Annotated in this window: 107 protein-coding genes, 2 tRNA genes and 2 riboswitches (1 of these 111 cut by a window edge); of the genes, 62 read left to right on the top strand and 47 right to left on the bottom strand. The window is 65.3% G+C overall.

Features of this window, described 5'->3' with window-relative positions; translation table 11 throughout:
- Positions 1 to 532 precede the first annotated feature (532 nt).
- The 4 genes from LDO41_RS15390 (at position 533) to LDO41_RS15405 (ending at position 5,135) form a co-directional block, all read left to right on the top strand.
- Positions 533 to 928: a DUF488 domain-containing protein gene (locus tag LDO41_RS15390; protein WP_223989661.1), complete on the top strand. Its 396-nt coding sequence runs from the start codon at positions 533 to 535 to the stop codon at positions 926 to 928.
- A gap of 52 nt (positions 929 to 980) precedes the next feature.
- Entirely contained in the window at positions 981 to 2,225 is a 1,245-nt protein-coding gene (locus tag LDO41_RS15395) for a nucleoside recognition domain-containing protein (RefSeq protein WP_223989663.1), read from the top strand.
- 414 nt (positions 2,226 to 2,639) lie between these two features.
- On the top strand, positions 2,640 to 4,790 hold the full coding sequence (locus LDO41_RS15400) for an FUSC family protein (protein WP_223990446.1): 2,151 nt from the start codon (positions 2,640 to 2,642) through the stop codon (positions 4,788 to 4,790).
- Positions 4,791 to 4,859: 69 nt separating this feature from the next.
- On the top strand, positions 4,860 to 5,135 hold the full coding sequence (locus tag LDO41_RS15405; RefSeq protein ID WP_223989665.1) for a DUF1488 family protein: 276 nt from the start codon (positions 4,860 to 4,862) through the stop codon (positions 5,133 to 5,135).
- A gap of 9 nt (positions 5,136 to 5,144) precedes the next feature.
- Here the strand turns inward: LDO41_RS15405 and LDO41_RS15410 are convergent, their stop codons facing one another.
- Positions 5,145 to 5,615 carry a universal stress protein gene (locus tag LDO41_RS15410; RefSeq protein ID WP_223989667.1) on the bottom strand — a complete coding sequence of 157 codons (471 nt, stop codon included), beginning with the start codon at positions 5,613 to 5,615 and terminating at the stop codon, positions 5,145 to 5,147.
- A 229-nt stretch (positions 5,616 to 5,844) separates the two neighbouring features.
- Between LDO41_RS15410 and paaA the strand changes: the two genes are divergently transcribed.
- From paaA to LDO41_RS15450, 7 genes are all read left to right on the top strand, one after another.
- Entirely contained in the window at positions 5,845 to 6,891 is a 1,047-nt protein-coding gene (gene paaA, locus LDO41_RS15415; RefSeq protein WP_223989669.1) for a 1,2-phenylacetyl-CoA epoxidase subunit PaaA, read from the top strand.
- Positions 6,892 to 6,923: 32 nt separating this feature from the next.
- Positions 6,924 to 7,211 (top strand): 1,2-phenylacetyl-CoA epoxidase subunit PaaB, encoded by a 288-nt coding sequence (paaB, locus tag LDO41_RS15420; RefSeq protein ID WP_223989671.1) that lies wholly within the window; start codon positions 6,924 to 6,926, stop codon positions 7,209 to 7,211.
- A 6-nt stretch (positions 7,212 to 7,217) separates the two neighbouring features.
- Positions 7,218 to 8,072, top strand: a complete 855-nt coding sequence (gene paaC, locus LDO41_RS15425; protein ID WP_377741602.1) for a 1,2-phenylacetyl-CoA epoxidase subunit PaaC — start codon at positions 7,218 to 7,220, stop codon at positions 8,070 to 8,072.
- A gap of 4 nt (positions 8,073 to 8,076) precedes the next feature.
- A complete protein-coding gene (paaD, locus tag LDO41_RS15430) occupies positions 8,077 to 8,637 on the top strand; it encodes a 1,2-phenylacetyl-CoA epoxidase subunit PaaD (RefSeq protein WP_223989673.1) in 561 nt (186 codons plus the stop codon).
- Positions 8,638 to 8,664: 27 nt separating this feature from the next.
- Positions 8,665 to 9,807: a 2Fe-2S iron-sulfur cluster-binding protein gene (locus LDO41_RS34170; RefSeq protein ID WP_253074794.1), complete on the top strand. Its 1,143-nt coding sequence runs from the start codon at positions 8,665 to 8,667 to the stop codon at positions 9,805 to 9,807.
- A 131-nt stretch (positions 9,808 to 9,938) separates the two neighbouring features.
- A complete protein-coding gene (locus LDO41_RS15445) occupies positions 9,939 to 10,733 on the top strand; it encodes a DUF1835 domain-containing protein (protein WP_223989675.1) in 795 nt (264 codons plus the stop codon).
- Positions 10,734 to 10,751: 18 nt separating this feature from the next.
- The gene (locus tag LDO41_RS15450; protein WP_223989677.1) at positions 10,752 to 11,402 is read left to right on the top strand and encodes a TetR/AcrR family transcriptional regulator; all 651 of its coding nucleotides are present in this window, start codon (positions 10,752 to 10,754) and stop codon (positions 11,400 to 11,402) included.
- A gap of 52 nt (positions 11,403 to 11,454) precedes the next feature.
- Here the strand turns inward: LDO41_RS15450 and kefC are convergent, their stop codons facing one another.
- Together kefC and kefF are read right to left on the bottom strand one after the other, a co-directional pair.
- Positions 11,455 to 13,272: a glutathione-regulated potassium-efflux system protein KefC gene (kefC, locus tag LDO41_RS15455; RefSeq protein ID WP_223989679.1), complete on the bottom strand. Its 1,818-nt coding sequence runs from the start codon at positions 13,270 to 13,272 to the stop codon at positions 11,455 to 11,457.
- Positions 13,269 to 13,856 carry a glutathione-regulated potassium-efflux system oxidoreductase KefF gene (gene kefF, locus LDO41_RS15460; protein ID WP_223989681.1) on the bottom strand — a complete coding sequence of 196 codons (588 nt, stop codon included), beginning with the start codon at positions 13,854 to 13,856 and terminating at the stop codon, positions 13,269 to 13,271. Before kefF ends, kefC begins: the two co-directional genes overlap by 4 nt.
- A gap of 405 nt (positions 13,857 to 14,261) precedes the next feature.
- Between kefF and LDO41_RS15465 the strand changes: the two genes are divergently transcribed.
- Positions 14,262 to 14,957, top strand: coding sequence for a GNAT family N-acetyltransferase (locus LDO41_RS15465; protein WP_223989683.1), 696 nt, complete (start codon positions 14,262 to 14,264; stop codon positions 14,955 to 14,957).
- 75 nt (positions 14,958 to 15,032) lie between these two features.
- On the opposite strand, the gene LDO41_RS15470 is transcribed toward LDO41_RS15465, so the two are convergent.
- The 5 genes from LDO41_RS15470 to LDO41_RS15490 form a co-directional block, all read right to left on the bottom strand.
- Positions 15,033 to 15,524 carry an Lrp/AsnC family transcriptional regulator gene (locus tag LDO41_RS15470; protein ID WP_223989685.1) on the bottom strand — a complete coding sequence of 164 codons (492 nt, stop codon included), beginning with the start codon at positions 15,522 to 15,524 and terminating at the stop codon, positions 15,033 to 15,035.
- Positions 15,525 to 15,780: 256 nt separating this feature from the next.
- Positions 15,781 to 16,389: an EF-hand domain-containing protein gene (locus LDO41_RS15475; RefSeq protein WP_223989687.1), complete on the bottom strand. Its 609-nt coding sequence runs from the start codon at positions 16,387 to 16,389 to the stop codon at positions 15,781 to 15,783.
- Positions 16,390 to 16,543: 154 nt separating this feature from the next.
- Positions 16,544 to 17,200 carry a type II secretion system protein N gene (locus tag LDO41_RS15480; RefSeq protein WP_223989689.1) on the bottom strand — a complete coding sequence of 219 codons (657 nt, stop codon included), beginning with the start codon at positions 17,198 to 17,200 and terminating at the stop codon, positions 16,544 to 16,546.
- A gap of 106 nt (positions 17,201 to 17,306) precedes the next feature.
- Positions 17,307 to 18,527, bottom strand: coding sequence for a globin domain-containing protein (locus LDO41_RS15485; RefSeq protein WP_223989691.1), 1,221 nt, complete (start codon positions 18,525 to 18,527; stop codon positions 17,307 to 17,309).
- A gap of 79 nt (positions 18,528 to 18,606) precedes the next feature.
- Positions 18,607 to 19,062, bottom strand: a complete 456-nt coding sequence (locus tag LDO41_RS15490) for an RrF2 family transcriptional regulator (protein ID WP_223989693.1) — start codon at positions 19,060 to 19,062, stop codon at positions 18,607 to 18,609.
- A 193-nt stretch (positions 19,063 to 19,255) separates the two neighbouring features.
- On the opposite strand from LDO41_RS15490, the gene gspG reads away from it, so the two are divergent.
- The 11 genes from gspG to gspF all read left to right on the top strand — a co-directional run bounded on the left by gspG (position 19,256) and on the right by gspF (position 31,130).
- Positions 19,256 to 19,762 (top strand): type II secretion system major pseudopilin GspG, encoded by a 507-nt coding sequence (gspG, locus tag LDO41_RS15495; protein WP_223989695.1) that lies wholly within the window; start codon positions 19,256 to 19,258, stop codon positions 19,760 to 19,762.
- Between the two features lie 14 nt (positions 19,763 to 19,776).
- Positions 19,777 to 20,259 carry a prepilin-type N-terminal cleavage/methylation domain-containing protein gene (locus LDO41_RS15500; RefSeq protein ID WP_223989697.1) on the top strand — a complete coding sequence of 161 codons (483 nt, stop codon included), beginning with the start codon at positions 19,777 to 19,779 and terminating at the stop codon, positions 20,257 to 20,259.
- Positions 20,256 to 20,663: a type II secretion system minor pseudopilin GspI gene (gene gspI, locus LDO41_RS15505; protein WP_223989699.1), complete on the top strand. Its 408-nt coding sequence runs from the start codon at positions 20,256 to 20,258 to the stop codon at positions 20,661 to 20,663. Before LDO41_RS15500 ends, gspI begins: the two co-directional genes overlap by 4 nt.
- Positions 20,641 to 21,384, top strand: coding sequence for a PulJ/GspJ family protein (locus tag LDO41_RS15510; protein ID WP_223989701.1), 744 nt, complete (start codon positions 20,641 to 20,643; stop codon positions 21,382 to 21,384). Before gspI ends, LDO41_RS15510 begins: the two co-directional genes overlap by 23 nt.
- The gene (gspK, locus tag LDO41_RS15515) at positions 21,381 to 22,436 is read left to right on the top strand and encodes a type II secretion system minor pseudopilin GspK (RefSeq protein ID WP_223989703.1); all 1,056 of its coding nucleotides are present in this window, start codon (positions 21,381 to 21,383) and stop codon (positions 22,434 to 22,436) included. The genes LDO41_RS15510 and gspK overlap by 4 nt, the downstream gene beginning before the upstream one ends.
- Positions 22,437 to 22,775: 339 nt before the next feature.
- Positions 22,776 to 24,344 carry a type II secretion system protein GspL gene (gene gspL / locus LDO41_RS15520; RefSeq protein ID WP_223989705.1) on the top strand — a complete coding sequence of 523 codons (1,569 nt, stop codon included), beginning with the start codon at positions 22,776 to 22,778 and terminating at the stop codon, positions 24,342 to 24,344.
- The gene (locus LDO41_RS15525) at positions 24,341 to 24,937 is read left to right on the top strand and encodes a type II secretion system protein M (RefSeq protein WP_223989707.1); all 597 of its coding nucleotides are present in this window, start codon (positions 24,341 to 24,343) and stop codon (positions 24,935 to 24,937) included. Before gspL ends, LDO41_RS15525 begins: the two co-directional genes overlap by 4 nt.
- Positions 24,937 to 25,743 carry a type II secretion system protein N gene (locus tag LDO41_RS15530; RefSeq protein WP_223989709.1) on the top strand — a complete coding sequence of 269 codons (807 nt, stop codon included), beginning with the start codon at positions 24,937 to 24,939 and terminating at the stop codon, positions 25,741 to 25,743. Before LDO41_RS15525 ends, LDO41_RS15530 begins: the two co-directional genes overlap by 1 nt.
- A gap of 34 nt (positions 25,744 to 25,777) precedes the next feature.
- Entirely contained in the window at positions 25,778 to 28,327 is a 2,550-nt protein-coding gene (gspD, locus tag LDO41_RS15535; RefSeq protein ID WP_223989711.1) for a type II secretion system secretin GspD, read from the top strand.
- Positions 28,328 to 28,336: 9 nt separating this feature from the next.
- Positions 28,337 to 29,893 (top strand): type II secretion system ATPase GspE, encoded by a 1,557-nt coding sequence (gspE, locus tag LDO41_RS15540; protein WP_223989713.1) that lies wholly within the window; start codon positions 28,337 to 28,339, stop codon positions 29,891 to 29,893.
- Positions 29,894 to 29,912: 19 nt separating this feature from the next.
- Entirely contained in the window at positions 29,913 to 31,130 is a 1,218-nt protein-coding gene (gene gspF / locus LDO41_RS15545) for a type II secretion system inner membrane protein GspF (RefSeq protein ID WP_223989715.1), read from the top strand.
- A gap of 47 nt (positions 31,131 to 31,177) precedes the next feature.
- Here the strand turns inward: gspF and LDO41_RS15550 are convergent, their stop codons facing one another.
- The gene (locus tag LDO41_RS15550) at positions 31,178 to 32,476 is read right to left on the bottom strand and encodes an NYN domain-containing protein (RefSeq protein WP_223989717.1); all 1,299 of its coding nucleotides are present in this window, start codon (positions 32,474 to 32,476) and stop codon (positions 31,178 to 31,180) included.
- Between the two features lie 330 nt (positions 32,477 to 32,806).
- On the opposite strand from LDO41_RS15550, the gene LDO41_RS15555 reads away from it, so the two are divergent.
- The 5 genes from LDO41_RS15555 to LDO41_RS15575 all read left to right on the top strand — a co-directional run bounded on the left by LDO41_RS15555 (position 32,807) and on the right by LDO41_RS15575 (position 40,001).
- Positions 32,807 to 36,400 carry an indolepyruvate ferredoxin oxidoreductase family protein gene (locus LDO41_RS15555; protein WP_223989719.1) on the top strand — a complete coding sequence of 1,198 codons (3,594 nt, stop codon included), beginning with the start codon at positions 32,807 to 32,809 and terminating at the stop codon, positions 36,398 to 36,400.
- A gap of 75 nt (positions 36,401 to 36,475) precedes the next feature.
- Positions 36,476 to 36,895 (top strand): GNAT family acetyltransferase, encoded by a 420-nt coding sequence (locus LDO41_RS15560; protein WP_223989721.1) that lies wholly within the window; start codon positions 36,476 to 36,478, stop codon positions 36,893 to 36,895.
- A gap of 12 nt (positions 36,896 to 36,907) precedes the next feature.
- Positions 36,908 to 37,330 (top strand): VOC family protein, encoded by a 423-nt coding sequence (locus tag LDO41_RS15565; protein ID WP_223989723.1) that lies wholly within the window; start codon positions 36,908 to 36,910, stop codon positions 37,328 to 37,330.
- Positions 37,331 to 37,428: 98 nt separating this feature from the next.
- A complete protein-coding gene (locus LDO41_RS15570) occupies positions 37,429 to 38,682 on the top strand; it encodes an MFS transporter (protein ID WP_223989725.1) in 1,254 nt (417 codons plus the stop codon).
- Between the two features lie 185 nt (positions 38,683 to 38,867).
- Positions 38,868 to 40,001, top strand: coding sequence for an MFS transporter (locus tag LDO41_RS15575; RefSeq protein WP_223990451.1), 1,134 nt, complete (start codon positions 38,868 to 38,870; stop codon positions 39,999 to 40,001).
- A 1-nt stretch (position 40,002) separates the two neighbouring features.
- Here the strand turns inward: LDO41_RS15575 and LDO41_RS15580 are convergent, their stop codons facing one another.
- Positions 40,003 to 40,875: a DODA-type extradiol aromatic ring-opening family dioxygenase gene (locus LDO41_RS15580; RefSeq protein WP_223989727.1), complete on the bottom strand. Its 873-nt coding sequence runs from the start codon at positions 40,873 to 40,875 to the stop codon at positions 40,003 to 40,005.
- Positions 40,876 to 41,073: 198 nt separating this feature from the next.
- On the opposite strand from LDO41_RS15580, the gene LDO41_RS15585 reads away from it, so the two are divergent.
- The 4 genes from LDO41_RS15585 to LDO41_RS15600 all read left to right on the top strand — a co-directional run bounded on the left by LDO41_RS15585 (position 41,074) and on the right by LDO41_RS15600 (position 44,734).
- Entirely contained in the window at positions 41,074 to 41,526 is a 453-nt protein-coding gene (locus tag LDO41_RS15585) for a hypothetical protein (protein ID WP_318036292.1), read from the top strand.
- Between the two features lie 126 nt (positions 41,527 to 41,652).
- Positions 41,653 to 42,963 carry an MFS transporter gene (locus tag LDO41_RS15590; protein WP_223989729.1) on the top strand — a complete coding sequence of 437 codons (1,311 nt, stop codon included), beginning with the start codon at positions 41,653 to 41,655 and terminating at the stop codon, positions 42,961 to 42,963.
- Positions 42,964 to 43,070: 107 nt separating this feature from the next.
- On the top strand, positions 43,071 to 43,691 hold the full coding sequence (locus LDO41_RS15595; protein ID WP_223989731.1) for a DNA-3-methyladenine glycosylase I: 621 nt from the start codon (positions 43,071 to 43,073) through the stop codon (positions 43,689 to 43,691).
- A 413-nt stretch (positions 43,692 to 44,104) separates the two neighbouring features.
- Positions 44,105 to 44,734, top strand: a complete 630-nt coding sequence (locus LDO41_RS15600) for a LysE family translocator (protein ID WP_223989733.1) — start codon at positions 44,105 to 44,107, stop codon at positions 44,732 to 44,734.
- Here LDO41_RS15600 and LDO41_RS15605 read toward each other — a convergent pair.
- On the bottom strand, positions 44,726 to 45,664 hold the full coding sequence (locus tag LDO41_RS15605) for a cation diffusion facilitator family transporter (protein ID WP_223989735.1): 939 nt from the start codon (positions 45,662 to 45,664) through the stop codon (positions 44,726 to 44,728). The two genes, LDO41_RS15600 and LDO41_RS15605, sit on opposite strands and share 9 nt — an antisense overlap.
- A 164-nt stretch (positions 45,665 to 45,828) precedes the next feature.
- Between LDO41_RS15605 and LDO41_RS15610 the strand changes: the two genes are divergently transcribed.
- The gene (locus LDO41_RS15610; protein ID WP_223990455.1) at positions 45,829 to 47,412 is read left to right on the top strand and encodes an Eco57I restriction-modification methylase domain-containing protein; all 1,584 of its coding nucleotides are present in this window, start codon (positions 45,829 to 45,831) and stop codon (positions 47,410 to 47,412) included.
- 121 nt (positions 47,413 to 47,533) lie between these two features.
- Positions 47,534 to 47,869 (top strand): hypothetical protein, encoded by a 336-nt coding sequence (locus LDO41_RS15615; protein ID WP_223989737.1) that lies wholly within the window; start codon positions 47,534 to 47,536, stop codon positions 47,867 to 47,869.
- A gap of 59 nt (positions 47,870 to 47,928) precedes the next feature.
- Here the strand turns inward: LDO41_RS15615 and LDO41_RS15620 are convergent.
- The 14 genes from LDO41_RS15620 to LDO41_RS15685 form a co-directional block, all read right to left on the bottom strand.
- Positions 47,929 to 48,004, bottom strand: a tRNA-Ala gene (locus LDO41_RS15620).
- Between the two features lie 93 nt (positions 48,005 to 48,097).
- Complete coding sequence (gene soxB, locus LDO41_RS15625) at positions 48,098 to 49,822, bottom strand: thiosulfohydrolase SoxB (RefSeq protein WP_223989740.1); 1,725 nt, start codon at positions 49,820 to 49,822, stop codon at positions 48,098 to 48,100.
- A gap of 10 nt (positions 49,823 to 49,832) precedes the next feature.
- Complete coding sequence (locus tag LDO41_RS15630; RefSeq protein WP_223989742.1) at positions 49,833 to 50,324, bottom strand: TlpA disulfide reductase family protein; 492 nt, start codon at positions 50,322 to 50,324, stop codon at positions 49,833 to 49,835.
- Positions 50,325 to 50,329: 5 nt separating this feature from the next.
- Positions 50,330 to 51,019 (bottom strand): sulfur oxidation c-type cytochrome SoxX, encoded by a 690-nt coding sequence (soxX, locus tag LDO41_RS15635; RefSeq protein ID WP_223989744.1) that lies wholly within the window; start codon positions 51,017 to 51,019, stop codon positions 50,330 to 50,332.
- A 15-nt stretch (positions 51,020 to 51,034) separates the two neighbouring features.
- Entirely contained in the window at positions 51,035 to 51,874 is an 840-nt protein-coding gene (gene soxA / locus LDO41_RS15640) for a sulfur oxidation c-type cytochrome SoxA (protein ID WP_223989746.1), read from the bottom strand.
- Positions 51,875 to 51,965: 91 nt separating this feature from the next.
- A complete protein-coding gene (locus LDO41_RS15645; protein WP_223989748.1) occupies positions 51,966 to 52,424 on the bottom strand; it encodes a DsrE family protein in 459 nt (152 codons plus the stop codon).
- Between the two features lie 47 nt (positions 52,425 to 52,471).
- Complete coding sequence (soxZ, locus tag LDO41_RS15650; protein WP_223989750.1) at positions 52,472 to 52,783, bottom strand: thiosulfate oxidation carrier complex protein SoxZ; 312 nt, start codon at positions 52,781 to 52,783, stop codon at positions 52,472 to 52,474.
- Between the two features lie 63 nt (positions 52,784 to 52,846).
- Positions 52,847 to 53,302, bottom strand: a complete 456-nt coding sequence (gene soxY, locus LDO41_RS15655; RefSeq protein ID WP_223989752.1) for a thiosulfate oxidation carrier protein SoxY — start codon at positions 53,300 to 53,302, stop codon at positions 52,847 to 52,849.
- Positions 53,303 to 53,415: 113 nt separating this feature from the next.
- Positions 53,416 to 53,742, bottom strand: a complete 327-nt coding sequence (locus tag LDO41_RS15660) for a c-type cytochrome (protein ID WP_109585286.1) — start codon at positions 53,740 to 53,742, stop codon at positions 53,416 to 53,418.
- A gap of 172 nt (positions 53,743 to 53,914) precedes the next feature.
- Positions 53,915 to 55,192 carry an NAD(P)/FAD-dependent oxidoreductase gene (locus LDO41_RS15665; protein ID WP_223989754.1) on the bottom strand — a complete coding sequence of 426 codons (1,278 nt, stop codon included), beginning with the start codon at positions 55,190 to 55,192 and terminating at the stop codon, positions 53,915 to 53,917.
- A 4-nt stretch (positions 55,193 to 55,196) separates the two neighbouring features.
- Positions 55,197 to 55,568 carry a c-type cytochrome gene (locus LDO41_RS15670; protein ID WP_318036293.1) on the bottom strand — a complete coding sequence of 124 codons (372 nt, stop codon included), beginning with the start codon at positions 55,566 to 55,568 and terminating at the stop codon, positions 55,197 to 55,199.
- Positions 55,569 to 55,685: 117 nt separating this feature from the next.
- A complete protein-coding gene (locus LDO41_RS15675) occupies positions 55,686 to 56,543 on the bottom strand; it encodes a BON domain-containing protein (RefSeq protein ID WP_223989756.1) in 858 nt (285 codons plus the stop codon).
- Between the two features lie 196 nt (positions 56,544 to 56,739).
- Positions 56,740 to 57,327, bottom strand: a complete 588-nt coding sequence (locus LDO41_RS15680) for a phosphoheptose isomerase (protein ID WP_223989758.1) — start codon at positions 57,325 to 57,327, stop codon at positions 56,740 to 56,742.
- 51 nt (positions 57,328 to 57,378) lie between these two features.
- Complete coding sequence (locus LDO41_RS15685) at positions 57,379 to 57,756, bottom strand: YraN family protein (protein ID WP_223989760.1); 378 nt, start codon at positions 57,754 to 57,756, stop codon at positions 57,379 to 57,381.
- Positions 57,757 to 57,771: 15 nt separating this feature from the next.
- Here LDO41_RS15685 and rsmI point away from each other — a divergent pair, with 15 nt between their 5' ends.
- On the top strand, positions 57,772 to 58,692 hold the full coding sequence (gene rsmI / locus LDO41_RS15690; RefSeq protein ID WP_223989762.1) for a 16S rRNA (cytidine(1402)-2'-O)-methyltransferase: 921 nt from the start codon (positions 57,772 to 57,774) through the stop codon (positions 58,690 to 58,692).
- Between the two features lie 164 nt (positions 58,693 to 58,856).
- Here the strand turns inward: rsmI and LDO41_RS15695 are convergent, their stop codons facing one another.
- Positions 58,857 to 59,660, bottom strand: a complete 804-nt coding sequence (locus LDO41_RS15695) for a septal ring lytic transglycosylase RlpA family protein (protein WP_377741604.1) — start codon at positions 59,658 to 59,660, stop codon at positions 58,857 to 58,859.
- A 272-nt stretch (positions 59,661 to 59,932) separates the two neighbouring features.
- Here LDO41_RS15695 and LDO41_RS15700 point away from each other — a divergent pair, with 272 nt between their 5' ends.
- From LDO41_RS15700 to LDO41_RS15710, 3 genes are all read left to right on the top strand, one after another.
- Positions 59,933 to 60,583, top strand: a complete 651-nt coding sequence (locus LDO41_RS15700) for an MBL fold metallo-hydrolase (protein ID WP_223989764.1) — start codon at positions 59,933 to 59,935, stop codon at positions 60,581 to 60,583.
- Between the two features lie 11 nt (positions 60,584 to 60,594).
- Positions 60,595 to 61,260, top strand: a complete 666-nt coding sequence (locus LDO41_RS15705; RefSeq protein ID WP_223989766.1) for a 3'-5' exonuclease family protein — start codon at positions 60,595 to 60,597, stop codon at positions 61,258 to 61,260.
- A gap of 109 nt (positions 61,261 to 61,369) precedes the next feature.
- On the top strand, positions 61,370 to 61,612 hold the full coding sequence (locus tag LDO41_RS15710; RefSeq protein ID WP_223989768.1) for a hypothetical protein: 243 nt from the start codon (positions 61,370 to 61,372) through the stop codon (positions 61,610 to 61,612).
- Positions 61,613 to 61,690: 78 nt separating this feature from the next.
- On the opposite strand, the gene arsC is transcribed toward LDO41_RS15710, so the two are convergent.
- From arsC to LDO41_RS15725, 3 genes are all read right to left on the bottom strand, one after another.
- Positions 61,691 to 62,050, bottom strand: a complete 360-nt coding sequence (gene arsC, locus LDO41_RS15715; protein ID WP_223989770.1) for an arsenate reductase (glutaredoxin) — start codon at positions 62,048 to 62,050, stop codon at positions 61,691 to 61,693.
- A gap of 183 nt (positions 62,051 to 62,233) precedes the next feature.
- The gene (locus LDO41_RS15720) at positions 62,234 to 63,502 is read right to left on the bottom strand and encodes a M20/M25/M40 family metallo-hydrolase (protein ID WP_223989772.1); all 1,269 of its coding nucleotides are present in this window, start codon (positions 63,500 to 63,502) and stop codon (positions 62,234 to 62,236) included.
- A 56-nt stretch (positions 63,503 to 63,558) separates the two neighbouring features.
- A complete protein-coding gene (locus LDO41_RS15725; RefSeq protein ID WP_223989775.1) occupies positions 63,559 to 64,833 on the bottom strand; it encodes an allantoate amidohydrolase in 1,275 nt (424 codons plus the stop codon).
- A gap of 289 nt (positions 64,834 to 65,122) precedes the next feature.
- Between LDO41_RS15725 and LDO41_RS15730 the strand changes: the two genes are divergently transcribed.
- Complete coding sequence (locus tag LDO41_RS15730) at positions 65,123 to 66,535, top strand: C4-dicarboxylate transporter DctA (RefSeq protein ID WP_223989777.1); 1,413 nt, start codon at positions 65,123 to 65,125, stop codon at positions 66,533 to 66,535.
- A 50-nt stretch (positions 66,536 to 66,585) separates the two neighbouring features.
- A complete protein-coding gene (locus LDO41_RS15735) occupies positions 66,586 to 67,278 on the top strand; it encodes a GntR family transcriptional regulator (RefSeq protein WP_223989779.1) in 693 nt (230 codons plus the stop codon).
- Between the two features lie 221 nt (positions 67,279 to 67,499).
- Here LDO41_RS15735 and LDO41_RS15740 read toward each other — a convergent pair whose 3' ends face one another.
- Both LDO41_RS15740 and LDO41_RS15745 read right to left on the bottom strand, forming a co-directional pair.
- Positions 67,500 to 68,411 carry a LysR family transcriptional regulator gene (locus LDO41_RS15740; RefSeq protein WP_223989781.1) on the bottom strand — a complete coding sequence of 304 codons (912 nt, stop codon included), beginning with the start codon at positions 68,409 to 68,411 and terminating at the stop codon, positions 67,500 to 67,502.
- Positions 68,412 to 68,519: 108 nt separating this feature from the next.
- Positions 68,520 to 69,281 (bottom strand): hypothetical protein, encoded by a 762-nt coding sequence (locus LDO41_RS15745; protein ID WP_223989783.1) that lies wholly within the window; start codon positions 69,279 to 69,281, stop codon positions 68,520 to 68,522.
- Between the two features lie 285 nt (positions 69,282 to 69,566).
- Here LDO41_RS15745 and gcl point away from each other — a divergent pair, with 285 nt between their 5' ends.
- The 6 genes from gcl to ypfJ all read left to right on the top strand — a co-directional run bounded on the left by gcl (position 69,567) and on the right by ypfJ (position 77,036).
- Positions 69,567 to 71,354 carry a glyoxylate carboligase gene (gene gcl, locus LDO41_RS15750; protein ID WP_223989785.1) on the top strand — a complete coding sequence of 596 codons (1,788 nt, stop codon included), beginning with the start codon at positions 69,567 to 69,569 and terminating at the stop codon, positions 71,352 to 71,354.
- Positions 71,355 to 71,385: 31 nt separating this feature from the next.
- On the top strand, positions 71,386 to 72,168 hold the full coding sequence (hyi, locus tag LDO41_RS15755) for a hydroxypyruvate isomerase (RefSeq protein WP_223989787.1): 783 nt from the start codon (positions 71,386 to 71,388) through the stop codon (positions 72,166 to 72,168).
- Positions 72,169 to 72,195: 27 nt separating this feature from the next.
- On the top strand, positions 72,196 to 73,119 hold the full coding sequence (locus LDO41_RS15760; protein ID WP_223989789.1) for a 2-hydroxy-3-oxopropionate reductase: 924 nt from the start codon (positions 72,196 to 72,198) through the stop codon (positions 73,117 to 73,119).
- 73 nt (positions 73,120 to 73,192) lie between these two features.
- Entirely contained in the window at positions 73,193 to 74,530 is a 1,338-nt protein-coding gene (locus LDO41_RS15765) for a glycerate kinase type-2 family protein (RefSeq protein ID WP_223989791.1), read from the top strand.
- A gap of 21 nt (positions 74,531 to 74,551) precedes the next feature.
- A complete protein-coding gene (gene pyk / locus LDO41_RS15770) occupies positions 74,552 to 76,036 on the top strand; it encodes a pyruvate kinase (protein ID WP_223989793.1) in 1,485 nt (494 codons plus the stop codon).
- A gap of 103 nt (positions 76,037 to 76,139) precedes the next feature.
- Entirely contained in the window at positions 76,140 to 77,036 is an 897-nt protein-coding gene (gene ypfJ, locus LDO41_RS15775) for a KPN_02809 family neutral zinc metallopeptidase (RefSeq protein WP_223989795.1), read from the top strand.
- 195 nt (positions 77,037 to 77,231) lie between these two features.
- Here the strand turns inward: ypfJ and LDO41_RS15780 are convergent, their stop codons facing one another.
- The 7 genes from LDO41_RS15780 to LDO41_RS15810 form a co-directional block, all read right to left on the bottom strand.
- The gene (locus LDO41_RS15780) at positions 77,232 to 77,540 is read right to left on the bottom strand and encodes a hypothetical protein (RefSeq protein WP_223989797.1); all 309 of its coding nucleotides are present in this window, start codon (positions 77,538 to 77,540) and stop codon (positions 77,232 to 77,234) included.
- 208 nt (positions 77,541 to 77,748) lie between these two features.
- On the bottom strand, positions 77,749 to 78,204 hold the full coding sequence (locus LDO41_RS15785; RefSeq protein ID WP_223989799.1) for a Cd(II)/Pb(II)-responsive transcriptional regulator: 456 nt from the start codon (positions 78,202 to 78,204) through the stop codon (positions 77,749 to 77,751).
- Between the two features lie 77 nt (positions 78,205 to 78,281).
- Positions 78,282 to 78,665 (bottom strand): adenosylmethionine decarboxylase, encoded by a 384-nt coding sequence (speD, locus tag LDO41_RS15790; protein WP_223989801.1) that lies wholly within the window; start codon positions 78,663 to 78,665, stop codon positions 78,282 to 78,284.
- Positions 78,662 to 78,823: a hypothetical protein gene (locus LDO41_RS15795; protein ID WP_223989803.1), complete on the bottom strand. Its 162-nt coding sequence runs from the start codon at positions 78,821 to 78,823 to the stop codon at positions 78,662 to 78,664. Before LDO41_RS15795 ends, speD begins: the two co-directional genes overlap by 4 nt.
- A gap of 3 nt (positions 78,824 to 78,826) precedes the next feature.
- Positions 78,827 to 80,353, bottom strand: a complete 1,527-nt coding sequence (locus LDO41_RS15800; protein ID WP_223989805.1) for a DUF4178 domain-containing protein — start codon at positions 80,351 to 80,353, stop codon at positions 78,827 to 78,829.
- Positions 80,354 to 80,362: 9 nt separating this feature from the next.
- Complete coding sequence (locus LDO41_RS15805; RefSeq protein WP_223989807.1) at positions 80,363 to 81,433, bottom strand: SPFH domain-containing protein; 1,071 nt, start codon at positions 81,431 to 81,433, stop codon at positions 80,363 to 80,365.
- Between the two features lie 30 nt (positions 81,434 to 81,463).
- On the bottom strand, positions 81,464 to 81,862 hold the full coding sequence (locus LDO41_RS15810; RefSeq protein WP_223989809.1) for a DUF350 domain-containing protein: 399 nt from the start codon (positions 81,860 to 81,862) through the stop codon (positions 81,464 to 81,466).
- Positions 81,863 to 82,021: 159 nt separating this feature from the next.
- Between LDO41_RS15810 and LDO41_RS15815 the strand changes: the two genes are divergently transcribed.
- The 4 genes from LDO41_RS15815 (at position 82,022) to htpX (ending at position 86,861) form a co-directional block, all read left to right on the top strand.
- Positions 82,022 to 83,533, top strand: coding sequence for a polyamine aminopropyltransferase (locus LDO41_RS15815; protein ID WP_223989811.1), 1,512 nt, complete (start codon positions 82,022 to 82,024; stop codon positions 83,531 to 83,533).
- A 15-nt stretch (positions 83,534 to 83,548) separates the two neighbouring features.
- Positions 83,549 to 85,267, top strand: a complete 1,719-nt coding sequence (locus tag LDO41_RS15820) for an NAD(P)-binding protein (protein ID WP_223989813.1) — start codon at positions 83,549 to 83,551, stop codon at positions 85,265 to 85,267.
- A gap of 181 nt (positions 85,268 to 85,448) precedes the next feature.
- Positions 85,449 to 85,811 carry a hypothetical protein gene (locus tag LDO41_RS15825; RefSeq protein ID WP_223989815.1) on the top strand — a complete coding sequence of 121 codons (363 nt, stop codon included), beginning with the start codon at positions 85,449 to 85,451 and terminating at the stop codon, positions 85,809 to 85,811.
- A 168-nt stretch (positions 85,812 to 85,979) separates the two neighbouring features.
- Entirely contained in the window at positions 85,980 to 86,861 is an 882-nt protein-coding gene (gene htpX, locus LDO41_RS15830; protein WP_223989817.1) for a protease HtpX, read from the top strand.
- Between the two features lie 130 nt (positions 86,862 to 86,991).
- Here the strand turns inward: htpX and LDO41_RS15835 are convergent, their stop codons facing one another.
- The gene (locus LDO41_RS15835; RefSeq protein ID WP_223989819.1) at positions 86,992 to 90,243 is read right to left on the bottom strand and encodes a bifunctional cytochrome P450/NADPH--P450 reductase; all 3,252 of its coding nucleotides are present in this window, start codon (positions 90,241 to 90,243) and stop codon (positions 86,992 to 86,994) included.
- A gap of 107 nt (positions 90,244 to 90,350) precedes the next feature.
- Here LDO41_RS15835 and LDO41_RS15840 point away from each other — a divergent pair, with 107 nt between their 5' ends.
- Complete coding sequence (locus tag LDO41_RS15840; RefSeq protein ID WP_377741617.1) at positions 90,351 to 91,019, top strand: TetR family transcriptional regulator; 669 nt, start codon at positions 90,351 to 90,353, stop codon at positions 91,017 to 91,019.
- A 40-nt stretch (positions 91,020 to 91,059) separates the two neighbouring features.
- Here the strand turns inward: LDO41_RS15840 and arfB are convergent, their stop codons facing one another.
- Positions 91,060 to 91,467 (bottom strand): alternative ribosome rescue aminoacyl-tRNA hydrolase ArfB, encoded by a 408-nt coding sequence (arfB, locus tag LDO41_RS15845; RefSeq protein ID WP_223989823.1) that lies wholly within the window; start codon positions 91,465 to 91,467, stop codon positions 91,060 to 91,062.
- 38 nt (positions 91,468 to 91,505) lie between these two features.
- Positions 91,506 to 92,894, bottom strand: coding sequence for an FAD-binding oxidoreductase (locus LDO41_RS15850; protein ID WP_223989825.1), 1,389 nt, complete (start codon positions 92,892 to 92,894; stop codon positions 91,506 to 91,508).
- Between the two features lie 352 nt (positions 92,895 to 93,246).
- Here LDO41_RS15850 and LDO41_RS34215 point away from each other — a divergent pair, with 352 nt between their 5' ends.
- From LDO41_RS34215 to LDO41_RS15865, 3 genes are all read left to right on the top strand, one after another.
- Positions 93,247 to 93,381, top strand: coding sequence for a hypothetical protein (locus tag LDO41_RS34215; protein WP_290370892.1), 135 nt, complete (start codon positions 93,247 to 93,249; stop codon positions 93,379 to 93,381).
- A gap of 12 nt (positions 93,382 to 93,393) precedes the next feature.
- Positions 93,394 to 94,014, top strand: a complete 621-nt coding sequence (locus tag LDO41_RS34220; protein WP_290370893.1) for a serine O-acetyltransferase — start codon at positions 93,394 to 93,396, stop codon at positions 94,012 to 94,014.
- Between the two features lie 222 nt (positions 94,015 to 94,236).
- Positions 94,237 to 95,859 (top strand): ABC-F family ATP-binding cassette domain-containing protein, encoded by a 1,623-nt coding sequence (locus LDO41_RS15865; RefSeq protein WP_223989827.1) that lies wholly within the window; start codon positions 94,237 to 94,239, stop codon positions 95,857 to 95,859.
- Positions 95,860 to 96,188: 329 nt separating this feature from the next.
- On the opposite strand, the gene LDO41_RS15870 is transcribed toward LDO41_RS15865, so the two are convergent.
- A complete protein-coding gene (locus tag LDO41_RS15870; RefSeq protein ID WP_223989829.1) occupies positions 96,189 to 96,581 on the bottom strand; it encodes a RidA family protein in 393 nt (130 codons plus the stop codon).
- A gap of 127 nt (positions 96,582 to 96,708) precedes the next feature.
- On the opposite strand from LDO41_RS15870, the gene LDO41_RS15875 reads away from it, so the two are divergent.
- The gene (locus tag LDO41_RS15875) at positions 96,709 to 97,617 is read left to right on the top strand and encodes a LysR family transcriptional regulator (RefSeq protein WP_223989831.1); all 909 of its coding nucleotides are present in this window, start codon (positions 96,709 to 96,711) and stop codon (positions 97,615 to 97,617) included.
- Between the two features lie 19 nt (positions 97,618 to 97,636).
- Here the strand turns inward: LDO41_RS15875 and LDO41_RS15880 are convergent.
- Positions 97,637 to 97,712 (bottom strand) — tRNA-Arg (locus tag LDO41_RS15880).
- Between the two features lie 398 nt (positions 97,713 to 98,110).
- On the opposite strand from LDO41_RS15880, the gene LDO41_RS15885 reads away from it, so the two are divergent.
- Entirely contained in the window at positions 98,111 to 99,010 is a 900-nt protein-coding gene (locus LDO41_RS15885) for a c-type cytochrome (protein WP_223989833.1), read from the top strand.
- Positions 99,011 to 99,117: 107 nt separating this feature from the next.
- Positions 99,118 to 99,672, top strand: coding sequence for a hypothetical protein (locus LDO41_RS15890; RefSeq protein ID WP_223989835.1), 555 nt, complete (start codon positions 99,118 to 99,120; stop codon positions 99,670 to 99,672).
- 125 nt (positions 99,673 to 99,797) lie between these two features.
- Here LDO41_RS15890 and hemN read toward each other — a convergent pair whose 3' ends face one another.
- Positions 99,798 to 101,216, bottom strand: coding sequence for an oxygen-independent coproporphyrinogen III oxidase (gene hemN, locus LDO41_RS15895; RefSeq protein ID WP_223989837.1), 1,419 nt, complete (start codon positions 101,214 to 101,216; stop codon positions 99,798 to 99,800).
- 169 nt (positions 101,217 to 101,385) lie between these two features.
- Between hemN and LDO41_RS15900 the strand changes: the two genes are divergently transcribed.
- A complete protein-coding gene (locus LDO41_RS15900; protein ID WP_223989839.1) occupies positions 101,386 to 102,528 on the top strand; it encodes an ABC transporter substrate-binding protein in 1,143 nt (380 codons plus the stop codon).
- 3 nt (positions 102,529 to 102,531) lie between these two features.
- On the opposite strand, the gene LDO41_RS15905 is transcribed toward LDO41_RS15900, so the two are convergent.
- The 3 genes from LDO41_RS15905 to LDO41_RS15915 form a co-directional block, all read right to left on the bottom strand.
- Positions 102,532 to 103,722, bottom strand: a complete 1,191-nt coding sequence (locus LDO41_RS15905) for an ATP-binding protein (protein WP_223990461.1) — start codon at positions 103,720 to 103,722, stop codon at positions 102,532 to 102,534.
- 200 nt (positions 103,723 to 103,922) lie between these two features.
- The gene (locus LDO41_RS15910) at positions 103,923 to 104,651 is read right to left on the bottom strand and encodes a response regulator (RefSeq protein ID WP_223989841.1); all 729 of its coding nucleotides are present in this window, start codon (positions 104,649 to 104,651) and stop codon (positions 103,923 to 103,925) included.
- A gap of 413 nt (positions 104,652 to 105,064) precedes the next feature.
- On the bottom strand, positions 105,065 to 107,161 hold the full coding sequence (locus LDO41_RS15915) for a UvrD-helicase domain-containing protein (protein ID WP_223989843.1): 2,097 nt from the start codon (positions 107,159 to 107,161) through the stop codon (positions 105,065 to 105,067).
- A 298-nt stretch (positions 107,162 to 107,459) separates the two neighbouring features.
- On the opposite strand from LDO41_RS15915, the gene LDO41_RS15920 reads away from it, so the two are divergent.
- From LDO41_RS15920 to gcvP, 4 genes are all read left to right on the top strand, one after another.
- Positions 107,460 to 107,684 carry a glycine zipper 2TM domain-containing protein gene (locus LDO41_RS15920; protein WP_223989845.1) on the top strand — a complete coding sequence of 75 codons (225 nt, stop codon included), beginning with the start codon at positions 107,460 to 107,462 and terminating at the stop codon, positions 107,682 to 107,684.
- 63 nt (positions 107,685 to 107,747) lie between these two features.
- Positions 107,748 to 107,844: riboswitch (glycine riboswitch) on the top strand.
- Between the two features lie 29 nt (positions 107,845 to 107,873).
- Positions 107,874 to 108,011: riboswitch (glycine riboswitch) on the top strand.
- Between the two features lie 69 nt (positions 108,012 to 108,080).
- Complete coding sequence (gene gcvT / locus LDO41_RS15925) at positions 108,081 to 109,205, top strand: glycine cleavage system aminomethyltransferase GcvT (RefSeq protein WP_223989847.1); 1,125 nt, start codon at positions 108,081 to 108,083, stop codon at positions 109,203 to 109,205.
- 98 nt (positions 109,206 to 109,303) lie between these two features.
- On the top strand, positions 109,304 to 109,684 hold the full coding sequence (gene gcvH, locus LDO41_RS15930) for a glycine cleavage system protein GcvH (protein WP_223989849.1): 381 nt from the start codon (positions 109,304 to 109,306) through the stop codon (positions 109,682 to 109,684).
- 125 nt (positions 109,685 to 109,809) lie between these two features.
- Positions 109,810 to 112,708: the 5' portion of an aminomethyl-transferring glycine dehydrogenase gene (gcvP, locus tag LDO41_RS15935; protein ID WP_223989851.1), read on the top strand. 23 nt of this gene lie beyond the right edge of the window; only the first 2,899 of its 2,922 coding nucleotides appear in the window; the start codon lies at positions 109,810 to 109,812; the stop codon falls past the right edge of the window.

Here is a 112,708-nt window from a genome sequence, read left to right on the forward strand (position 1 = left end):
AATCTGAGCCAGGATCAAACTCTTCAGTTCAATACCTGTGTGGTGCCGAAGCACCTCGCTCTTTCGAGCGGTCGCTCACTCTCAGAAAACTGACTGGCTCCATCCGAAGACAGAACCAACATGTTTTACTGTGCGAGCACTGATAACTTTTGAAGCTTGCCGAAGATCGAGACCTTCGGTGCACCGTCATCAAGCGCCCACACTTATCGGTTGTTTGTTTGTTAAAGAACTTGCGCCACCGGCTTTGCCGTTTGCGTTTTACTGCTTGCTGTACTGCGTCGCTGTTTTGTTGCAGCGAAGAAGCGAGAGTATGTAGCGTTTCTTGCTTCTCGTCAACTGGTTTGTCGATTTAATTTCTACATCGACCAACTCGCTAACGTCCTACCAATCTCCCCGCAACCCGCGCCAGCGCTGCGTTTCCGCTGCTGCTGTCTTTCGGTTTGTGTTGCGAGGGGGCGAATATTAAGCCGGCCTTCCGACCTTGGCAAGGACTTTCTTAAAATTTGTTTTGATACCCGATCAGGAGACTCAATTGGTGATCCGAATCGTCCGTCTGGGAAGTCCGCGAAGCGCCGGCGAAGGTCTGCGTCTTGGTACCGTGCGGCGGCCGCCGCGCGGTGTGCCGCGCACCGAGTTTGCCAGCCGCGACTACTACGATGTCTGGTATCCGATGCTCTCGCCGACTGCGGAGCTGGTCACGGAAGCGCTGGCGGCACAGCACGCGCGCGACGACAAGGCGTGGCGCGCGTTTGCCAGGAAGTTTCGGGCGGAGATGGCGCTGCCTGACCCCAGCCGCACGCTCGATTTGCTGGCGGCGCTGTCTCGGCAAACCGACTTTTCGCTCGGGTGCTATTGCGAGGACGAGCGTTACTGTCATCGATCGATACTTCGCGCTCTATTAGAGGAGCGTGGCGCGAAGGTGATCTGATGGCGGCGCCGGCAGGCTAAGATGCCAAGCTTTGCCGGCTCGCGAACTCTTTATGGCACTGAACCTGGTCTGGCTCGGTTTCTTCCTGCTCGCCTTTCTTGCCGCGTGCGTGAAGCTGGCCCTCGGCGACATGGCGGTATTCCCCGCGATGCTCGCGAGCCTGTTCGACAGCGCGCGGACCGCGTTCGAGATCTCGCTCGGGCTGGCCGGCGTGATGAGCCTGTGGATTGGCATCATGCGCGTGGGTGAGCGGGCCGGGGTGATCGACCTGTTCGCGCGACTCGTGAACCCGCTGCTGCGGCATTTCTTTCCCGGCGTACCGCAGGGGCATCCGGCGCAGGGCGCCATGATGATGAATGTGTCCGCCAACCTGCTCGGCTTGGACAACGCGGCGACGCCACTTGGACTGACGGCCATGCGTGAGCTGCAGACGCTGAATCGGACACCCGATACGGCGACCAACGCGCAGATTATGTTCATCGTGCTCAACACGGCGGGCCTGACCCTGATCCCGACGTCGGTCATCGCCATCCGGCAGGCCATCGCGGTCAAGCAGGGGCTGGTGGGGTTCAATGCCGCGGATATCTTCCTGCCGACTTTGTTGGCCACGGGCGCCTCGTGCCTGGCCGGTTTTATTGCGGTGGCCTGGGTGCAACGGCTCAACCTGTTGAAGCCGGCGGTGCTTGCGACGGCGGCGGCGGTGGCCGCGCTGATCGGCCTGCTGTTCGTATGGCTGCGCCATGCCCCGCCCGATCAGGTCAGTCGGATGACCGCGCTGGCGGGCGCCGGCTTTATCTTGACGCTGATCATGATTTTTCTGCTGTGCGGGGCGATCCGGCGCGTGAACGTCTACGAGGCGTTTATTGATGGCGCCAAGGAGGGGTTCGGGGTCGCAGTGCAGATCATCCCCTATCTGGTTGCCATCCTCGTCGCGATCGGACTGTTTCGGGTGACCGGGTGCATGGATGTGCTGATGCACGGGTTGACCGCCCTATTTGCCTGGGTCGGCATGAACACGGACTTCGTGCCGGCGCTGCCGGTGGGGCTGATGAAGATCCTGTCCGGGGCGGGCGCGCGCGGCCTGATGGTAGATGTGATGACCGCCTACGGCGTGGACTCCTTCCAAGGCCGGCTGGCCGCGATCATCCAGGGATCTACCGAGACCACCTTCTATGTATTAGCGGTGTACTTCGGCAGCGTGAATGTGCGCAATACACGATACGCGCTGGGCTGTGCGTTGTTTGCAGATGTCGTGGGGTTGGCGGCGGCTGTCTGGATTGCCTACCTGTTTCGGTAGTTTCTGACAGTTCTTGTTGTACGACGACAACGAATGTGCGTGACGGTAGTCATCCAACGCAAAAGTAGCTTGGTGCGTCGCAACAAGTCATGTATAGTTGAGTCTGTCTCCTCCACCACCTCGGTGGATTCCAGCCCGCGCACAAACCTGCGCGGGTTTTTTTTGCCCTTTTTTTTGCCGGGCTCCCGCGCAAACGGCTGATCATTCGGCTTTTTCCGCGTCCGAGCGCGTGTATGTGGCGACTGGCCCCATTTCCGCCCCGGGGCGCTTTTCCCATCCCAAAGTTGGTGCATGGCCGCACAAGGTCGATGCAGGCGATCGAAAAAGCCCGGATTTGTTGCGATGCAACAATCGTTCGATTACAGTCAGATCGATGTAATCGTCGTATTTCTCCGCGTTTCCACCAAGTCATCCATGTCGGCTGCGCTACGCCTCCTTCGATACTGGCCGGACGCCGCATTTGTGCGGCGGGGCTTGATCTATGCGCTGGCGTTTCTTGCGCTCGCGGGCATGAGCCTGGTAACCGGCGATAACGGCTACTTGTGGTCGGCGACCGCATCGATCTGGACCTGTCTGGCCGATCGTCCCGGCACAGCCGCAGCGCGCATGCGTGTGCTTGGCGCGGTGGGCATCGGTGGCGGACTGGCCTGCGCAATCGGCAGCGCGGCATCGACGGCGCCGTGGCTGGCGTTGCCCATTGTCATCGCGGGCGGCATCGGCGCGGGACTCGCCGAAGTGCGGGGTCCGGCCGCAGCGCTGAGTTGCAAGCTCCTTTATGTGGTGCTGATCGCCGCTTGCCTGCAGCCGGCGGCCATCGATGTGCCGGTGCTCGCGCATGCCGTCGCGACCAGCCTCGACTATCTGCGCGGCGGCTTGTTTGCCTGCCTGGTCTGCCTGGTACTGCTGCCGTCCCAGCGCGACACGCGCCCGCGCGCCGACATCATCGCGGTCTACGAGGCACTGAGCCGTTTTGCTCACGCCGTTGCGGCCGACGCGTTTCCTGACGACACCATGCCGTACAAGCAGGATATTCGTCGCAGGATCGAAGGCGCGCGCGGGGCGGTACTCGCGCGGCGCGGCTGGCGCGATCCGATTGGCCTGATGCGGTACGCGTACACGGTGGCGGTGGCCGATGCGATCTTTGCACTGCTGATCGTGGCTGCGGAGTTGCGCGAACGACAATTGCGCGAACGGCAGGTCCAGGCTTCCCTGGCGCCCGCGGTCCAGCAGGATCTGCCGCTTTCCTATGCAGCGCGTTGTCTCACGGAGATCGAACAGCTCGTGCGCGAGGCGTTGTCGCACCACGCGCCAGATCTGCCCGCGCTCTGCGCGATTCTCGCGCAGGAGTTGCGGCGGCTGGTGGCGCAGCGCGCCAACGCCGCAGCACCGCCAACCTACCAGTCCGCGCTGGCGGCACTAGCCCGGTTTCCGGTGTTTGCCGACTGGAAGGAGAGCTTTGCCTGGCCGCGCCGTGGGCTGCATCACGGCATCGACCGCCTCGGGCATTGGCTCGCGGAAGTTGCCGCGCGCGATGCTCAGGTGACACGACATGGCCTGCGCCTGGCGATGGCGGGGGCGCTGAGCCTGTTGCCTTCGCTAATCTGGCGGCTCGATCATGGTTATTGGGTCGCGGTGACGGTGATCATGGTCCTGAGCCCGCGCCTGCAGACCACGCGCCAGATCTCGTTCAAGCGCTTCGCCGGTTCGCTTGCAGGCGCGCTGGCGGCCTGCGTGATCAGCTTTGCCCACCCTTCGCCCGCGCTGGCGCTATGTATCAGCGCCATCTTTCTTGCTGCCGCTTATGCGGGGCGACTCGCGGGCAATGCCGGACTGTTTGCGTTCTGCCTGACGCCGGCGGTCATCCTGTTCTCGTGGACGGGCGAGCCCGCGGCCAGCAGTAGTCACGTGGCGGCGCTGCGGGGTATCGACACGGCGATCGGCTGCCTGATCGCGCTGGCCAGCTACTTCGTGCTGGCGCCGCGTGCCGAGTTGTCGCGTGCGTTCCGTCATGGTGTGGACGCGCTGGCGGTCAACGCGGTGTACCTGCGGGCCGCCATTGGGGCAGCACGCACGGCGGCGCCCACCCATGCACGGCTGGAGGCGCTACGCGTGGCGGCGGGTCGCGCGTCCACGCGTGCCGAGGACACGCTGGCGCAAAGTGCGGAGGATCTCGGCTCCGATCTGCCGGCCGCCTATCGACGCGTGCATGCGACCGCGCGCCGCATGGCCGCGCTGGCGGGCGTGGTGCGGGCTTGCGAGGCCGATGTGGCGCCGTCCGAAGCCGTGCAACAGTGGCTGGAGGCAGTGGAAGCCAGGCTGGCCGAGCTGGCCGTGCGGCCGGGCGTTCATGGCCATGACGGCGGCGACGGTGGGGGAGCGATGGCCGTCGAACGGCGGCGAATGTCCGAGGTCAGCGCGTTGGACGCGTCGCCAGGCGACGCCTTCCTGCTGGAGCAAACCCGCTTCGTCCTGGACAGCCTGGACGCCGCTCATGCTGCAATGCACAGCGTGCGCGAAGCCGCGGCGGCGCTCGACCGACCTTTACGGAACACGGCCATATCCTAGAATGACTGGAATCTTGCGACTGCCATCACCCGTCTTACCCCGGCGTCGCGCCACCGCTCGAGGTACGCCATGTCCATCTCGTTCCCCCACATCACGCCAACCTACTGCGCCGCCAGTCTGACGCTGTCCTGCCCCGCGCAGGTAGATGGCAACGATACCCTCTACTCGATTACCGCCGAGGCACTCGAATCACATTTTGGGGCGCGGTCGACGCGCAAGGAAGACCTCGTCGCCGCGTTCACGAGCAACCGGTCGCGCATCGAACAGCTGGCCGAGAGCCTCTTCGAGCTGACCGAGGCGCGTGAGATCGTGCTGCGCAGCGGGCATTTCCGCTTTGCGAGCTGACCCGTAGCGTTACTTTTCGGCGGCCTTGCCGCGTACCAGCAGCACGGGCATCGTCGATTCACGAATCACCGCTTCCGCCACGCTGCCCAGCACGATGCGGCGCACGCCGCGACGTCCGTGGGTGCCGATGACGAGCAGGTCGCCCTGCCATTCACGTGCGGCCTCGTTGAGCGACGCCGCGATATCACCGATCACCGCAGGCTCGGTCACGAGTCGCGTTTCGTACGCGATGCCGGCCGCCGAGAGCCGCGCGGCGGCCTGCTCCAGCGCCTGATTCCCGCTATCGACGTAGGCTTTTTCCATCTGACCGACGTCGTAGTAGCCCGCATCGAACAACAGCACGCCGCTGTCGACGATAAACAGCGCGAGCACTGTCGCCCCACTGCTTCCGGCCACGCGAATCGCCTCGCCGAGCGCGAGGTCGGCGGTTGCGCTGCCATCGACTGCCACTACGATCCTGCTATATGCCGCATTGGTCATTTCGGGGTTCTCCGGAAGTGTGAACTCGTATTGATACTACTCCGCGAGGTGCGCAGCGGAAGTAACCTCGCGCCGAAAAAGCGGCGTTGGGCTCCTACAATTCGCCTACAGTTTGCGCGAGATCAAATAAGTCCGGCCGCTCCTTGAATCCATAAATTGACCGACCGGTCGGCTTATCTATATAGTAGCCACGTCGACGGCCGCCTGTGGCCACCGCGAAGGAGGTGCCATGTACACGCAGAGCCTGGATTTGGAGAGCAAAGACTCGCAGGGCAAAGACGTGCAGAGCAAGGACTCGCCAGGCCAGCCGCCCACGCGGTTGACGGACCTGGATGCGCGGCAGGTCGCGTTCGATGCGCGCATTGCCGCGGACACCAAGATCGAGCCGCAGGACTGGATGCCCGACGCCTATCGCAAGACGCTGGTGCGCCAGATCTCGCAACATGCGCATTCGGAGATCATCGGGATGCAGCCGGAGGGCAACTGGATCAGCCGCGCGCCGTCCCTGAAGCGCAAGGCGATCCTGCTCGCCAAGGTACAGGATGAAGGCGGGCATGGGCTCTATCTGTACAGCGCCGCCGAGACGCTCGATGTCTCGCGCGACGACCTCGTGGACGCCTTGCACACGGGGCGTGCCAAGTATTCCTCGATCTTCAACTATCCGACGCTGACGTGGGCCGATGTCGGCGTGATCGGCTGGCTGGTCGATGGCGCGGCGATCATGAATCAGGTGCCGCTGTGCCGCTGCTCGTACGGTCCCTATGCGCGCGCGATGATCCGCATCTGCAAGGAGGAATCGTTCCATCAGCGCCAGGGCTTCGACGCCCTGCTCGCGATGATGGGTGGCACCGAGGCACAGCGCGCGATGGTGCAGGATGCCGTGGATCGCTGGTGGTTCCCCGTGCTGATGATGTTCGGGCCGCCCGACGCCGCCTCCACCAACAGCACGCAGACCATGGCCTGGGGCATCAAGCGGATCTCGAACGATGACCTGCGCCAGAAGTTCGTCGATGCCACCGTGGAGCAGGCGCGCGTGTTGGGCGTGACGCTGCCCGACGCCGGCCTGCAATGGAACGAGGCGCGCGGGCATTACGACTTCAGCCCGCTCGACTGGGACGAGTTCTGGCGCGTGATCAATGGCGATGGACCGTGCAATCGTGAGCGGCTGGCCACGCGCGTGCGCGCGCACGAAGAAGGCGAATGGGTGCGCGAGGCCGCGCTGGCGCATGCGCAGCGGCGGGCGGGCGCGGCAGACGACGAGCGCGCCGCGGCTTGACGGGGCAAGGTACGACGATGCCGGAGAACGCAATGGATACGAAACAATGGCCGCTGTGGGAAGTCTTCGTCCGCAGCAAGCAGGGGCTCGAGCACAAGCACTGCGGCAGCCTGCATGCCGCCGATGCCCAGCAGGCGCTGCACATGGCACGCGACGTTTATACGCGGCGTCAGGAAGGCGTGTCGATCTGGGTGGTGCCCTCGTCGGCGATTACCGCGAGCGCGCCCGACGAGAAGGATGCGCTGTTCGATCCGATGGCCGACAAGATCTATCGGCATCCGACGTTCTACGCGTTGCCCGATGAAATCAATCACATGTGAGCGTGCATGACGACGACGCCCACTGCCCTCTCTTCCCCGGCGCGTGTCGCCATGCCCACGGATACGTTGCCGGCGGCCATCCAATATGTGCTGCGGCTGGCGGACAACGCGCTGATTCTTGGCCAGCGCAATGCCGAATGGTGTGGCCACGGCCCGGCGCTCGAGGAGGACATCGCGCTCGCCAATCTGAGCCTCGATCTGATTGGCCAGGCGCGGCTGTTGTACACGCATGCGGGCGTGCTCGAGGCGGTGCTGACGGGCGAGCCCCGGCGCGAGGACGACTACGCCTACTGGCGCGACGAGCGCGATTTTCGCAACTGGACGCTGCTCGAGTTACCGCACCACGGTCCGCTCGCGGGCACTGCGCGCACGTCGCGCGACTATGCGGTAACCACCGTGCGCAATTTCCTGTTCAGCGCGCTGATGGTGCCACTGTGGCAAGCGCTCACAGGCAGCCACGATGAAGGGCTGGCGGCGATTGCCGCCAAGTCGCTCAAGGAGGCGCGCTACCACTTGCAGCATGCTGCGGGATGGGTGGTGCGCCTTGGCGACGGCACCGAGGTATCGCACGCACGTATGCAGCGAGCGCTCGACCATCTGATGCCGTATATGAACGAGTGTTTCGCGACGGACGATGTCGAGCGCGAGGTTGCCGCGCAGGGTATCGGCGTGGCAGTCGCGGATCTGCATGCGGACTGGGAAGCGACCGTACGTGCCACGCTGACCGAGGCGACGCTACCTGTGCCCGAACGCTCGGGGTTCCTTTCCACCGGCAAGCATGGCGTGCATTCCGAGCACATGAGTTATCTGCTTGGCGAGATGCAGGGCCTGGCGCGCGCGCATCCGGGCGCGCAATGGTGACGCCATGACGCACACCCAATCCCTCGCCCAGCCCCTCGCCCATGAGGCCACGCGCATCGCGCGCGCGTGGCAGGCGCTCGAGTCGGTGCCCGATCCCGAGATTCCGGTGGTATCGATCCGCGATCTGGGCATCCTGCGCGAGGTTGTGCTCGCTGATGACGGCGAGACGCTTGAAGCCGTGATCACGCCGACCTATTCGGGATGCCCGGCGATGTCGCAGATCGAGGAGGATGTGGGCCGCGCGCTCGAGCAGGCCGGATTGGCGCCTTGGCGCGTGCGCACCGTGCTGGCGCCGGCCTGGACCACCGACTGGATTACGGCGGCAGGCCATGCGCGGCTGCGCGAGTACGGCATTGCGCCGCCCCACACCGCCGCCGGCGCCGATGGCGACCACATGCGCCCGCTGCGCTTCATGCCGCGTGCGAGCGAGCGTGTCGCGGTGGCTTGCCCGCGCTGCGGCAGTACCCATACCGAGGAGCTGGCGCGCTTTGCCTCTACCGCATGCAAGGCGCTTTACCGCTGCCTCGACTGCCGCGAGCCGTTCGACTACTTCAAACCGTACTGAATCAGACTGTACTGAGCTCATCGAACCATGACGCCCCAGTTCCATTCGCTGCGCGTGGCGCAGGTCAGGCCCGAGACCGCCGATACGGTATCGATCGCGTTCGAGGTGCCGCCCGCCCTGCGCGACGCATATCGTTTCACGCAGGGGCAGTTCCTGACTCTGAAGGCACGGGTCGATGGTACCGACGGTGGTACCGACGGTGGTACCGACGGTGGTACCGACGGTGGTACCGAATTACGTCGCTCCTATTCGATCTGCTGCGGTGTGCAGGACTACGATGCGCGCGGCGAACTGCGCGTGGCGGTCAAGCGCGTGGCCGATGGGGTGTTCTCTACCTGGCTGCATCGAAATGCGGTGCCGGGACGCGCGTTCGATGTCATGGTGCCGGACGGCCGCTTTCATGTGCCTCTCGATGCGACAGCCGCGCGGCACCATGTGGCATTTGCCGCCGGCAGCGGCATCACGCCGGTGCTGTCACTGATCCGCACCACGCTGGCGCACGAACCGAACAGCCGTTTCACGCTGGTCTACGGCAATCGCAGCGTGGACAGCATCATCTTTTCCGAGGCGCTCGAAGACCTCAAGAACCAGTATCTGGCGCGCTTCACGCTGTATCACGTGTTGTCGCGGCAGCCCCAGGAAGTCGATCTGCTGCATGGCCGCCTGGATCGCGCGCGGGTGGCGCGGTTCCTGTCGTCGCTGCTGCCGGTGGACGACATCGACGCCGCGTTCGTCTGCGGCCCGGCATCGATGATCGACGAGGTGGAAGGCGCGCTGCGCGACGCGGGGCTGGACCCGCGGCGGATGCATGCGGAGCGATTCGGCGTGCCCGTGGCGCCCGCGCAGCGGGCCGCGGCCCCCGCCGTGTCCGATGTTGGGACGGGTGTTGGCAGCGATCTGGTGGTGGTGCTCGATGGCAAGCAGCATCGCATGCGTCTGCCCGGGCCGGATGCGAAAGTGCTGGACACCGCGCTGGCCGCCGGCCTCGATCTGCCGTATGCGTGCAAAGGCGGGGTCTGCTGTACCTGCCGCGCGCGCGTGCTCGAGGGCGAAGTGGAAATGGAGAAGAATTACACGCTCGAACCCTGGGAAATGGCGAAGGGTTTCGTGCTGACCTGCCAGGCGCGCGCGCTCACCCCGCGCGTGGTCGTGAGCTACGACGAACGCTGAAGCCCCCGCAGCATCACGCGCCGTGATTACAATGGCGGGAAACTCATGCCCCGCACATGTGACACCAGCGTGTGTCACCAGCGGCGGCCCCGGCGTTCAGGGAAGCGTCGTTCCACTCTTACATCACGGCCATGCAATATATCCATGTCGTCAACGGCGATGCCGCGGGCAATACGTTGCGTCAGGCACTGGCACAAGCCTCTCGTCCCGATCCGGTGGTCGTGTTGCGCGACGATCTGGCCGTCGGGCCGCTCGCCGACGTCGACAGTACCGGGTTGATCCGTTCCGGCTTCTGGCAACGCGTGGCTCCCAAGACCGATATCGATTTCCCCGGCGAAATGCGCCAGGCGCTCGAGCAGCTGCAGGCGCTGCGCCGCGACGACAAGGAAGTCGCGATTTGGCACGGACAGAGCGCGGCGGACCAGTTGATGCTGCGCCGGGTCGTGTCGCACCTGTATCAGGCGCCGCAGCGGATCAACGAGGTATCGATGGATCTGCGTGAACTGGAAACGCCGCCGCAGGCCAACCTTGCTGCCATTGGCATGTATCCGGCGGCCCGGCTCGCCCGCCGTTTCTCGACCATTGCACCGGTGTCGGTGCTGCGCCTTGGCCGACTTGGCTACGAGTGGCAGCAGAACGTGAAGGAGAACGCCGATGTGCGGCTGTGGAAGGGCAATACGATCGTGCCCGCCGCGTATCACACGGTGGATGACGTCATTCTCGACCGGACGCCCGACGACTGGACCTCCGCGGTGCAGGTGGTGGGCAGCGTGATGGGTGCCGTGGATGGGCTGCTGGCGAGCGACTGGTTTGTGTTCTGGCGCTGCCGCGAGTTGATCAGCGCGGGGCAGCTCGTGCTGCGCGGCAATGCCGATGCGATGCAGAACTGCGAGTTGCGCCGTAATCCGATGCTGAGCGCCGAGTAACGGCAGGATCAAGCCTCCATGGCCAGAACCAAGGCGCCCGATTTCGAGGCTCAGCGCGAGCAGATTCTCGAGCTTGCCGCTGCAGCGTTTGCCGCGAGCAGCTACCCGAGTACGTCAATGTCGGACCTCGCGGCGGCATGCGGGACTTCCAAGGCGCGGCTTTACCACTATTACGAGAGCAAGGAGGCGATCCTGTTCGATCTGCTCGACCGCTATACGCAGCGGCTGATGGGGATCGTGACGAAGGTGGAAGCCGACGGGGAACGCCGTGGCCGTACCGAGCAGGAGCGCTTTGCGGACCTGTTGCGTGCGTTCCTGGCCGAGTACGAGACCTCGCAGACCCGGCATATTGCGTTGATCAACGACGTGAAGTTTCTGGCGGATGAGCAGCGGGATCGCATTCTGCAACGCGAGCGCGATGTGGTGGCGGCGTTTGGGCGTCAGCTACGGTTGGCGTATCCGGCGCGCGTGACGACCGAGAACCAGACGCCGCTGACGATGACCGTCTTTGGCATGATCAACTGGACGTTCACGTGGTTGAAGCCTGGGGGCAAGCTGTCTTATGCCGCGTTTGCGGAGATGGTGGTGGATTTGCTTGAAGGTGGGCTGGTTAGAGGCTTGCCCTCTCCCCCGGCCCCTCTCCCCGGGGGAGAGGGGAGAAAACAATAGGTGAGACGCTAGCGGCCGGCCCTCGAGGCAGAGAGGGCAAACCGTTGGCATCTCAGGACCACTCGGCGTCCTGGTTCTTCTGGCGTTGCTCGCGGTCCTGGCGGAACATCTCCTCCAGTTCGTCGCGGGCCTGGCGGGCCAGGGAGACCAGTTTTTTCTGGTCGGTGTAGTGCGGGTAGAAACGGTCGATAGCCGCGATGTTGTGGCGGCGGAAGCGTAGGGCCACGTTGCGGGCATCGGACGGATCGAACCCCAGGCCTTCCAGCACGCGCCGGCCCATCATCAGCGAGCCCTCGAACATTTCGCGTTCGAAGGTGTCCACGCCGCGGTCCTTGAGCTGGTAGATATGCGACACGTGCCGGGCACGCGCATAGATCTTGAGGTCCGGCCAGCGCTCGCGCACGCGGTCGATCAGCGCGAGGCTGTCTTCCATGCCATCGACCGCGACCACGAGGATCTTCGCGCTGCCCGCGCCGGCGGCCTCGAGCAAATCCACGCGCGTGGCGTCGCCATAGAACACATTGAAGCCGAACTCGCGCAGAAACTCGATCTGATCCGGGTCGTGATCCAGCACGGTCACGCCAATGCCCTGCGCATAAAGCAGACGACCGATGATCTGGCCGAAGCGACCAAACCCCGCGATGATCACCGGCGAGTTCTGCGGCGGAATGACATCGTCGGGACGTCCGCTCGCATTGAGGCCCGGTGCCACGAAGCGGTCGAACGCCAGCAACAGCAGCGGGGTGGCCACCATCGACAGCGCGACCATCAGTACCAGCAGCGCCTCGGTACGCTCAGGCAGCAGGCCCGCGCCGCCGGCCACCGAGAACACCACGAACGCGAACTCGCCGCCTTGTGAAATCAGCAGCGCGAACAGCAGGCGCTGACCGCGTGCTATGGCGAATCGGCGCGCGAGCAGCATCAGGATGCCGGTCTTCACCAGCACGAAGCCGAGCACCAGACCCATCACCTGCCAGGGCGACTGCGAGAGAATGCCGAAGTCGATCGACATGCCGACGGCCATGAAGAACAGCCCCAGCAGCAGTCCCTTGAACGGCTCGATATCGGCCTCCAGCGCATGGCGATATTCCGAGTCCGCCAGCAGCACGCCGGCGACGAAGGTGCCGAGCGCCATCGAGAGTCCCACCGCATCCATCATCAACGCGATGCCGATGACGAGCAGCAGCGCGAACGCCGTGAACATCTCGCGCATATCGGTGCGCGCGATGAACCGCAATGCGGGGCGTACGAGATAACGGCCACCCACCACCACCGCGCCCATCACGGCTACGGCTTTGGCGGCGGTCTGCCAGTGCGGCGTGCCCGACCCCATATGGATCGCGTCGGAGGCATCGATCGCGAGCAGCGGCAGCAACGCGATCATCGGAATGGCAGCGATGTCCTGAAATAGCAGAATGCCGAAACTGGCGGCACCGGCCGGGGTGCCCATGAGATTGCGCTCGGCCAACGTGGCAAACGCGATGGCTGTGGACGACAGCGCAAGCCCGAGCCCGGCCACCAGCGCCACCTGCCAAGGTGCGCCGAGTAGCGCGGCAATGCCGCCCAGCGCCAGCGCACACGCGACCAGCTGCATGGAACCGAAACGGAAGATGGTCTGCTTCAGCATACGGAGCTTCTTGGGCTCCAGCTCCAGGCCGATCACGAACAGCATCATCACGACGCCGAATTCGGAGAAATGGAGGATCGACTCGACGTTCGTGACGAGCCGCAGCGCGTGCGGGCCGATCGCCGCGCCGGCAATCAGGTAGCCAAGCACGGCGCCCAGGCCGAAACGGCGCGCGAGCGGTACCGCGACCACCGCGGCCACCAGGAACACCAGCAACGCGATCAGGAAGTCGTGCTGGCTCATGGTTCGATCTCCTCCGAGGCTGCGCTCTCCGGCTCGATATCGGGCGGCAGGGGTGAGGACGGGGTCAGGTGGCGGGCCACATGTTCGATATGAAGCGCAAGGGCGTCGGCATGGGCGTTGTCGGCATCGTGCAGCACGATCGGCGGCAGCCAGCTCATGTCACAGCGCGTGGCGGTCTGCTGCAGCGGCAGCAGGAACGCTTCGAGCGGAGCGCCATGAACGCCATCGGGACCGTAGGCGTCGGCCTGCCCACCTGTACTCACCACGGCCAACATCGACTTGCCGCGCAGCGCGGTGCCGCCCGGCCCATAGGCCCAGCCAAACTCGAGCACCTCGTCGAGCCACAGCTTGAGTAGCGCGGGCACGCTATACCAGCGCAGTGGGAACTGCAGCACAACGGTATCGGCCGTGGAGAGCACGCGCTGCTCGGCCACGACATCGATGTCGTAATCGACATAGCGCCGATACAGCTCCCGGACCTCGACATGCGGCAAGGCCGCCAGCGCTTCGGCCAGTGGATGGTTGACGCGCGAGCGGCGTGGCGCGGGGTGCGCATAAATCACTACGATCGGAGGCTCGTTCATCAAGGCGGTTGGTCTTTTTGGCTGGATCTCTGGGCTCGCGTCCATCAGCGTGAAGCGTGCGGCGTTGCAACAAACCCACAACACCAATAGGTATGACGCAATCGCCTCATGGATAAATCCATGATTCCATTGAAATTTTTACGAATTTGCGGCGACTGCGACGGCCATCGCATGGCGTCGCTTACGCCAGACTGACAAATCCACTACAATACTTTCCGCGTTGCAGCAACCTAGTGTTTGCCCGCAGTCAGTGCGCGCAGTTGCCTTGCCATGCGGCTTTCATTCGCAGCATCTGACGCCATTTTTATCTCGCGTTGTTATACCCGGATTGCCACAACTTGGTTGTCGCAGTTCAATGAACATCGCGTTGACCCCAGTCGTGACATCAGTCAGGAAGGACCTCAAGTGAACCCGCTCGAACTGAGCAAGGCCGTCGGCGCAGTCTCCGACGAAGATCTTCGCCGTGCCGCCAAGGCCCAGGCCGCGCAACGCGCGTCCGTGCTGGTGCGCGAGCTCGCCGCGCATCATCGCTCGCGGCTGGTGAAGCATTTTCTCGCGCTTGGCGAGGAAGATCGCCTGCTCCGTTTCGGTCAGTCCGTTGGCAACCATGTGATCGAAGCCTACGTCGAGAGCATCGACTTCGACCACGACAGCGTGTTCGGCGTCTACGACGAGCATCTGGAGCTGGTGGGGGTGGGGCACTTTGCGAACCTGCGCGACAACGCCGAAGGCCGGGTGGCGGAGTTTGGCGTGTCGGTCTCGAAGAGCGCGCGCGGGCGCGGCATTGGCAGCTCGCTGTTCCAGCGCGCCGCGATGCACGGGCGCAATTCGCATGTGCGCACGCTGTACATGCACTGCCTGTCGCGCAACGCCGCGATGATGCATATCGCGAAGAAGGCTGGCATGAAGGTGCAGTACGCCTATGGCGAAGCCGATGCGTACCTGGAACTGCCGCCGGCCGATACGGTCAGCCGTCTGACCGAAGTCCTGGATGAGCAGGTGGCCGACCTCGACTATATCGTTCGCCGCAACCTTCGCGACGTGCGCCGGTTCGGACTGCGCTTCTGGCGTTCGATGGTGCCGCAGAAGGGTACGGTCTGAACGTAGCCTCCGCGTTCACGCGACAACGGCGCACCAGCACGGTGCGCCGTTTGTCTTTGGGCACGCCGCGCAGGCTTACGCGCCTGCAACGGGCAGCGCGGTGGTGTCCTTGATCGATTCCAGTGCGAAGCTCGAGCGGACGTCGATCACTGACGGATGCGCGAGCAACTGCTCCTGCATGAAGCGCGCGAAGTGCTCCATGTCCTCGACGTACACCTTGAGCAGCAGATCCATCTCACCGGTCATCGCGTGGCAGGCCGCCACCTCTGGCCAGGTGTTGATGGCGGCGCGGAACAGGTCCAGCGGCGCCTTGCCCTTGGGTGTGCCGCCCTGCTTCTCGAGCCGCACGTTGATATAGGCCAGCAGCCCCAGCCCGACCTTGTTGGGTTCGAGCAGCGCGGCGTACTGGCGAATGACGCCAATTTCCTCGAGCCGCCGGATGCGGCGCAGGCACGGGCTTGGCGAGAGGTTCACACGCTCCGCCACTTCGAGGTTGGTCAGCCGACCGTTGGTCTGCAGCACCTCGAGGATCTTTCGATCGATCTTGTCCAGCTCCACCTTGCTCACGGTTTGTTGCTCCGCAATATGTTTGTCGGCAATTTTTTTGCGCAAATTTAACAAGTCGTGCACAAGCCTGCAATTTTTTTGATGCGGGACCCGTACTTTCCCCTAGCCCGGACGCTCGTCAGGCCAACGTAACAAGACAGGCAAGAGTGATGCCAACGCCTTGCGCCGGCAACGGTAAACGAAAAAACGCGATCCCGAAGGATCGCGTTGCTTCCAGCCGCCTCAGCCGCCTCGACTCGGCGGCTGCCCCGGCGGGTCAGTTGGCTGCGGGAGCCGATGCCGGCGGCGGGCCGCGGCGCTTCGGGCCATCCTTGTGCATCTTCTCCATGGCCTTCTTGATCTCGTCCTGGGTCACCTTGCCGTCCTTGTTCACGTCGATCTGATCGAAGTGAGCGGCCATGCGCGGGAACGCGGCCTTCATCTCGTCGCGGGTCAGCGCGCCGTCACCGTTCTTGTCGGCCGCCTTGAACTTCTCGTCGAACTTCGCCTTCATCTCGGCGCGACGGGCTTCCCATTGCGCCTTGTGATAAGCCGCCAGTTCGGACTTGTCGAGCTTGCCGTCGTGGTTGGTATCGATCTTGTTGAAGACCGCATCGGCCTCCGCCTTCGAGATGGCGCCGTCGCCATCGGTGTCCACCGACTTCAGCCACATGCCGTCGCCATGGTGGTGATGCTTGTGGTCGCCATTTCGGTCGCCGCGATAACCGGGACCGCCTGCGGGAGGTGCCGATGGCGCTGCCGTAGCGGACGGCGCGGTGTTCGCTGGTGCGGGGGCGGTCTGCGCGAACGCGGCGCCTGCTGCCAGGAACAGCGCCGACGTGGCCAGGAAGGTCTTGATGGTGTGGGTCTTCTGCATGCGTTGCATATCCGTGCTCCTCTTCATGCGTTGTGCATGTACGGATTAGAACGCAGGGAATCGTGCGAAGTTGGCGCTTTTAATACGATGTTACCGGGCTCACAGATGGCCCGGTCTGTCGTAATCAGCCGAAATCGAAGCTATATGTTGCGCTAACAGTGCGTTAATCCTTGGGCACCATCTGCTCCGGCACGCCTTGCGGCGTATATCCCGGCGGCGCCGGAATCGGCTGGGACTGGGACGGGATCTGCTGCGGGTACGGCTGGCTCGTCACCGGTGCGGGTGCAGGTGCGGAGGGCGCCGGCATCGGCGTGGAGAGCGGTGCGGCGGCGCCAGACGGCGGCGCGGACGGCAGAATCGAGGCCCTGCCCGGCGTGTTGTTCTGCAACGGCAGCGCAATTTCCTGACGAGCGCCATTGCGCTCGATCACAATGCCGCGCCCACGAATCTCGACCACCTTGATCTGCGGAGACAGCGCGGCGCCCACGCGCACGGCCTTCGGCGCCCCGCCGTCGAGCGACAGGATGGCCGCGCTCGGGCCGCTGCCATCGACATTGGCCACCACACCGATCAGTTGCACGTCGCGCACGCCGGCTTGCACGGTACCGCCGAACAGCGTGGCAATGGCACCGGTTTCCACGGCCTCCGTCTGCGCGACGCGCGCGGTGTTCGGCACGGGGATGGTCCTCATCGCCATGAAAGTGAGTACCCAGTGCGTGGCAAGCGCGCACAGCGCAACGAAGCAGACGAGGCTCGCAAGCTTCGGCAGCCAGGTGGCGGAAGGATTGAGACGGAAGGCAGGCCGGGAAATCGCAGGCACGGGTACGCAGGGTCGGGTGAGATCAGGCGCCAAGCGTACCAGAGCCATGCGGCAACTGTCTGTCACACGAGACCGACAATTGCCGCGCGATGCCGATATCCGACGCTCAGAGCAAATCGTCCAGCAGATCGGGGCCGAACACTTCACGATGGATGTTCTGCACCGGCACGCCGGCCGAGATCAGCGCGTGGCGCTGCGCCTGCATGAAACCGAGCGGGCCGCACAGGTAGAAGCGCGCATCCTTGAAATGGGTGGAGTCGCGGTCGTCGAGCAGTGCGCGGATCGGCATCGTGCCGGCGTGATCGTAGTCGCGACCAGCCTGGTCGGCGTCGTTCGGTGCCTCGTAGCTGATATGGGTACGCAGTTTCGACAGTCGCTCGCGCGCCCAGCCGAGGTCGTCGCGGTGCGCGTGATGTCCACCGTGGCGCGCGGCGTGAGCGAACAGCACGGGGCGGTGGGGCTGCTCGACCGCGAGGGTACGCAGCACCGAGAGCATCGGGGTGATGCCGATACCGGCCGACAGCAGCACGATCGGGGCACGGTCGTCGATCTCGGGCGTGAACTCGCCCCACGGCGTGCTGACGTAAAGCGTTGCGCCCACTTGAACGGTGTCGTGCAGCCAGTTGGAGACCGCGCCCTCCGGCGTATTGATATCGCCGACTTCCCGCTTGACCGAGATGCGCCACGTCGGCAGCCCGCGCTCGGCGGACAGCGAGTACTGACGCAACTGGCGATGGCCGTCGGGGAACGTGGCCTCGACGCTGATGTACTGTCCCGGCGCGAAATCGCGCAGCGGCTTGCCGTCGGGCGACGCGAGCGTGAGCGATGCCACGGTTTCGCTCTGCTCTTCGCGTGCGACCACGCGCACCGGCAGCAGTTGGCCGGCGGCCATGCCGCTGCGGTCGTAGAGGCGCGACTCGGCGGCGATGAACGCGCCGGCCAGCAGCCAGTAGGCTTCGTCCCATGCGGCGATGAGTTCGGGGGTCGCGGCATCGCCGAGCACGATCTTGATGGCACCGATCAGGTACTTGCCGACGATCGGGTAGTGGGCGGGGGTCAGGCCCACGGCGACGTGCTTGTGGACGATGCGATCGATCACGGGCGCCAGCGCGTCGGGGTTGTCGATGTTGGCCGCGTAGGCGAACAGGCCCGATGCCAGCGACTGCTGCTGCGATCCGTTGGCCTGGTTGCCCATGTTGAACAGGCGGGTCAGCTCCGGACGCGCCGCGAACATGTCCGCGTAGAAGCGCGTGGTGATGGCCGTGCCGTGCTCGCGCAGGACGGGAATGCTCGCATCGATATAGGGGCGGGAAGCAGCGGACAGCATCAGAAAAACTCCGGTTTTATCATGCATCTAATATGCATGATTTCGTTCACAATAAAGCCGGCGAAGGATGAGCGTTGGCTCAGGCCGCGCGCCGGCTCTGGTAATCGCGATGCAGGCTGATGATCGACTCAGCGGTCCGGCTGTTGCCGGATACTTCGCCCAGCGTCAGGCCATCGAGCGTGCGGTAGAAAGCCTCATGGGCCTCGTCCAGCGCGCGCTTGAGCCGGCAGTTGCCGTTCAGCGCGCAGGGTGGATCCGCGCAGTCGATGATCGGCCGGTGACCCTCCAGCTCGCGCAGGATGGTGCCGACGGAGAGCCGTTCGGCCCCAGGGCCGAGTTGCAGCCCGCCGTGCCGGCCACGTGTCGCGGTCAGCCAGCCCAGTTTCGACAGCCGCGCCGCCACCTTGACGAGATGGTTGTGCGAAATGTCGAACTGCTGGCCAACTTCGGCGATGGTGATCGGCCGGCTGCCGTCGCCACGGGATACGTACATCAGCATCCGGAGCGCATAGTCGGAGAATCGGGTCAGTTGCATCGTGAGGGCAATCATAGATAACATGCATTGCAAATGCAAGTTTTAGTTGTGGCGCAAAATCACGGAAAGTGGAACGGAATGCGCCCGCACACCAAACCGTCATGCCCGTGGCGTTATACTGGCTGGCCATTCCGGCCACGCCGACATTGCCCGGCGGGATAATCCCGGCAGACCAGGCACAAGGTCAGACACGATGCACAGATTCGCCACCTCCTCCGTCACACCCCAACGACCCCAACCATCCCGACCGTCCCGACATGGCCGCCCTGCTCTCGCCCGTGCCGGGCGCGCGCGCGGCTTCACCCTGATCGAAATCATGGTGGTGATCGTGATCCTTGGGGTGCTGGCGGCACTGGTGGTGCCGAAGATCATGAGCCGTCCCGATGAGGCACGGGTCGTGGCCGCGCGCCAGGACATCTCGTCGATCATGCAGGCCCTCAAGCTGTATCGCCTCGACAACGGTCGCTACCCGACCACCGAGCAGGGCCTGCCCGCGCTGGTGGCCAAGCCGACCACCGAACCGGTGCCGAACAACTGGAAGGGCGGGGGCTACCTCGAGAAGCTGCCCAAGGATCCGTGGGGCCATCCCTACCAATACCTGAACCCCGGCGTGCGTGGCGAGATCGACGTCTTCAGCTTCGGTGCCGACGGCCAGGCCGGCGGCAACGCGAACGACGCCGATATCGGCAACTGGGAATAAGCCGCACCACTCCCATGCGCCGACATTCGCTTGCCGCCACCGGCTTCACGCTGCTGGAGCTACTGGTGGTCATGGTGATCGCCGGCATCGTCATCTCCCTGGTCGCCGTCAATGCCTCGCCGAACGAGCGTGGACGCATTCTCGACGACGGCCAGCGTATTGCCAGACTGTTCGAGCTCGCGCAGGAAGAAGCGCAACTCGGTGCACGGCCCATTGCCTGGGAGGGCGATGCGGGGGGATGGCGTTTTCTTGAAGCCACGCCGCAAGGGTGGCAACCGATGCGTACCGATGTGTTCGCGCCCGGCAAATGGCGGCTGGCCATGGATGGCGTGTCGATTGCCGAAGGCGGTCGCTCGGCGGGCAACGGTATCTTCCGGCTGGTATTCGGCCGCGAGCTCGTCGACGGGCCGCAGCGGCTGGTACTCGTGCGCGGTCCGATCCGCGTCGATGTGACCGGCGACGGCAGCGGCCGCTACGTTGCGACGGCGCTGCCATGAGCCGCCGCGAAATCCGCCGCCACGCCCACGCGCGGGGCTTTACGCTGATCGAGGTACTGGTCGCGCTGACCATTCTGGCGGTGGCGCTGACGGCCACCATGCGCGCCATGGGCTCCATGGTGGAAGCCGGCACCTCGCTGCAGACCCGCATGCTGGCCGAGTGGAGTGCCGAGAACCATCTGACCACACTGCGCCTGTCGAAAACCTGGCCCGAGCCCGGCATGCGCGGCTACGACTGCCCACAGGGCGGCATGCCGCTGTGGTGCGAGGAATCGGTTTCCGGCACGCCCAACCCGTCATTCCGCCGCGTCGAAATTGCGGTCTACCCTTCCGCCGCGAACAAGTCCGTGCGCCTCGCCTGGCTGGTCACCATCGTCCCCAATGAAACGCGCAACATGCTCTGACCGGCCGCGCGCACGCGGTTTTACGCTGCTCGAGATGCTGGTGGCGATCACGCTGCTGGCCGTGATGGCCGTGATCGGCTGGCGCGCGCTCGACTCGCTGACGCGCAGCCGCGAGCGGCTGACCGACCACGATCTGCGGCTGGACACGCTCAAGGTGCTGTATGGCCAGTTTCAGTCCGATTGCGAGCATCTGGCGACGGCGGCGCTGTTGCAGGCGAGTCCGCTCGAACTGGGACCGGGCCAGTTGCTGATGGTGCGCGACCGCCGTGACACAGGCCAGCCGACCGCCTGGCAGGTGATTGCCTACCGCCTCGACGGCGACACGCTGGTGCGCGCGGCCAGCCCCTATCTGGCTTCGCGCAACGAGGTGCGCGGCGCGCTGCTGAATATGCGGCAGGCCGCCGGTCAGGGCGTGCAGGTGCGGCCTCTGGTGCGTGACGTGAACAGCGTGTCTGCGCGTGCCTGGGTGGAGCCCGGCGGCTGGCAGGCCGACACGGGTCGTATCTACGGTGCGCTGATTCAGGGGAACGCGGCGGCCAGCGCGGCCGCGGCGGCGGCCTCGTCGATTGCCGACGCGACCGGCGCAAGCGACGCCGAAGCGAGCTTCGGCAATATCGCCACCGCCACCGCGCTGCGTGCGGTCGAACTGACGATCTTCGCGCGCATGGGGGACGGCGACACGCCGCGGCAGTTCCAGAAAGTCTGCATGACGGGGCTATGACCGTGCGCGCTACGCCCTCTTCCCGTGTTGGCCGCTCTGGCTACCTTGCCTCCCGGCGGCTCGCCGGCGGTCGTGCCCAGCGCGGCGCGGCGGTCGTGACCGCGCTGCTCATCGTCACGCTCGCGGTGGTCGTGGTCTCCGGCATGCTGTGGCGACAACAGGTGCAGATTCGCTCGATCGAGAACCAGCGGCTGCTGGCGCAGGCCACGTGGATCCAGCGTGCGGCTGTGGACTGGGCGCGCCTGATCCTGCGCGACGACCAGCGCCGCTCGCAGGTGGATTACATCGGCGAGCCATGGTCGGTGCCAGTGGCCGAGACCAAGCTGTCCGATTTTCTGGGGGCGGGGCTGCGCACCGATCAGGCCGGCGAGACCTCGTTTCTGTCGGGCCGCATCATGGATGCGCAGGCACGCTTCAACCTGACCAATCTGGTGCTGTGGACGGCCGAGGGCACCGGCCGAACGGCCAGCATCGATAGCACGGCCCTGGTCGCGTTTCAGCGTCTGCTGCAGACGCTCGGCCTGAACGCCGGGCTGGCCGAGCCCACCGCGCAATACATGCTGCGCGCGGCCCGCGGCGGCAGCAGCAACGGCCAGCCGGCGCCGCGCCCACCGGATAGCGTCGACGACCTGCTCGCGGTGCCTGGCTTCTCGCCGGACATGGTGGCGCTGCTGGAGCCGTTCGTGGCTGTACTGCCGGAGCGCACGAAGGTGAACGCCAACACCGCGGATGCGGAGGTGCTCGCGGCGGTCATCAACATGCCGATCGAGAAAGCCCGCGAGCTGGTGCGCCAGCGCGATCGCGCGTACTTCAACAACACCAACGACGTGGTCAACCAGTTGTCGGCGATTGCGCCGCAGGTCAACGCGAGTTCGGCCACGAGTCTGCTCGATGTGCGCACACACTACTTCCTGATCTACGGTCTGGTGCGACATGAACGCGCCAACCGGCTACAGGTGTCATTGGTATTCCGCGCCGATGTTCTCGGCAGCGGCAACACCACCCGCGTGGTCTGGGTGCACGACGTCGATCGCCTGCCCGAAGTGCGCTGAACAGGGTGCCGGCAGTGTGCCGGAAGTGCGACAGCCGGATGCTGGAAGTGCCCACGCGCACTGCGCCACGGACTAGCGCCAATCGCCATCCAATGCAATCGGACGGGCTGCTATTGACGCGAGTTAGTCACACAGGCAAGGTATGCTGCTGCGCCTGTTCGGGGGTCGATTCCAGGCCCGCTGCAAGCGCCACCCGGAAGCCCTGCCGAACCGCGACCGGAACGTTTCCGAGCCTTTCCCGCGCATGTGCCACGCCGGTTTCCAGACCGCCCGGGGGCGGCCCCGGAGACGCTTTCGCAGGCGATCCGGTGCGATAAGTGCCACTAATCCAAGGATATTTTGAGTACCACCCTCTACGTCCGCCTGCCGCAACGGCCGCATGACCAGCCGCAACCGTGGCAGTTCGGCGCGATGCCGTTTGCATTGGTCCGCACGCCCGTGGGGGATAAGAACCGCCGCGTTGGTGACGCGAGTGCGATCGATCTGTTGCGCGAAGGCCACGCTCTGGTGTCCGAACTGCCGGCTGCGGATCGCCTCGTGCTGATCGTCGCCGCCAGCGACGTGTTGCTGACCACCGCCATGGTGCCGCCGCTGCCGCCGGCCCGACTCAAGCTCGCCCTGCCGAATCTGGTCGAGGATGCGCTGGCGACCGATGCGCAGCCCTGCCATATCGCGCTCGGGCCGGGTCTGGAACCTGGCACGCCCGCACGCGGCGCGCGACGCCGGCTGCTGATGGTGGCCGATCGCGCCTGGCTGCGCGCGGTGCTCGATGCGTTTGCCGATCACAAACACCGACGCCGCCATGTGGTGCCGGCCCAGTTGTGCATTCCGCTGACGCCGCTGACCACCACGCAGGTGCTGCGCAAGTACGAGCCGAAGCTCGCCACCGTCGGCGCCGAGCCGGATCCGCTGGCGGAGCCCGAAGACGAGAACGGCGATCAGGGCGGTGCCGAAGGCGGTCCGGCCGACCAAGGCGTGGACAGTGCCGTTTCAAACAATGCTGAGGCCGTGGTCGCGCCGGTCCAGCTGGCGACGCTGGTGGTCGAAGGTGCCGCCGCGGCGCTCGCCGAATCCGCCGCGCTGCTGGAAACCGGTCCGGCCACCCGCATCGGCAATGGCCGGCTGTGGCAGGTGACGGTGCGCACCGGCGCCTACGAAGGGTATGGCCTGCTGCTCGGCGACGAGGCGCTGGCCGCATGGCAGGCGCTCGCGCCGGCCGGCCGCTGGCACGGCGATCGCGCCGCGCTTGCGCACGCACCGGTGCCGGCACTCTACGAGCGCCGCCACACGGGACGCGCGCCGCGTCCGCTCGACGACTGGCGCGTGTGGCTGGAAGGCGCCGAGGATTGTCTGCGGCAGCGCGACCTGGACCTCGCGCAGTTCGAATTCGCGCAGGGCCGCATCGACCGCTGGAACCTGCGTGCATGGCGTCTGCCGGTTGCCCTCGCCTGCGGCGTGCTGCTTGTGCAGTTGATCGGCATCAACGTGCACTGGCTGATGCTGAGCAAGGAGCGCGACCAGCTGGAAGCGGCGCAGACCCAGGCGTTGCGCACGGCGTTTCCGCAGATCCCGGTCGTGATCGACCCGCCGCTGCAGATGCGCCGGCAGGTGGAACAGTTGCGGCTGGCATCGGGCCGTAGCACCCCCGACGATTTCCTGCCGCTCGCGGACCGCTTTGCGGGCGCCGCGCGCAGCCTGGCGCCCGACGCGCTGCAGGCGCTCGAGTATCGCGGCGGCATGCTGTATGTCACGTTGAAGCCCGGCACCGATACCAGTGCATTGCGCAACAGCGTGCGACAGGTCGGGCTACAGATGGACGAAGACAAGAACCCGCCGGACGCGATGACACGCGCCACCGGCACGCCCGGGCCCGCGGGCTCGCGCTGGACTGTAAAGCCCGGAACATGAGAAACATCACGAACGCCGGTCGCGGCGGCAAGGGCACGCGAGGCGCCGCCTTTGGCCGCTTTGCGCGACTGCGCCCGCGCATTCCGGAGCGCTGGCTCGAACGCTTCGATGCATTCTGGGAAGCGCGCAATCCGCGCGAGCAGGCGATTCTCGGCGGTGGCTCGCTGGTATTGGTACTGGTGATCGGCTACACGCTGCTGTGGGAACCGGCGTCAAGCGGCCGCGTGGCAATGGCGAAGAGCCTGCCCGCGCTGCGCGCCGACCTCGCCGAAATGGAAACGCTGGCACAGGAAGCACGCGGCCTGTCCGCAAGCCCCGCGCCATCGTTGCGCGGCGATGCGCTGACGCAGGCGCTGCAGGACACCCTCAGTCAGCACGGCCTCAAGGCCACGCGACTGGCCACGACCGGCGACAACGCGGTACAGGTACAACTCGAGAAAGTAGCGTTTGGCTCGGTAGCTAGCTGGCTGCAGGACGTTCGTCTGCAGCAGCGGCTCAAGGTCACCGATGCGCGGTTTTCGTACGTCGGTGCCACCGCGCTGGTCAATGTCACCGCGACGCTGCAAGGCCCTGGCGCAGGCGGACGTAACTGATGGCGCGGCTGGAGTCCCTGCGGCTGCCGCGCCGGCGCCGGCGCGAGTCGAGCGGCTGGCGGCGCGTGCGATGGGCGTTGCTCGGCGTGGTGGTGGTGATCGCCACGCTGATCGCGCAGCTGCCCGCCGCGTGGCTGGCCGACAGTGTGGCGGCGCGGTCTGGCCGGCGCGTGCTGCTGGCCGATGCGGCCGGCACGATCTGGCATGGCAGTGCGACGCTGGCGCTGTCCGCCGGCGCGGGCAGCCAGACCGCTACCGTACTGCCGGGGCGACTGGCCTGGACGGTGCCGTTCTGGCCAATGCTGACCGGCACGCTGCGCGTGGTGGTCTCGCATGACCGCTCGCTGGCCGCGCCGGTGGCACTGTCGGTGACCCCGCGCGGCTGGACCGCGCAGGCCGGAGCACTGAGCCTGCCGGCGTCGTTGCTGGAAGGTGTGGGCGCGCCGTTCAACACGCTACGCCCCGACGGGCAGATGCGGCTGGACTGGTCGGCGTTGCGCGGACGGTTTGCCGATGGCGCGCTGGAGGGGCATCTGACCCTGCGCGTCGAGCAAGTATCATCGGCGATCAGCCGTCTGCGGCCGCTGGGCAGCTACCGCGCCGAGATCGACTGGACCGGCGCGACAGGAAGACTGGAATTGAAGACCATCGCGGGGCCGCTGTACCTGGAGGGCAGCGGCACGCTGGGCAAGCCCGCGCGATTCGAGGGGACGGCGAAGGCCGACCCCGAAGCCGCGGCGCAACTGGCTGGGCTGCTGAGCCTGCTGGGACGACGTGAGGACAATGTGACAAGGCTGCGCTTCTAATCCACGACGCAACCGAAGCCAGCCGGAACCGATTATGAAAACCCAAGCACACCGACCTTTCATCCGCACCGCCCTCGCGCGCGCCACCGCCCTGCTGTGCGGTCTCTCCCTGCTCGCGCCGGCGCCGCTCTGGGCGCAGCAGCCCGACGTCTCGCCACCCAATCGCGATCAGGTGGTGCTGAATTTCGTCAACGCGGACCTCGACTCCGTGGTCAAGGCGGTCGGCCAGGCCACCGGCAAGAACTTTGTGATCGACCCGCGCGTGAAGGGCACCGTGAATCTGGTGACCGAACAGCCGGTGTCGCGCTCGCAGGCGCTGGAGACGCTCGGCTCGGTCCTGCGCATGCAGGGCTACGCGATGGTCGAGAGCAACGGCTTTACCAAGGTCGTGCCCGAAGCCGACGCCAAGCTGCAGGGATCGCCGACCGTGATCGGCGGCGCGGCCGGGCGCGGCGACCAGGTGGTGACGCAGGTGTTTCGCCTGAACTACGAGTCGGCCAACAACCTGGTGCCGGTACTGCGCCCGATGATCGCGCCGAACAACACGATCACCGCGTATCCGGCCAATAACACGCTGGTCATTACCGACTATGCCGACAACCTGCGCCGGCTGGCCCGCATCATCGCGGCCGTCGATGCGCCGGCGACGGGCGAAGTCGAGATTGTGCCGCTGAAGAACGCGATCGCCAGCGATGCGGCGCTGACGCTGCAGAAACTGCTGGATCCGTCCGCAGCAGGTGGCACTGCCGCGGCCGGCACGGGCGATTCGAGCCTGCGCACCACGGTGGTGGCCGAGCCTCGCAGCAACTCGCTGATGATCCGTGCCTCGAGCCGCGCGCGCGTGCAGCAGGCGCGCATGCTGATCGAGAAGATCGACCAGCCCTATGCGCGACCCGGCAATATCTGGGTGGTGCCGCTGCGTAACGCCGATGCGGTGAAGCTCGCGGCCACGCTGCGCGCGATCGTCGCGGCCGACAGCAGCTTTGCCTCCGCCACGCAGCCTGGCGGCGCGGGTGGCACCGCCGCGTCTGGCGCGGGCGGCTATGCGCAGGGGCAGAGTTCGCAGGCGGGTGGCCAGTTCGGAAGTTCGGGAGGATATGGCAGCAGTAGCGGACGGTCGGGCAGCGGTAGCTCAAGTTTTGGTGGTGGCGGCAGCGGCGGCAGCAACGCCTTCTCCGCTTCATTCGCGACCAACCAGCAGCCCACCACGGGCGGCATCATTCAGGCAGATCCGTCCACGAACACGCTGATCATCACCGCGAGCGAGCCGGTGTATCGGAATCTGCGCAGCGTGATCGATGACCTCGACCAGCGCCGCGCGCAGGTCTATATCGAGTCGATGATCGTCGAAGTGTCGTCTACCGATACCGGCCAGCTGGGGATTCAGTGGCAGGGCCTGCTGAGCTCTAACGGCGGCAACACCGGTGTGTTCGCGGGGACCAACTTCGCGCAGGGCGGCGCGAACATCATCAACCTGACGGGTGCCGTGGCCGCAATCAACAACAACCAGCAGGCGGGCATCGTGGCGGCGAGCCAGCTGGTGCCGGACCTTGCCGGTTTGAATCTCGGCATCGTCAACCGGGCTATCGGACTAGGCGCGCTGATCCGTGCGCTTGGCGAAAACACCAGCGTGAACCTGCTATCCACGCCAAACCTGATTACGCTCGAGAACGAAGAAGCCAAGATCCTGATCGGGCAGAACATCCCTGTCACGACCGGCTCCTATGCCCAGACCGGCAACACCTCGACCGTGACGCCGTTCAACACGTTCGACCGCAAGGACGTGGGCATCACGTTGCGCGTGCGTCCGCAGATCACCGACGGCGGCCTCGTGAAGATGCAGATCTACCAGGAATCGTCGTCGGTGGTGAATGGCACGCTGAACAATACGTCGGGCCCGACCACCAACGTACGCTCGATCGAGACCAACGTGCTGGTCGACGATGGCCAGATCATCGTGCTGGGCGGCCTGATCGAAAACAGCAGTGCGGACAGCGTGCAGAAGGTGCCTGGCCTCGGCGACTTGCCGTGGATCGGTGGCCTGTTCCGGTATGAGAACAAGAATCGCGCGAAGACCAACCTGCTCGTGTTCCTGCGCCCGTACGTCATGCGCACGGGTGCCGCGACCGATCGCCTCGCGCAGGATCGCTACGACTTCATGCGTGCGCAGCAGACTGGCTTCGTGTCGCCGAACATCATGATCCCCGATCGGAACACGCCGGTGCTGCCGCCGGCCGACGCGCCCGCGGCACCGTTCGTCGATCCGCGCAGCACGACGCCGCTGGCGCCGCCGTTGCCGCTGCAGCAAACGCCGCAGCAATTGATGCCGCCGCAACAGATGCCGGATCCGACCGTACGGCCGTCGCGGCCGCTGTCGCAGGCCATACCGCAGGCAGTACCACAGCCCGTGCAGCAGGCACCGCTGGCGCAGGTGGATCGCGTGGCGATCTACGAACCGCAGGTGCCACGTGAGTTGCCCGCATCGCAGCCGGTGCAGAAGCCTGCGCCAGGCAAGGTACCGCCGACGCGTCCCAATCCCGCCGTGGCACTGGCCGACGCATTTTCGCGCGGCCCCATCAACTAAAGTTCTGTCATGGCCACCGACGTTTCCACCCAGCCTGACGAGACCGGCCTCGCCGCCGGAGCTGCCGAGGTGCTCGAAGCACCATCGGCGGTTGCTGCGCGCCTGGTGCCCTACAGCTTTGCACGCGAAGCCCGGCTGCTGGTCGCGCACCAGCGTCCCGATGGCCTCGAGGTCTGGGTCAGCCGCGCCACCGTACCTTCCGCGCTGGCAGAACTGACGCGTGTGCACGGCGCACTGCGCCTGCGCGTGCTGGAGCCCGACGCGCTCGAGCGTGCGATGTCCGACGCCTATAACCGCCAGGACGGCACCGCCGCGCAGGTGGTGGGCGAGGTAGAGGGCGAGGTCGATCTGTCGCGGCTGATGCAGGACATTCCGGCGGTCGAGGACCTGCTGGAGTCGGAAGACGATGCGCCGATCATCCGCATGATCAATGCGCTGCTGACGCAGGCCGCGCGCGAAGGCGCGTCGGATATCCACATCGAGCCGTTCGAGACCTCGTCGGTGGTGCGCTTCCGCGTGGACGGCACGCTGCGCGACGTGGTGCGGCCGAAGAAGGCGCTCCATGGCGCGCTGATCTCGCGGATCAAGATCATGGCGCAGCTCGATATCGCCGAGAAACGCCTGCCGCAGGATGGCCGCATCACGCTACGCGTGGGTGGGCGTCCGGTCGACGTCCGGGTCTCGACGCTGCCGACCGGTCACGGCGAGCGCGCGGTGCTGCGTCTGCTCGACAAGGAAGCGGGCCGGCTCGATCTGGCCAAGCTCGGCATGGCGCGCGAGACGCTCGTCAATTTCGACCATCTGATTCATCAGCCGCACGGCATCGTGCTGGTGACGGGCCCGACCGGTTCGGGCAAGACCACCACGCTCTACGCGGCGCTGTCGCGGCTCGATTCGCACACGACCAACATCATGACCGTGGAGGATCCGATCGAGTACGACCTCGACGGCATCGGCCAGACACAGGTCAATCCGCGGATCGACATGACCTTCGGCAAGGCGCTGCGCGCGATCCTGCGGCAGGATCCGGATATCGTGATGATCGGCGAAATCCGTGACCTGGAGACCGCGCAGATCGCGGTGCAGGCGTCGCTGACGGGCCACCTGGTACTGGCCACGCTGCACACGAACGACTCGGCTTCGGCGGTGACGCGGCTGGTCGATATGGGCATCGAGCCATTCCTGCTGTCGTCGTCGCTGCTCGGCGTGCTGGCGCAGCGGCTGGTACGCCGATTGTGCCCGCACTGCAAGCGCGAGGAGGTGATCGAGGTCACCGCCGCGGAGGCTGCGGTGCTGCAGACCGAGGGCAAGCCGTTGCAGCGCGTGTGGCACGCCGTGGGTTGCGACAAGTGCGGCAACTCGGGCTATCAGGGCCGGATGGGCGTGTACGAACTGCTGAGCGTCGATGACGAGATTCGCACGATGATCCACCGTCAGGTGGCGGAGTCCGAGATCAAGCAGAGCGCGCTCGCCAAGGGCATGCACACGATGCGCGGCGACGCGCAGCGCTGGATCGACAGCGGCGCGACGGCACTCGAGGAAGTGCTGCGTGTCACGCGCGATTAGCCCGGGAGCCTGACGCAGCATGCCTGCCTATCGTTACGAAGCCGCGGACGCGGCCGGGCGCGCCGATCGTGGCGTGATCGAAGCCGACAGTCCGAAACAGGCGCGCAGCCACTTGCGCGCGCGCGGACTGACGCCCATCGTCGTCGATCCGCTCGCCGGCAGCGGTACTGCGCAGCGTGGCGGCCGCAGCATGTTCGTGCGGCGGCTCAGCACGCAGGAGCAGGCGCTGTTCACGCGGCAACTCGCCAGCCTGATCGTGTCCGGCCTGCCGCTGGACGAAGCACTCGGTGCGCTCGCGGATCAGGCCGAGCGGCAGTACGTGCACGAACTGCTGGCTGGGATTCGCGCCGAGGTGATGGGCGGCAGCTCGCTTTCCATGGCGCTGTCGCAGCATCCGAAGGATTTTCCGGATATCTATCGCGCGCTGGTATCGGCGGGCGAGCACTCGGGTCACCTCGGGTTGGTGCTCGAGCGGTTGGCCACCTATATCGAGACGCGCAATCAGTTGACCTCGAAAATCCGGCTGGCGTTCACGTATCCGGCGATCGTCACTGTGGTGGCGTTTGCGATCGTGATTTTCCTGCTCTCGTATGTGGTGCCGCAGGTGGTCAGTGTGTTCGCCAACACCAAGCAGAAGCTGCCGTTGCTGACGATCATCATGCTGGCGCTGTCAGATTTTGTGCGCCACTGGTGGTGGGCCGGGCTGATCGTGCTGGGCGCGGTCGCGCTGATCGTGCGGAGCCTGTTGCGGCAGCCCGATATCAAGCTGGCGTGGCATCGCTACCTGTTGACCGCGCCGCTGGTGGGCAAGCTGATTCGCGGCTACAACACCGCGCGCTTTGCCAGCACGCTGGCGATTCTGGTGTCGGCCGGGGTGCCGATCCTGCGCAGTCTGCAGGCTGCGGGCGAGACCCTTACCAATCAGGCGCTCAAGACCAACGTTGACGATGCCACCACGCGGGTGCGCGAAGGCGCGTCATTGGCGCGCGCGCTGGCGGCGCAGAACCAGTTTCCGCCGGTGCTGGTGCATTTGATTCGCTCGGGTGAGGCGACGGGCAATTTGCCGATCATGCTTGAGCGTGCGGCGACGGGCGAAGGACAGGAGCTGGAACGGCGGACGCTGTTCTTGACCAGTCTGCTGGAGCCGTTGCTGATTCTGACGATGGGTGTGGTGGTGCTGTTGATCGTGCTGGCAGTGTTGATGCCGATTATTGAGATCAATCAGTTGGTGCGGTAACTGCGCGCCCTCTCCCTGAGGAGAGGGGCGCAAACCGGTGGCGAAGCTTAAGCTTCCGGCTTCTTTGGCGCGCGCTTTCTTGGTGCGCGCTTGGCGGGGGCCTTCTTTGCGGGCGCGGTTGCCGGGGCGGGCTCTTCCGGTGCCTTCGCGACGGGTGCGGCTTCCACCGGGGCGGGCTCAGGCTGGGCCGAGACTACGGTGTTGCCCGGTGCGGCGAATACCGATGCGTCGATCGGCCATGGCTTTTCGCTTAGCGCGACTTCCGGGCGCTTGGCGCGCCGGTTGCGCGACTTCGACGTTCTTGCCGCGTCTTCTTCCTCTTCAGGCGCCTCGCCGAGCGTTTCCGGAATCAGCGTGGATGCCGAACCGGCAATCTCCTCTACCTCGGGCGGCAGTTCGATCGGTGCCGGTTCTGGCGTAGCTTCGTACTCGTCGCCATCGTCCCCGAAATCGAATTCGGGCGCAGCGACAGGTACGGCCGGCGCGTGGTCAAACTGCGTGTTGGCGCTATCCACCGCAGGTGCGGGTACGGGCCGTTGCGACGGCTTGACGTCCTGACCGCCACCCTTGCTGCGCTTCTTGAGGCGGACCCAGATCGTCTTGTTGTTGCCGCCATTGCGCGTTTCCACTTCGAACAGACCGGTCGCGGCCACCAGCTCGGACAACTTGCCGTAGCCGTAGTTGCGCGAGTCGAATTCGGGCGCCTGCTTGGCGATATGGTTGCCCATGCCGCCCAGCGTCGACCATCCATCCTCGTCGGACACGGCCTTGGAAGCGCTTTGCAGCAGGCGCACCAGGCGCGAGTCCTGACGCAGTTCGCCCGTGTTGCGACGGCGCGCCGGCGCCACCGCGCCTTCCACACCCTCCCCGCCGTCCACGCCCTCCACCTCCACCTCGGCGCGCAGCACGTCGGAGTAGATGAACTTGTCGCACGCGGTGACGAACGGCTTGGGCGTCTTGCGCTCGCCGAAACCATAGACCGTCAGGCCCTGCTCGCGGATGCGCGAGGCCAGACGCGTGAAGTCGCTGTCGGACGAGACGATGCAGAAGCCGTGGAAACGCCCGGTGTAGAGCAGATCCATCGCGTCGATGATCATCGCGCTGTCGGTGGCGTTCTTGCCCACCGTGTAGCGGAATTGCTGGATCGGCTGGATCGAGTGCGACAGCAGCTTCTCCTTCCAGCCGGAGAGATTGGGCTTGGTCCAGTCGCCGTAGATGCGCTTGACGGCGGCCACGCCGTACTTGGCCACTTCGGCCAGCAGGCCTTCGACGATGGCGGGCGTCGCGTTGTCGGCGTCGATCAGCACGGCCAGGGTCGCGGTGCCCTGGCGGGAAACATTGGTCATGTCTTTAGCGGATTGAGCGGCCGGGCGGATGGAGCGGACTGGCTCGATGCGGCGCATGCACATCATCGGCATACGATTGGCACGCACGCTCGCGCCCGGCGGCGCGGTCTTGGATGCAACGCAGTGTACACGCGATAGGTGCGTGCCTAGGGGAAACCATGGGGTAGCTGGCGCGTTTTATGCTGCATGGCAAGGTACCGCCGGCGCGGTGGCGGTGCTAACATCCGCGCAGAGACACAGTCATGCGAACCCTTCACAAGAGGCGATGCCTGGCTGCCCCATAAATGATGTGTCGGCGATCCCGACAGCATGCCCCATAGAGGAGCCTTCATGAACGCACCCCTGACCGCCCCGGTCAGCGACGCCATCCGTCGCGCGCTCGACAATGTTTCCCTGGACGACAAATACACGCTTGAGCGCGGCCGTATCTATATCAGCGGCACGCAGGCCCTGGTACGCCTGCCGATGCTCCAGCGCGAGCGCGATCGCGCCGCGGGTCTGAATACCGCTGGCTTTATCTCCGGCTATCGCGGTTCCCCGCTCGGCGCGCTCGACCAGTCGCTGTGGAAGGCCAAGAAACATCTGGCCGCGCACGAGGTGGTCTTCCAGCCCGGCCTCAACGAAGACCTTGCCGCCACCGCGGTGTGGGGCTCGCAGCAGGTCAACATGTATCCGGACGCCAAGTTCGATGGCGTGTTCGGCATGTGGTACGGCAAGGGTCCGGGTGTCGATCGCACCAGCGACGTGTTCAAGCATGCTAATTCCGCCGGCTCTTCGCGCCATGGCGGCGTGCTCGTGCTGGCCGGTGATGACCATTCGGCCAAGTCCTCGACGCTCGCGCACCAGTCCGAGCACATCTTCAAGGCCTGCGGGCTGCCCGTGCTGTTCCCCTCGAACGTGCAGGAGTACCTCGACTACGGCCTGCACGGCTGGGCCATGAGCCGCTACTCGGGCCTGTGGGTGGCGATGAAATGTGTGACCGATGTGGTGGAGTCGTCCGCGTCGGTGGAACTCGATCCGCATCGCGTGCGCATTGTGCTGCCGGAAGAGTTCATCCTGCCGCAGGGCGGCCTCAATATCCGCTGGCCCGATCCGCCGCTGGAACAGGAAGCGCGGCTGCTCGACTACAAGTGGTACGCGGCGCTGTCGTACGTGCGCGCCAACAAGATCGATCGCATCGAGATCGATTCGCCGCACGCGCGCTTCGGCATCATGACCGGCGGCAAGGCCTACCTCGACACGCGCCAGGCGCTGTGCGACCTCGGCCTGGACAACGAGACCTGCGCGCAGATCGGCATCCGCCTCTACAAGGTCGGTTGCGTGTGGCCGCTGGAAGCCCACGGCGCGCGCGCATTCGCCGAAGGCCTGCAGGAAATCCTCGTGGTCGAAGAGAAGCGCCAGATCATGGAGTACGCGCTCAAGGAAGAGTTGTACAACTGGCGCGACGACGTGCGGCCCAAGGTCTACGGCAAGTTCGACGAGAAGGACAACGCCGGTGGCGAATGGTCGATTCCGCAGAGCAACTGGCTGCTGCCCGCGCATTACGAACTGTCGCCCGCGATCATCGCCAAGGCCATCGCCACGCGGCTCGAGAAGTTCGAGCTGCCGGCCGATGTGCGCGCGCGCATCGCGGCGCGCCTGGCGATCATCGAAGCCAAGGAGCGCGCGCTGGCCACGCCGCGCGTGACGGCGGAGCGCAAACCCTGGTTCTGCTCGGGCTGCCCGCACAACACCTCCACCAACGTGCCCGAAGGCTCGCGCGCGCTGGCGGGTATCGGTTGCCACTACATGACGGTCTGGATGGACCGCAACACGAGCACCTTCAGCCAGATGGGCGGCGAAGGCGTGGCGTGGATCGGGCAGGCGCCGTTCGCGGGTGACCAGCACGTGTTCGCCAATCTCGGCGACGGCACCTACTTCCACTCGGGGCTACTGGCGATTCGCGCGTCCATCGCCGCGGGTGTGAACATCACGTACAAGATTCTCTACAACGACGCGGTGGCCATGACCGGCGGCCAGCCCATCGATGGCAATCTGTCGGTGCAGGACATCGCGTTCCAGGTGCATGCCGAGGGCGCGAAGCGCATCGTCATCGTCACCGACCAGCCCGAGAAGTACAACAGCGCGATTCGCCTGCCCGAAGGCGTGACCGTGCATGGGCGCGAGCAGCTTGACCATATGCAGCGCGAACTGCGCGAGGTGGCCGGCTGCACGATCCTGATCTACGACCAGACCTGCGCGACCGAGAAGCGCCGCCGCCGCAAGCGCGGCACTTATCCCGATCCCGCACGGCGCGCGTTTATCAACGATGCGGTGTGCGAAGGCTGCGGCGATTGCTCGGTGAAGTCCAACTGCCTGTCGGTGGAGCCGCTCGAGACCGAGCTCGGCACCAAGCGCCAGATCAACCAGTCGTCGTGCAACAAGGACTTCTCGTGCCTCAACGGCTTCTGCCCGAGTTTCGTGACGGCGGAAGGCGCGCAGGTGCGCAAACCCGAGGCGCATGGTGTCTCGATGTCGAGCCTGCCCGCACTGCCCGCGCCGACACTGCCCGCGCTGAACCGCGCGTACGGTGTGCTTGTGACGGGCGTGGGCGGTACCGGTGTGGTGACGATTGGCGGTCTGCTCGGCATGGCCGCGCACCTCGAGAACAAGGGCGTCACGGTGCTCGACATGGCGGGCCTCGCGCAGAAAGGTGGCGCGGTGCTGTCGCACGTGCAGATCGCCGCGCGGCCCGATGACCTGCATGCGACGCGCATCGCCATGGGCGAGGCGGACCTCGTGATTGGTTGCGATGCGATCGTATCGGCGACCGACGAGGTCATCTCGAAAACCCAGGCGGGCCGCACGCGCGCGGTGGTCAATACCGCGCAAACTCCGACGGCCGAGTTCATCCGCAATCCGAAGTGGCAGTTCCCCGGTCTTTCGGCCGAACAGGATCTGCGCAACGCGGTGGGCGAGGCATGCGACTTCATCAATGCGAGTGCACTGGCGGTGGCGCTGATTGGCGATGCCATCTATACCAACCCGCTCGTGCTCGGCTACGCATGGCAGAAGGGATGGATCCCGCTGACGCTGGAGGCGCTCGAACGGGCGATCGAACTCAACGGCGTGTCCGTAGAAAAGAACAAGGCCGCGTTCGACTGGGGCCGCCACATGGCGCATGACCCCGAGCACGTGTTGTCGCTGACCGGCAAGCTTGGCAACACCGCCGAGGGCGCCGATGTGGTGAAGCTGCCGACATCGAGCGGTGCGTTGCTCGAGAAGCTGATCGCCAATCGGGTGGAACTGCTGACGACGTATCAGGATGCCGCGTATGCGCAGCAGTATCGCGATCTGGTGCAGCGGGTACGCGCGGCGGAGTCCACGCTGGTGGGCGCGGGCAAGCCGCTGCCGATGACCGAGGCGGTGGCACGCAACCTCGCCAAGCTGATGGCATACAAGGACGAGTACGAGGTGGCGCGGCTCTATACCGATCCCGTGTTCCTCGACAAGCTGCGCGCGCAGTTCGAAGGTGAACCCGGACGCGACTACCAGCTCAACTTCTGGCTGGCGCCGCCACTGCTGGCGAAGCACGACGAGCAGGGGCGGCTGATCAAGCGCCGCTTCGGCCCATCGACGATGACGCTGTTCCGCATGCTGGCGAAGCTCAAGGGGCTGCGCGGCGGGATGCTCGATATCTTCGGGCGTACCGAGGAGCGCCGTACCGAGCGCGCGTTGATCGGCGAGTATCGTGCGCTGGTCGAGGAATTGATGGCCGGGCTGTCGCTGGCCAATCACGACACGGGCATCGCGCTGGCGAACCTGCCGGACGATATTCGCGGGTTCGGCCACGTGAAGGAGAACAACCTCGTGGCCGCACGCGCGCGTTGGGCGAAGTTGCTGGAGCAGTTCCGGCATCCGGAGGCGGGGCAGCGGGCGGCTTGATGACGTGGTGGCAAGACGTCACGGGGCAGCCACGGGTGTTCGATACACTCGTGGTTTGTCCCCATCAACGTTTCCATGCAACTCCGCTCCTACTCCGCCGCCGATGAAGCGGCCGTCATCGCGCTCTGGCAGGCTTGTGGTCTCACGCGTCCGTGGAACGATCCGAAGCGCGACATCGAACGCAAGCTCACCGAGCAGCCGGAATTATTCCTGGTCGGCGAGCTCGAGGGCCGCGTCGTCGCCACCGCGATGATCGGCTACGACGGCCATCGCGGCTGGGTCTACTACGTGGCCGTCGAACCGGCATTGCAGGGACACGGCTACGGGCGCACGCTGATGGCGCGCGCCGAAGAATTGCTGGTTGCGCGCGGTTGCCCGAAGATCAACCTGCTCGTGCGCCAGGGCAACGACGCCGTCATGGCGTTCTACGAGAAGCTCGGCTACGGCGCCGATGCCGCGGTGAGTCTCGGCAAGCGCCTGATCCCCGATAACTGACCAGGAGCGACCATGTTCCACATTGCCGGCATCGATCACCTCGTGCTGCGCACCGCCGACGTGCCGCGCCTGGTGCGGTTCTACGTCGAGGCGCTCGGCTGCCATGTGGAACGTGAGCAAACCGGCCTCGGCCTGACGCAGCTTCGCGCGGGCAATGCGCTCATCGACGTGATCTCGCTCGACGGCACGCTCGGCCGCATGGGCGGCGCTGGCCCGGGACGCGAAGGACGCAATCTAGACCATTTCTGCCTGCGTATCGATCCGTTCGATGCGAAGTCGATCTACGAGCATCTGCGTATTCATGGTGTGGATGCAGGGCCGATCGAGCAGCGTTACGGTGCCGAGGGACTTGGGCCGTCGATCTATCTGCACGATCCCGACGGCAATATGGTTGAGCTCAAGGGACCTCCGGATCTCGCTGACGACGTACCGTGAGGCGGGTGTGGCCGCAAAGCGACGCCGTAGGCACGCGCGACCGCAGTCGTTACAATGGGCCGACCCCACCGTGACCCGCGCTCAGCCGCGGGCGCGCCATGACTTCATCGTCCGTTGCGACTTCATCGTCCACTGAGCCGCTTGCTCCCCCTCCCCCCAGACATCTCGTCTGGACCCTCGGCCTGACCGAAGTCCTCAGCTGGGGCACGCTTTACTTCTCATTCACCGTACTGATCGTTCCGATGCAGCGCGAACTCGGCTTCAGCAAGCCGTTCCTCGCGGGCGGGTTCTCGCTTGGGCTGCTGGTGTGGGCGCTGTGCTCGTTCGCGGTGGGACGCCTGCTCGATCGCGTGCCCGCGCATCGGGTGATGAGCGGCGGCTCGGTGCTGGCGGGCATCGGCCTGCTGCTATGGGCGTGGAGCCCATCGGAGACCGTGTTCCTGCTGATGTGGGTGCCACTGGGCGTGGCGATGGCCTCCACGCTGTACGAGCCGGCGTTCGTGGTGCTGCGGCAGGCGTTTGGCGATGGCTATCAGAAGCCGATCGTGCATGTCACGCTGATGGCGGGGCTGGCCAGTACGGTGTTCATCCCACTCGCGCAATGGCTGGTGTTGCATTTCGGCTGGCGCCCGACGCTAATCGGCTTTGCGGCGCTGAACCTGCTGGTTTGCGCGCCGATGCATGCACGGCTGCTGCGTTACACGATCCATCCCACCTATCACGCGGTACAGCCTGCCACGCCACTCGCCGGCACGGCAACCGGTCCCAATGCCGGCATCGCGCGCGCGACGCTGCGCGAGCCCGTGTTCTGGGCCGTCGTGATCGCGTTCACGGCCACCGCCGTCATCGCCTCGCTGCTCGGCGCGCATCTGATTCCGATGCTCAGCGAGAAGGGCCTGCCGCTGGCGGAGCAGCTCGTGGTGGCCGCGCTGATCGGTCCCGCACAGGTGGCGGGCCGGCTCGTCATGACGCGTTGGCCGGTGCGGCAGCCGATCCGGCTCTCGCTACCTACCTACGCGGTGCTCGGTATTGGTCTGGCCTGCCTGGCGCTCGGCAAGGGCTGGTGGCTGATGCTGGCCGCGGTGCTCTATGGTTGCGCGAATGGCGTCAACACGATGCTGCGCGCGATGGCGATGCCCGAGCTGATCTCGCGGCATCACTACGCCACGCTCAACGGGCTGATGATGACGCCGGTGCTGCTGGCGCAGGCGGTGGCGCCCTGGCTCGGCGCGCTGATGTGGCGCGCGGCCGGCGGGTATTGGCTGATGCTGTGGTCGATGGTGTTGCTGGCGTTCGCGGGTCTGGCCGCGTTTGGCTTCGCTCTGCGCCGGCGCGGTCCGGTGCGCGGATAATCCACCCTCCGAGGCAGCCGTCGCGCGGCCGCCAGCCCTGCGATGTGAGACCATGCAGTTCGTCTCAAGCCTTGCATCCGATGTCCGAACACCTCTCAGATTCGACCACTCCCGTTTCCGCTTCTCCCAACGCATCGCACGATGCCCCCTCCCCACGCACCGTGGCCCGCGCCACGCGCGGCACCATGGCGCTGTTCTTCGTCAACGGCGCGACCTTTGCCACGTGGGGCGTGCATATCCCTACCATCAAGGCTCGCTTCGAATTGTCTGACGCGATGCTGTCGTTCGCGATGCTCGCTGTCGCCGGCGGCGCCATCCTCGCGATGGGCCCGGTCGGCCGCTGGGTGGGACGCGTCGGTAGCGCGCGCGCCTCGATGCTCAGCGGGCTTTTCTACGCGGTAGCAACCATCGCCATCCTCGCCATGCCGTCGTTCGTGCTGCTGCTGCCGGCGCTCCTGATGTTCGGCATGTGCAATGCCGGCTTCGACGTTGGCATGAACGCGCAGGCCGCCACCGTGGAAGCCAGCCGCACGCGGCCGGTGATGTCGGCACTGCACGGCATGTTCAGCCTCGGCGGCATGGCCGGGGCCGCGTTTGGCGGACTGATGCTATCGCTCGGCGTGGCGCCGCTGGCCCACGCGGTGATGATGGCCGTACTCACCGCTGCGGTGTCAGTGGGTGCCCACCCGGGATTGCTGGCCGATCATCCGGTGCTCCCGTCGGCGGCGCACCACCGCGAACATGCGACGCGCGCACTCTGGCTGCTCGGCCTGATGGCGTTTCTCGGACTGATCGGCGAAGGCGCGATGTACGACTGGACCAGCGTGTACATGCGCGACGTGACGGCGGCGCCGACCGACTGGGTCAGCTTCGGCTACGCGGCGTTCTCGGGTGGCATGGCGTGCGGCCGCTTTGGCGGCGACTGGCTGCGCGCGCGGCTCGGCGACGGACCGACGCTCACGGCCAGCGCCTGGACCGGCTTTGCCGGCATCGTGATAGCGCTGCTGCTGCCCGTACCCGTTGCAGCGCTGGGTGGCTTTTGCCTGATGGGGCTTGGGGCCGCGAATATGGTGCCGATCTTCTTCGTGGCGGCCTCAAGGCTGCCCGGCGTGGCGCCGGCCGAGGCCATCGCGCGCGTGGCGCGCTTCGCCTACGTGGGACTGCTGATGGGGCCGGTCTTGATCGGCGGCGCCGCGCATCTGACCAATCTGCGCGCGGGTCTGGCGCTGGTGGCGCTGACCATGGGGTGGATCGCGCTGTTCGGCGCGCGCGCCGCCAGGCGTTACCTCGTCGCGGCGCCGGCCGCGGGCACGCGATAGCTCACGTGGCCACAGTGGCGCCAGCGCCCATGCCCTCGAACACAAACGTATCCATCGCCAGCACGCCGTAGGTCACGTCGTCGGCCACGCGGTCCACGCGCGCGCCGGCCGCCGTACCTTCGGGCTCAGGCCCGAGCGCGGCGCCCAGCGCCACATAGAACGGCAGCAAATGCTCGTCGGTCGGATGTGCGCGGCGCGCGTACGGCGCCTGCTCGCGATAGTCGGCGATCAGACTCGTGTCGCCTGTAGCAAGCGCCTGATCGAGCGCCGACAGCATCCAGCCACGGAACGCGTCCACGTACGGCGCCACTGCGGTGCCGTGCTGTACCGGTCGCGCGCCGCCGAACACTTCCTCGAGGTTGTGCGTGAAGCTGCCGGAGCCCATGACGAGGTAGCCTTCCTCGCGCAGCGGCGCCAGTGCGCGACCGATCTCGATCTGGCGCGCGGGCGGCAGGTACGGATTCAACGCGAGCTGGATCACCGGCACGTCCGCATCGGGAAAGAAATGCCGCAGCGGCATCCACGCGCCATGGTCGAGCGTGCGATCGCTGTCCTCGGCCACGTAGCAGACGCCGGGCACCTTTGCGGTCTCGAGCGCCTGCTTGACGCGCGTGGCCAGCGTGGGCGACCCCGGCGCGTCGTAGCGCAGCGCGTACAACTCGCGCGGAAATCCGCCGAAGTCGTGCCAGGCTTCCTGACGCTCGCGCGTGCTGACGGCCAGCGTGCTGTAGATCCAATGTGCGGAAATCACCACGATGCCCTTCGGCGCGAGCGCGCGGAGGCGGTCGCCGAGCGCGTTCAACGCGGCCCCGGACGGGCCCGGGTCAATGGCCAGCATGGGGGAACCGTGCGAAACATAAATGGCAGGAAGCATGTTGCACCCTTCAAAAGCATTCTTCGATGCCTTGAGTGTGGACAATCTGGGCACGCATGAACGGACGCAAATGCGAAGAGGTCATGCAAAAAAATTGAAGAACGTCGCGACACTGTGGGGGGCGGAGAGCGTGGGTGATCGCACACACACAGATGCGCGACACGTCACCGGCTCGGCCGGATTTATCGGAATCGGCCTATGATGCAGACAGGGCGGCGAGATGACGAATACGCACCGCCCGGCAACGCGTGGAAGGCTCCTCCGGCGCGTCTTGCAACCTGTTTCCCGACCATCACGACTGTGGCAAAGCGCACTTCCCACGACCCGACCCTGCCCCACGCGCTGTGGTGGCAAGCAGGTGTCTACGGCAGCGGACCGGCGGTCCTGCTGTGGATCGTCGCGCGCCTGCCCGCTGAAATCCTGAACATCCTGTTCGGCAATGCACCGTCGGCGGCGGTGCTGTTCAATCACGCGGGCGATACCGTCTTCGTCACCGGCTGGCTCGCGAGCGCGGTGTGGTTGTGGTTCACGCGTCGGCGGCCGCACGGCCGTCAATCGCCCCAGACGGGACGCGGCTCCACGGCCGTATCGGCTTCAGCGTCAGCTGCCCCATCGGTCGACAGCACGCACAAGCCACATCACCCGGGCTGACCCTCCGGGCTTAGGGGTTATGTAAGGGATCGCTTAATATGACGGCGGGCAATGCCCGGAGCCGTCAGAGCCATGACGTGCTTCCACATCGGCACACAGCCGGCACAAACGATTCCCAAAACATTCATGCAAGCCACTGCCACGCAATACTCCCCTCCTTCTGCCGCCAAACGACGAAAAACGATCATTGCCGCCACTATCGGCAATGGCCTCGAATGGTTCGACTTCACGGTCTACAGCTTCTTCGCGGTCATCATCGCGCGACTGTTCTTCCCCACCGGCAATGACATCACGTCGTTCCTGCTGACGGTGGCGACGTTCGGCGTCGGCTTTGTGATGCGTCCCGTGGGTGCGATCGTGCTCGGCGTCTACGCCGACCGCGTCGGCCGCAAGGCGGCCCTCACGCTGACCATCCTGCTGATGGCCCTTGGCACCGCGATCATTGGCCTGACGCCGACCTACGCGACCATCGGCCCGTGGGCGCCTGCGCTGATCGTGCTCGCACGCCTGATTCAGGGCTTCTCCGCCGGCGGCGAGGTCGGTGGCGCCACCGCGTTCCTGATCGAACATGCGCCCGACAAGGAGCGCGGCGCCTATGCGAGCTGGCAGCAGGCCAGCCAGGGGATCTCGTTCATGCTCGGCGCCGCCATGGGCGCGCTGGTCATCAACGGTCTGGAGCCGGCGCAGGTGGATGCCTGGGGCTGGCGCATTCCGTTCCTGTTCGGTCTGCTGATCGCGCCGGTGGGCATGTATATCCGCTCGCAGCTGGAAGAGCCGCCCGAGTTCGAGGCACGTCAGGCCGAACGCGCTGCCGCCAACGTCAAGTTCTCGCCGCTGTCGCAGGTGCTGCGCGACCATCCGCGCGAAGTCGTGGCGGGCCTTGGCGTGACTGTGCTGTGGACCGTCTGCACGTACGTGCTGGTGTTCTACATGCCGTCCTACGCCAAGCAGCAGCTTGGTCTGCCGCTGGGCGCGACGTTCGAATCGACCGCGATCTGCGGTGCGATCATCCTGGTGCTGTGCCCGCTGATGGGTATGCTGTCCGATCGCGTCGGCCGCAAGCGCATGCTCGGCACGGTGGCACTGGCCATTGGCGTGCTCGCGTATCCGCTGTTCCACTGGCTCAACGTGTCGCCGACCACCAGCACGCTGCTGCAGGTGCAGATCATTCTGGGCATCCTGCTCGCGGCCTTCACGGGTCCCGCGCCGGCCGTGCTGGCGGAGCAGTTCCCGACTGACGTGCGTTCCACGGGCCTGTCGCTCGCCTACAACTTCGCCGTGACGATCTTCGGCGGCTTCTCGCCGCTGATCGTCACGTGGCTGATCCAGTCGAGCGGCGACAAGCATGCGCCGGCCTACTACGCGATTGCCGCAGCGGCGCTGAGCTTTGTCGCGCTGCTGTTCATGCACGATCGTACCGGCAAGCCGATCAACTGATTGGCTATTTCCGGTCTTCTGATTGAAGACCGGGCGCGCCTGCAACGGGCGCGCTGCCGCGGGGAGAGAGCGGGTATATTCACCACTCTTCCCGCGGAACGTATGCCATGACCCAACCCAACCACGTGGTACGCGAGCGGTGCAGCTGGTGCGGCACCATCGAGGATTACTGCCACTATCACGACAACGAATGGGGCTTTCCGGTCGACGATGACCGGCGCCTGTTCGAAAAGATCTGCCTCGAGGGCTTTCAGTCCGGCCTGAGCTGGCTGACGATCCTGCGCAAGCGCGAGGCCTTCCGCAAGGCCTTCGCCAATTTCGATGTCAACAAGGTGGCGCGCTTCAACGAGCGCGACGTCGAGCGCCTGCTCGGCGATGCCGGCATCGTGCGCCATCGCGGCAAGATCGAGGCGGCCATCAACAACGCCCAGCGCGCGTTGGAGTTGCTCGAGACCGAACCCTCGCTCGCCGCCTACTTCTGGCGCTTCGAACCCAAGCCTGCGACTCGTCCCAAGAAAATCACGCCCGACGCGTTGGCGACCATGACCACGTCGCCCGAGTCCATCGCGCTGTCGAAGGACCTCAAGAAGCGTGGCTGGAAGTTTGTCGGACCCACCACGATGTATGCGTTGATGCAGGCCATGGGCCTGGTCAACGATCACGTGGAAGGCTGCTCGACGCGCGCGGAAGCGCTGCGTGCACGCAAGGCCTTCGAGGTGCCGCGCTAAGCCGGGCTTTCTGGTGTGAGCGTTGCGCAGTTGTGGAAATCTTTGCGCTTCCGGCAACGCTCTCTGTATACGTTTACTGCATTGTTTACGTATACAAAAATAGTAGTAGTAGTTAACACACGCTTCGCGCCGTGGATAACCGCGATTTTCTCTTTCGGATCAGTGAGTTGGCGCGCAGATAACCGTATGGGCAACGTTGTGCGTATACGTCGATTCATCCACAGGCACTTTTACGTATACGTCGCGGGTGCCCGAGTTGTTCGTATACGTTCCACAGTGCATCCCTTGATGGGCCCCCAGCCAGGGCACAGGGTTTTCCCGTGGTTTTCCACAGCTACGTGGTTCGGTGATGGATGCGCAAGAGCATGGAAGCGGGCACACTGTCGGTTCTCGTTTTCAGCCGGACTCGATCGATGGATACGACCACACTGCTGCTCTACACGATGGCTGTCTCGGCGGTCATCGCCACGCCGGGCCCCACCGTGCTGCTGGCCCTCAACAACGGCGCGACGCGTGGCATGCGCGTAGCCGCGTGCGGCATGGCCGGTGCCGTGCTCGCCGATCTCATCCTGATTGGTACGGTCGGCTGCGGCCTGGGCGCGCTGTTGCTGGCCTCGGAGCGGTTGTTCGAAGCCATCAAGTGGCTCGGCGCGGTGTACCTGCTGTACCTCGCGTGGGTCATCTGGCGTTCGCCGACGCATGCGCTCGTGGCCGAGCGCGACGAGGCTTCCGCCAGCGGCCGCGCGGCGTTTCTGCGCGCGTTGTTCGTGGCGCTCTCAAATCCCAAGGCACTGCTGTTCGTCTCGGCGTTCCTGCCGCAGTTCGTGCACGCGGACGGGCCGATTGCGCTGCAGTACACGGTGCTGGCACTGATCAGTGCGACGATCAACCTGATCGTGATGACGATTTACGCGCTCGGCGGCCGCCATGCGGTGCGTACCCTTTCCGCGCGCACGCTGACATGGATCAATCGCAGTTGCGCGGGGATGCTGGCGTTTCTGGCGGTGGGGTTGAGTCTGTATCGTCGCGCGGATTTACGCTGAGCGCGCGGAGCGGCCCTGCTCCCTGCGCACCGGATCGACGTGCGTCATCACGTTGAGCACGTCGTCGCGCTGCATCGCGCGTTCGCGCGCGGCCACGGCAATCGCGTGGCCCTCTTCCACGGTCAGGTCCGCCTGGATGTCGAGATGCACATCGACCAGGATCATGTCCCCCATCTTGCGCGTCTTGAGGTCATGCAGCCCGAGCACGCCGGGCGTTTCCAGCATGGTTTGCCGTAGCGCCTCCACCGTGGCGTCGTCGGCCGCGCGATCCATCAGATCGCCGAGCGCATTCCAGCCAAACAGCAGGCCCATGCGCGCCACCATCAGTCCGACCACGATCGCGGCCACGGGATCAAGGATGTGATAGCCGAGCAGGTTGCCGCCGATACCGAGCGCGACCACCAGCGATGAGGCCGCGTCCGAGCGTGCGTGCCAGGCATTGGCGACCAGCATGCTCGAGCGCACGCGTTCGGCTACGCGCAGCATGTAGCGGAACAGCAGTTCCTTGCCGATCAGCGCGCCGATGGCCACCCATAGCGCCACGAGCTTGACCGGCTGCACCGATTCCGGATGTTCGATTTTCTGGATCGCGCTCCAGAGCATGCCGACGCCGACGGCCAGCAGCAGCGCGCCCAGCGCCAGCGACGCCGCCGTCTCGAAGCGCTGATGGCCATACGGGTGATCGAGATCGGCGTCCTTGCGGCTGTGATGGCCCGCGACCAGCACCACGAAGTCCGAGACCAGGTCCGACAGCGAGTGCGCGGCGTCGGCGATCAGCGCCTGCGAGCCGGCGACCACGCCGATCACGGCCTGCACGATGGTCAGGACGATGTTGACGACTACGCTGACCAGCGTGCTGCGGCGACCAGCGACATGGCGGGCTTCCAGCACGGCATCTGGCGTGGCGGCATCGGTGGGGCTGACGGTCATGGATCGATGGTTCAGGGTGGCGAGGGATTCGGCAAGCGACAACGTTACTAGCATGCCATGCCTGTCATGCGTTGTTCCAGTCGCGCGGAGCCGCCGTGGTGCCTATATTGAGTGCTGGGCTCTCTTTCTCCGCTATGTCGCCAGAAGAAGATGCGTTGATCTCCGTGTGCCTCGCGCTCATTGGCGATGCAGACAGCCTGTCCGCGACCGAACGACGCCTGATCGAAGGCGCTTCCGCCGCGGGGGAGCCTGTGGATAACCAGACCGTGCACTCGCTGCGCCGGCAGATCCTGCGCGGCGCGGACCCGCTCGGCGAGGCGTTTACCGCCATTCGCTCGGCCGACGACCGCCGCGCCACAGGCGCGGTCTATACCCCGCAACCGATCGTCGACGCGATGGTGGAATGGCTGGCCACGCAAGGCGCGCCCGTGCGCATCGTCGATCCGGGGTCCGGCTCGGGGCGTTTCATTCTGGCCGCGGGTCGGATGTTTCCCGACGCCGAGCTCGTCGCCGTGGAGATGGATCCGTTCGCCGCGCTGATGCTGCGCGCGAACGTGGCGGTGTGCGGTCTGGGGGGACGCGTGCGCGTACTGGTCGAGGATTACCGCAAGGTGACGCTGCCATGCGTTGCGGGCATGACCGCGTTTATCGGCAATCCGCCTTATGTGCGCCATCATGAGATCGGCGAGGACTGGAAGGCTTGGTACGCCAAAGGCTTTGCCGCGCTCGGCATCAAGGCGAGCGCGCTCGCTGGCCTGCATCTGCATTTCTTCCTGCAGACGCGCCTGCTTGCGCGCGAGGGGGACGTGGGCGCGTTCGTGACGTCGGCCGAATGGATGGACGTGAACTATGGCTCAGCACTACGGAAGCTGCTGATCGAGCAACTCGGTGGTACCGCGCTGCACGTGTTGGCGCCGACCGTCGAAGCGTTTCCGGGTACGGCGACCACGGCGGCGATCACGTGCTTTCGTGTCGGTGAGCGCGCCGAGCCAGTTACCGTGCATGCGGTCGACGCGCTGCCCGAGCTGGGGCACCTCGAGGGCGGCACGTCGATTGCCCGCACCACGCTGCAGACCGCGCACAAGTGGTCGGCCATCGCACGCCCGGCACCCGCGTGCCAGGCGGGCGAGATCGAACTCGGCGAACTGTTCCGCGTGCACCGCGGGCAGGTGACGGGCGCCAATGACATCTGGATCGCTGGCGATCATGCGCGTGACTTGCCCGCGTGCGTCAAGTTCGCGACGGTGACGAAGGCGATGGATCTGATCCGGGCCGGCGCGCATCTGCGTACGGCGGGTGTATTGCGTAGCGTGATTGATCTTCCTGCGGGGCTCGATGGCTTCACGCACGAGGAACGCCAGCGCATTGACGCGTTCCTGTCATGGGCCCGCCAGCACGGCGCGCACGAGGGCTATATCGCGACGCACCGCAAGGCGTGGTGGTCCGTCGCCCTCAAGGCCCCGGCACCGATCCTCTGTACGTACATGGCCCGCCGGCCGCCGCAGTTCACCGTCAACACGTGCGGCGCGCGACATATCAATATCGCCCACGGCCTGTATCCGCGCGAGCCACTGGCGCCAGAGGTCATGTACGCGCTGGTCGCTTGGCTCAATGGGAATACCCACACGGGCAGCGGCAGAACCTACGCCGGTGGCCTGACGAAATTCGAACCAAGGGAAATCGAGCGATTGCGGATTCCTGCATTGGAAAGACTGCTTGAAAATCGTAACGCGCTTAATTTTCCGTGAGTGTCTGCGAATGTCGACAGTGGTTTGCAGTACTACGCAGATTTAACAAGTTGACACACCAGCACGGCGGGCAAGTGCCATAGGATGGCTGCGAACACTTCCGTCTTCTGGGGATAAAGCCTTGCCTGCCACGCGCGCTTCCAACCTCGTCGCTCATCTGTATGGCGTACTTGGATTGATACCGGGTATCGCCAGCCTTGTCGCGGCCTATCGTCCAGACGCGCCGTGGTCGGAGCTGGCGCTGCTCGGGGCAGGATGGCTCGCCGCCGGCATGTTCGCCGTGATGGTTTTTCGCCTGGCCACGGGGTTGATGCGCGCGGGTGAAGATTGCGGTCGACTCGAAGCCGAGAGCAAGGGGCTCAAGCGCGAACTTGATGGGCGAACGAGCGTGCTGGAGTACGTGGTGAGCGTGCGTCAGGGGAGCGTCCGTGGTGCGACGGACTACGACGGGGTGTGAGCGGACAACTGTTTGGGGCAGAAACGAAAAAGGCCAGAGAAGCTCTGGCCTTTTGAAGATGGTGGACCGAAGGAGGATCGAACTCCCGACCTCTGCATTGCGAACGCAGCGCTCTCCCAGCTGAGCTATCGGCCCATGGCGAACGATTGTAGCTGAAAACCTTTTGGACTTTCAATCGGGCCGTTGTAGGCGCACGACCGTGGATTTTCGGGGCATTTTCGTCCGAGCTTAGGCCGGCGCTATGCCCGCATTCCCGTCCATGCCGACCACCTTGGGTACGTTCAGCGGGCGGGCCGAGACTTCCTTGCTGGTGCGTAGCCATTGGGCCATGACGTCCCAGATCGGGGGGCCGCCGGCCTCGCGCGCTTCTTCGGAGACGGGGGCCCAGCCGGCGACCTTGTAGGTTTTGGCGGCGTCGAGCGGCTTGCCGTGCAGGCGCATGTCCGTGATGCGGTGGCCGATGGTCTGGTCCGGGTCGATCGTGTACTGCAGGCCGCCGACGCGCACCATATCACCGCCCTGCTGCATATAGGGATCGGGGTTGAACAGGTTGTCCGCCACGTCCTCGAGCACGGTTTTGATCGTATCGCCGGTCATCGGCGTCACGGTCGTGTGGGGGTACGTGATGGCCGTCTGGTCCATCAGCGCTTCCATCGTGATCGCCTCGCCTGGCAGCAGCGAGGTGCCCCAGCGGAAGCCCGGCGAGAACGCGATTTCCGCGTCCTGTACTGCCATCAGGCCATCAAGGATCAACTGGTCGAACGTGCCGTTGAAGTTGCCGCGTCGATAGAGCAGACCGCGGTTGACCGCGAGGACTTCGCCGAGCTGGCGTTCGTACGGCGCGCGCACGCGGGTGATCAGCCGGTTCATCTCGGGGTCGGCCGGCAGGAAGTTGGCGAACACCGGCAGCAGCTTGTAGCGGAAATCCGCTACGCGGCCATTGCGCACGTCGAAGTCGAGCACACCGAGGAACTTGCCATTCGAACCCGCGTTGGTCACGAGCGTGGTGCCGCCCGCGTTGCGCACATGCACCGGTGCCGGTACGCCGTCGTGCGTGTGGCCGCCGAGAATCGCGTCGAGCCCGCGCACACGCGAGGCGAGCTTCAGGTCGACATCCATACCGTTATGCGACAGCAGCACCACGACCTGCGCGCCCTTGCCGCGCGCCTCGTCGATGACCTGCTGCAGGTTTTCCTCCTGGATACCAAACGTCCAGTCGGGCACGAAGTAGCGCGGATTGGCGATGGGCGTGTACGGAAACGCCTGCCCGATGATCGCGACGGGCACACCGTTCATCTCGCGCATCGTATAGGCGTCGAACACCGGATCGCCGAAATCGCTGGTCTTGATGTTCTGCGCGACGAAGGCGACGCGTCCCTTGAAATCCTTGTCCACGACCTCGCGCACGCGTTCGGCGCCGAGCGTCATTTCCCAATGCGCGGTCATGACATCGACGCCGAGCAGCAGCGCGGCATCGATCATGTCCTGCCCTTTCGTCCAGAGCGCGGTCGCGGAACCCTGCCACGTATCGCCGCCGTCGAGCAGCAGCGCGCCCGGCCGGCTCGCCTTCATGCGCTGGACCAGCGTGGACAGATGGGCAAACCCGCCGACCTTGCCATAACGGCGTGCCGCTTCGGTGAAGTTCAGATACGTGAACGCATGCGCCGCGGCGCTGCCGGATTCGATCTTGTACGCGCGCAGAAATGCCTCGCCGACCAGATGCGGTGGCTTGCCCGCCCATGGGCCAACACCGAGGTTGACGTTGGGTTCGCGAAAATGGATCGGGCGCAGCTGGGCGTGGCAGTCGGTGTAGTGCAGCAGATGCACGTTGCCGAAGCGCGGCACGTCGTACAGGTTATCCACAGCCTTCGCGGCGTGGGCGTCGGTCGCGGGGAACGACATGCCGCCGGCGCCCGCGATGGCCAGCATCTGGAGAAACTCGCGACGATTCATGACGAGCGGCCTACTTTGCGTAGCGCGCGAGCGCGGCGACGTCGTCGTCGAGCATCTCGCCGAGCTCTTTCTGCACCACGCGTCCGTGCCCGTCCAGCACATACAGTTCGGGCAGACCCTTGCGCGGCCCAAGCGCGTTGCGCAGCGCGGGCGAGTCCATCGTGGCCGGGAACGTATAGCCGCGCTGCTTCAGATAATCCGCCGCGACCTTGGGCTCCTTGTCGATGCTGATGGTCAGCACCTGCAGCCCGGCCTCATGCGTGCGCTCGTACAGCGCCTGCAGACGCGGGTTCTGCAGCGCGCAGAACGGGCACCACGACGCCCACACTTCGATCACAAGCGGTTTGCCGGCCCACTGCGACGGCGGCACGCTGCGGCCGTCGAGCAGTTGCACCATGGGCAACGCGATGACGTCGCCGACTTCGGCTGCGGCGGCGGTGCTCGCAGCGGACACGAGGCCGGCCGCAAGTGCAAAAGCGAGGAACAACCGGCGCGCGCGCATCGTGCTTACTGGTTGACCGGCGAAGCCGGGTCCAGCAGCAGCGCCATCACGTCGCGGATCTGCTGCTCGGTGAGGATACCCTTGTGCCCGAAGCGCGGCATGTTGGAGCACGCGCTGAACGCGTTCGAGTCCCAGATCTTGCCCCACGTGTACTGGATTACCGCCTGCGAGTTGCCGCGCAGCTTGCCGTATTGATACAGCGACGGGCCGATATTGCCGAACGAGATCTCGGCCTTGGTCAGCTGATGGCACGCGTAGCAGTTGGCGCCGTTGACGCCGCCGACCGGATCGGAGAACTGCATACCACGGCCGTTCTGCGCGATCTTCTCGCCTTCCTTCCAATCACCGAGGTACTTGCCGTCGGCAGGATACTTCACCTGCTTGATCTCGGCGGCCTCGATCTTCTTCGCAACCGCTTCCGGCACATGCGTGCGGTCCGGATACTGGCTGCACGCCTGCTGCGTGGCGTCCTGCTGCAGCACGCCATCCAGCGTGGCCGGTCCCTTCGAGTGGAACGACAGCGCGATGAGTTTCTTCAGTTCGCCGTCGCCCACCGTGCTGACTTCAGCGGCGGGCGCGGCAGCCTTGGCTGCAGGTTTGGCGGCGGGGCGCGCATCCTGTGCGAGCGCCGGCGTAGCAATGCCCGCCGCCGTGGCCACGGCGGTCGTCAGCATCCATGCATGGATTCGATTCATGTTGGCTCTCCCGCCTCAGCGCTTCAGGTTCGGACCGTCGTACGTGCCACCGTTGGCGTTCTTCGCGAGGAACATCGTCAAGGCGGTGATCACGTCGGAACCGTAGTCGGGTTCGGGAAAGCGCTGCTGGCGCAGGCAGTCGTACAGGCGGTGCTGCATGGTGCGAACCTCGCCCTGCGAGACGCGATAGGCGGGCCACGTCGTGTAGGCCGCCTGCGCGCCACTCGCGTGCAGCAGGTTCGGCAGGTCCTGCAGTCGAATGCGCTGGCCGTCCACGGCATGGCACGTGGCACAGGCGAAGTCATAGGCGCCGCCACGGTAGAAGAACATCTTCTGGCCGAGCGCATACACATGCTTCTCTTCGGGCGTATTGAGCTGGACGTTGACCTTGATGCCGCGCGACTCGCCGGCGAGGAACGCCACCAGCCGCTCGATATCGGACGACTTGCCGGGCGACGAGAACGGATTCGCGGTCGCCTGCGCGGGCGTCAGACCTTGCAGCGTCACGCGGCACCAGGCCAGGCGCTGCTCGAGGTCCATCACCTTGCCCGCATCCTTGAAGTAGCGCGGCAGTTCGGCATAGGCACCCTTGGTCACGCCGGGGCCCTTGCCGAGATCGCACTGCTCGAGCGAGACGTTCTTCGGACCGGCGGGCTTCTTCCACAACTCTTCGCCAGCGGCTTCCCACAGTTCGGCGGGATTGCCCTCGGCCAGCATCTGGCGATACTTCGCGAGTTCTTCGGCGGTGCTGCCCTGCGCCTGCGCGGGGAGGGTGGCCACGGTGGCGGCTACGGTCGCGACGGTGACAGCGGTCGCCAGTAGCGCCGCGCCATGGCGACGTCGATGATGTTGCATGGGGACTTCTCCTCGCGCTGCGGTGGCTCCCGCATCGTCGAATTCTTTTAGACGTACTGGACTGAGCGTACTGACAAGGCAGTACGGATCGTCAGGGCTTGATGTACGCGTACCCTTCGTTGAACTGCAGGTTGGCCACTTCCACCACGCCCGCGGGCACCACCTTGGCCTCCAGCAGCAGGCTCGTCGGCGAGATGCGACGTGCGGTCAGCGTATTGCCGCACGCGCGAAACTCCACGCCATCGGCGGCCAGCGCGGCGACGGGTGCGTCGAACGTATTGCCGCGTCCATCCTTTGCACCTTCCAGCAGGAAGTCGATGCCATAGCCGAACGCCACCACCACGATCTTGGTGCCCGGCGCGCCATTCAGATGGTTGCGCAGGTTGCTCATCATGCGAACGGCCTGGTCGAGCCCCTCGGACATCTGATAGACCACCTTGACCTGCTTGCCGCCCCTGGCCTGCGCCGCCGGACTGCCTTGCGCCATCGCCTTCGCGGTCAGGCCCGCCGCGGCGAGTGCCGCGGTGGCCTTGAAGAATGCTCGCCGCATGCTGCGTTCCTTCCTGTCTGCTGGTTTGCTGGTCCGCGAACGCCGCCTCAGGCGATGGTCGCTTCGTCGGTACGCTTGTCGCCGCGGTTGTCGACCCAGGTCACGGTGACCTTGTCGCCCTTGGCGCCGCCCTTGAACTTGAAATTCAGGAACGGATCCTTCGACACCGCCGTGCCGAACTGCGCGTTGAATACTTCGCGGCCATTGCACTGGGCCACCACGGTCTGGATATGCCAGGCCGGAACGGTCTTGCCGTTCGCATCCTTGCGCTGGCCGGTCTCCATGTCGTGCTTCATCAGAATCTTGACGTCAACGACACCACCGTTTTCGGTGGCGCGGACGCGCATCGGATCTGCCATGTTCTGTCTCTCCTGCTGGTCGTGGAATGCGCGGGGGAATTTTTGAAGATCAGGTGGTCAGGATCAGCCGCCGCAGCCGCCGAGCGTGACCTTGATCTCTTTCTGCGCCACGTACCACTTGCCGCCTGCCTTGACCGCCGCGTACACGATCGAGGTCTGGCCCATCTTCACGCGCGTGGAAACGAACGGCTCGGTGCCCGCCGGGATCTTGAAGTCCGCGGCCAGCGTGAACGGATTCTTTTCCACGAGGATGGCGATCTGCTCGGTATCCGGGATCGTGCTCGTCACCGCCACGGGTACCACGGCGCCGTTCTCGGCGATATCGGGTGCCGTGAACGTGATCGAGCCAGATTTCTCCGTCCCGGTGCCGCCGAGCGCCTTGATCACATCGGCCACGCTCTTGCCGTCAAAGGCGGTCTTGTTCCACTCCGCGGCCTGCGCCTCGCTGATCAGGCCGGTGGCGGCCATCAGCGACAGCACGGCGGTGACCCGCAGGACGTCTCGTCGTTTCTGATTCATGTCTCGTCTGCTACCCGTCTCGTTCACGTCTTGTGTGTTCACGTCTTGCTGCCAGCGGCAGTCACCACTGTCGTGTGGTGGGGACCGCCGCCGCTACTGCTGTGTGATCTGTCTTACTTGGCCGGCGCGCCCGCGAGGACCCACTCGACCACGGTCTTGATGTCGGCGTCGCTGACACCCGCGTTGGCGGGCATCGGCACCGGGCCCCAGACGCCCGCGCCACCGTTCTTGACCTTGGCGGTCAGCTTGGCCAGCGCACCCTTGTCGCCCTTGTACTTGGCGGCCACATCCTTGAACGACGGACCGACCAGCTTCTTGTCCACCTGATGGCAACCCATGCAGGCGTTCTTGCTGGCGATGTCCTGTGCCTTGGCGGCATCGACGGCGTGTGCCGACGCGGCTGCCGCCAGCATCAGCGTTGCGATTACGAACTGCTTCATTTCTTATGGCTCCAAACTCGTAAGCCGTGGGGACGGCAAGGGCACTGCAACCCGGCGGGTGCCGGCGCGGCGCGTGTTGGCCACCTGCATATAGATCACCAAAAGCGGGGCGGTGCCCGATGTTCCCCGGGCATAAGCGGCCAGTCCGCTATTTTGCCTCAAGAATGGGACTTCAGCCGAGCATGTCGGTCCAGATGCCCTGCGCCCAGGCCTGGGCATAGCGGCCCTCGAGTTCGCTCGGCGCGGACGAGAGTCCACCTGAGCCGGGCACCGTCACCATGGTTTTCTGCGTGGCGTCGTAGCGGTGCACGCTTGCGATATGGACGGCCTCTTCGGCCGAGGTGAAGCTGTAGCAAGTGTTGTTATAGAGCGGCACCGGGTTGGGCGGCCGCCCCGACAGCAGCGCGATGATGGCCGCCGCAGCCACTTTGCCGTGCTGGTTGGCCATATGGCCGGACTTCGGCATCAGGGGCGCGATCTGGATCGCATCGCCAATGACATGGATATTGGGCACCGCGCGCGACTCCATCGTCATGAAGTCCACCTCGCACCAGCGGCCGTTGGCCGTGGCCAGGCCGGTGGCGACGGCAATCGCGCCCGCGCGCTGGGGCGGCAGCAGGTTGATCACGTCGGCGGTCTCGTCGTCCTGCACGTCGAACTTGAGCGTTCGGGTGGCCGGATCGACGTCCGCCGTCTCGTACTGCGGCCGGTACTCGATCATGCCCGCGTAGCGCGTCTGCCAGACCTGCCGGAACAGGGCGCCCTTGGACGTGATGTCGGGATTGGCGTCGAGGATCAGTACCTTGCTGCGCGGCTTGTGGCGCTTGAGGTAGTCGGCCACCAGGCTGGCGCGCTCGTACGGCCCGGGCGGGCAGCGGTATGGCGCCGGCGGCACGGTGATGGCGAAGGTGCCGCCATCGCGCATGGCCGCTAGCTGCCGCGCCAGCGCCTCGGTTTGCGGACCGGCCTTCCAGGCGTGCAGGATCTGGTCGCCGCCGGGCCGTGCAAGGCCCGCGATCGCGCCGGTCTGCATCTCCACACCCGGCGAAAGTACCAAGCGGTCGTAGGGCAGTGTGGTGCCGCTGGCCAGTCGCACGGTGCGGCGCGTGGCGTCGATGGCGGTGGCGGTATCGCGCACGATGCGCACGCCATGGCGGCTCGCCAGTGCGTCGTAGGACCGTGTGATATCCGCCATGCCGCGCAGGCCGGCGATGACCAGATTGGACAGCGGGCACGATACGAACGTGGCGTCGGGCTCCACCAGCGTAACTTCGATTGCGTTGTCGCTCCACGTCCGCAGATAGCGCGCGGCGGTCGCGCCGCCGTAGCCGCCGCCAATGACCACCACCTTCGCGGGCGCGGCCGCGCGGGCGTGCCGCGGCGCCAGCATGCCGACCGTACCCAGCGCAGCGGCGCCGGAGAGCGCACCGAGAAACGTTCGTCGTTGCATCGCGCTATTTCCGTTCGATCTGGGGCGTTTCGGGTTGCCCGCCGGATCGGTCAATGGGTGGCCCCTCAGCTCGCTGCTCGGCAAACCAGGCCGCAATGGCGACGATCTCGGCATCGCTATAGCCACGCGCGAGCTGCGGCATGACGGTGCCTGCGCGTTGGCCGTTCTTGAATGCGAGCATCTGCTCGACCATCTGCGCCTGCGGCCGGCCAGCCAGCGCGGGGATCACGCTGCCCGCCGGCGCGCGGCCGTCAGGACCGTGGCAGGCCGCGCAACTGGCGGCCTGCTGGCGCGCCTGCAGCGTGCGCTCGGCCTGCACGCCGACCGTGGTGCGGGAGTCCGGCGCGGCCGGCTGCGCGAACGCCAGCCTCGGCAAGGCGCAGGCGACTGCGCAGGCCGCCGCCGCACAAGCAAGGGCGCGAACGAAAGCGCCGTAGCAAATGGGCGCGCGACCGCGGGCGTAATGGAGGGCGACCGGCGGCGCGCGCATCGGTCAGGGCAGGTTGCGGCCGGCCGGCACCGTCACGGGTGATCCGACCGGCGTGCTGACCGTGCCCGGCACCGGTGTGTTGGCCGGCGCGCCCGAGGTGACCGGTGCGTTCGGCGCGGCGCCGGGCACGGACTGCACCGGGGCCGGGGTGCCGACCGGGCTGTCGCCCGTGGTGGTGCTCTGCCCGCCCGCTGCCGCGGCGTCCAGGCGCGCGCGCTCGGCGTCGCTTACATAGTCGAACGCCTTCACCACCTTGACCACGCCGCTCGCATTGCGCGCGATATCGGTCGCCTTGTCGCCCTCGGACGCGGTGACCACGCCCAGCAGGTACACGACGCCCTTGTCGGTGGTGACCTTGATCGAGTTCGCCGGCACGCCGTCGGTCGTTGCCAGCAGCGTCTTGACCTTGCTGGTCAGGTACGCGTCATTGCTGGTGGTCATGAAGCCTGGCGACGACGTGACCTGCAGTTCGTTGATGACTTCACGCGCGTTCGGCAGGCTGCGCACGTACTGTTCGATCTGCTGTTTGACCTGATCGTTGCTGGCCTCGCCGGTCAGCAGCACCTTGCGGTTGAACACCGTCACGCTCACGCTGGCCTGCCCGCCGCTATAGCGTGTGCTCAGAGTGTTCTCGATTTCGAGCTGCAGGCCACGGTCGACCGTCTGGGTGCCCGTGGGCCGGCGGTCGGCGGCGATCAGCGCGCCACCGGCAACCGCTCCGGCGGCGATCACCGGGAGGCAACCCGCCAGCTGCGTGGCGGCCACCAGCAGCGCGGCGACGGTGACGGCGGTGCGCGCAAAGCGTGCCGGTGCGGTGGAAGAGGAGGAAGAGAGGTGGGTCGGGAGAAGCACGTTCTTCATGCGGTCCTTGGCTCAGGGCAATGGGTCTGCGAGGTAGCTAGAAAGCAAGCGCTAGCAAACGATGCTGCATTTGTGAGTATCCGGTGGATAACTGGCACCCATCCGGTGGATAAGCAGTGAACAAAGAGCGTCGGGCTGTGGACTGCTCTGTGGACAACCCGGGATAAGTCTGCGTGCGCCACGGCTGCGGGCCGCCTCAGGCCTCGCCCAGCAGCGCATCGTCGATGCCGTCGCATATGCAATGCAGCGTCAACCGGTGTACCTCCTGCACGCGCGCGGTCCGGTCGCTCGGCACGCACAGGTGAATATCGAACTCGCCGAGCATGGTACCGATCTCGCCGCCGCCCCGGCCGGTCAGCGCGATCACGGCCATGTCGCGCTGGTGGGCTGCCTCGATCGCGGCGATCACGTTGGCGGAGTTGCCCGACGTCGAGAGCGCCAGCAGCACGTCGCCGGGCTGGCCGAGCGCCTCCACCTGCTTCGAGAACACGACCCTGAAATCGTAGTCGTTGCCGATGGCGGTCAGGATTGAACTGTCCGTCGTCAGCGCGAGTGCCGCGAGGCCGGGCCGCTCACGCTCGAAACGGCCGATCAGCTCCGCCGCGAAATGCTGCGCATCGGCGGCCGAGCCGCCGTTGCCGCACGCGAGAATCTTGTTGCCGCTGGTCAGCGCCGCCACCGCGCGTTCTACCGCGGCGTCGATGTGCGGCGCCATCGTTTCCGCGGCCTGCCGCGCGACGTCGGCGCTGTCCAGAAAATACTGCTGGATACTGTCGATGCTCATGGCTCTGTGGGCCTTCCTTCTTTGCTGCGGGTGTTTCGTATTGCCGCCGCATTATGACGCAGCCGCATCGAGATCGAACGCGTTTTGCAGCCATTCCAGTCGGCCGCTCTCCATTGCCACCACGTCGAACCGGCACGCCGGCATACGCTCCAGGGTCAGCAGATAGCGCTCGGCGGCCGCCAGCAGCCGGCGCTGCTTGGTCCGCGTCACGCTCGCGGCGGCACCGCCGAACGCGCCGCCGCGCCGCTGGCGTACCTCGACAAATACCAGTGTCTGGTCAGCCGCGCGCATGATCAGATCGATCTCGCCCGCTTTGCAGCGATAATTCCGAACCACCAGCGTCAGCCCGCGCCCTTCGAGCCAGGCCAGCGCCTGGTCTTCCGCGTGCGCGCCTGCCTGCGTCGTGGTGGTTTTGAATGGACGATTCAAAGGAAGTTCTCAAGCATGGCTGACTGGAACTCGCTGGCCGCAGGCCAGACCTATCCAACTGGCACCCTGTACGTGGTGGCCACCCCGATCGGCAATGTCGCGGACCTGTCCTTGCGCGCGCTCCATGTGCTCGGCCTGGTCGATGCCATTGCCTGCGAAGACACGCGCAATACCGGCCAGCTGCTGACCCGCGTGGGGCTGCACCGTCCGCTGGTGGCCGTGCACGAACACAACGAGCGCGAGGCGGCTGAACGCATTGTCGCGCGACTCGCGGCTGGCGAGCGCATCGCCTATGTTTCCGATGCAGGCACGCCGGGGATTTCCGATCCCGGCGCGCGGCTCGTGGAGGCCGTGCGCGCGGCCGGGCACGGCGTGGTGCCGCTGCCCGGACCCAGCGCGGCCGTGACGGCGCTCTCGGTGGCCGGCGACATGCTGGAGCACGGCGAGGGCCGTTTTACTTTCGTCGGCTTCCTGCCCGGCAAGGCGCGCGCGCGCGACGAAGCCATTGCCGGGTTGGCCACGCTTGCCCATCCGTGGGTCATCTATGAGGCACCGCACCGGATTGGCGAGACGCTGGCCGCGCTGGCCACCGCCCTGCCCGCTCGGCGCCTGATGATCGGCCGCGAACTGACCAAGCTGTTCGAGGAAACGCCAGTGCTGGTGGCTGCGGACGCGCCGGGCTGGCTGGCCGGCGAGGCGTCGCGCGGCAAGGGGGAGTTCGTGATCGTGGTGGAAGGCGTGCGCCGCGACGAAGCCGGTGTAGATAGCGATGACGCCGTGGACGCACAGGCCGTGCGCACGCTGGATCTGCTGCTGGCCGAGCTGCCGGCCAAGCGCGCGGCCAAGCTGGCGGCGGCGATCACCGGTGCCAAGACCGACGCGCTGTACCAGCTGGCGCTCTCGCGCAAGGCGCAGGGGAATGACGCGGAAGATTGAGCCAGCCGATGGGCGGACTGGCGAGTAAGACGAGGAGAGATGCGGCGGGCGGGCGTGGGGGACGCTGCCGGGGTGGCCACTGCGGCTGTGCGCCAGATGGCGCGGCGCAGTCAGGCGGCGGTCGGTCAGGCGGTCGAAAGCGCTCGCCACCCTGCCGCCTGCGCTCAGTGTTTGCGCTTGACGGTCTTCGCCCGGGCGCCGGCTTTCGCCTTCTTGCTTGTCGGCACGAGCGTATTGGCCGTATCGGGCGGGCTCAGGTCGTCGGCACCGGTACCGTCGCCGGCCTCGTTGCCGCCGCCGTCGATCTGCGGACCCAGCGCGGCCACTTCGGTGCGCGAGAGCCGGCGGATTTCCACCTGCGTGGCACCGTGATCGACGAAATTCAGGCGCTTGGCCGCCGCGTACGACAGATCGAGCACGCGGTTGCCGTGATACGGGCCACGGTCGTTGATGCGCACCACGGCCACCTTGTCATTGCGCAGATTGCGCACCAGCACCCAGCTGTCCAGCGGTAGCGACGGATGCGCGGCGGTCATCGCGCGCATATCGAAGCGTTCGCCGTTTGCTGTCTTGCGGCCATGAAAGCCCTTGCCGTACCACGAGGCCATGCCGCGCTGCTCGAACGTACCCATGTCAGCGCGCAGGCCATCCAGCGAGGACGGGTTACTGGCGCCATCGCCGTCCTGCTTGCCCCAGCCGAACAGATCCCAGTTGCCGCGATCGTCAGGCTTGGCGCCCTCCGTCTTCGCGGACTTGCCCTGGGTCGGCTTGGTCTTCGTCGCGCCGCGCGTGGGCGTGGCGATCGAACTGCCGGGCGTGCCCGCCACGTCCGCACCGTCGCTACCCGGCCCGCCCGGCGGCGTCGCGCAGGCAGCCATCACCAGTGCGCACGCGAGGACGGCGCATCGGTTGAGCAAACGGTTGGCGCCCTCGGAAAAACCGGGGCGCAGGGTGGCTAGACTGGTCATGAGCCGAAGTCTAACACTGGCACCCTTTGGCTATGCTCTTGATTTTGTTACGAAATTTAAGGCGGGCGGGTAAAGCGAGCGCTCAATTCCCCGCAATCCTTGGCCTGGCAAGGGATTGCGGAACATGGCACCCCTTCGAATGCGAGTGTCCCCGGACGCACTTTGAGCGCCTGCGGGATGGCGGTGCGGGCGGTCGAAAACAAGATCGCGGGCTACAATGAGTCACTCCTGACCCACCCGCAGTGATCCCCGTCGATACCCCCGCAGGCCCCATGAAAGTCCTTCTGATTCCCGTCACGCCGTTCCAGCAAAACTGCTCGCTGCTGATCGACGAAACCACCGGCCGCGCGGCGGTCTGCGACCCCGGTGGTGATCTCGACCGCATTCGCGCCGCTGTGGCCGAGCAGGGCGTGACGCTCGAAAAGATCTTTCTGACGCATGGGCATGTCGATCACTGTGCGGGCGCCGCGGCGCTGGCGCGCGAGCTCGGCATCCCGATCGAGGGACCGCAGCAGGAGGAACGTTTCTGGATCGACCAGCTGCCCGACCAGACCCGCAGGTTCGGGTTCGGCCAGGCCGAGGCGTTCGAGCCGAACCGCTGGCTCGAGGATGGCGACACGGTGAGCTTTGGCGGCGAGACGCTCGAGGTCTATCACACGCCGGGCCATACGCCCGGACACGTAGTGTTCTTCTCGCGTGCGAACCGGCTGGCGATCGTGGGCGACGTGCTGTTCGCCGGGTCGATTGGCCGCACCGATTTTCCGCGCGGCAATCATGCCGACCTGATTCGCTCGATTCGCACGCGGCTGTGGCCGCTTGGCGAGGACGTGACCTTCGTACCGGGGCACGGTCCGGTGTCGACGTTTGGCGAGGAGCGCCGCAGCAATCCCTTCGTCGCCGACCATGTGGTTGGCGTGGACTGACCCGAGCCTCCATGGCAAAAAAACAAGCGCCCGACACCCGTCCCGAGATCTACGTCAGTACCGATATCGAAGCCGATGGCCCGATTCCCGGCCCGCACTCGATGCTGTCGTTCGCCTCGGCGGCGATGTTGGCTGACAAGACCGTGCTCGGCACATTCTCGGCGAACCTCGAATTGCTGCCGGGCGCGAGCGGCCATCCGGTGCAGATGAAGTGGTGGGAAACCCAGCCCGAGGCCTGGGCCGCGTGCCGCCGCGATCTGCAGCGCCCCGAGGATGCCTTGGTGCGCTACGTCGAATGGGTCGAGCAACTGCCGGGCAAGCCGGTGTTCGTGGCGTTTCCGGCCGGCTTCGATTTCACGTGGATGTTCTGGTACATGATGCGGTTTGCGGGCCGCTCGCCGTTCGGCTGGGCCGCGCTCGACATCAAGACACTGGGCTTTGCGCTGACGGGGCTGCCGTACCGCAAGACCGTCAAACCCGCGTTACCGGACCATTGGAAGGATCCACTTCCTCATACGCACGTTGCAATCGACGACGCGCTTGAGCAGGGCGCGCTCTTCTGCAACATGCTCGCCGCCCTGCGCGAGCGGGAGGCTCAGCTTGCGGCGCTGTCTGACGTTGCTATCGGCGATGCTTCCGGCGAAAGCGAGCAATCACCTCCTGCGTCGGCTACCTAACACTTCTCCGTTTCTGACGGTGGGCCGAGGCCACATTTTGCGTGCACTTGGCTATAGTAGAAGCATGCCGATGGCGACCTGGGCCACGATGCCCAAGGAGGTGTGAATCATGCGATTTCATCCCGAACATCACTTCAAGGACTGGACGGCCCGACTTCACTGGCCGCACTGGGACCACGGGCGTACGTCGGCGCGTCACTCTTCATTCTCGCGGCCCAATTGGGCCGACGAGGACGCGGAGATCGCCAAGGCGACGCTCTACGTTAGTACCGTTACGCTGGTCGTACTGCTGGTGGTACTGGCAGGGATCGCTTTCGGTCAGGAGGCCATGCACTGGCTGGGTGTTCAATAACGACGACCCCGCTTGACGCGATCCCCCTCGTCTGACCGGCCGGCCCCCGACATTGCGTCGGGGGCCGGTTTGTTTTTGTCAGGCGAGCAGCTGTTCGACGTTCTCGGGCGGACGGCCGATGACCGCGCGGCGATCGCGTACCACGACGGGCCGTTGCAGCAGGATCGGGTGGTCGGCCACGGCCGCGAGCAGTTCGGCGTCGGTCAGGCCGGCGTCGGCGAGGTCGAGTTCCTTGTAGACCGCTTCGCCGTCGCGCAGCATGTCGCGGACCGGCACGCCGAGCATGGTGTGCAGCTGGCGCAGTGTGGATACCGTTGGTGGGGTCTTCAGGTATTCGACGATCTCCACGGGTTCGCCGAGCCGCTGACCGGCGGCTTCGACCAACGCGAGGGTTTCACGCGACTTGGAGCAACGCGGGTTGTGGTAGATCGTGATCATGGCTGGGGCCTTCGAAGACTGGGAATAGCGGGACTATATCGCTTCGTGAGGCGTGTGCCCTCACCCCCGGCCCCTCTCCCCGAGGGAGAGGGGAGAAAACAATTGGTTATTTTGCTTTCACCCTCTCCCCCGGCCCCTCTCCCTCAAGGGAGAGGGGAGCAAACCAAAGGCAACTGCGGCCGGTTAGCCCAGCAGGTCTGCCAGCGCCAGCGCGACTACCTTGGTGGCGCGGTTCAGGTCGTTCAGGCGCAGGTTTTCGTCCGAGTTGTGGCCGCGGGCTTCCATCAGGGTGCGGGGGCCGGCGCCGTACAGTACCGTCGGGATGCCGTGGCTCGTGTAGTGGCGCGCGTCCGTGTAGAGCGGCACGCCGTGCACCGGGATCTCCACGCCGAATACGGCTTCCGCGCGTGACTTCAGCGCGCCGATCAGCTTCTCCACGCCGGGCAATTGCGACAGCGGTTCGGCGAGGATGATGCGCTCAACCTTGACCTCGATGCCGGGACGCTCGCTCGCTGCTTTCTCCACCACCGCGCGCAGCTCGCCTTCGGCGTCGAAGCCAATCTCCTCGGGGATCATGCGGCGGTCGACGCGGAATGTCACGAGATCCGGGACCACGTTGGTGTTGATGCCGCCCTTGATCAGGCCAACATTGAGCGTCGCGTGATCGATGCCGGGCACCTTCGACTTGCGCGTCGCCAGTTCCGCGCGCAGTCCGTAGATCGCCTGCAGGATGTGCGTGGCCGCCTCGATCGCATCGACGCCGGTATGCGGCATGGCCGCGTGGCCCTGCTTGCCCTTGACCGTGACTTCCACATGCAGGCAACCGTTGTGCGCCGAGGTAATGCCATACGAGAAGCCGGCCGAGATCGCGTAGTCGGGCTTGCTCAGCTTTTCGTCGAGCAGCAGCTTCGGGCCGATATCGCCACCGGTTTCCTCGTCATAGGTGAACTGCAGCTCGACCGTGCCATTGAGCCGGGCACCCTGCTTCTCCGCCTCGATCAGCGCGAGCGTGGCATAGGTGTACGTGGCGAAGTCTGACTTCGACACCGCCACGCCGCGGCCGTACATCACCGGACCATGCTCGCTGTCACCAATCTCCGCGCCATACGGATCGCGCGTCCAGCCGAGGCCCGGCGGCACCACGTCGCCATGCGCGTTCATCGCGATAACCGGGCCACCCGTGCCGAACTGCTTGCGCACGATCAGGTTCGTCGCGCTGATCATGCCAGCCGCGCGCACCTTCTCATCCGGCACCTTGTGGGCTTCCACCGTGAAGCCGAGCTGCTCGAGCAGTGCGCGGGCGCGCTTGCCATGTGCATCGCAATCGCCGGACGGGTTGTCCGACGGCACCTTCACGAGCTCGGCGAGGAATGCTTCCTGTGCCGGGCGATGCGTGTCGATGAATTGCGTGAGCGTGGTCTCGGTGGGGTTCATGTTGTCGCGTGCAGTCATGTCTTGGCTCTATGTAGATAGATATCGCGTATTGCGTATTGCGTATCGCTTATCGGTTATTGCTTGCGCTGGAAGTGCTCGACGAACGCGCTGAACACGTTCGCGGCCACCTGGGCGTCCTCGGCGGTCATGATTTCGGTGGGGTGGTGGCTGATACCGCCGTTGCCGCAGCGGACGAACAGCATCGCCACGTCGGTCAGCGCGGCAATCGCCATCGCATCGTGGCCGGCGCCCGAGGGCAGATGCCGCACCGGCGCACCCGCCCGCTCGATCGCGGCGGCCCACTGATCCTGCAGCCACGGCGCGCACGGCACGCTGGCGGCCTCATGGGTCTTGCGCACCTGCGCCGCACGCACGTTGCGGCGCGCGCAGATGCGTTCGATCTCTGCCAGCACATCGTTGACCGCGGCCTCGCGCTCGGCGTCGTCGCCGGCACGAATATCGATCGAGAACACCGCGCGACCGGGCACCACGTTGGTGGCGCCGTTCGGCACATTGAACTGGCCCACCGTACCCACCAGCCCCGGCTTGCCGCCGCAGCGGCGCTCGATATACAGGCCGATCTCGGCAGCCGCCATCGCGGCGTCGCGGCGCATTTCCATCGGCACGGTGCCAGCGTGGCCGGCCAGGCCTTCGAGTTCGACGAGGAAGCGCGACGCGCCGGAGATGGCAGTCACCACGCCCACCGGCAGCCCTTCGTTGAGCAGCACCGGCCCCTGTTCGATATGCACCTCGATAAAGCCGAGCACCTGACGACGATCGTGCGCGGCGGCGGGCAGCTGGTCGGGCTCGAAGCCCGCGGCACGCATCACATCGCGCATCGTGCTGCCGGCGTCATCGAGGTTGTCGAGCACGCGCGTGTCGAAGGTGCCGGCAATCGCGCGGCTGCCGAGCAACGTCGCCTTGAAACGCACACCCTCTTCCTCGGCAAACCCGACAACTTCGATCGCGAACGGAAAGCGGCGGCCCACGCGATGCCAGGCGTCGACGCAGGCAATCGGCAAGATCACGCCGAGGTTGCCGTCGTAACGGCCCGCGTCGCGCACGGTATCGAAGTGCGAACCGGTCAGCAGCACCGGCGCGTCCGGCGCGGTGCCCTCGTAGCGGCCGATGACATTGCCGGCCGCATCGCGGCGTACGGTCATGCCGGCCGCTTCCATCCATGCGGCCAGTTGCGCGGCCGCGCCGTGATGCGCGTCGGTGAGGTAGGTACGAGTGAGCATGCCGGGCTGCTCGGTGTGGACGGCGAGGGCGTCAGCCCACTCCATGATGCGCGCGCCCGTGTGGTTCACGAACGCGGCGGCCGACGTTGGATTTGGATTTGCTGCCATGCATGTCTCCTGCTCAAGCGATGACTCTGCGCGAGATTGCCGAGTTTCCTGAGAGCGAATGCCTAACAAGAAACGCGCCATGAGTCTTATTCTCTGCGATTCATGTTAGCACAGTGAATTCAAAAATTGCATACAAAAATTATATGCACTATATTGGCCTGCACGCACGGACAATCGGCTGCGGACAATCCAATCCGACAACGATGACCGGCGACCTTGAACCAGACAGGACCGGCTATGTGCACGAGGCTTGCGCGGCTCGCGCGGACCGGTCCGCACGGAGACAGCCATGCAGCCAGCCATTCCCTCGCAGCGTGCGCCCGCGCGCCTGCACACCCGCTTTACGCGTTCCCTATTTGGTCAGGTTCTGATCGCGCTCGTGATCGGCACGATACTCGGGCTGCTCGCCCCCGAGTTCGCCGCCAAGCTCAAGCCACTCGGCGATGCGTTTATCAAGCTCATCAAGATGTTGATCGGCCCGATCGTGTTCTGCGTGGTCGTCGCCGGCATCTGCGGTGCGGGCGAACTCAAGAAGGTGGGCCGCGTGGGGATCAAGGCGGTGATCTATTTCGAGATCGTCACGACCATCGCGCTGGCGCTCGGCGTGGTGCTGGCCTACGTGTTCCAGCCCGGCGCCGGCATGAACGTGAACCCGCAATCGCTCGACGCCTCGGCCATGGCCGCCTATGTGGATAGCGCGGAGAAGGTGAAAAGCTCGGGCACCGTCGAGTTCCTGCTCAAGCTGATTCCCAATACCGTGATGGGCGCGTTCGCGACCGGTGACGTGCTGCAGGTGCTGCTGATCTCGGTGCTGTTCGGCTGCGCGCTGTCGCTGGTCGGCGAGCCGGGCAAGCCACTCGTGAACCTGATCGACACGTTCTCGCAGACGCTGTTTCGCATGATGGGCTTTATCATCAAGCTCGCGCCACTCGGCGTGCTGGGCGCGGTGGCGTTCACGGTGGGCAAGTACGGCATCGGGTCGCTCAAGCAACTTGGCTTCCTCGTCGTGCTGTTTTACGGCGCGGTGATCGTGTTCGTGCTCGCGGTGCTTGGCGGCATCCTGCGCGCGTGCGGCTTCTCGGTGTTCAAGCTGATTCGCTACCTGCGCGCCGAATTGCTGGTGGTGCTTGGTACCGCGTCCTCCGACAGCGTGCTGCCGCAAGTCATGCGAAAGCTCGAGTTCATGGGCATCCGCAAGTCCGTCGTGGGTCTGGTGATTCCCACCGGGTATTCGTTCAATCTCGATGCGTTCTCGATCTACCTGACGCTTGCCGCAGTGTTTATTGCGCAGGCCACCAACACGCCGCTCGCGCTCGGCGATCTGCTCGGCATCCTTGCGGTGGCGCTCGTCACGTCGAAAGGCGCGCACGGCATTCCGGGTTCGGCGATCGTGATCCTCGCGGCCACGCTGTCGGCGCACCCTGCCATTCCGGCGATCGGCCTGGTGCTGGTGCTGTCGGTGGACTGGTTTATCGGCATCGCGCGCGCGGTCGGCAACCTGATCGGCAACTGCGTGGCAACCGTGGTGGTGGCCGCATGGGAGAAGGATATCGACCGTGAGCGCGCGCATGCGGTGCTCAACGGCGCGATCTCCGCGGGCGAGCTCGACGAGGGCATGCCGGCACCCGCGGCGGGTGGCGTAATGGGGCCGACCGGGGTGCCAACCAGCGCGCCGCTGCCCGGGAGCGCCGTAGGGCGCTAGAATCTCGGCATTCCCGTCTCAGCGCGGCGCCACACCCGACGCGCGCCACCATGCCCGAGCATATCGATCCAGACATGACCGCCGAGGCGATTGCCGACGATATCGTCGCCGCCATCGTCTCGCACCGCCTTCCGCCCGGCACCAAGCTGCGCGAGGAGGCGCTCGCGAGCGTCTATCGCGTCAGCCGCACCAAGGTGCGCGCGGCCCTGCTGATGTTGTCGAAGGACAAGGTGATCCAGATCGTGCCCGACAAAGGCGCGTTCGTTGCCAAGCCCAGCGCCGAAGAAGCGCGTGAGGTGTTCGCGGTACGGCGGATCCTGGAGGCAGCGCTCGCGCGCGAGTTCGTCACCAAGGCCACCGCGGCCGACTACAAACGCATCGACAAGCATCTGGCCGCCGAGCGCAAGTCGCTCAACGGCAACGATGCGCAGACGCGCACGCGCCTGCTGGGCGATTTCCATATCGTGATGGCCGAAGTGGTCGGCAACAGCGTCATGACGGACATCATGCGCGAGCTATCGATGCGCAGCGCGGTGATCACGATGCTGTACCAGTCCCGGCGCGATGCCACGTGCTCGTCGGACGAGCACCGCGAGTTTATCGAGGCAGCGCGGGCTGGCGATACCGAGCGCGCAGTGGCGTTGATGGTGGAACACCTTGCGCACGTCGAGGCGGCGCTGCATTTCGACGAGGTACCCGATGCCACACGAGGCAAGGATCTGGTGACGGCGTTGCTGGCGTGACTGCCTGCGTGACTATTGATTTCGATCAAAGTGTAAGGCCGGGAGCGAGCGCATTATTGGTCTGGCCATGAAGTTGCGGGGGCGCACTTCATCGGCTCTCCCCGTCCTTCGCAAGAAGGGCTGCCCGCAGACCGCAATGGCTCTGCGGGCTTTTTCTTTTTGGCGTCTCTGATCCTGCCGATACGTGCAGATCAGGTAAAAGACTACGTGCGTGTGCTCCACTATGTTCTGCAACTCCAATACCCGGGCTGTGCGAACTGTGCCTTCAGATGTTCGATAAAGAAGCGAATCTTCGCGGGCACCGGACGCTGTTGCGGGTACACCGCGAGGATGTCGTAGTCGGGTAGCGCGAATTCGTCGAGTACGGTGATCAACTCCCCGCTCTCGAGCTGCGGCAGGATCTCCCAGGTCGAACGCCAGCCGAGGCCGAGGCTTTCGCCGGCCCAGCGATGCAGCAACTCGCCGTCGTTGCAATCAAGATTGCCGTTCACGCGCACGGTCACGGTCTTGCCGTTGTCGTTGAAATACCAGCCGCGTTGCTGGCCACCCTGCAGATTGAACGCGAGGCAGTTGTGCCGCTCGAGGTCTTCGAGCGTATGGGGCACGCCATACTTTGCGAAGTACGCGGGCGTGCCGCACACCACGCGCTTGTTCGACGAGAGCTTGATCGCCACGAAGTTGGGATCGATCGCGCCGCCGATGCGAATGCCGACGTCATAGCCCTCACGCACGAGGTCGACCACGCGGTCGGTCAGGTTGAACGAGATCTGTACGTCCGGATTCGCGCGCAGAAATGCGGGCGCGTGCGGGGCCACGTGCTTGCGGCCGAATGCGGCAGGCGCCGAGACGATCAGGTGTCCCGTGGCCTTGTGCCGGCCTTCGGCGATCAGCATCTCGGCACGGTCGAGGTCCGACAGTGCCTTCTTGCATTGCTCCATGAACGCCGCGCCCTGCTCGGTCACGACGATGCGCCGCGTGGATCGGTGTAGCAGCTTGACGCCGATGCGTGCTTCCAGCGCGTTGATGCGGCGCCCGATCATGACCGGGGTCACGTTCTGCGTCAGCGCCGCGGCGGCCATGCTGCCCTGCTCCACCACGGCGATGAATGCCTCGATCTGCTTGAATTTGTCCATGTTGGCCGGCTTGCAGGTTGTCTCCTGCCGGCCATTGTGAAGCATACGCGGCGCCTTGCGCATCCCCCGCTTGCGATGCGGGTCATGTGCGACCGCGCATAGCCAACCTCAGCTTGCCCGGCCCACAGCCTCGTTGATCTCCGCCGCTTCGCCGAGCACGTGGGCAAGCCGGCGCAGCGGACCCGAGCATTGCAGCTGGGCAAACAACGCGAAAGCCGCGCCCGCGACGAGCACCGCGCCATAGACGGCCACCACCTGCTGGATGCCGACGCCCTGACCAGCCGCCTGAGCAGCCGCCTGAGCCGCCGCCTGAGCCGCCGTTTGCCCCGCACCCTGAGCCGCGCCCAGCGCCGCACCCGATACGCCATCGAACAGCACGAATGCGGCCGGCCCCAGCGCCAGCAGCAGCGCGACGGTGCGCGCGGTGCCTTCCCACATCCGCACCTGCAGCACCACGCGGCGCTGACGCGCGCGCAATTGCAGCGGAGGAATGCGCCCCAGTTGCAGCAGCAGCGCGTTCTCGGCAGAGCTCTGCGCGTCGACTCGCCGCGATAACCAGCGCAGCGGATGCCAGAGCGCGTCGCGCCGCTGCGCAATACGCGCGAGCCACGCACCGAGATAGCACGCGGCGCTGGCGGCCAGCGCGACGTGAAATGCCTCCGGCAACCACGTGGGCGGCGGCTGGCGCAGCAGCAGGTGCCAGTACGCGAGCGCGCTGCCAGTGATCACGGTCGGCACCACCGCGGCGATAAACGCGGCCCATAGCACTCGCGCCACCGACACCGCTGGACTGGCGGCAACCGGTGTCGCGACATCCGTGGCGCGGAGCGCTTCAATCAATTCGTACGTGGGCGGCAACCGGGCATACATGGCTGGAATGTGAGCGGAAACAGCGAGTCATCTGGCAACCCGACATTGTGGCGATCATGACGCGCGCCGAACAGCACCAAAGTGGGTCTTCGCACGCTTCCCCCACGTCTTGGGGGGATCGACAGTTTCGTCATTGCATACCTCATCGGTCACATTTATCAACGCCGCCAACTCAATTCCAAACCTGAGGTATCGAATCAATTGATCGTCGTTCCGTTTATCCCAGCCGGCTGCGGGCATAGGATCGACTCCAATCAGAAACCAACCCGGTATTGGAGACAAATCATGCCGAAGATGAGAGCCGTGGACGCCGCGATCGCGGTGCTGGAAAAGGAAGGCATCACCACCGCGTTTGGCGTCCCTGGCGCCGCGATCAACCCGTTCTACTCGGCCATGCGCAAGGCTGGGACGATCAAGCATCTGCTGGCCCGTCACGTCGAAGGCGCCTCGCATATGGCCGAAGGCTATACGCGCGCTGAACCGGGCAACATCGGTTTGTGCGTCGGCACGTCGGGCCCCGCCGGCACCGACATGATCACCGGGCTGTACTCGGCCTGGGCCGACTCCATTCCCATCCTCTGCGTCACGGGCCAGGCGCCGCGCGCGCGGCTGTACAAGGAGGACTTCCAGGCGGTGGATATCGAGTCGATCGCCAAACCCGTGACCAAGTGGGCGGTGACGGTGCGCGAGCCTGCGCTGGTGCCGCAGGTGTTCCAGCAGGCGTTCCACCTGATGCGCTCGGGCCGTCCGGGCCCGGTGCTGATCGATCTGCCGTTCGACGTGCAGGTGGCCGAGATCGAATTCGATCCGGAAACGTACCAACCGCTGCAACCGTACAAGCCGGCTGCCTCGCGTGCGCAGATCGAGAAAGCGATCTCCATGCTCAATGCCGCGGAGCGCCCGCTGATCGTGTGCGGTGGTGGCGTGATCAATGCCAACGCCGACAAGCTGCTCGTCGAGTTCGCCGAGCTGGTCAACGTGCCGGTGGTACCGACGCTGATGGGCTGGGGTGTGCTGGCTGACGACCATCCGCTGCAGGCGGGCATGGTCGGCCTGCAGACCTCGCACCGCTATGGCAATGCCACGATGCTGGCGTCCGACTTCGTGATCGGCATCGGCAATCGCTGGGCCAATCGCCACACGGGCAGCATCGATGTCTACACGAAGGGCCGCAAGTTCGTGCACGTCGATATCGAACCGACGCAGATCGGCCGCGTGTTCGGCCCCGACCTCGGCATCGTGTCCGATGCGAAGGCCGCGCTCGAGCTGTTCGTCGAGGTGGCGCGCGAGATGAAGATGGCGGGCCGCCTGCCCGACCGCAAGGCATGGGTCGCCGACGTGCAGAAGCGCCGCCGCACGATGCATCGCAAGAGCGATTTCGACAACGTGCCGGTCAAGCCGCAACGCGTGTACCGCGAGATGAATCAGTACTTCCCGCGCGACGTGCGTTACGTGTCCACCATTGGCCTGTCGCAGATTGCCGCCGCGCAGTTCCTGTCGGTCAATCAGCCGCGTCACTGGATCAACTGCGGCCAGGCCGGCCCCCTTGGCTGGACCATTCCGGCTGCGATCGGCGTGAAGACCGCATCGCCTGATTCCGATGTGGTGGCCATCTCGGGTGACTACGACTTCCAGTTCATGATCGAAGAACTCGCGGTGGCCGCGCAGTTCAAGGTGCCGTACATCCACGTGGTGGTGAACAACTCGTACCTGGGCCTGATCCGTCAGGCACAGCGCAACTTCGAGATGGACTACTGCGTGCAGCTCGCGTTCGACAACATCAACGCGCCGGAGCTCGAAGGCTATGGTGTCGACCACGTGAAGGTGGTGGAAGGCCTCGGCTGCAAGGCGCTGCGCGTGTTCAAGCCCGAGGACATCGCACCGGCGTTTGCCGAAGCGCGTGACCTGATGGCGGAGTACTCGGTGCCGGTGGTGGTCGAAGTGATCCTCGAACGCGTGACCAATATCGCGATGGGGACCGAGATCGACAACATCAACGAGTTCGAGCCGATCGAGGACATCGAGGAAGCCATCCTGACGGAAGAAGTTGCGACCGAAAGCGCAACCGCCTGAACACGATCAAGAAAAGAGAGGAGAGCCAACGATGCCAAAACTCGCAGCCAATCTCACCATGCTGTTCAACGAAGTGGCGTTTCTCGACCGCTTCGAAGCCGCCGCGCGCGCGGGCTTTCGCGGTGTGGAATTTCTGTTCCCGTACGCGTTTCATGCGGATCAGATCGCCGACCGCCTCAACCGCTTCCAGCTCGATCTGGTGCTGCACAACCTGCCGGCGGGCAAGTGGGAAGCAGGCGAGCGCGGCATCGCGTGCCACCCCGATCGCGTCAGCGAGTTTCGCGATGGTGTGGGTGAGGCGATTCGTTACGCGAAGGTGCTCGGCGTGCGGCAGCTCAACTGCCTCGCTGGCATCGTGCCGCAGGGCGTGCGCCGCGAGAGCGCGAACGAGACGCTCGTCGAGAACCTGCGCTTTGCAGCCAACGCGCTCAAGGCCGAGCAGATCGACCTGCTGATCGAGCCGATCAACACGTTCGACATTCCGGGCTTCATCCTGTCGCGCACGCAACAGGCAGTCGACCTGATCGAACAGGTGAACGCGCCCAACCTTTACGTGCAGTACGACATCTATCACATGCAGCGCATGGAGGGCGAGATCGCCGCGACGATCAAGGCGAACCTGCCGAAAATCCGTCATGTGCAACTGGCGGACAACCCCGGCCGCAACGAGCCCGGCACCGGCGAGATCAACTATCGCTACCTGTTCGGCTTTCTCGACGAGATTGGCTATCAGGGCTGGATCGGCTGCGAGTACAAGCCACGGGCCTCGACGGAGGCTGGCCTGGGCTGGCGCGCCGAGCACAACATCCGCTAACGATTCTGGAACACTGAGGAGACATACATGGCAAACCAACGCAACATCGGCTTCGTCGGCCTGGGCATCATGGGCGCACCGATGGCGGGTCATCTGCGCGCGGCCGGACATACGCTGTTCGTGCACGACGTGAACCCTGCCCCGCAGGCACTCGTGGACGCCGGCGTGACGGTCTGCACGAGCGCTGAGGAAGTGGCCAAGCGCGCGGACATCGTGATCGTGATGGTGCCGGACACGCCGCACGTCGAAGCGGTGCTGTTTGGCGAGCGTGGTATTGCGGCCGCCTACAAGACCGCGGGCAAGGACGCCACGTACGGCAAGATCGTCGTCGACATGAGCTCGATCTCGCCGATCGCGACCAAGGACTTTGCCGCGCGCATCAACAAGCTGGGCGCGTCGTATCTGGACGCGCCGGTGTCGGGCGGTGAAGTCGGCGCGAAGGCGGCGTCGCTGACGATCATGGTTGGCGGTCCCGGTGAAGCGTTCGAGCAGGTGAAGCCGCTGTTCGAGCTGATGGGCAAGAACATCACGCTCGTGGGCGGCAACGGCGATGGGCAGACCACCAAGGTGGCCAACCAGATCATCGTCGCGCTCAATATTCAGGCCGTGGCTGAAGCGTTGCTGTTTGCCTCGAAGGCTGGCGCCGATCCCGCGCGCGTACGTCAGGCGCTGATGGGCGGCTTCGCCTCGTCGCGCATTCTCGAGGTGCATGGCGAGCGCATGGTCAAGCGTACGTTCGACCCGGGCTTCCGCATCGAGCTGCATCAGAAGGACCTGAACCTGGCGCTGCAGGGCGCGAAGGCACTTGGCGTGTCGCTGCCGAACACCTCGGCCGCGCAGGAGTTGTTCAACGCGTGCTCGGCACATGGCTTCGGCAAGCTCGATCACTCGGCACTGTGCCGCGCGATCGAAATCATGTCGAACCACGAGATCGCGAAGAAGGACAAGTAATACCCGCATACCTCCACGCATCATGCCCGCCGCGCGCCGTGATGGCGCGCGGCATTCCGCACCAGGATTCCCCATGTACGCCTCGGACGCCAATGCCGCCAATGTCGCGCTACTGACGCCTGCCCGCCGGTCTACCGTCGACTTTCGCGATGCACGTCAGGCCCGCACGTTGTTACGCGACCTCTTCGATACCGCAGTGGCCGCGGTCAGCGCGAGCCACTGCCTGCCCCCTCATCTGCCAGCGCCCCCGAAGGGCCGCACCGTCGTGATCGGCGCGGGCAAAGCCGCGGCCGCGATGGCGCAGGCCGTGGAAGCGCACTGGCAGGGCCCGCTGTCGGGCCTCGTCGTCACCCGCTACGGCCATGGTGCCGACTGTCGCCGCATCGAGGTGGTCGAGGCCGCGCACCCCGTACCCGATGCAGCGGGCGCGCGCGCCGCGCAACGGATGGTCGAACTCGTGCAGGGCCTGACCGCCGACGACCTCGTACTGTGCCTGATCTCGGGCGGCGGCTCCGCGCTGCTCGCCGCGCCGGCAACAGGGTTGACGCTTGCCGACAAGCAGGCCATCAACAAGGCGCTGCTGCGCAGCGGCGCAAACATCGGCGAGATGAACTGCGTGCGCAAGCATCTGTCCGCGCTCAAGGGTGGACGTCTCGCGCTAGCCTGCGCACCGGCACGCGTGGAAACGCTGTTGATCTCCGATATTCCCGGCGACGATCCGACGCTGATCGCCAGCGGCCCGACATTGCCCGATGCGACCACTTGCGCCGACGCGCTCGCGGTCATCGCCAAGTACGGCATCGAATTGCCAGCGCATGTGCGCGCGCATCTCGAGAGTGGCGCCGGTGAAACGCCGAAACCCGGCGACGCGCGCTTCGATGGACACCGCAACGTCACGCTCGCGACTGCTCAGCAATCGCTCGAAGCCGCGTCTGCTCGCGCGCGTGAACTTGGCCTGCATGCCTACATCCTGTCCGATTGCATCGAGGGCGAAGCACGCGACGTGGCACAGGTACATGCGGCCATCGCGCGCCAGGTGGCTACGCATGGGCAACCATTCGCCAAACCCTGCGTACTGCTGTCCGGTGGCGAGACCACGGTCACGGTGCGTGGCGATGGTCGCGGCGGCCGCAATGCCGAGTTCCTGCTTGCGCTGGCCGTGGCGCTCGATGGCCTGCCCGGCGTGCATGCGCTGGCCGGCGATACCGACGGCATCGATGGCTCCGAGGACAACGCGGGGGCGCTGCTCTCGCCCGACACGCTCACGCGGGCATCGGCATGCGGCCTCTCTGCGCGCGCGCATCTTGCCAACAACGATGGCTATGGATTCTTTGCCGGGCTCGACGACCTGATCGTCACCGGTCCCACCCGCACCAACGTCAACGACTTTCGCGCGATCCTCGTGGTCTGACGCGCATCCCAAGGAGACAACATGAGACGCCAGCGCAAAGCGAAGATCGTCGCCACGCTCGGTCCCGCCAGCAGCGATATCGCGGTAATTCGCGAACTGTTCGAAGCCGGGGCCGATGTATTCCGGCTCAACTTCAGCCATGGCACGCACGACGACCATCGCCAGCGTTACGACGCCGTGCGGCGCGTGGAGGCCGAGACCGGCCGCCCGATCGCGATCCTCGCGGACCTGCAGGGCCCCAAGCTGCGTATCGGCACGTTTGCGGTGGGCAAGGTGGCATTGCGCGCGGGGGACCGCTTCATACTCGATAGCGATCCGACGCCCGGCGATGCGACGCGCGTTTATCTGCCGCATCCCGAGTTGTTTCGCGTGGCCAGTGCGGGGCAGTCGCTGCTGATCGATGACGGCAAGGTACGGCTCGCGATCGAGGCGGTGTCGAGCGGCAGCATCGAGACGCGCGTGGTCAACAATGGCACGCTGTCCGATCGCAAGGGTGTCAACGTGCCCGATGCGGTGATCCCGATTCCCGCGCTGACGGACAAGGATCGCAAGGATCTGGACTTTGCGTTGTCGCTCGGCGCGGACTGGATCGCGCTGTCGTTCGTGCAGCGTCCGTCCGATATCGTCGAAGCGCGCGAGATCATCGGCACGCGCGCGGGCGTGTTGTCGAAGATCGAGAAACCCGCCGCGTTGCAGCAGCTCGATGAAATCGTACGCGTCTCCGATGCAGTGATGGTCGCGCGCGGCGATCTGGGCGTGGAACTGCCGCCCGAGCGCGTGCCCGGCGTGCAGAAGCGCATCCTGCGCGTGTGCCGGCAACTCGGCAAGCCGGTGGTGATCGCCACGCAGATGCTCGAGTCGATGATCGATTCGCCGGTGCCCACGCGCGCGGAAGCGTCGGATGTGGCAAGCGCGATCTACGATGGCGCCGATGCCGTGATGCTGTCGGCTGAATCGGCCAACGGTCGCTATCCGGTGCAGGCCATCGCGATGATGGACCGCATCGCAATGGAGGTCGAACGCGATCCGCTGTATCGCAATCTGCTCGACGCGCAGCACGAGACCCCGCTATCGACGCGGCAGGATGCGATCTGTGCGGCGCTGCGCGAGGTCACGCAAATCATCGGCGCGCGCGCGACCGTCACCTACACGTCGTCGGGTGCCACCGCGCTGCGCGCCGCGCGTGAACGGCCGTGTGCGCCGATCGTGAGCATCACGCCGAATCTCGATATCGCGCGCCGGCTGGCCATCACGTGGGGCGTGCATTCGACCGTGAGCCCCGACGTGCAGAGCGTGGACGAGATGGTGGAGGCCGCCACGCGTGCGGCACTGGTAGAAGGCTATGCCGAGCCCGGCGACCAGATCACGATTGCCGCGGGCATGCCGTTCGGCCAGGGTGGCACGACCAATCTGCTGCGCGTGGCGGAGGTCGGGGCCGTGGCGTCGGAACCCGTCCTGAGCGGCGCGGCGCGCACGCAGGTGCCGCGGGAGACGGCTGGCGTGTGAGACAGCGGCTGACTCCGAACGGGCAGATGCCGTTGCTATACTCCACGGCATTAGCGCCGGCTGCTTGATGGCCGGCGCGCATTCCCGAACTCACGGAGTATTCATGCGTCTCGACGACGAAGCCGAAAGCCAGAATGTGGAGGACCGCCGCGGTGGCGGCTTTGGTGGTGGCGGCGGATTCGGGCTTCCCGTCGGCGGCCGCACGATCGGAATCGGTACGGTTATCGTCGCGCTAGCGGCCTCGTACTTCTTTGGCATCGATCCGTCGCTGATCTTTCAGGGCGCGTCGGTGATCCAGGGCCAGCCGCAGCAACAGCAGCAAGCGCCGCAGCAGCATCGCGCGCCCGCCACCGATCAGCTGACGGTGTTCACCCGCAAGGTGCTCGGCAATACCGAGCGCACATGGGAGCACATCTTCGAGACTGATCTGAACCGGCGTTATGCGCCGCCGACGCTCGTGCTGTTCAGCGGCTCGACGCCGACGGCGTGTGGCACCGGGCAGTCGGCGATGGGACCGTTCTATTGCCCGGGTGACCAGAAGGTGTACATCGACCTCGGGTTCTACAACGAGTTGCGCCAGCGCTTTGGCGCGGGCGGCGACTTTGCGCAGGCGTATGTGATCGCGCACGAGATTGGCCACCATGTGCAGAACCTACTTGGCGTGTCGGCCAAAGTGGATGCCGCGCGGCGCCGCATGAGCGAAGCGCAGGCCAATCAGTTGTCGGTGCGGCTCGAACTGCAGGCCGATTGCCTGGCCGGCGTCTGGGCCGCCACCGCGCAGAAGGCTAATCAGCAACTGCTGGAGCCGGGTGATGTGGAAGAAGGATTGAAGACCGCGGCCGCGATTGGCGACGATCGGCTGCAACGGCAGGCGCAGGGCTATGTGGTGCCGGAAGCGTTCACGCATGGCACGAGCGAGCAGCGCGTGCGCTGGTTACGTCAGGGCCTGACGACCGGCGATATTCGCAAGTGCGACACGTTCGCCGCGCGCCAGCTATAAGTCGGGAACGACAAGGCGGCAGCCGTCAGCAACGCGTGTGCAAATCTGCAGGCGCAGTGCGAATACGAAATACATAGGGGAAAAATCACCTGCCTGGCGGAGAGAGAAGGAGGAGGTCGGCCGGGCAGGTGGGAGAGAAAGCTGCGTGGCGCTGGACGCCACGGATGTCCTCACGGATAGCCGTGAGGACGGTATTCAGACGCGATAGCCGTACAAGTCGCCGTTACGCGAGTTGTCGAGCGTGGATGCCGAGATCTCGCCGCTGAACGTGTGCGTGCCTTCGCCGAACGTGTCGAACTTGCCCTGGCGCAGGCCGTCCGTGAACGGATCGAACTTGTCGCGCTTGGAGCCATCGGTATATACGTCGGCCTTGGCCGCGCGGGAAGCGTCGGCGTAGACATCCATCTTGCCAACCTTCTTGGTGGCGGGAGCGGCGAATGCGCTGGCCGAGGCGACGAATGCCGCTACGACGAGGGCACCGCCAAGCATGCGTTTGGCGATCATTTTTGGGACTCCTTCAACTGTATGTGACCTGCTTTGGGTGCCCGGCAATCTCTGCTGGGCTATCGGCCATCTTCGTGGCGACGCAGGCACAGGCTGAAGAGTAGAAGGTTCGTCCGCAAGGAGAAATACCGCTGCGACGAATGGTGCGTTGCACGCCGTGAAACGCTGGACGCGTTGACGAACGGAGCACGCCGTGGTTCAGATCGCGTCAGTGGCTATGCGCCTGACCCGGTACGTGACTCGACGCATGACACTCACAGGGTGCGCCCTCGGCTGCCTGCTGCAGGTTCTGCAGGATGCCGCACTCGCTGGCGGGATGAGGCGTCTCGCACGTCTCGCGTAACGCGCGTAGCTGTCCCTCGAGCGCTTCGAGCGCCATGCGCTGGGCGTGAATCTGGTCGATCTGCCGATCCAGCAGATGATTGATGTCGTCGCAGGCCAGCGACGGATTGCGCTGAAAATCGCGTAGCCGGCGCACATCGGAGAGGCTCATGCCGAGCGAACGGCAATGGCGCACGAAATTCAGCTGCACCAGATGGCCATCGACATAGCGGCGGTAGCCGTTGTCTTCTCGCTGCGGCGCGTCCAGCAAACCTTCCCGCTCGTAGTACCGAATGGTTTCGATGTCGCAACCACTATGGCGCGACAGTTCGCCGATACGCATGACAGGCTCCTCACGACAGCCCTGTAGTCGTTACAGGGTTTTGCTAGTGTAGGGCAACGCGGGAAGCCCTGTTGGCGTCAGGGGTTTTGACTGGCCGGTCCGCGCGCCTCGTCACGGACATGATGCGCGACCGGCGCCAGCGCGGCGACGATGATCTCGACGCCGCGCTCGGGCTGCGCCTCGCCGCACATAAAGATATCCACAGCCGCGAAGCCGTACTCGGGCCAGGTATGGATACTGATATGGGACTCGCGCAGCAGCAGTACCCCGGTGACACCGAGCCCCGGCCCGAAATGCTGGAAGCGCGAGGCGATCGGCGTGGCCCCGGCGGCTTGTGCGGCGTCATGCAGCACGCGCTCGATCCGCGCGGCATCGGTCAGCACCGCTGCCGCCACGCCCTGCAGGTCCAGCAGCAGATGGCGACCCAATACAGGCGGACAGGGCAACATGGGAGCGTTCACTTGTGGCCGCCTCCGGACGACCAGCCGCTGCCACTCGAACCGCCCCAGCCACGCGATGACGTACCGGACGTACCGCTGCCGCCGCCGTAAGACTTGTAGGTGTACACGGTTGTGCCGAGCAGCACGATCATGGCGTACACAAGAAACAGAATCCGCATCCCTCAGTCCTCGTCCCCGCGGCCGGACCCGCTGTAATGCCGCACGATCCAGATCGGCGCCCATAGCGCCAGCGTCCCGTAGATCAAGCCGTCCCAGTCCTCGTGGCCGACCAACACCATCGGCAGATTCAGCAGCCACAGCACGATCACGAAACCCCATGCCGCGCGCGTGCAGTACCCAAGGTCATCGACCGGCCCGGCATTCCGGTTCTGCTCGGGCAGCTTCGCCGCCTCGACCAGCGCCTTGTTGTCCTTGAACCATTGCGAGACCTGCGTGCGCGAAACCGTGGTCGACAGCGTCCACACGATCTCGGTCTCGCTGGTCTCCTGCGTCAGCCGCCGCGCGGGCGAGCCGTACTCGGTCAGCCGGATCTTGTCGCCAGCCTGCACGCGCCAGTTGAACGTGCCGGCTGCGTACAGCACCTCGCTGTCGTATTCGAAGCCCTTGCGGTATGGCCTGTTCTCGAACGTGATCTCGTTCGCGCCGCTCTGGCGCGGCCAGACGTCGAGCACGCGCACGCGGTCCCAGCCGCTGTCCTGCTCGACCAGCCACAGCAGCCCGGCGTCCTCGTTGAACAGCAGGTACTCGACCCACGTCGACGTTTCCTCGTCGTCGTTGTCGGTGCATTGCAGCAGGCCGAGCACCGTGTACCGCTTGCCATCGATGGTGCCGACCTCGCCGGGCGTGAGGCTCGTGCGCAGCGCCTCCACCTCTGTGTGCTTCGCCAGCACGAGCGCCGTCGACGTGGTGCAGTCCACCTCGCTGTGGCAGCTCGGGCAGATCACGAAGCTCGCCATGCCGGCGCGGTAGGCGATCGGGCTGCCGCAGTGCGGACAGCCGAGCGGCACCGCCTTGCCGCGATAACGGTCCGCGGTGCGGCCAATCTCGTCGGCCTCGCGCAGCAGCTGGCATTGCAGTTGCGCGAGCGTGACCAGTTCGCCCTGATACACCGTTGGCGTTTCACCATCGGCGTAGTCGAGGGTCAGAAAGCGGCCTTCATAGCGGAAGTCGGCGACCTGCGCGGTCCAGCCGGCGCCGACTGCAAACGGCAATTCGCCCTGCCCGCCGGTGCAGCGCGCGGTGCGGACATCGCCGGCCACGAATGGTTTGCTCTCGTAGAGCAGTTGCACGCCGGGCCGCAGCCGCGCAAATGGAGGCAGTGGATCCGCAACGGCTTGAGCCGCCTGCTCCGTCGGCACGCGGCGCGACAGCATGTACTGGCCTGACGCATCGGCCAGCCAGCCATCGGTGCCGTCATCGAACAGGACGTACCACTCGTTCCACAGCCCCGCGTCATAGCGCAGCTGGATCCGGCCGATCACTGTGAAGCTTTGACCCTGCCAACGCCCGCTCGTATGGATCTGCAACGGCGTGTAGTCCTCGAGCACGGCCGACATCTTGCCGATGTCGCGCACCGAGTCGGCATCCCTGAGCAACGTGGTCTGGCAATAGTCGCAGACCGCCATGACCGCGGCGGACGAACGAAAGCTGACCTCCGCGCCGCAGCCCGGACAGTTGACCGTTTGCATGCGGACCTATCAGCCCACCAGCTTCCTGAGGATCTCGGCCTTGGCGGCGTCGAACTCCGTCTGCGTGACGAGGCCCTTGTCGAGCAGCTCTTTCAGCTTCTGCAATCGGGCGGCAGGATCGTCGGCCGCAGGCGCAGGAGCCGCGGTGCCCGCGACCGCTCCTGTCGCACCAGCGGCCGGTGGCACCGCAGGGGCGGGTACGCCCGGAATGCCCAGCGCACCGGCCACACCCAGGCCACCCGCCATTGCCTGGCCCATCACCGCACCGGCGGCGAGGCTGGCGCCAAGGCCGGCCACGCCGCCCTCGTTCTGTGCCGCCAGCGGGATCGAGCTCGCCACCTGATACTGCGTGTAGCGCGACATATCGCCCATCATGCCCATCGAGATGCGCGTGTCGATGGCCTTCTGCAGTTCCTCTGGCAGCGAGACATTGGTCACCGCGAAATTATCGAGCGCCACGCCGTAGCGCGCGAACTCGGGCGCCAGCTTGTCGCGGATGGTCTGCGACATCAGCCCCTGGTTCGCGGCCATGTCGAGGAACGGTACCGACGACGCGCCAAGCGTGGTCGTCATCGTCGCGATCAACAGGTTGCGCAGTTGCTCTTCCACTTCGTCGCGCGTGTACGACGCGCGCGTGCCGCTGATCTCGCTATAGAACCTGGCCGGGTCGGACACCTTGTACGAGTACAGCCCGAACGCGCGCAGCCGCACCATGCCGAAGTCCGCGTCGCGGATCGTGATGGCCTGCGACGTGCCCCACTTGCGACCGATCTGCAGACGCGTGCTGAAGAAGTAGACGTCCGATTTGAACGGCGATTCGAACAGCTTGTCCCAGTTCTTCAGGTAAGTGAGTACTGGCAGCGTCTGGGTGGTCAGCTTGTACATGCCGGGACCGAACACATCCGCGATCTTGCCCTCGTTCACGAACACCGCCATCTGCGATTCCCGCACGGTCAGGCTGCCGCCGTACTGGATCTCCATGTCCTCCATCGGGTGGCGCCATGCGAGCACACCATCCGTGTCCTCGGTCCACTGGATGATGTCGATGAACTGCTTCTTGATGAATGACCCGATGCTCATGTTCGCTCCTTGGGGGCGGTATCGTATGTATCAGGAGAGGCAGGCGGCGTTGAGCACGCCCACCGTCACCGAGAGCGTGCCCATCAGGCCGCCCATCGCGATGTTGTTCGATTCGATCGCGGCGTTCATGTCCGGCAGCGCGCGCGTGAGCGCGGCGTAGACCAGCGCCTGCACGACCATCGCGCCAAGCGCCCACAGCAGAAACATCATGAAGCTGTCGTTGTGCTGGATGCTCGAGGACAGCGTGAAGCAAAAGCCGAGCGTGCTGCCGCCGAGCGACAGCGCGGCCGCCATGTTGCCCTTGCGGATCAACGTGAACTCATGAAACGGCGTGATCCTGGTGTAGACTCCGACGAACACGGCGAGCAGCACCAGGCTGGCCAGCAGGTGCGTCGCGTAAGCGAAAATCGAGGCAGTGATCGGTTGCATGGATGCCGCGTCCCTCGTGGTTTGTGGCCTCGGTATTAGTCGTATTTGTCCGGCAATGTGCGGGCCAAGTATAAACGCGAACCCATCGTCTCAAAACCCCCCATTGACCACCCCACGACGGGCTTTTCACAAGCCCTATAGCCGCAGCCACGCCGCCCGATGCGCGACCGTACCCTCGTTCTTTCCGTCCTGATCGTCGCCTCGTGCGGACTCGGCTACGAGCTGATTGCCGGCGCGCTGTCCAGCTACCTGCTCGGCGATTCCATCCTGCAGTTCTCCTCGATCATCGGCTGCTATCTGTTCGCGATGGGCGTAGGTTCCTGGCTGTCGCGCTACGTCAAGGATGAGGATGTACTCGCGCGCTTCATCGACATCGAGATCCTGGTCGGGCTGCTCGGCGGCATCTCGGCCGCGCTGCTGTTCGTGGTGTTCGCATGGCTGTCCGCACCGTTCCGCACCGCGCTCTATGCGCTGGTGTTCGTGATCGGCGTGCTGGTGGGTATGGAGATTCCGCTGGTCATGCGCATCCTCAACGCGCGACGGGCCGCATTCAGTGAGCTGGTGAGTCGCGTGCTCACGTTCGACTACCTTGGCGCGCTGGCGGTGTCGCTGGTGTTTCCGCTGGTGTTGGCGCCCCGACTGGGGCTGTCGCGCACGGGCTTTCTGTTCGGCATGCTGAACGTGGCGGTGGCGCTGTTCACGCTGCGGATCTTCCGCGCCGAGCTCACGCAGGTGCCGGCGCGCATGCTGCGCGCGGGCATCGTGCTGGCCGTGCTCACCGCTGGCTTTGCCAGCTCCTCGCACCTGACGCACTGGGCCGAGCGCGGCATGTTCGGCGACGAGATTATCCACAGCGAGACCACGCCGTACCAGCGGCTGGTGATCACGCGATGGAAGGATGATCTGCGGCTCTATATCAACGGCAACCTTCAGTTCTCGTCGCGCGACGAGCATCGTTATCACGAGGCGCTCGTGCATCCGGTGCTGCAGGCGCTGCCGTGGGCGCGCCGCGTGCTTGTGATCGGTGGCGGCGATGGGCTCGCACTGCGCGAAGTGCTCAAGTATCAGGGGATCGAGCATGTGACGCTGGTCGACCTCGACCCTGCCATGACCACGCTGTTCTCGCGCAGCGAACCGCTACGCGCGCTGAATCAGGGTTCGCTGACCGATCGACGCGTGACCGTGGTCAATGCCGATGCCGCGCAATGGCTCGAGCAGAACACGGATAGCTTCGACGCGATCATCGTCGATCTGCCAGACCCGTCCAACTTTGGCCTTGGCAAACTCTACTCGGTGCCGATGTACCGGCTGCTGTCGCGCCATCTGGCCGAGAAGGGCTATGCGGTCGTGCAATCGACGTCGCCGTACTACGCGCCGCGTTCGTTCTGGGACATCAACGCGACGCTGCGCGAGGCGGGACTGCATACGTGGCCGTATCACGCCTATGTGCCGTCGTTTGGCGAATGGGGCTTTATCCTCGCCGGCAAACGCGGCGACTATTCGCCGCCGACGCACTATGACGTGCCGATGAAGTTCCTCGACGCGGACAGCACCGCGCTGATGTTCCGCTTTCCCGCGGACATGGCGCCGCGCGACGGCATGGCCAACCGGCTCAACGAGCAGACGCTCGTGCATGACTTCGAGCAGGACTGGCGCAACGTGATTCGCTGACGATCGGCCACGCGCATGCACTTCAACCGTCGTCGCTTTCTGCTTGCCGCGGGCGCGAGCACGCTTGCGGGGTGCGATCGCATTGGCGGCGAGGCCGCGCGCTTTCTGGCGGGCGTTGGCTGGCGTGAGCCCGAGCCCGTGGTGCTGCGTCCGGGCATGGCCGAAGGCCACGCCTTGCGCGATGGCGGCGCTGGCACACGGAGCACGGTGACCGACATCACGACCGAGGTGGCCATTCTCGGCAGCGGTGCGGCCGGGATCGCCGCGGCATGGCAGTTGTCGCGCGCGGGATTTCACGACTTCGTGATGATCGACGGTCCCGAGTTTGGCGGTAACGCGGCGGGTGGGCGCATCGGCGAGGTGAGTTTTCCTCGCGGCGCGCATTATCTGCCGCTGCCTTCAGCCGAATCCACGCACGTCCGCGAGATGCTGGCCGATATCGGCGTGATCGAGCGGGACGCATTCGATGCGCGCCCGCACTACGACGAGCGCGTGCTGGTGCATGGGCCGGAGGAGCGGTTATTCCTCGATGGCAAATGGCACGACGGGCTGGTGCCCGAGATGGAGGACACGCCTGACGGTGCCATCCAGCATGCCGCATTTTTTGCGCGCATCGACACCTTGCGCCATGCAGTGGGCAACGATGGCCGCAAGGTCTTCACGATTCCACTGGCGCTGGCCTCGCGCGACCCCGCGTGGCGTGCCCTCGATCGTCAGACCTTCCGGCAATGGATGCTGGATGAAGGCTTTACCGCAACGTCCTTGCATTGGTACGCGGACTACTGCTGTCGCGACGACTACGGCGCCGGCCACGATACGGTCTCGGCGTGGGCCGGGCTGCATTACTTTGCCAGCCGAGGTGGCCATGCGCGCAACGCCGCCGATGGCGCGGTGCTGACGTGGTCCGATGGTCTGCACGGGTTGATGTCCGAGTTGACGCAGCGCATCGAAGCGCAGGTGCGTCCTCGTGAGCGCGCCTGGCGGCGTGCCGGCATGGCCGTGCGCGTCGAGGAGCAGGCAAATGGCGTGGTTGTGCATGGCGTCGACTGGCCCAGCGGTGCGCCCCTCCCCGGTGTGGCGCCACAAGCGTGGCGCGTGCGTGCGCGCCGCGTGATCTGCGCGATGCCACTGCATGTTGCGGCGCATGTCATGGATCTGCGCCGTTATGGCTTCGATCCGGCCACGCATCTGTCGCCGCACGCGCCGTGGCTGGTATCGAGCTTTCATCTGCGCGGCTTTCCGAACGAAGCCGCCGGGGTGCCGCTCGCGTGGGACAACGTGGTGCATGGCGGGCGTGGACTGGGCTATGTGGTGGCTACGCATCAGTGGATCCGGCAGGCCCGGCCGGCGGAGACGGTATTCACGGCCTATTGCCCGCTCGATGCTGGCGCCTTCGTCGACTATGTGGCGTTGGCCAAGGCGCCGGGCAAGCCGGCCGATATCCGACGCTGGCTCGCCACCGCGGCGCCCGCCGAGTTGATGGCGCTGGCCACCACCGACCTGCGCACCGTCTACGGTCGTGACTTCTGGCGCCACGCTGATGCCGTGGAGATCACCGCGCGCGGGCATGCGATGGCCACGCCGACGCCCGGCTTCCTTGCCAACGCGGGTAACGCCGCGCTGCGCGAGGCCGATGGCCGCGTGCTGTTCGCGCATGCGGATCTGTCCGGACTGTCGGTATTCGAGGAAGCGTCGTGGTGGGGCACGCGCGCCGCATTGCGGATTGTGGGATAACGGCCGATCTGACGCATGCCGCGGCGAACTTTCCGGCCGCGCCAATGCCTCACGGCACAGGGATGGTGCCAAAAGTTATCCACAGTTGGCTGGCGCGCCATCCTGTAGAATTCCCGACATCGAATTTGCGTCTTTCGCGCACTTCGCACAGCTCATTACATTCGTGCAATTTTTCCGGCTCATGCTGACGATCGTGCTGCTTGCCTTCCTGCCGTTGCAGGCATGGGCAGGCATCGGTGCGTCCGTGGCCGGTGCGACGCCTGTCTGCGAAGCCGCCACGCATGTTTCGGCTGTCCCTACGCTGGAAGAGCTTGCTGTCGCGAGTCACGCCGATCTGGCTGATCATGGCATGCCTGCCGATTCGAACCCGCCGGCGGATACCACTGAGCCGTCGCCGCCTGGCGCCGACTTTGCCGAACAACTGTTGCCGCCCCCGCCGCTGCGCGTGGCGGCGCACGACGTTCGGGGCGTGCTGCCCCGCTACGCCGGCATGACGCTGCCGGATCCTGACCTGCCTCGCCTGCCGCGCCCACCGCGCGGCTGATCTCTCCGTGCATGCGCTTCGCCGCGTGCCGTCCGTCTCGCTTCGATTTCGTTTTCTGTTTCGCTTAGTTTCGCTTTGTACTTCCGCGCGGTATGCCGTTGTGTATTGCACCGGTACATCGCGCTTCCGCGGGTCCACCGCGACTTTTTCTTGCCCCACCCCACAACCATGAAACGCATTTTCCTGTTCCTGGCGACCAACATCGCCGTCATGCTCGTTCTTAGCTTCACGGCCAGCCTGCTGGGCGTGAACCGCTTCCTTACCGCCAACGGGCTCAACCTTGGCATGCTGCTGGTGTTCGCGGCACTGATGGGCTTTGGTGGCTCGTTTATCTCGCTGCTGATGTCCAAGACCATCGCCAAGTGGTCGACTGGCGCGCAGGTCATCACGCACCCGAGCACCACGACGGAGTTCTGGCTCATGCAGACCGTCGAGAAGCTCGCCACGCGCGCGGGCTTGCCGATGCCGGAAGTAGCGATCTATGACGGCGAGCCAAACGCGTTCGCCACGGGTGCTTCCAAGAAGAGCTCGCTGGTGGCGGTGTCTACCGGGCTGCTGAACTCGATGTCGCAGGAGGAAGTGGAGGCCGTGCTCGCGCACGAAGTGGCCCACATTGCCAATGGCGATATGGTCACGCTCACGCTGATTCAGGGCGTGGTCAACACGTTCGTGATTTTTATGGCGCGCGTGGTGGGCTACTTCGTCGACTCGTGGCTGCGTCGCAATGACGAGGAGTCGAGCGGTCCTGGCATTGGCTACATGATCACCGTGGTTATCTGCGAGATCGTGTTTGGCATTCTGGCCAGCATCATCGTGGCGGCGTTCTCGCGCCATCGTGAGTATCGCGCCGATGCGGGTGCCGCTGGCCTGATGGGTTCGCCCACGCCGATGATGTCGGCGCTGCGTCGACTGGGTGGGCTGGATGCCGATGGTCTGCCGCAGAATATGCAGGCAATGGGCATTTCGGGCGGTAAGTCCTGGCTGGGACTGTTCTCGAGCCACCCGCCGATCGAGTCGCGGATTGCGGCGCTGCAGAGCGCGCAGCGATAAGCGTGAGGGGGGGCCCTCACCCCCGGCCCCTCTCCCTCCAGGGAGAGGGGAGAAAACCGTTGGTGTGCGGGCGACTGCGGCCTCTCCCGCAGGCAAGGTATGGGCGCCGTTGTATATGGGCGCCCTCGCTTTAGTTGAACACGTCCTGCCGATAGCGCCCCTGCGCGACCATTGTCGCTAGCCACTCTGATGCGAGGGCGGTGTCCATGCCGCCCTCCGACGCCGCGATGTCGATCAGCATCTGGCGTACTGCGGGCGCCATTCGCCGGCCATCGCCGCACACATACACCGTCGCACCTGCCTGCACGCGTGCCCACACATCGGCACGGTTCGTCCACAGCAGGTCTTGCACATAGCGCGGTGCCCCTTCCACCACCGAGTACGCGACATGCACGTCGGCCACGCCTTCGCTCGACCAGCGTTCGATGTCATCGCGGTAGAGCCAGTCGTGTGCGGGATGACGGCAGCCGTAATAGAGCTGCGTGGTTGCCACCGTCGTGCCCGCCGCACGTTGCGCGGCACGCTCCTCCAGGAAACCGCGAAACGGTGCCAGCCCCGTGCCCGGACCGATCAGAAGCATCGGTACCGTGACATCGTCTTCCGGTGCGAACGCTGGGTTGGGAGAACGGATCGATGCGGAGACCCGCGCGCCCGGTGCAAGCCCCTGCAGCCATGTGGAAGCTACACCTCGAAACTGCCCACGTCCCGACAGTGCGGGTGCCCATACCGTGCCGACCAACAGCGTGACCGTGTCGGGCGACACCAGCGGCGACGAAGCAATCGAGTAAAAGCGTGGCCGCATCGGCACCGTGCAATCGAGCAGTTGCGCCAGCGATAGCGTGATGGCCGGATGCGCGAGCAAGACATCGAGCAGCCCAAGCCTGCGCGCCGCAACACGTGCCGCATAGCCCTGCTCCACATCGTCGGCCGCCAGCGTCTCCAGCTGCGTCCGCGTGAACGGACAGCGTGTGGCCTGCGCGAGCGCGCGCAGCGTCTGGCGCGTCACCACGTCCTGCAGTTCCACGAAATGGGTCAGCAACTGCTCGACCGGCAGTGCCTCGCCAAGCGGCAGCCCACGAGCGGTGCCATGCGTGGCGGACAACGTCACCATCGCCTGCGGCTCGAGGTCGAGTCGCTCGCACAGTGCGTGTACGAGTTCGGGTGCATTTTGTGGCCACACCGCGACGTGGTCACCCGCGCGATACTGCGTGCCCGGCGGCAGTTGCAGCCGGATATCCCGCGTCGATGTACGCGGCGCCTCGCGCGCGAAATCCCATAACCCCGATGGATCCTGCACAAGCTCCGTGTTGGCCAGCACTGTGAACGCCTGCGTGCCGGCCGGCAGCGTCTCCGCACGCATCGCCACCAGGCTGCGCAGATCGACATCGACGCCGAGGCCCGCGGTCATCGCGCCGCTATCGGCTTGCAGTGCCTGCCACAACTGTGTGAGCCATTGATCGGCCGCCGCGTCGAAGTCCCCATTGCCATCGGCTTCGCCTCTTGGCAGCAACGGCGTCGCCCCCGCCGCGACAAAGAAATCGAACACACGGCGCGGAAACGCCTGATAGGTCGACCATTGCGAATTGCCGCAGCCAAGCATCGCCAGCCGCAAGCCCTTCGCACCACTGTCAGCGACATAAGCCGCGGCGGCGTCGGCATCGAGCATCGCCTCGAACCGTCGCCCCGAATCTGGCGCTCGGCCGTTGTAGGTCGCAGCGACAACGATCGCAATGCCCTGTTGCGGCAGATCGCCAACGACTTCGTCGAGGTTGCGCAGCGTGGCATCGAATCCCGAAGCGAGCGCCCCCGCATGAATCTGTTCGGCCAACTCGCGCGCGGTGCCCAGGCTCGATGCGCACAGCACAGTCAACGACTGACCATTGCCACGCACCTGCACAGGCATGCTGCCCGCTGTGTCAGCCTGCGCGGCGCCTGCGGTCACGATGCGCTCATGTGCCCGACGCCGCCGCGCGCGCAACACGAAGTTATCGGGCTTGATCGTCAGCGTTTCCTTGAGCCGGAACTGATAGTCGTGCGGATCGTTGAGCGCGAAGTTGCGCAGCATCAGTGCGAGCGCAAGCTTGGCCTCGGTCAGCGCGAACTGCCGCCCGATGCAGGCACGTTCGCCCGCGCCGAAAGGCATATACGCATGCGGTGGCAGCGCGGCTTCGTTCTCTGGCAGGAAGCGATCGATATCGAAACGCTCGGGATTCGCCCACACGTTGGGATCGCGATGCAATGCGGTCAGCACCACCGATACGCGACGGTCCTTGGGAATGCGATAGCGCCGACCGATCACGGTGTCCTCGAACGGCGCCACCGCGAACGCGGGCGCGGTGGGCCACAGCCGCAGGGTTTCCTTGAGGACGCGTTCGAGCACCGTCAACCGCGCGAGATCCGCATAGGCCGGCGGTGCGTCGCCGGGCAGCACTGCATCCACCTCCGCATACGCCTGCGCGAGCACGCCCGGATTGCGCAACAGTTCGTACAGCGCAAATGTCAGCAGACCACTGGTGGTCTCATGCCCGGCGATCAGAAACGTAATGACCTGATTGCGAATATTCGCGTCGTCGAGCTGCACGTCCGTCTCCGGATCGCGCGCTTCGAGCATCAAGTTCAACAGATCGGCACCGGTGGCGGACGTGTGCGGCGCTGCGCGACGCTGGCGAATGACGTCATCGACGACATTGCGCATATAGGCGATGTCTTCCGCGAACTGCCGATGCGCGGCGCCCGAGAACCAGCGATCCTGCACGCGCAGGCGCGTGAGCTTGCTCATCGCCTCGCCGAGGGCCCCGCCCATCGCGACGATGAACGGATCGAGCTGCGCGCGCGAGAACGAATCGAAATCGTACCCAAAGCCCGACAGCGCGATCGTGTCGAGTGTCAGCCGCGTCATGTCGTCGGCGACTGCGATATCCGCATCGGGCCCTTCACGTTCCCACTTGTCCACCAGCCGGTTGGCCACGCGCAGCATCACGTCGAAGTAGCCCTTCATCGCGCGCTGGCTGAATGCGGGCATGAGGATACGATGCGCACAGCCCCAGTTGGCCTCGTCGCTATGCGCGGTGAACAATCCATCGCCAGCCACATCGCGCAGGTATGACAGCGGCGGGCCGATGACTTTGCGAAAACGTGCCACGTCGCAAACCTCGGCGGCGAGCGCGGCCGAACTGATAAACGGCACACGCCGCCCCGCGAAATCGAGCTCGAAGATGCCGTCGAAATGACGGCTGCGCGCCAGCAGATGCTGCCCCACCGCGCCCGGCGTGATCTGCAGCAGGTTGCCAACGATAGGCAATCCCGGGTCGCGCGGGATCGGTTCGAGCGGGCTCGAAGCGGGCGATGCAGGTTCGGCGCTGCTGGACGTCCGTGAGGGCATGGCGGGGTATGAGGAAAAATTCTACGTAGACAATCGTCTACTTTGCAGGCAAAGTCAATCTATGTGAACCGAGTAATCGTTCGAATCCAGAACGTAAGCCCATGAAGATGGAAGACATTGCCGACGGCAAGCGCCGGTTGATCGATGCCGCGCTTCGGCTTGCAGCCGAGCGGCGCAGTTTTGCCGCGTTAGGGTTACGGGAGCTTGCGCGCGAAGCCGGCCTCAATCCGAATACGTTCTATCGCCATTTCCGCGATATGGAAGATCTCGCGGTGACCGCGCTCGCGGAAGTCAGCGATGAACTGCGGCCCATGTTGCGCGCGGTACGATGGGCCGCTGCTCGCGACAATCCACAGGAAGTGGCCACGCGTGCGTGCGATGCCTTCTTTGCGTATGCGCGCGCGCATGCTGACGCCTTTATCGTGGGGCTGTGTGGCATTACCGGGCCACAGCCCGCGCTGCGCGAGGCGATACGCGCGTTGCTCGCGGCGATCGCGGCCGAAATGGCCGAGGATATCGAGCGGCTCGAGTTATGCCCCGCGCTATCGCGCGCGGCGCTCGACGACTTCAGCGGCTACGTGGTGTCGCATCTGTTCCACGCTTCCGGTGACTATCTGGAGGCCGGTGCGGGCGAGCGCAAGCGGCTGGCGCAGCAGGCGACGCAATTGATTCGCTGGCTGCTGGTAGGCGCTGTAGGTGCCACCGCCGGGACGTCGCCGCACGGCCTGCTCGCCGCGACACCGCTAGCCGTGCCGCGCACCAACAAACTGTCGTGACGCCGGCGCAGTGAGGGCGAAGTGAGGGCGAAGTGAGCGCTCAGTGGTCGTTGACCTTGCCGCGCAGTGCCTTGACCTGACTACGCTGTGTCTTGCCTTCGAGCCGGCGCACGCGTGAAGCAAACGTCGGACGCGTGGCACGCCGCGAGCGCGGGGCCACCGCAACGCTCTGCACCAGTTCGTGCAAGCGCCGAATCGCGTCTTCGCGATTGAGTTCGAGGCTGCGATGCTGCTGCGCCTTGATCACGATCACACCATCGCGCGTAATGCGGTGATCGCTGAGCGCCATCAGACGTTCCTTGTGGTCGTCCGCCAGCGACGACGCACGCACGTCGTAGCGCAGATGCACCGCGTTGGACACCTTGTTGATGTTCTGCCCGCCCGCGCCTTGTGCGCGGATCGCGGTGATCTCGTATTCGTGATGAGGGATGTGGAATTCGCCGGCCATGCGCACGATGATATCAATGCGCGGGCCGGCGGTGTGGTTTAAGCGCCGGGAGTAATGTTCTGATTGGTGCGGAACAGGTTGTGCGGGTCGTAGCGGCGTTTCAGTTCCGCCAGCCGCTGGTAGTTCGCGCCATATGCGTCGCTGGTACGGCCGGCCTCGTCTTCGGTCAGGAAGTTCACATAGACGCCACCGCTGGCATAAGGCTGCGTCGCACGGAAGAAATCGCGCGCCCAGGCGATGCAGTTGGCATCTTCGTCGGGGCGCTCCCAGCGCGAATGCACGTTCATCACGAACCGCGCGTCGCGGTGATGATAGGCGGTGGCCGTGGGCGATACGCGATTGGCGACGCCGCCAACATGTCCCAGAAAGATATCGGCAAGCGGGGATGGCAGCCGCAGCGCATAGTCGATCATCGCATCGATCGCCGCATCGTCGAGCCGCGAGAAATTGTGCGACTTCCAGTAGTTGCGCGCGCCCGGGCCCAGCAGCGGATCGAACGCCTGCTGCCACGCCGTGTAGGGCACGGGTCCGATATGTTCACCAATCGCTTGTCCAAATGCGCGCATCGGGGCGATGTCCGCCTCTACCTGCGCGGGCTCACCCAGATGGAACGCCGCCAGCACCACCACATCGGTGCCATGCGCGGAAGCCGGCAGGAATGGCAGCGGCGGCGCCTTGCGCAACACGGCCCAGACGTTGAGGTCTTCGGGCATGGTCTCGGTGAACACACGGTACTGTTGCAAGACCGCACGCGCCTGCGCGGCCGGGAACACGATCAGTCCCGCATGCACCTGCGGGCCGACGTCGTGCAACTGGAACTGGAACAGTGTGACCACACCGAAATTGCCGCCGCCTCCGCGCAGGGCCCAGAACAGATCGGGCTCGTCGGTGGCGCTGGTCCAGTGACGCTGGCCATCGGCTGTCACGACCTTCGCGCCCAGCAAGTTATCCACTGTCATGCCGTACTTGCGCGTGAGCCAGCCAAAACCGCCGCCGAGCGTCAGCCCCGCGACGCCGGTGGTCGAGTTGATGCCGAGTGGCGTGGCCATGCCGCTGCCCTGCGCCTCGTGATCGAAGTCGGCGAGCGTGGCGCCAGCGCAAACCCATGCCACGCGACTCGGCTCCTCGATGCTGACGGCGCGCAACATCGACATGTCGATGACGAGCCCATCCTGACAGATCGCGCTGCCGGCGATATTGTGGCCGCCGCCCCGGACCGCGAGCACCAACCCCTGATCGCGCGCAAAGTTGACCGCATGCACGACGTCCGTCGTGCCCGAGCACTGCACGATGACCGCGGGCCGTCGATCGACCGTCGCGTTCCACACCGTGCGAGCCACGTCGTACCCGTCGTCGCTGGGCAGCAGCACACGGCCGTGCACTGCCTGCCGCAACGCGTCCAGGTGACCTGAAGCAATCGTTGCCATGGCACACCTCCCTCCTCGTTCTAGGCAACCATGGACCGATGCAAGGCACGCGCCATCGGCGGCGGACCCGGTGCTGAGGCGGGGAACGTGAGATTTTTACTGCGACGGCAATCAGAATCGACGCAAATGGTTACAGCGATGAGGCGCCTGTGGCGAGACATGGGCCATCGTGCCCTTTGGGCACGTAGCCGTACCTACATCAGCGAAAAATGCGCTTTCGTGCGCTCGGAGCGAGTAGAAATGCGTCGATTGACGCACTGCAGCAAACTCGCTGGTGCGGGTTTATACTTAGCGCACCTCCGCCCGGCCCCACCCCCTTCGTTCATGCGCCGGACGCTCCTGCCGCCGCATCATGAAACGTACCATCGCCTTTACGCTGACGACCTGGGTCGCCGCTGCCATCCTCCTGATTGGAGGTGACTCCCCCTCATTCGTGGTGCTGAGTGGTGTGGTCGCCTTTGGCGGCTTCGATCTGCTACGTCCCTGATCGCGAGTCGCCATGTCGTTGCCAGTTGCGCCGTTGTCATCGGTCGTACCCGCGCGTCACGAAGTTATCCACAGCTCTGCCATCACGCTGATCCGCAGCGATCTGTATCGCGTGGCGGGAGAGACGTCGTTCAGGGCGTTCCTCAGGCATTACCTTGCAAACGAGGGCTTTCATTACCTCGTGTGGTTCCGGCTCGCTTCGGCGTTTACCACCGGCGTGCGCGGCGCTTGGCTCAAGCTGATGTTGCGTCGCAAGCAGCGGCAGCTCGGCATCGTGATTCCGCGTGGCACGCGCATTGGTCCGGGTTTCTATATCGGGCACTTTGGCGGGATCGTGCTGAACGAGTCGGTCGTCATTGGCGCCAACTGCAATATCTCGCAGTGCGTGACGATCGGCGCGAACCATGGCAAGGCGGCGACGATTGGCGACAACGTCTATATCGGGCCCAACGTCTGCATCGTCGAGGACGTCACGATCGGTGACAGCGTGACCGTTGGCGCGGGCAGTGTCGTCACGCGCGACGTGCCGGCCAATGTCACCGTCGCCGGCAATCCTGCGCGAGTGCTAGCCGACGACCTCGCGCGCGGACGCGCGGGGCGTTATATCACCAATCGCTGGACCGCGGGCGTTTAGTTCGGCCGCCAGCTCGCGCGTAGAATGGCGCCATTCCTCTCGGAGATTGCTTACCGCCATGTGAACTGAGGCACCGCCCTCCCCGTCCCGTTGCCACCGTCGTCGCGCTGTTGACGCGCGGCAGGTTGCCGTCGGGTTCACGTTCACATGGCCGGTCGTTCCGCTAGCGCGCGCATTGCTGCCGCGCGTGCCGGACGCCGCCACTCATTGGCGATCTCCCCTATGCCCGACGCCCTCGTCCGCATTGCTCACATTTCCTTTTCCTGGCCCAATGGCACACCCGTCTTCGACGATCTGTCGGCAACCATCGGCGCCGGCCGCACGGGCCTGATTGCGCCCAATGGCTCCGGCAAGACCACACTGCTGCGTTTGATCGCCGGCGACCTCAAGCCGCATGCTGGGCACGTGGAGGTCATCGGTAATCTTGCGTGGCTGCCGCAACACCTCCCGCTCAGTGGAGAACTGCGTGTGGCGCAAGCGCTCGGCATCGCGCCGCAGCTTGATGCGATGGCTCAGATCGCAATGGGCAAGGCCGATGCCGCGCTGTTCGAGATCGTCGGCGACGCATGGGACATCGAGGATCGCACGCGCGTCGCCCTCGCACGCGTGGGGCTTGGCGATATCGATGTTGCGCGGCCGCTGCATACGTTGAGCGGCGGCGAGGTCATGGCGCTGGGACTCGCTTCCCGACTGCTTGCGCAACCCGATGTGCTGCTGCTCGACGAGCCCACCAATAACCTCGACCGCGAGGCGCGGGAGCGGTTGTATCGTGTGCTCGACGATTGGACCGGTTGTCTGATTGTCGCAAGCCATGATCGCGGCCTGCTCGAGCGCATGGATCAGATCGCCGAACTCGGCCGCCATACGCTGCGCGTGTATGGCGGCGGGTATGGCCTCTATCGCGCCGCGGTGGACGTCGAGCAACATGCCGCCGAGCAGACCGTGCGCAGCCTGCGACAGGAGGTACGCCGCGAACGCCGGGATATGCAGCAGGCACGCGAACGCACCGAGCGCCGCGCGGGCAACGCTGCGCGCAATATCCCCAATGCCGGCTTGCCGAAGATCGTGGCGGGCGGGCTCAAGCGCGCGGCGCAAGTATCGGCCGGTAAGTCGCACGACACGCATGCGGCGCGCGTTGACGAGGCGCGCACGCGGCTAGGCACGGCCGTTGATGCATTACGCGAGACCCCGACCTTCGACCTCTCGCTACTCAACACGCGCGTACCTGCGGGCCGACAGGTGTTTTCGGGCGAGGCGCTACAGGTGGTACGTGATGGCAGACCCGTGTTCGCACCGGACGGTCTCGACATCGATATCCGCGGCCCGGAGCGTATTGCGGTCACCGGCCCCAATGGTGCCGGCAAGACAACACTGTTGCGCATCCTCTCCGGCGATCTGGCGGTCAGCGCTGGCACGATCTACCGCGGCCCCGGCCGCATCGCGTACCTGTCTCAGCGACTAGACCTGCTAAATCCCTCCGCAACCGTCGCCGACAACTTCGCATCGTTCACTGGCGGCATGCCCGCCACCGACCGCGCCAACCTGCTAGCCCGCTATCTGTTCCGCGGCCCACGCATGGCGTTGCCCGTAGGAGCACTATCTGGCGGCGAACGCCTGCGCGCGGTGCTAGCTTGCGTCCTGCACGCGGAGCCCGCCCCAACGCTTCTGCTACTCGACGAACCCACCAACAACCTCGACCTCGATGCCACCGCGCAACTGGAAGCTGCACTGCGCGCGTACGAAGGCGCGCTAGTGGTGGTGAGTCACGACGAGTCGTTCTTAGAGGCGATTGGGCTGACGCGGAGCATCAGATTGGTGGACGGCGAGTTAGTCGATGAAGGCTGAGATGCAAAAGAGAAGCCCATAGGCTCTGCCGCGGCTGGATGATTTGCAACGGCTTACTGCCATGGGCTGGATTGCCGAGCAATCGGCCATGCTTGCTCCGGGATTGCCGTGCACTAGAGCACGGTGATGCAAGCATGGTTGCGGGCCCCGGATTCGAGGATTCCACCCCGTCGGGCTGCCGCCTTTCAGCGACCTCTACAATCTCCGCGCTCGCCCGCAACGACGTGAATGTAAGAACATCGGTAGAGCCACGCAATCGGCGATTCTTTGAAGAGGCGAGTTGCTATGCAAACGCCGCAGTGATCGGCCGGCTGGCAGTGGCGCCGTGACTACGATCGCTGCTTCGCAATTACTTTGATCTCGAACTGGAAGCCGTACAGCCACGTCACACCGACGGCGGTGATCGTCGGATATGGCGCTTCGCCCCAGTACTCGGGTACGACCTCCCAGATGGCCTCGAACGTCGACTCGGGATCGACCATGAAGACCGTGACGTCGACCACGTCCTCGAAGGAACCGCCTGCCGCGGCGAGGATGGCGTTTAGGTTTTCGAATGCGAGGCGGACCTGTGCGCGGAGGTCGGGTTCGGGCGTGCCGTCTTCGCGGCTGCCGACCTGGCCGGATACGAACAGGAAGCCATTCGAGCGAACGGCCGGCGAGTAGCGGTTCTTGTCATAGAGCGCGTGGCGGGCTGGGGGAAATACAACGTCGCGGGTGGTCATGGGTTGCTCCATCAGAGGGTTCACGATGGAAACCACTCTACGCAGCGATGTCTCGGCGATAAACAGGCTCGCTTGTCCTGCACTGTTTGTAGAATCCAAACAATCAACGGGCTGACCGGGAGCCGGAATGGATCGATTCGACGCCATGCAGGCGTTTGCACGCGTCGTGGAAACGGGCAGCTTTACCAAGGCTGCCGACACGTTGCATATGAGCAAGACCACGGTCACGCAGCTTGTGCAGCAGTTGGAGGCACGGCTGCGCGTCAAACTGCTGAATCGCACCACGCGCAAGGTGAACGTGACCGCGGATGGCGCGGCATACTACGAGCGGGTGGTGCGGCTGCTGGCCGAGATGGATGATGCGGAAACAAGCCTGTCGCACGCATCGGCGGTGCCAAGGGGCCGCCTACGCGTGGATGTGCCGAGTCCATTTGCGAGCATGATCCTTGTGCCGGCGTTGCCGGACTTTTATGCGCGCTATCCCGACATCCAACTCGACCTCGGCGTCAGCGATCGCATGGTCGATCTGATCGACGAGAACGTGGACTGCGTGGTGCGCGGCGGCGAGCCGCGCGATCAGTCGCTGGTGGCCAGACCGATCGGGGATCTGCAGCTCGGTGTGTACGCCGCCCCCGCGTATCTCAAGCGCGCCGGTATGCCTAAACACCCGTCCGATCTCGGTGGTGATGACCATCGCTTGGTGGGCTACCGCTGGGCACGCTCGGGCAAACCGTTTCCCATCTCGATGCTGCGCGGCGATGAAATCGTCGACGTGCAAGGCCGCTACGCGCTCACGGTCGATGACGGCAACGCATTCCTGGCCGCAGGCGTCGCGGGCATGGGTGTGCTTTGGCTACCGCGGTATATGGCCAACGAGCACGCCGCTCGCAAGTTACTTAGGCCGCTATTCGAGGACTGGTGCATGCCAACGATGCCGATGTACGTGGCCTATCGCCCGAATCGACATGTGAGTGCGAAGCTGCGGGTGTTTGTGGATTGGGTAGTAGAGCTAATGCAGAGGCTCGACGGTAACTAAACAACACCGTCTTAGAAATTGGCGCGCCCGGCTGGGATCGAACCAGCAACCCCTGCCTTCGGAGGGCAGTACTCTATCCATTGAGCTACGGGCGCCTGGGGGTGGCTACTTCCTGATGCCAGAGTCCACATACGTCGCGGAGACCAGTACCTGAGAAGCAATCTGGCTGCGGGCGAATGCCGCCGCCGGAAAGTCGCATAGGATACAGCGTTTGCGAAGCGCCGTCCATGCGGGCGTAGCCGGAGGGGGAAGTCCGGAGGTCTCGCAGCCGTCGCTTTTGGTCCCCACGCACCGGGGTTGGGCTTATAATCCCGAGCTATTTGCGTCTATTCGTGGCTCTTGCGTTGCCTTTTCAGGGAGCGCCTGCCCCGAGCGTGACCCGGGACAGTCCGATGACGCAGATGGCGACAGAATCCACCCCCGACAAAGGGCCATATAAAGCAAGCCGTTCACGCGAGCTGCACCAGGTTTCCTGCAAAATCGAGAGTTCTGTATGAGTGACGTTCACAACGACCATCACGAGTCTCCCATCAAGACGCCCAAGCAGTTGATCGCAGTTGTGATTGCTGCCTTCCTGATCCCCATCATCATCATTGTTCTGCTGGTCAACTTTGTTGGCCACGGCTCCCTGGAAGGGGCTGGGTCCACGCAGACCGCGGAGGCGGTGAACAACCGCATCGCGCCGGTCGCTTCGCTCGAAATCAAGGATCCGAACGCGCCTCGCGTCTACAAGACGGGTGAGCAGGTCTACAAGGAAGTCTGCGCCGCGTGCCACGCGACCGGTGCGGCTGGGGCGCCCAAGTACGGCACTGCCGCGGACTGGAGCGCGCGGATCGGCCAGGGTTTCAATGGCCTGCTGAACGCGGTGCTGCACGGCAAGGGCGCGATGCCCCCGCGTGCTGGCACCTCGCCGGACGATCTCAGCGACTATGAGCTCGGCCGCGCGGTGGTCTACATGGCCGACGCCGGCGGCGCCAAGTTCCCCGAGCCGCCCGCTCCGGCGCCGGCTGCCGCGGGTGCGCCCGCGCAGGCGGAAGCGGCGGCGCCTGCTGCCCCCGCTGCTGCTGCTCCGGCCCCTGCCCCTGCGGCGCCTGCTGCCGCAGCACCTGCGGCTCCCGCCGCGGCTGCCCCGGCGGCCGTTGCTGCGGCATCGCCCGAGGTAGGCAAGAAGGTCTACGACCAGGTCTGCGCGGCCTGTCACGCCGCAGGCGTGGCCGGCGCGCCGAAGTTCGGCGACAAGGCCGCCTGGGCCCCGCGCATCGCGGAAGGCATGGACGCCATCCACAACTTCGCGCTGAAGGGCAAGGGCGTGATGCCGCCGAAGGGTGGCTACGGCGGCCCGGATGCCGACGTGATCGCAGCGTCGAACTATATGGTCAACGCTGCGAAGTGATTGATTTGGTCGATATCAAACAATGAGGTGATTTCGCTTCTTTGCCATTGTCCACATCGCCCCTAGAGGGGAAAGTGACACTCGTATCGAGTCGAGCACTGATTCACATGAAGGCCCGCAACAGCGGGCCTTTTTTATTGGACGAGGCAAACGGAGACATGCCGCTATTCGAGGGTATTGAGGATGAGATTCGAGCTCACCTGCGGTGCATCGCGGAAGGAATACGGCTGAAGCCAATCCTCATCGGTCGTCTGACGGAGGATCAACACGACGCAATCAACATGGCCAGACAGAGTCACGGTCTGCCCGGCCTCGAGCAGCCGGAAATTGTCTTTCTGGGACGTCATCTGCATCAGAGCAGAATTGTGAGAGACGGATACACCATCGAGGATGTGGTCTCTCAGATAAGAAGCGCGCTAGATCGGTCCGCCGTCGTGCAGTCATCGAGCAAGATGACTACGGTACGCAGCATCATCGTACGCGTCGACGCATACGGCGTTGGGGTGAGAGACGTGGCAGTGTTGGAGTTGACCGCACGGAAGCCACGTGCGGAACTGTATTCCGTTATCCCCAAAGGCGACATCTCCCCAGCAAGGCAGACTGAAGCGTCACAGGACGGCCGAAAAAAGGAAAGGCCGCTCGAAAGCGGCCTCGGAATCTGAAGGACCCACTCGCCCGGGTAACGAACTACTATCCGGCGCCCCAGTGGACCCAACGGTTTCGATGGTAAACGAGTCGAAACTGAATTGCAAACCTCGTATTCGGAGTGAACAACATCGTTGGTCAGTTACACCACCCGCGAATACCGTAGCGGCACGGGTTCGGCCTCTCGCAGGTAGCGGTCGAACACCATCGCGATGCGGCGGACCAGCAATCGCCCGAGCGCGGTGACTTCGATGCGTGCGGCGTCGCGGCGTACCAGGCCCTGCGTGGCCAGTGCGTCGAGGTTTCGCAGTTCCGCGTCGAAAGTCTGCGCGAAGTCGATATCGAAGCGTGCCTCGATCTGCGCGAGGTCGAGTGTGCCGTTGCACATCAGCGCGCCGATCACGGTCTTGCGGAGGTCATCGTCCGCGGACATCTGGAAGCCGCGCGTAATCGGCAGCCGGCCGGCGTCGAGCGCGTCGTAGTACTCGTCCAGTGTTCGCGCGTTCTGCACGTAGCAGCCCGCGATCGCGCCGATCGCGGAAACGCCAAAGCCGAGCTGGTCATACCCCGCATGCGTCGCGTAGCCCTGAAAATTCCGTTGCAGGCGGCCATCACGTTGCGCGCGTGCAAGATCGTCGTCGGGTAGCGCGAAATGGTCCATGCCGATATAGACGTAGCCTTCGGACGTCAGCCGCTCGATGGTCGACACCAGTATGTCTAGCTTCTCCGCGGGCGCGGGCAATGCCGCCGTGTCGATGCGCCGTTGCGGTTTGAACACATGCGGCAAATGCGCGTAGCTGTAGACCGAGATGCGATTGGGCAGCAGCGCGACCACACGATCAAGCGTTTCTTGGAAGCGCGCCGTGGTCTGATGCGGCAAACCGTAGATCAGATCCATGCTGATCGAGCGAAAGCCAAGCCGGCGCGCGGCGAATACCGCATCGCGTGTCTGCGCAAACGGCTGCACGCGATGGATGGCTTGTTGTACCTCGGGATGAAAATCCTGCACGCCGAGACTGATGCGATTGAAGCCCAGCTCGCGCAGCAACGTCATACGCGCCGCATCGACAGTGCGCGGATCGATTTCGATCGCATGCTCACCCTCGGGCAGCAGATCGAAGTGCTCGCCGAGCGCGGCCATCACGCGACGCATCTCGTCGGGATCGAGAAAGGTCGGCGTGCCGCCGCCCCAGTGCGATTGCATCACCGACCGTCGCTCACCGAGTCGCGCTGCCACCAGCGCCATCTCGCGCGCAAGATAGTCGACGTACCGGCTGCTGCGACCATGGTCGCGCGTGATGATCTTATTACAGCCGCAGTAGTAGCAGATGTTGTCGCAAAACGGGATATGCAGGTACAGCGACAACGGTGCAGAAGGCGCAGCGTGCGCGCACGCATCGAGCGCGGCAAGGTAGGCGTCTTCGCCGAACGCCGTATGAAAGCGGTCCGCCGTGGGATACGAGGTATAGCGCGGCCCGTTGCCATCGATGTGGGCCGCGAGCGCGCGGAAATCGGCAAGCGCGTGGCGATCGAAAGGAGCGGCGGAGCGAGAGGTTGACATGATGGGTACGAGCGCGGGGCGATGCTCGTGATCGTAGTTTCCTCAAAGGGCACGCGCCTTGATCGACATCAAGCCCCTCGTTCTTCGGGTACGGGCGTCACATGGCAGACATGAAGGCTGGCTACGCTCCGCCGATCGTTGCTCCACCCAACCTGCCCCTTTCCTCGCCATGCGCCAGCCAGCCCTCCCCGCGTCGCCCGCCCGACGGCGTTGTCTGTCCACCCTGGCCGCGCTGGGGGCAGGTTACGCGCTGCCTCTGCATGCCCAGTCGCCTGCCACCGTCACGCGGCGCCAAATGGTGGTGGTGCATCTGGTTGATCGCACCGGCACGCAGGCCGATCTGGCGCGCGATTATCTGGCGGGCGCGAAGGTCCAGTTCGATGCCGTCAACGCGGCGGGCAATACCGGCATTCATATTGCGCATGTCGTGCGCGACGCCGATCCCGACCCACGCAACGTGATCCGACAAGTGTTGGCCCTGGTCGATAACGAACGCGCCGACGTACTGTTCGGGCCCGGCGACAGTCTGTTGCCCGCGCTCGTGCAATCGTCGGAAATCATGCGGCGCGGCGTGCAGATCGTTGCGCCGCTGTCGGGGCTCTCGCTACCGGCGGAGAACGTCTGGTACACACGGTCCGACTATCAGTCCGAACTCGATGCCGCGGTCAGGCAATTGCGTAACTACGGTCTGTCCGGCATTGCGCTTGCCGTGGCGCCGGACTTCGCGGCCGGCACGCTGCGCAAGGGCACGCCGTGGCTCGCGCGCATGGAGCAGGACATGGCCACGCAGGCGTTCGAGATCACTGGTGACGTGAGTGAAAGCGCGCGCCAGATTGCGGCGCGCAAGCCGGGCGCGGTCTTGATCGCCGGCGATACGCTGGCCTATGGCAACCTCGGCCGCGCCCTCGCGGCGCATGGATGGTTTGGCTTTCTGGTTGGGCTGTCGTCGGTCAGCCCGGCTTCCGCGCGCGAGATCCTTGGCGCGCGTTATGCCGGCGGCATCGTGCTGACACAGGTGGCACCGGGCCCGCAGGAATCGACGCTGCGCGTGGTGAAGGAACACGTGGCGCGTATGAAGCAGTATCTCGACGAGCCGCCCTCACCTGCCACGCTGGCGGGATACATCGGTGCCGCATGCGTCGTGCGCGCGGTGGCGGCCACGCGTGCGCCCGGCGCCGCGGAGCTGCGGCGCGCGATACAGGCGCGCTTCGATGTGGGGGATTTCCCGCTCGATTTCACGCGCGGGGCGCGCGGATCGCAGTATGTACAGCTTGCGGTGATCGGCAAGGACGGCGCGCCGCAACGGGCGTAGCCTTCACGCGCGCGGCAGGTCGATGCGTACGCGCAGGCCGCCTTCCAGGCGATTGGATAGCTCGAGCTCGCCACCGTGCCGCGCGACGATATCGGCCGCGATCGCGAGGCCCATGCCAACGCCGCCGGTCGCCCGGCTGCGCGACGACTCCACGCGATAGAACGGTTCGAGTACGCGTTGCAACTCCGCGGGCGGAATGCCGGGCCCGCAGTCGCACACATCGATCACCACACGCTCAGCGCTATCGGACAGCACGATCTGTGCCGCACCGCCGTAGCGGTGTGCATTCTCGACGAGGTTGACCACCGCGCGGCGCAGTTCGGCCGGATAGGCGAACATCGGCTGCGCGCCACCGATCAGCGTGACGTCCTGCCCGATCTCCTGCGCATCATCGACAATCGCCTGCAGCAGCGCCTGCACGTCGACACGTTGGCGCGGCCCCGTGGCATCGTCGCGCTCGCGCAGGTAATAGAGCGTGGCATCGATCAGACCATTCATCTCGGCAAGGTCCTGCCGCAGCCGGTATCGCACATCGTTGCTTTCGATGCGTTCGATACGCAGACTCATACGCGTGAGCGGCGTGCGCAGGTCATGCGACACGGCGGCCAGAAAACGCGACTGCTGTGCGAGCTGCGTGCGGATACGTTGCTGCATCAGGTTCAGCGCATGCGTGGCGGCGCGCGCTTCGGCCGGACCGGTGTTCTCGTCGAGTGGCGGCGCATGGACGTCCTGCGCCAGGCGTCCCGCGCCGCGCGCGAGTTGCTGCACCGGCCGCGCGAGCAGGCGCGCGCCGACCCACGATGCAATGAGGATTGCCGCGAGCTGAAACACCATGCCGAGATGCGGCGGCCACAGGCCATGCAGCGGCAGGAACGAGCCATCGGGCGGGGGGCCGCCGTGCGGGCCATCGTGTGCGCCACCGGGCGGCCCAAAGCGATCATCGTGGATACCGCGCAGTGGTGGGCCGTAGTAATCGTCGGCGTCGATATCACCGTCGCCATCGGTGTCGGCGCGTAGCAATAGTCCCGGTGGTGTCGATGCCGGCATGCCAGAGGCGGCTTCGGACGCGGCGCGGCGCATCTGAAGATGGCGATCGGATCCGGGCCGCGGGAAAAGTCCCTCGATCACGGTGACGCCCAACACATGCACGGCGAGCATGATCGCGGCCATGACGAAGAACAGCCGCACGAACATGGAGTCGTGGCGGCGTTCGTGCCAGACGCTTTCGGTGCTCGATTCGGTGCGCGCGTCAGCACGCGTGTCGGCACGCGTGTCAGCGCGAACGTCGGGGCGGACCTCGGCGCGTACGTCAGCCCGCGCGGCACGCGCATCCGAAGTCGGCACGATGGGTTCGGCTGTTCTGGATTCAGCCATGTGCGGCTCCGCCATGCGGGTCAGTGCTCGACGCTGCCAGTGAACACGTACCCCTCGCCGCGCACGGTGCGGATCAGCGCGGAGTCGCGCGGATCGTCGCGCAGCTTCTGGCGCAGTCGCGATACCAGCAGATCGATGCTGCGATCGAACACATCGAGGTCGCGCCCGCGTGCCTGATTGATCAGCACCTCGCGGTCGAGCACGCGATTCGGATGTTCGATAAAGGTCAGCAGCAACCGAAACTCGGCGTTGGAGAGCGGCACGATCGTGTCTTCCTCGTCCACCAGCTGCCGCAACGTCGTATTGAGCCGCCACTTGGCAAAGCGCAGTTCGTGGCCCGCCACCACGGCCGAGCGTTTGCTGTCGGCGCGGCTACGGCGCAGCACGGTGTGGATACGCGCGACAAGCTCGCGCATCTCGAACGGCTTTGTCACGTAGTCGTCGGCGCCCACTTCGAGCCCGACCACGCGATCGGCCAGCTCGGCACGCGCGGTCAGCATGATCACCGGCGTGTCGCCCTGATCGCGCAGCTCGCGGCACAGCGTCAGGCCATTCTCGCCATGCAGCGAGAGGTCGAGGATGACCAGGTCGTAGCTGTTCTGGCTCATCGCGGATCGCATGGCCGCGCCGCCTTCTGCGCCGTCAGCCTCCATGCCGAACGTGGCGAGATACTCGGCGAGCATGGAACGAATCTGAGGATCGTCATCGACGATCAGCAAGCGGATGGGAAGCGTGGGCGATAGATCCATGGCAACTCGATGGGCAGGCACGCTGCTGGCATGCGGCGGAAGCACGACGAATGCGCGGCGGCAAATCACTGTACCAGTTAGCCCGTAGCGTGCCGAGAGCAGTTTGTATCGGTATTGGTACGTGATGCGAACGTCATGCGTCGCGTCCGATACGTGGCGACCCGGAAAAAAACGCTCCCGGTGCTGCCGCGCCGGGAGCGTTCAACAGGGAAGAAGCCAGGCTCGCATGCCTGGCCCGCACCGCAACCGAAGGGCGAGCGCGGTGCGACGGTTGACGCCGAGACGTCTCGCGTTCCGCCATGCTAGGGGCGGCGATGCGAGCGGTCTTGTCCGGCTTGTATCAGTTGTATTGCACGGTGGCGGCAATCATCTGACCGATCAGCGGAGGTCAAAGCTGAAGTCAGAGCTGAAAGTCAGCCCGCGGCAGGTTTGCCGGCGTTGCCGAGCAATGCCTTGAGACCGGCGAGCCGGTCCTTGGGGCTCATTGCCGGGGTCTCGTCCTTGGGCGCGGGCGCTTCCTCGAGCTTCATCTCGGCGATAAAGCGCGACGGCTCGCACGAATAGGTGTCGCGCGCGCGCTTGCGCTTCTTGCACCAGCTGATCTGCAGGCTGCGCTGCGCGCGCGTGATACCCACATACATGAGGCGACGCTCTTCCTCGATCTTCTCGTCGCTCATGTCCTCATCCTCGCGCGCATGGGGCAGGATGCCCTCCTCCACGCCAACCAGGAACACGTGCGGATATTCGAGGCCCTTCGACGCGTGCAGCGTGGACAGCCGCACCGCATCGGGATCTTCCTCGCGACCTTCGAGCATGCTCATCAGCGCCACGGTCTGCGTAAGTTCGAGCAGGTTCTTGCCTTCGTCGCCAAAGCCATCGGCATTGTCGAAGCCAGTCGCTTCGGCGCCCGCTTCGGGCTCCGGGCGCGTGCCCTTGCGCTTGAGCCAGTCGATGAACTCTAGCGCGTTGGTCCAGCGTGACTGCGCCTGGCGCTCGTCGAACGCGTCGTACAGGTAGGCCTCGTAGTGGATGCCGCCCATCAGGTCGTCCAGCACCACCGTGGCGGGATCTTTCGCCGCGCGATCGGCCAGCCGCACCATCGATTCGCAGAACACGCGCAGCGGTTCGAGCTGACGCGGCTGCAGCTTGCCCTCGATGCCGCCCATCATCGCCGCCTCGAACAACGACACCTTGGCCTGCCCCGCGAACGTGCCGAGCACTTCCAGCGTGGTGTTGCCAATGCCGCGCCGCGGCGTGGTGATCGCGCGAATAAACGCGGGATCGTCGTCAGGGTTGGCAATCAACCGCAGGTACGCGCAGATATCCTTGATCTCGGCCTTGTCGAAGAAGCTCTGACCACCAGACAACACGTAAGGAATGCGTTCGCGGCGCAGGATCTGTTCGAACAGACGGGCCTGATGGTTGCCACGATACAGAATCGCGTAGTCGCGAAACTGCGCGCGCCGCTCGAATTTGTGCGCTGACAAACGGAACACCACCGACTCGGCCTCGTGCTCCTCGTCGTTCATGCCATGCACGGCGATCGGGTCGCCCATGCCGTGCTCGCTCCAGAGCTTCTTGTCGAACAGCTTCGGATTGTTGGCGATGACCGCGTTGGCGGCCTCGAGAATGCGCACGGTCGAACGATAGTTCTGCTCGAGCTTGACGACCTTGAGGTCCGGATAGTCGGACTGCAGCAGGCGCAGGTTGTCGAGCGTGGCGCCACGCCAGCCGTAGATCGCCTGATCATCATCGCCCACCGCGGTGAACGCCGGCGCGCGCAGATGCGAGCCGCCCGCGAGCTGCTTGAGCAGCTGGTACTGGCACGCGTTGGTGTCCTGGTATTCGTCGACGAGGAAATAGCGCAGCCGGTTCTGCCACTTGAGGCGCACCGCCTCGTCCCGCGCGAACAGCTCCGCGGGCAGGCGGATCAGATCGTCGAAGTCGACCGCCTGATACGCGTGCAACGTGGCCACGTAGTTGCGATAGACCAGCGCGGCCTGATGCTCGTCGGCATTCGCGGCCTGCGCGATTGCGGCCTCGGGGTCGATCATGCCGTTTTTCCACAGCGAGATCATGCTCTGCACGCTGCGGATCAGCTTCTTGTCGGTGGTGGCGAGCTGCTCCTGCACCAGGCCGAAGCAGTCGTCGGAATCCATGATCGAGAACTGCGGCTTGAGGCCTACGTGCTCGGCCTCCATGCGCAGGATCTGCACGCCGAGCGAGTGGAAGGTACAGACCGTCAGCTGCTTGAGCGGGATGCGCTTGCCCTCGCGCGTGGTCTTGCCTTCCATGAGCTTGGCAATCCGCTCCTGCATCTCCTTCGCCGCCTTGTTCGTGAACGTGACGGCGGCGATATGACGCGGCTCGAAGCCCTTGTCCTCGATCAGGTGGGCAATCTTCTGCGTGATCACGCGCGTCTTGCCCGAACCCGCCCCGGCCAGCACGAGGCAGGGCCCGTCCAGGTAGCGGACGGCTTCGGATTGCGCGGCGTTGAGTCCGTGGGTCATGGGATGGCGGGAAAAAAGCGGGAGTAGTGGCGAGACGGGCACGGCCGGATCGGTCAGGTGCCGACTCAGGCACGCACGCGATGGCGGCGCGAAAGCGGTCGATGGTAGCACGCAGCCCCCTGTCGGCCTGCCCCCGGACCACTGCCGCCGATGAGGGTGTTTCACAGCGGTAACACTTGGTAAGGGTCCGTAAGCCCGCGCAACTTGCGGCACGAATGTTGCCTCTCAGAGTCATGGCAACCGCGGCCGTCTGCCCCAACGCGGCGCCAATCAATAACTCAACGAATGGAGGGCCATCATGAGTACCTTGCACAAACTGTCCCGCGTGGCGCTGATCGGCTTGACAGTGAGCCTGTTCGCAGGCTGCGCCGACTGGTCGCCAAAGCAGAGGAATACCGCGATCGGCGCCGGCGTTGGCGCGGCCGGCGGTGCCGTACTGACCAACGGCAGTGCGCTGGGCACCCTCGGCGGCGCGGCGGTCGGCGGCGTGGTGGGTAACGTGATTACCAACGACAAGAAGTAATTACACGGCCGCGTGGGAGGGCCGGGGCCGTTGACACCGCCCCGGCCCTCCCGTACATTCACGCGCATCCGTCCGGGAGAGCGCGCATGCTACTACAAACTTGCGCCGCCGAAGGGGTATCACCCGAAAACTCTCAGGCACCATGGACCGGTCGGATCGGTACGTCAGGACTAGATATTCTTGGCATCAGTACCGCACTCTGGAGAGCGACACCCGTCATTGCTTCCATGCATGATGAGCGTGTCCACCGAAGGGGCGCGCGAAGCGTGGCGTCAGCAAGACGTAGCGTTTCGTAATCTCTCAGGTATCGAGGACAGAGGGGTCAACCGTCGCGGTGTAGAAATGCACCGCGACGGTTGACCCTTTTTTTGTTTTCGCGACCAAAGGAAAGCCCCCATGACGCTCCAGGCCACGCCCCTCAACGCCATCCATCGCGCCCTCGGCGCTCGCATGGTCGACTTCGGCGGCTGGGACATGCCGGTCAGCTACGGCTCCCAGATCGAGGAGCACAATGCCGTGCGCACCGACGCCGGCATGTTCGACGTTTCCCATATGTGCGTGGTCGACCTGAGCGGCGCCAATACGCGCGCGTTTCTGCGCGGCCTGCTGGCCAACAACGTCGACAAGCTGCAGACGCCGGGCAAGGCGCTGTATTCGTGCATGCTCGACGACAAGGGCGGCGTCATCGACGACCTGATCGTTTACTTCTTTGCCGAAGATCGCTTCCGCCTCGTCGTCAACGCGAGCACGGCCCTCGGCGATATCGAATGGATTCGCGCGCGCAATGCGGCCACCGGCAGCGGTGTCACGATCACGCCGCGGCGCGGCGATGTTGCTCCGGCCGGCACCGAAGCGCTGGCCATCGTCGCGGTGCAGGGCCCGAACGCCCGCGCCCGCGTCTACGCCGCATTCCCGTCCACGCAGCCGGCCGACGCGCTCAAGCCGTTCAACGCGCTCGTCGTGCAGGACCCCGTGATGGGCGAACTGATGATCGCGCGTACCGGTTACACCGGCGAAGACGGTTTCGAACTGGTGGTGCCCGCGGAGAACGTGGCCGGCATCTGGGAAAAGCTGCAGGCCGCGGGCGTACGCCCGGCCGGACTTGGCGCACGCGACACGCTGCGCCTCGAAGCCGGCATGAACCTGTACGGCCAGGACATGGACATCGAGACTTCGCCGCTCGACGCCGGCCTGGCCTGGACCGTCGATCTGCAAAGCGAGCGCGATTTCACCGGCAAGGCGGCACTGGTCGCCAACGGCCAGCAGCAGACCTTCGTGGGTCTGATCCTGCGCGACAAGGGCGTGCTGCGCGCGCACCAGAAGGTGTTCACCGCGTCCGGCGAGGGCGAGATCACGAGCGGCACGTTCAGCCCCTCGTTGTCGCTGTCTGTCGCATTCGCACGGTTGCCGAAGGAAATTGCCCCCGGCGCCGAGGTCCAGGTGGAGATTCGCGACCGCAAACTGACTGCAACTGTGGTTAAACTGCCGTTTGTGCGCAATGGCAAGGCACTCGTGAGCTGACGCTCGCAACCACGGTCGACCTACAAAACGATGGATCGCCAGCAGGCATGGCTGCCCCGCTGGCGCCGCAACCCGATATCTGAATCCGGAGAACCCTCATGAACTTCCCCGCCGACCTGAAGTACACCGAGTCGCACGAGTGGGTACGCGTCGAAGCCGACGGCACCCTGACCATCGGCATTACCGATCACGCGCAGGACGCGCTGGGCGACATCGTCTTCCTCGAACTGCCTGAAGTCGGCCGCGCGGTTGGCGCCGGCGATGCGCTGGCCGTCGTGGAATCGGTGAAGGCCGCTTCCGACATCTACGCGCCGGTGGCCGGTGAAGTGATCGCCGTCAACGAGGCCGCGACCGCCGCGCCCGAGAGCGTCAACGCCAACGCGTTCGAGGCCTGGCTGTTCAAGCTCAAGCCGGCCAACGGCGATGACGTGAACGGCCTGATGAACGTGGACGCCTACAAGGCCAACGTCGGCGCCTGAGCGCCGCCCGGGTTGCCTTCCGCTCAGCCAGCGGAAGGCGCCGCCACGATGTATTGCGACGCATCTGTACGAAATACCTGGCCTCACCGGCCGACCACCGGTGCCGCCACAACGAGATCCTTGCCATGAACGCCCCGCTGCCCACGAACGCTGCCGCGCAATCCCGGCCCACGCTGGCCGAACTGGAGGCGCGCGACGCCTTCTCCGCCCGTCATATCGGCCCGGACTCCGCCGAACAGCGCCATATGCTGAAGGTGCTCGGCTTCGAGAGCCGCGCCGCGCTGATCGATGCCGTCATCCCCGCCGCCATCCGCCGCCGCGATGGCATGCCGCTCGGTGAGTTCACCGCGCCGCTGACCGAAGAAGCCGCGCTCGCGAAACTGCGCGGGCTGGCCGGCAAGAACAAGGTACTCAAGAGCTTTATCGGCCAGGGCTACTACAACACGCTCACGCCGGGCGTGGTCCTGCGCAACATCTTCGAGAATCCCGCCTGGTACACCGCGTACACGCCCTACCAGCCGGAAATCTCGCAGGGTCGCCTCGAGGCGATGCTGAACTTCCAGCAGATGGTCACCGACCTGACCGGCCTCGATATCGCGAATGCGTCGATGCTCGATGAAGGCACGGCCGCGGCCGAGGCGATGACGCTGCTGCAGCGCGTCAACAAGCATGCGTCGACCACGTTCTACGTGGCAGACGACGTGCTGCCGCAGACGCTGGAAGTGGTACGCACGCGCGCGCTGCCGCTTGGCATCGAGATCAAGGTCGGCCCCGCGGCCGACGCGGCCAGCGCCGATGCATTTGGCGTGCTGCTGCAATACCCGGGCGTCAATGGCGACGTAGCCGACTACCGCGCGATTGCCGAGGCAGTGCACGCGGCCGGTGGTCTCGTGGTGGCGGCGGCCGATCTGCTGGCACTGACGCTGATCACCGCACCCGGTGAATGGGGCGCGGACGTTGCGGTGGGCAACTCGCAGCGCTTTGGCGTGCCGCTCGGCTTCGGCGGCCCGCATGCCGGCTATATGGCGGTCAAGGATGCGTTCAAGCGCTCGATGCCTGGCCGCCTGGTTGGCGTGACCATCGACGCGCAGGGCAACAAGGCCTACCGTCTGGCCCTGCAGACGCGCGAACAGCATATCCGCCGCGAGAAGGCGACCTCGAACATCTGTACCGCGCAGGTGCTGCTGGCCGTGATGGCCTCGATGTACGCGGTCTACCATGGCCCGCAGGGTCTGCAGCGCATCGCGCAACGCGTGCACCGCCTGACGGCCACGCTGGCCGCGGGCCTGAAGGCACTCGGCCACGCTCCGCTGAACGAGACGTTCTTCGACACCCTCACGCTCGAGACCGGTTTCAATACCGAGGCGATCCACGCGGCCGCCACCTCGCACGGCATCAACCTGCGCCATGCCGGCGGCACGCGCATCGGCGTCTCGCTCGATGAAACCGCGACGCGCGCGGACGTGGTCACGCTGTGGGAGATCTTCGCGCACGGCAAGCCGCTGCCCGACTTCGACGCCGTGGAAGCGACCGTTGCCGACGGCTATCCGGCCACGCTGGCCCGCCAGAGCGCGTACCTGACGCATCCGGTGTTCAACACGCACCATGCCGAGCACGAGATGCTGCGCTACCTGCGCATGCTCGCCGACAAGGACCTCGCGCTCGATCGCACGATGATCCCGCTGGGCTCCTGCACGATGAAGCTCAACGCCACCAGCGAGATGATCCCGGTGACGTGGCCCGAGTTCAGCCGCATCCATCCGTTCGCGCCGCTCGACCAGACCGTGGGCTATCGCGAAATGATCGACCAGCTGGAAGCAATGCTGTGCGCGGCCACCGGTTATGCGGCCGTGAGCCTGCAGCCCAACGCGGGTTCGCAGGGCGAGTACGCGGGCCTGCTGATCATCCAGAAGTACCACGCGAGCCGTGGCCAGAGCCATCGCAACATCTGCCTGATTCCGTCGTCCGCGCACGGCACCAACCCCGCATCGGCGCAGATGGCCGGCATGCAGGTGGTGGTGGTGGCCTGCGACGACAACGGCAACGTCGACCTCGCCGATCTCGCGAAGAAGGCCGAGCAGCACAGCGCCAACCTCGCCGCGATCATGATCACGTACCCGTCGACGCACGGCGTGTTCGAACAGGGCGTGCAGGAGATCTGCGAGATCGTGCATCGTCACGGCGGCCAGGTCTACGTGGATGGCGCCAACATGAACGCGATGGTCGGCACGGCTGCGCCGGGTCATTTCGGTGGCGATGTGTCGCACCTGAATCTGCACAAGACTTTCTGCATTCCGCACGGCGGCGGCGGCCCGGGCGTGGGTCCGGTGGCCGTGGGCGCGCACCTCGCGGACTTCCTGCCGAACCAGGACAGCGTCGGCTATCGCCGCGACGACAACGGCATTGGCGGCGTGTCCGCCGCGCCGTTCGGCTCCGCGAGCATCCTGCCGATCTCGTGGATGTATATCGCGATGATGGGTTCCGACGGCCTGACCGCGGCCACCGAGAACGCGATTCTTACGGCCAACTATGTGGCGCGTCGCCTGGCACCGCACTTTCCGGTGCTGTACACGGGCCAGCACGGCCTGGTGGCGCACGAATGTATTCTTGACCTGCGTCCGCTGCAGAAGGACACCGGCATCAGCAACGAGGACGTGGCCAAGCGCCTGATGGACTACGGCTTCCACGCGCCGACCATGAGCTTCCCGGTACCGGGCACGCTGATGATCGAGCCGACCGAGAGCGAGGCGCTGCACGAGCTCGATCGCTTTATCGACGCGATGATCGCGATCCGCGCCGAGATCGCGCGCGTGGCCGATGGTTCGTTCGACCGCGAGGACAATCCGCTGCGCCACGCGCCGCACACGGCGGCCGTGATCACCGCGAACGACTGGACGCATGCCTACACGCGCGAGGAAGCAGCCTATCCGGTGGCATCGCTGCGCACGCAGAAGTACTGGCCGCCGGTTGGCCGTGCCGACAACGTGTACGGCGACCGCAACCTGTTCTGCTCGTGCGTGCCGA

It is taken from the genome of Cupriavidus pampae, assembly GCF_914271485.1.
In the GTDB taxonomy this organism is placed as follows: domain Bacteria; phylum Pseudomonadota; class Gammaproteobacteria; order Burkholderiales; family Burkholderiaceae; genus Cupriavidus; species Cupriavidus pampae.

Bases quoted from the DNA above. Each gene is read 5' to 3' on its own strand.
- LDO41_RS15395 (WP_223989663.1), top strand. From the start codon at position 981: ATGGCACTGAACCTGGTCTGGCTCGGTTTCTTCCTGCTCGCCTTTCTT.
- LDO41_RS15400 (WP_223990446.1), top strand. From the start codon at position 2,640: ATGTCGGCTGCGCTACGCCTCCTTCGATACTGGCCGGACGCCGCATTT.
- LDO41_RS15405 (WP_223989665.1), top strand. From the start codon at position 4,860: ATGTCCATCTCGTTCCCCCACATCACGCCAACCTACTGCGCCGCCAGT.
- LDO41_RS15410 (WP_223989667.1), bottom strand. From the start codon at position 5,615: ATGACCAATGCGGCATATAGCAGGATCGTAGTGGCAGTCGATGGCAGC.
- paaA (WP_223989669.1), top strand. From the start codon at position 5,845: ATGTACACGCAGAGCCTGGATTTGGAGAGCAAAGACTCGCAGGGCAAA.
- paaB (WP_223989671.1), top strand. From the start codon at position 6,924: ATGGATACGAAACAATGGCCGCTGTGGGAAGTCTTCGTCCGCAGCAAG.
- paaC (WP_377741602.1), top strand. From the start codon at position 7,218: ATGACGACGACGCCCACTGCCCTCTCTTCCCCGGCGCGTGTCGCCATG.
- paaD (WP_223989673.1), top strand. From the start codon at position 8,077: ATGACGCACACCCAATCCCTCGCCCAGCCCCTCGCCCATGAGGCCACG.
- LDO41_RS34170 (WP_253074794.1), top strand. From the start codon at position 8,665: ATGACGCCCCAGTTCCATTCGCTGCGCGTGGCGCAGGTCAGGCCCGAG.
- LDO41_RS15445 (WP_223989675.1), top strand. From the start codon at position 9,939: ATGCAATATATCCATGTCGTCAACGGCGATGCCGCGGGCAATACGTTG.
- LDO41_RS15450 (WP_223989677.1), top strand. From the start codon at position 10,752: ATGGCCAGAACCAAGGCGCCCGATTTCGAGGCTCAGCGCGAGCAGATT.
- kefC (WP_223989679.1), bottom strand. From the start codon at position 13,272: ATGAGCCAGCACGACTTCCTGATCGCGTTGCTGGTGTTCCTGGTGGCC.
- kefF (WP_223989681.1), bottom strand. From the start codon at position 13,856: ATGAACGAGCCTCCGATCGTAGTGATTTATGCGCACCCCGCGCCACGC.
- LDO41_RS15475 (WP_223989687.1), bottom strand. From the start codon at position 16,389: ATGCAACGCATGCAGAAGACCCACACCATCAAGACCTTCCTGGCCACG.
- LDO41_RS15485 (WP_223989691.1), bottom strand. From the start codon at position 18,527: ATGCTGTCCGCTGCTTCCCGCCCCTATATCGATGCGAGCATTCCCGTC.
- LDO41_RS15490 (WP_223989693.1), bottom strand. From the start codon at position 19,062: ATGCAACTGACCCGATTCTCCGACTATGCGCTCCGGATGCTGATGTAC.
- gspG (WP_223989695.1), top strand. From the start codon at position 19,256: ATGCACAGATTCGCCACCTCCTCCGTCACACCCCAACGACCCCAACCA.
- LDO41_RS15500 (WP_223989697.1), top strand. From the start codon at position 19,777: ATGCGCCGACATTCGCTTGCCGCCACCGGCTTCACGCTGCTGGAGCTA.
- gspI (WP_223989699.1), top strand. From the start codon at position 20,256: ATGAGCCGCCGCGAAATCCGCCGCCACGCCCACGCGCGGGGCTTTACG.
- LDO41_RS15510 (WP_223989701.1), top strand. From the start codon at position 20,641: ATGAAACGCGCAACATGCTCTGACCGGCCGCGCGCACGCGGTTTTACG.
- gspK (WP_223989703.1), top strand. From the start codon at position 21,381: ATGACCGTGCGCGCTACGCCCTCTTCCCGTGTTGGCCGCTCTGGCTAC.
- LDO41_RS15525 (WP_223989707.1), top strand. From the start codon at position 24,341: ATGAGAAACATCACGAACGCCGGTCGCGGCGGCAAGGGCACGCGAGGC.
- LDO41_RS15530 (WP_223989709.1), top strand. From the start codon at position 24,937: ATGGCGCGGCTGGAGTCCCTGCGGCTGCCGCGCCGGCGCCGGCGCGAG.
- gspD (WP_223989711.1), top strand. From the start codon at position 25,778: ATGAAAACCCAAGCACACCGACCTTTCATCCGCACCGCCCTCGCGCGC.
- gspE (WP_223989713.1), top strand. From the start codon at position 28,337: ATGGCCACCGACGTTTCCACCCAGCCTGACGAGACCGGCCTCGCCGCC.
- gspF (WP_223989715.1), top strand. From the start codon at position 29,913: ATGCCTGCCTATCGTTACGAAGCCGCGGACGCGGCCGGGCGCGCCGAT.
- LDO41_RS15550 (WP_223989717.1), bottom strand. From the start codon at position 32,476: ATGACCAATGTTTCCCGCCAGGGCACCGCGACCCTGGCCGTGCTGATC.
- LDO41_RS15555 (WP_223989719.1), top strand. From the start codon at position 32,807: ATGAACGCACCCCTGACCGCCCCGGTCAGCGACGCCATCCGTCGCGCG.
- LDO41_RS15560 (WP_223989721.1), top strand. From the start codon at position 36,476: ATGCAACTCCGCTCCTACTCCGCCGCCGATGAAGCGGCCGTCATCGCG.
- LDO41_RS15565 (WP_223989723.1), top strand. From the start codon at position 36,908: ATGTTCCACATTGCCGGCATCGATCACCTCGTGCTGCGCACCGCCGAC.
- LDO41_RS15570 (WP_223989725.1), top strand. From the start codon at position 37,429: ATGACTTCATCGTCCGTTGCGACTTCATCGTCCACTGAGCCGCTTGCT.
- LDO41_RS15575 (WP_223990451.1), top strand. From the start codon at position 38,868: ATGGCGCTGTTCTTCGTCAACGGCGCGACCTTTGCCACGTGGGGCGTG.
- LDO41_RS15580 (WP_223989727.1), bottom strand. From the start codon at position 40,875: ATGCTTCCTGCCATTTATGTTTCGCACGGTTCCCCCATGCTGGCCATT.
- LDO41_RS15585 (WP_318036292.1), top strand. From the start codon at position 41,074: ATGATGCAGACAGGGCGGCGAGATGACGAATACGCACCGCCCGGCAAC.
- LDO41_RS15590 (WP_223989729.1), top strand. From the start codon at position 41,653: ATGCAAGCCACTGCCACGCAATACTCCCCTCCTTCTGCCGCCAAACGA.
- LDO41_RS15595 (WP_223989731.1), top strand. From the start codon at position 43,071: ATGACCCAACCCAACCACGTGGTACGCGAGCGGTGCAGCTGGTGCGGC.
- LDO41_RS15600 (WP_223989733.1), top strand. From the start codon at position 44,105: ATGGATACGACCACACTGCTGCTCTACACGATGGCTGTCTCGGCGGTC.
- LDO41_RS15605 (WP_223989735.1), bottom strand. From the start codon at position 45,664: ATGACCGTCAGCCCCACCGATGCCGCCACGCCAGATGCCGTGCTGGAA.
- soxB (WP_223989740.1), bottom strand. From the start codon at position 49,822: ATGAATCGTCGCGAGTTTCTCCAGATGCTGGCCATCGCGGGCGCCGGC.
- LDO41_RS15630 (WP_223989742.1), bottom strand. From the start codon at position 50,324: ATGCGCGCGCGCCGGTTGTTCCTCGCTTTTGCACTTGCGGCCGGCCTC.
- soxX (WP_223989744.1), bottom strand. From the start codon at position 51,019: ATGAATCGAATCCATGCATGGATGCTGACGACCGCCGTGGCCACGGCG.
- soxA (WP_223989746.1), bottom strand. From the start codon at position 51,874: ATGCAACATCATCGACGTCGCCATGGCGCGGCGCTACTGGCGACCGCT.
- LDO41_RS15645 (WP_223989748.1), bottom strand. From the start codon at position 52,424: ATGCGGCGAGCATTCTTCAAGGCCACCGCGGCACTCGCCGCGGCGGGC.
- soxZ (WP_223989750.1), bottom strand. From the start codon at position 52,783: ATGGCAGATCCGATGCGCGTCCGCGCCACCGAAAACGGTGGTGTCGTT.
- soxY (WP_223989752.1), bottom strand. From the start codon at position 53,302: ATGAATCAGAAACGACGAGACGTCCTGCGGGTCACCGCCGTGCTGTCG.
- LDO41_RS15660 (WP_109585286.1), bottom strand. From the start codon at position 53,742: ATGAAGCAGTTCGTAATCGCAACGCTGATGCTGGCGGCAGCCGCGTCG.
- LDO41_RS15665 (WP_223989754.1), bottom strand. From the start codon at position 55,192: ATGCAACGACGAACGTTTCTCGGTGCGCTCTCCGGCGCCGCTGCGCTG.
- LDO41_RS15675 (WP_223989756.1), bottom strand. From the start codon at position 56,543: ATGAAGAACGTGCTTCTCCCGACCCACCTCTCTTCCTCCTCTTCCACC.
- LDO41_RS15680 (WP_223989758.1), bottom strand. From the start codon at position 57,327: ATGAGCATCGACAGTATCCAGCAGTATTTTCTGGACAGCGCCGACGTC.
- rsmI (WP_223989762.1), top strand. From the start codon at position 57,772: ATGGCTGACTGGAACTCGCTGGCCGCAGGCCAGACCTATCCAACTGGC.
- LDO41_RS15695 (WP_377741604.1), bottom strand. From the start codon at position 59,660: ATGACCAGTCTAGCCACCCTGCGCCCCGGTTTTTCCGAGGGCGCCAAC.
- LDO41_RS15700 (WP_223989764.1), top strand. From the start codon at position 59,933: ATGAAAGTCCTTCTGATTCCCGTCACGCCGTTCCAGCAAAACTGCTCG.
- LDO41_RS15705 (WP_223989766.1), top strand. From the start codon at position 60,595: ATGGCAAAAAAACAAGCGCCCGACACCCGTCCCGAGATCTACGTCAGT.
- LDO41_RS15710 (WP_223989768.1), top strand. From the start codon at position 61,370: ATGCGATTTCATCCCGAACATCACTTCAAGGACTGGACGGCCCGACTT.
- arsC (WP_223989770.1), bottom strand. From the start codon at position 62,050: ATGATCACGATCTACCACAACCCGCGTTGCTCCAAGTCGCGTGAAACC.
- LDO41_RS15720 (WP_223989772.1), bottom strand. From the start codon at position 63,502: ATGACTGCACGCGACAACATGAACCCCACCGAGACCACGCTCACGCAA.
- LDO41_RS15725 (WP_223989775.1), bottom strand. From the start codon at position 64,833: ATGGCAGCAAATCCAAATCCAACGTCGGCCGCCGCGTTCGTGAACCAC.
- LDO41_RS15730 (WP_223989777.1), top strand. From the start codon at position 65,123: ATGCAGCCAGCCATTCCCTCGCAGCGTGCGCCCGCGCGCCTGCACACC.
- LDO41_RS15735 (WP_223989779.1), top strand. From the start codon at position 66,586: ATGCCCGAGCATATCGATCCAGACATGACCGCCGAGGCGATTGCCGAC.
- LDO41_RS15740 (WP_223989781.1), bottom strand. From the start codon at position 68,411: ATGGACAAATTCAAGCAGATCGAGGCATTCATCGCCGTGGTGGAGCAG.
- LDO41_RS15745 (WP_223989783.1), bottom strand. From the start codon at position 69,281: ATGTATGCCCGGTTGCCGCCCACGTACGAATTGATTGAAGCGCTCCGC.
- gcl (WP_223989785.1), top strand. From the start codon at position 69,567: ATGCCGAAGATGAGAGCCGTGGACGCCGCGATCGCGGTGCTGGAAAAG.
- hyi (WP_223989787.1), top strand. From the start codon at position 71,386: ATGCCAAAACTCGCAGCCAATCTCACCATGCTGTTCAACGAAGTGGCG.
- LDO41_RS15760 (WP_223989789.1), top strand. From the start codon at position 72,196: ATGGCAAACCAACGCAACATCGGCTTCGTCGGCCTGGGCATCATGGGC.
- LDO41_RS15765 (WP_223989791.1), top strand. From the start codon at position 73,193: ATGTACGCCTCGGACGCCAATGCCGCCAATGTCGCGCTACTGACGCCT.
- pyk (WP_223989793.1), top strand. From the start codon at position 74,552: ATGAGACGCCAGCGCAAAGCGAAGATCGTCGCCACGCTCGGTCCCGCC.
- ypfJ (WP_223989795.1), top strand. From the start codon at position 76,140: ATGCGTCTCGACGACGAAGCCGAAAGCCAGAATGTGGAGGACCGCCGC.
- LDO41_RS15780 (WP_223989797.1), bottom strand. From the start codon at position 77,540: ATGATCGCCAAACGCATGCTTGGCGGTGCCCTCGTCGTAGCGGCATTC.
- LDO41_RS15785 (WP_223989799.1), bottom strand. From the start codon at position 78,204: ATGCGTATCGGCGAACTGTCGCGCCATAGTGGTTGCGACATCGAAACC.
- LDO41_RS15795 (WP_223989803.1), bottom strand. From the start codon at position 78,823: ATGCGGATTCTGTTTCTTGTGTACGCCATGATCGTGCTGCTCGGCACA.
- LDO41_RS15800 (WP_223989805.1), bottom strand. From the start codon at position 80,353: ATGCAAACGGTCAACTGTCCGGGCTGCGGCGCGGAGGTCAGCTTTCGT.
- LDO41_RS15805 (WP_223989807.1), bottom strand. From the start codon at position 81,433: ATGAGCATCGGGTCATTCATCAAGAAGCAGTTCATCGACATCATCCAG.
- LDO41_RS15810 (WP_223989809.1), bottom strand. From the start codon at position 81,862: ATGCAACCGATCACTGCCTCGATTTTCGCTTACGCGACGCACCTGCTG.
- LDO41_RS15815 (WP_223989811.1), top strand. From the start codon at position 82,022: ATGCGCGACCGTACCCTCGTTCTTTCCGTCCTGATCGTCGCCTCGTGC.
- LDO41_RS15820 (WP_223989813.1), top strand. From the start codon at position 83,549: ATGCACTTCAACCGTCGTCGCTTTCTGCTTGCCGCGGGCGCGAGCACG.
- LDO41_RS15825 (WP_223989815.1), top strand. From the start codon at position 85,449: ATGCTGACGATCGTGCTGCTTGCCTTCCTGCCGTTGCAGGCATGGGCA.
- htpX (WP_223989817.1), top strand. From the start codon at position 85,980: ATGAAACGCATTTTCCTGTTCCTGGCGACCAACATCGCCGTCATGCTC.
- LDO41_RS15835 (WP_223989819.1), bottom strand. From the start codon at position 90,243: ATGCCCTCACGGACGTCCAGCAGCGCCGAACCTGCATCGCCCGCTTCG.
- LDO41_RS15840 (WP_377741617.1), top strand. From the start codon at position 90,351: ATGGAAGACATTGCCGACGGCAAGCGCCGGTTGATCGATGCCGCGCTT.
- arfB (WP_223989823.1), bottom strand. From the start codon at position 91,467: ATGGCCGGCGAATTCCACATCCCTCATCACGAATACGAGATCACCGCG.
- LDO41_RS15850 (WP_223989825.1), bottom strand. From the start codon at position 92,894: ATGGCAACGATTGCTTCAGGTCACCTGGACGCGTTGCGGCAGGCAGTG.
- LDO41_RS34215 (WP_290370892.1), top strand. From the start codon at position 93,247: ATGAAACGTACCATCGCCTTTACGCTGACGACCTGGGTCGCCGCTGCC.
- LDO41_RS34220 (WP_290370893.1), top strand. From the start codon at position 93,394: ATGTCGTTGCCAGTTGCGCCGTTGTCATCGGTCGTACCCGCGCGTCAC.
- LDO41_RS15865 (WP_223989827.1), top strand. From the start codon at position 94,237: ATGCCCGACGCCCTCGTCCGCATTGCTCACATTTCCTTTTCCTGGCCC.
- LDO41_RS15870 (WP_223989829.1), bottom strand. From the start codon at position 96,581: ATGACCACCCGCGACGTTGTATTTCCCCCAGCCCGCCACGCGCTCTAT.
- LDO41_RS15875 (WP_223989831.1), top strand. From the start codon at position 96,709: ATGGATCGATTCGACGCCATGCAGGCGTTTGCACGCGTCGTGGAAACG.
- LDO41_RS15885 (WP_223989833.1), top strand. From the start codon at position 98,111: ATGAGTGACGTTCACAACGACCATCACGAGTCTCCCATCAAGACGCCC.
- LDO41_RS15890 (WP_223989835.1), top strand. From the start codon at position 99,118: ATGAAGGCCCGCAACAGCGGGCCTTTTTTATTGGACGAGGCAAACGGA.
- hemN (WP_223989837.1), bottom strand. From the start codon at position 101,216: ATGTCAACCTCTCGCTCCGCCGCTCCTTTCGATCGCCACGCGCTTGCC.
- LDO41_RS15900 (WP_223989839.1), top strand. From the start codon at position 101,386: ATGCGCCAGCCAGCCCTCCCCGCGTCGCCCGCCCGACGGCGTTGTCTG.
- LDO41_RS15905 (WP_223990461.1), bottom strand. From the start codon at position 103,722: ATGTTCGTGCGGCTGTTCTTCGTCATGGCCGCGATCATGCTCGCCGTG.
- LDO41_RS15910 (WP_223989841.1), bottom strand. From the start codon at position 104,651: ATGGATCTATCGCCCACGCTTCCCATCCGCTTGCTGATCGTCGATGAC.
- LDO41_RS15915 (WP_223989843.1), bottom strand. From the start codon at position 107,161: ATGACCCACGGACTCAACGCCGCGCAATCCGAAGCCGTCCGCTACCTG.
- LDO41_RS15920 (WP_223989845.1), top strand. From the start codon at position 107,460: ATGAGTACCTTGCACAAACTGTCCCGCGTGGCGCTGATCGGCTTGACA.
- gcvT (WP_223989847.1), top strand. From the start codon at position 108,081: ATGACGCTCCAGGCCACGCCCCTCAACGCCATCCATCGCGCCCTCGGC.
- gcvH (WP_223989849.1), top strand. From the start codon at position 109,304: ATGAACTTCCCCGCCGACCTGAAGTACACCGAGTCGCACGAGTGGGTA.